This is a genomic window from Levilactobacillus cerevisiae, assembly GCF_003946245.1.
Classification (GTDB): domain Bacteria; phylum Bacillota; class Bacilli; order Lactobacillales; family Lactobacillaceae; genus Levilactobacillus; species Levilactobacillus cerevisiae.
Genome location: NZ_RHNN01000002.1, coordinates 1 through 115,343 on the forward strand (window position 1 = coordinate 1; position 115,343 = coordinate 115,343).

Annotated in this window: 106 protein-coding genes (1 of these 106 running past the window's edge); 74 read left to right on the forward strand and 32 right to left on the reverse strand. The window is 51.0% G+C overall.

Annotated elements, in window-relative coordinates; all coding sequences use genetic code 11:
• Positions 1 to 187 precede the first annotated feature (187 nt).
• The 4 genes from EKM99_RS00820 to EKM99_RS00835 form a co-directional block, all read right to left on the reverse strand.
• Entirely contained in the window at positions 188 to 655 is a 468-nt protein-coding gene (locus EKM99_RS00820; RefSeq protein WP_125579960.1) for a hypothetical protein, read from the reverse strand.
• A gap of 437 nt (positions 656 to 1,092) precedes the next feature.
• Complete coding sequence (locus tag EKM99_RS00825) at positions 1,093 to 1,986, reverse strand: hypothetical protein (RefSeq protein ID WP_225419739.1); 894 nt, start codon at positions 1,984 to 1,986, stop codon at positions 1,093 to 1,095.
• Positions 1,987 to 2,429: 443 nt separating this feature from the next.
• Entirely contained in the window at positions 2,430 to 3,257 is an 828-nt protein-coding gene (locus EKM99_RS00830; protein ID WP_125579963.1) for an Ig-like domain-containing protein, read from the reverse strand.
• 409 nt (positions 3,258 to 3,666) lie between these two features.
• Entirely contained in the window at positions 3,667 to 4,863 is a 1,197-nt protein-coding gene (locus tag EKM99_RS00835; RefSeq protein WP_125579965.1) for an SAM-dependent methyltransferase, read from the reverse strand.
• Between the two features lie 215 nt (positions 4,864 to 5,078).
• On the opposite strand from EKM99_RS00835, the gene EKM99_RS00840 reads away from it, so the two are divergent.
• From EKM99_RS00840 to EKM99_RS00875, 8 genes are all read left to right on the forward strand, one after another.
• Entirely contained in the window at positions 5,079 to 5,975 is an 897-nt protein-coding gene (locus EKM99_RS00840; protein ID WP_125579967.1) for a hypothetical protein, read from the forward strand.
• 1,198 nt (positions 5,976 to 7,173) lie between these two features.
• Positions 7,174 to 8,358 (forward strand): ROK family protein, encoded by a 1,185-nt coding sequence (locus EKM99_RS00845; RefSeq protein WP_125579969.1) that lies wholly within the window; start codon positions 7,174 to 7,176, stop codon positions 8,356 to 8,358.
• Between the two features lie 522 nt (positions 8,359 to 8,880).
• Positions 8,881 to 9,972 (forward strand): AI-2E family transporter, encoded by a 1,092-nt coding sequence (locus EKM99_RS00850; RefSeq protein WP_125579971.1) that lies wholly within the window; start codon positions 8,881 to 8,883, stop codon positions 9,970 to 9,972.
• A gap of 173 nt (positions 9,973 to 10,145) precedes the next feature.
• On the forward strand, positions 10,146 to 10,838 hold the full coding sequence (locus EKM99_RS00855; RefSeq protein WP_125579973.1) for a 2,3-diphosphoglycerate-dependent phosphoglycerate mutase: 693 nt from the start codon (positions 10,146 to 10,148) through the stop codon (positions 10,836 to 10,838).
• Between the two features lie 103 nt (positions 10,839 to 10,941).
• On the forward strand, positions 10,942 to 11,412 hold the full coding sequence (locus EKM99_RS00860; protein WP_125579975.1) for a GNAT family N-acetyltransferase: 471 nt from the start codon (positions 10,942 to 10,944) through the stop codon (positions 11,410 to 11,412).
• Between the two features lie 2 nt (positions 11,413 to 11,414).
• A complete protein-coding gene (locus EKM99_RS00865) occupies positions 11,415 to 11,666 on the forward strand; it encodes a hypothetical protein (protein WP_125579977.1) in 252 nt (83 codons plus the stop codon).
• Between the two features lie 124 nt (positions 11,667 to 11,790).
• Positions 11,791 to 11,922, forward strand: coding sequence for a DUF3781 domain-containing protein (locus EKM99_RS16130; RefSeq protein ID WP_164511469.1), 132 nt, complete (start codon positions 11,791 to 11,793; stop codon positions 11,920 to 11,922).
• A 186-nt stretch (positions 11,923 to 12,108) separates the two neighbouring features.
• Entirely contained in the window at positions 12,109 to 12,774 is a 666-nt protein-coding gene (locus EKM99_RS00875) for a type 1 glutamine amidotransferase (protein WP_125579979.1), read from the forward strand.
• A gap of 254 nt (positions 12,775 to 13,028) precedes the next feature.
• Here the strand turns inward: EKM99_RS00875 and EKM99_RS00880 are convergent, their stop codons facing one another.
• Positions 13,029 to 14,423, reverse strand: a complete 1,395-nt coding sequence (locus EKM99_RS00880) for an MDR family MFS transporter (protein WP_125579981.1) — start codon at positions 14,421 to 14,423, stop codon at positions 13,029 to 13,031.
• 168 nt (positions 14,424 to 14,591) lie between these two features.
• On the opposite strand from EKM99_RS00880, the gene EKM99_RS00885 reads away from it, so the two are divergent.
• Positions 14,592 to 15,131, forward strand: coding sequence for a TetR/AcrR family transcriptional regulator (locus EKM99_RS00885; protein WP_125579983.1), 540 nt, complete (start codon positions 14,592 to 14,594; stop codon positions 15,129 to 15,131).
• Positions 15,132 to 15,505: 374 nt separating this feature from the next.
• A complete protein-coding gene (locus EKM99_RS00890) occupies positions 15,506 to 16,339 on the forward strand; it encodes a hypothetical protein (RefSeq protein ID WP_125579985.1) in 834 nt (277 codons plus the stop codon).
• 172 nt (positions 16,340 to 16,511) lie between these two features.
• On the opposite strand, the gene EKM99_RS00895 is transcribed toward EKM99_RS00890, so the two are convergent.
• Positions 16,512 to 16,874, reverse strand: coding sequence for a winged helix-turn-helix transcriptional regulator (locus EKM99_RS00895; protein WP_125579987.1), 363 nt, complete (start codon positions 16,872 to 16,874; stop codon positions 16,512 to 16,514).
• 182 nt (positions 16,875 to 17,056) lie between these two features.
• On the opposite strand from EKM99_RS00895, the gene EKM99_RS00900 reads away from it, so the two are divergent.
• The 4 genes from EKM99_RS00900 to EKM99_RS00915 all read left to right on the forward strand — a co-directional run bounded on the left by EKM99_RS00900 (position 17,057) and on the right by EKM99_RS00915 (position 20,063).
• Positions 17,057 to 18,229, forward strand: a complete 1,173-nt coding sequence (locus EKM99_RS00900) for an MFS transporter (protein ID WP_125579989.1) — start codon at positions 17,057 to 17,059, stop codon at positions 18,227 to 18,229.
• A 26-nt stretch (positions 18,230 to 18,255) separates the two neighbouring features.
• A complete protein-coding gene (locus EKM99_RS00905; RefSeq protein WP_125579991.1) occupies positions 18,256 to 18,582 on the forward strand; it encodes a hypothetical protein in 327 nt (108 codons plus the stop codon).
• A gap of 520 nt (positions 18,583 to 19,102) precedes the next feature.
• Positions 19,103 to 19,498: a hypothetical protein gene (locus tag EKM99_RS00910; RefSeq protein WP_125579993.1), complete on the forward strand. Its 396-nt coding sequence runs from the start codon at positions 19,103 to 19,105 to the stop codon at positions 19,496 to 19,498.
• A 79-nt stretch (positions 19,499 to 19,577) separates the two neighbouring features.
• Complete coding sequence (locus EKM99_RS00915) at positions 19,578 to 20,063, forward strand: hypothetical protein (protein WP_125579995.1); 486 nt, start codon at positions 19,578 to 19,580, stop codon at positions 20,061 to 20,063.
• A gap of 158 nt (positions 20,064 to 20,221) precedes the next feature.
• On the opposite strand, the gene EKM99_RS00920 is transcribed toward EKM99_RS00915, so the two are convergent.
• The 3 genes from EKM99_RS00920 to EKM99_RS00930 all read right to left on the reverse strand — a co-directional run bounded on the left by EKM99_RS00920 (position 20,222) and on the right by EKM99_RS00930 (position 23,215).
• A complete protein-coding gene (locus EKM99_RS00920; RefSeq protein WP_125579997.1) occupies positions 20,222 to 21,064 on the reverse strand; it encodes a hypothetical protein in 843 nt (280 codons plus the stop codon).
• Positions 21,065 to 21,241: 177 nt separating this feature from the next.
• Entirely contained in the window at positions 21,242 to 22,258 is a 1,017-nt protein-coding gene (locus EKM99_RS00925; RefSeq protein WP_225419740.1) for an agmatine deiminase family protein, read from the reverse strand.
• A 132-nt stretch (positions 22,259 to 22,390) separates the two neighbouring features.
• Entirely contained in the window at positions 22,391 to 23,215 is an 825-nt protein-coding gene (locus EKM99_RS00930; RefSeq protein WP_125580001.1) for a MerR family transcriptional regulator, read from the reverse strand.
• A gap of 161 nt (positions 23,216 to 23,376) precedes the next feature.
• Between EKM99_RS00930 and EKM99_RS00935 the strand changes: the two genes are divergently transcribed.
• On the forward strand, positions 23,377 to 24,783 hold the full coding sequence (locus tag EKM99_RS00935; protein ID WP_125580003.1) for a hypothetical protein: 1,407 nt from the start codon (positions 23,377 to 23,379) through the stop codon (positions 24,781 to 24,783).
• A gap of 250 nt (positions 24,784 to 25,033) precedes the next feature.
• On the opposite strand, the gene EKM99_RS00940 is transcribed toward EKM99_RS00935, so the two are convergent.
• Together EKM99_RS00940 and EKM99_RS00945 are read right to left on the reverse strand one after the other, a co-directional pair.
• Positions 25,034 to 25,780 (reverse strand): alpha/beta hydrolase, encoded by a 747-nt coding sequence (locus tag EKM99_RS00940; RefSeq protein WP_125580005.1) that lies wholly within the window; start codon positions 25,778 to 25,780, stop codon positions 25,034 to 25,036.
• A 141-nt stretch (positions 25,781 to 25,921) separates the two neighbouring features.
• Positions 25,922 to 26,329 carry a hypothetical protein gene (locus tag EKM99_RS00945; protein ID WP_125580007.1) on the reverse strand — a complete coding sequence of 136 codons (408 nt, stop codon included), beginning with the start codon at positions 26,327 to 26,329 and terminating at the stop codon, positions 25,922 to 25,924.
• A gap of 122 nt (positions 26,330 to 26,451) precedes the next feature.
• Between EKM99_RS00945 and EKM99_RS15690 the strand changes: the two genes are divergently transcribed.
• The 9 genes from EKM99_RS15690 to EKM99_RS00985 all read left to right on the forward strand — a co-directional run bounded on the left by EKM99_RS15690 (position 26,452) and on the right by EKM99_RS00985 (position 32,712).
• Entirely contained in the window at positions 26,452 to 26,589 is a 138-nt protein-coding gene (locus EKM99_RS15690) for a hypothetical protein (protein ID WP_164511470.1), read from the forward strand.
• A gap of 280 nt (positions 26,590 to 26,869) precedes the next feature.
• Complete coding sequence (locus tag EKM99_RS00950) at positions 26,870 to 27,562, forward strand: hypothetical protein (RefSeq protein ID WP_125580009.1); 693 nt, start codon at positions 26,870 to 26,872, stop codon at positions 27,560 to 27,562.
• 200 nt (positions 27,563 to 27,762) lie between these two features.
• Entirely contained in the window at positions 27,763 to 28,590 is an 828-nt protein-coding gene (locus EKM99_RS00955; RefSeq protein WP_125580011.1) for a hypothetical protein, read from the forward strand.
• A 280-nt stretch (positions 28,591 to 28,870) separates the two neighbouring features.
• Entirely contained in the window at positions 28,871 to 29,446 is a 576-nt protein-coding gene (locus EKM99_RS00960; RefSeq protein ID WP_125580013.1) for an NAD-dependent epimerase/dehydratase family protein, read from the forward strand.
• 10 nt (positions 29,447 to 29,456) lie between these two features.
• Positions 29,457 to 29,921, forward strand: a complete 465-nt coding sequence (locus EKM99_RS00965) for an Rrf2 family transcriptional regulator (protein ID WP_125580015.1) — start codon at positions 29,457 to 29,459, stop codon at positions 29,919 to 29,921.
• Between the two features lie 91 nt (positions 29,922 to 30,012).
• Entirely contained in the window at positions 30,013 to 30,771 is a 759-nt protein-coding gene (locus EKM99_RS00970) for an acetoin reductase (RefSeq protein ID WP_125580017.1), read from the forward strand.
• Between the two features lie 18 nt (positions 30,772 to 30,789).
• Positions 30,790 to 31,593: an N-acyl homoserine lactonase family protein gene (locus tag EKM99_RS00975; protein WP_125580019.1), complete on the forward strand. Its 804-nt coding sequence runs from the start codon at positions 30,790 to 30,792 to the stop codon at positions 31,591 to 31,593.
• Between the two features lie 208 nt (positions 31,594 to 31,801).
• Positions 31,802 to 32,383, forward strand: coding sequence for a DJ-1/PfpI family protein (locus EKM99_RS00980; protein WP_225419741.1), 582 nt, complete (start codon positions 31,802 to 31,804; stop codon positions 32,381 to 32,383).
• Between the two features lie 62 nt (positions 32,384 to 32,445).
• Positions 32,446 to 32,712 carry a type II toxin-antitoxin system Phd/YefM family antitoxin gene (locus tag EKM99_RS00985; RefSeq protein WP_125580021.1) on the forward strand — a complete coding sequence of 89 codons (267 nt, stop codon included), beginning with the start codon at positions 32,446 to 32,448 and terminating at the stop codon, positions 32,710 to 32,712.
• Positions 32,713 to 32,912: 200 nt separating this feature from the next.
• Here EKM99_RS00985 and EKM99_RS00990 read toward each other — a convergent pair whose 3' ends face one another.
• Positions 32,913 to 33,431: a MarR family winged helix-turn-helix transcriptional regulator gene (locus EKM99_RS00990; protein WP_125580023.1), complete on the reverse strand. Its 519-nt coding sequence runs from the start codon at positions 33,429 to 33,431 to the stop codon at positions 32,913 to 32,915.
• A 152-nt stretch (positions 33,432 to 33,583) separates the two neighbouring features.
• On the opposite strand from EKM99_RS00990, the gene EKM99_RS00995 reads away from it, so the two are divergent.
• The 13 genes from EKM99_RS00995 (at position 33,584) to EKM99_RS01060 (ending at position 49,226) form a co-directional block, all read left to right on the forward strand.
• Positions 33,584 to 34,519, forward strand: a complete 936-nt coding sequence (locus EKM99_RS00995; protein ID WP_125580025.1) for an ATP-binding cassette domain-containing protein — start codon at positions 33,584 to 33,586, stop codon at positions 34,517 to 34,519.
• A gap of 17 nt (positions 34,520 to 34,536) precedes the next feature.
• Positions 34,537 to 35,313 carry an ABC transporter permease gene (locus EKM99_RS01000; protein ID WP_125580027.1) on the forward strand — a complete coding sequence of 259 codons (777 nt, stop codon included), beginning with the start codon at positions 34,537 to 34,539 and terminating at the stop codon, positions 35,311 to 35,313.
• A 105-nt stretch (positions 35,314 to 35,418) separates the two neighbouring features.
• Positions 35,419 to 36,909, forward strand: coding sequence for a hypothetical protein (locus EKM99_RS01005; protein ID WP_125580029.1), 1,491 nt, complete (start codon positions 35,419 to 35,421; stop codon positions 36,907 to 36,909).
• Between the two features lie 529 nt (positions 36,910 to 37,438).
• Positions 37,439 to 38,248 carry an SWIM zinc finger family protein gene (locus EKM99_RS01010; RefSeq protein ID WP_125580031.1) on the forward strand — a complete coding sequence of 270 codons (810 nt, stop codon included), beginning with the start codon at positions 37,439 to 37,441 and terminating at the stop codon, positions 38,246 to 38,248.
• Positions 38,176 to 39,327, forward strand: coding sequence for a Firmicu-CTERM sorting domain-containing protein (locus EKM99_RS01015; protein ID WP_125580033.1), 1,152 nt, complete (start codon positions 38,176 to 38,178; stop codon positions 39,325 to 39,327). The genes EKM99_RS01010 and EKM99_RS01015 overlap by 73 nt, the downstream gene beginning before the upstream one ends.
• 57 nt (positions 39,328 to 39,384) lie before the next feature.
• Complete coding sequence (gene xrtG, locus EKM99_RS01020) at positions 39,385 to 39,984, forward strand: exosortase family protein XrtG (protein WP_125580036.1); 600 nt, start codon at positions 39,385 to 39,387, stop codon at positions 39,982 to 39,984.
• Positions 39,984 to 41,348 (forward strand): TIGR03111 family XrtG-associated glycosyltransferase, encoded by a 1,365-nt coding sequence (locus EKM99_RS01025; RefSeq protein WP_125580230.1) that lies wholly within the window; start codon positions 39,984 to 39,986, stop codon positions 41,346 to 41,348. Before xrtG ends, EKM99_RS01025 begins: the two co-directional genes overlap by 1 nt.
• A 2-nt stretch (positions 41,349 to 41,350) precedes the next feature.
• Positions 41,351 to 41,776, forward strand: coding sequence for a 6-carboxytetrahydropterin synthase (locus EKM99_RS01030; protein ID WP_225419742.1), 426 nt, complete (start codon positions 41,351 to 41,353; stop codon positions 41,774 to 41,776).
• A complete protein-coding gene (locus EKM99_RS01035) occupies positions 41,763 to 43,400 on the forward strand; it encodes a TIGR03766 family XrtG-associated glycosyltransferase (RefSeq protein ID WP_125580041.1) in 1,638 nt (545 codons plus the stop codon). Before EKM99_RS01030 ends, EKM99_RS01035 begins: the two co-directional genes overlap by 14 nt.
• Before the next feature lie 250 nt (positions 43,401 to 43,650).
• On the forward strand, positions 43,651 to 45,147 hold the full coding sequence (locus EKM99_RS01040) for a hypothetical protein (protein WP_125580043.1): 1,497 nt from the start codon (positions 43,651 to 43,653) through the stop codon (positions 45,145 to 45,147).
• A 942-nt stretch (positions 45,148 to 46,089) separates the two neighbouring features.
• Positions 46,090 to 48,549: a phosphoketolase family protein gene (locus tag EKM99_RS01045; protein ID WP_125580045.1), complete on the forward strand. Its 2,460-nt coding sequence runs from the start codon at positions 46,090 to 46,092 to the stop codon at positions 48,547 to 48,549.
• A gap of 134 nt (positions 48,550 to 48,683) precedes the next feature.
• The gene (locus EKM99_RS01050; RefSeq protein ID WP_125580047.1) at positions 48,684 to 48,950 is read left to right on the forward strand and encodes a type II toxin-antitoxin system Phd/YefM family antitoxin; all 267 of its coding nucleotides are present in this window, start codon (positions 48,684 to 48,686) and stop codon (positions 48,948 to 48,950) included.
• Positions 48,951 to 49,019: 69 nt separating this feature from the next.
• Positions 49,020 to 49,226, forward strand: coding sequence for a hypothetical protein (locus EKM99_RS01060; RefSeq protein ID WP_125580049.1), 207 nt, complete (start codon positions 49,020 to 49,022; stop codon positions 49,224 to 49,226).
• Positions 49,227 to 49,550: 324 nt separating this feature from the next.
• On the opposite strand, the gene EKM99_RS01065 is transcribed toward EKM99_RS01060, so the two are convergent.
• A complete protein-coding gene (locus EKM99_RS01065; protein ID WP_125580051.1) occupies positions 49,551 to 50,093 on the reverse strand; it encodes a TetR/AcrR family transcriptional regulator in 543 nt (180 codons plus the stop codon).
• 157 nt (positions 50,094 to 50,250) lie between these two features.
• On the opposite strand from EKM99_RS01065, the gene EKM99_RS01070 reads away from it, so the two are divergent.
• The 6 genes from EKM99_RS01070 (at position 50,251) to EKM99_RS01095 (ending at position 58,340) form a co-directional block, all read left to right on the forward strand.
• Positions 50,251 to 51,258, forward strand: a complete 1,008-nt coding sequence (locus EKM99_RS01070) for an NADP-dependent oxidoreductase (protein WP_125580053.1) — start codon at positions 50,251 to 50,253, stop codon at positions 51,256 to 51,258.
• Positions 51,259 to 51,838: 580 nt separating this feature from the next.
• Complete coding sequence (locus EKM99_RS01075; RefSeq protein WP_125580055.1) at positions 51,839 to 52,543, forward strand: response regulator transcription factor; 705 nt, start codon at positions 51,839 to 51,841, stop codon at positions 52,541 to 52,543.
• Positions 52,524 to 53,912, forward strand: coding sequence for a sensor histidine kinase (locus tag EKM99_RS01080; RefSeq protein ID WP_164511472.1), 1,389 nt, complete (start codon positions 52,524 to 52,526; stop codon positions 53,910 to 53,912). Before EKM99_RS01075 ends, EKM99_RS01080 begins: the two co-directional genes overlap by 20 nt.
• A gap of 291 nt (positions 53,913 to 54,203) precedes the next feature.
• Entirely contained in the window at positions 54,204 to 54,872 is a 669-nt protein-coding gene (locus EKM99_RS01085; protein WP_125580059.1) for a GNAT family N-acetyltransferase, read from the forward strand.
• Positions 54,873 to 55,969: 1,097 nt separating this feature from the next.
• Positions 55,970 to 57,100, forward strand: a complete 1,131-nt coding sequence (locus EKM99_RS01090; RefSeq protein ID WP_125580061.1) for a GGDEF domain-containing protein — start codon at positions 55,970 to 55,972, stop codon at positions 57,098 to 57,100.
• Positions 57,101 to 57,584: 484 nt separating this feature from the next.
• Positions 57,585 to 58,340 carry an SGNH/GDSL hydrolase family protein gene (locus EKM99_RS01095; RefSeq protein ID WP_225419743.1) on the forward strand — a complete coding sequence of 252 codons (756 nt, stop codon included), beginning with the start codon at positions 57,585 to 57,587 and terminating at the stop codon, positions 58,338 to 58,340.
• Between the two features lie 433 nt (positions 58,341 to 58,773).
• Here EKM99_RS01095 and EKM99_RS01100 read toward each other — a convergent pair whose 3' ends face one another.
• From EKM99_RS01100 to EKM99_RS01120, 5 genes are all read right to left on the reverse strand, one after another.
• Positions 58,774 to 58,971 carry a hypothetical protein gene (locus EKM99_RS01100; RefSeq protein WP_125580063.1) on the reverse strand — a complete coding sequence of 66 codons (198 nt, stop codon included), beginning with the start codon at positions 58,969 to 58,971 and terminating at the stop codon, positions 58,774 to 58,776.
• Positions 58,972 to 59,325: 354 nt separating this feature from the next.
• On the reverse strand, positions 59,326 to 60,798 hold the full coding sequence (locus tag EKM99_RS01105; protein WP_125580065.1) for an Ig-like domain-containing protein: 1,473 nt from the start codon (positions 60,796 to 60,798) through the stop codon (positions 59,326 to 59,328).
• Between the two features lie 17 nt (positions 60,799 to 60,815).
• A complete protein-coding gene (locus EKM99_RS01110; RefSeq protein WP_125580067.1) occupies positions 60,816 to 61,919 on the reverse strand; it encodes a DUF916 and DUF3324 domain-containing protein in 1,104 nt (367 codons plus the stop codon).
• Positions 61,920 to 62,136: 217 nt separating this feature from the next.
• Complete coding sequence (locus EKM99_RS01115) at positions 62,137 to 62,868, reverse strand: WxL domain-containing protein (protein ID WP_125580069.1); 732 nt, start codon at positions 62,866 to 62,868, stop codon at positions 62,137 to 62,139.
• Between the two features lie 1,026 nt (positions 62,869 to 63,894).
• Positions 63,895 to 64,329: an Rrf2 family transcriptional regulator gene (locus EKM99_RS01120; RefSeq protein ID WP_125580071.1), complete on the reverse strand. Its 435-nt coding sequence runs from the start codon at positions 64,327 to 64,329 to the stop codon at positions 63,895 to 63,897.
• Between the two features lie 842 nt (positions 64,330 to 65,171).
• Here EKM99_RS01120 and EKM99_RS01125 point away from each other — a divergent pair.
• Both EKM99_RS01125 and EKM99_RS01130 read left to right on the forward strand, forming a co-directional pair.
• Positions 65,172 to 65,747, forward strand: a complete 576-nt coding sequence (locus tag EKM99_RS01125; RefSeq protein WP_125580073.1) for an NADPH-dependent F420 reductase — start codon at positions 65,172 to 65,174, stop codon at positions 65,745 to 65,747.
• A gap of 299 nt (positions 65,748 to 66,046) precedes the next feature.
• The gene (locus EKM99_RS01130) at positions 66,047 to 66,253 is read left to right on the forward strand and encodes a hypothetical protein (RefSeq protein WP_125580074.1); all 207 of its coding nucleotides are present in this window, start codon (positions 66,047 to 66,049) and stop codon (positions 66,251 to 66,253) included.
• Between the two features lie 102 nt (positions 66,254 to 66,355).
• On the opposite strand, the gene EKM99_RS01135 is transcribed toward EKM99_RS01130, so the two are convergent.
• A complete protein-coding gene (locus tag EKM99_RS01135) occupies positions 66,356 to 67,396 on the reverse strand; it encodes a zinc-binding dehydrogenase (RefSeq protein WP_125580076.1) in 1,041 nt (346 codons plus the stop codon).
• Positions 67,397 to 67,507: 111 nt separating this feature from the next.
• Positions 67,508 to 68,380: a LysR family transcriptional regulator gene (locus EKM99_RS01140; protein WP_125580079.1), complete on the reverse strand. Its 873-nt coding sequence runs from the start codon at positions 68,378 to 68,380 to the stop codon at positions 67,508 to 67,510.
• An 883-nt stretch (positions 68,381 to 69,263) separates the two neighbouring features.
• On the opposite strand from EKM99_RS01140, the gene EKM99_RS01145 reads away from it, so the two are divergent.
• The 5 genes from EKM99_RS01145 (at position 69,264) to EKM99_RS01165 (ending at position 76,498) form a co-directional block, all read left to right on the forward strand.
• Positions 69,264 to 70,133 carry an aldo/keto reductase gene (locus tag EKM99_RS01145; RefSeq protein ID WP_125580081.1) on the forward strand — a complete coding sequence of 290 codons (870 nt, stop codon included), beginning with the start codon at positions 69,264 to 69,266 and terminating at the stop codon, positions 70,131 to 70,133.
• Between the two features lie 6 nt (positions 70,134 to 70,139).
• Positions 70,140 to 71,003, forward strand: a complete 864-nt coding sequence (locus tag EKM99_RS01150) for an aldo/keto reductase (RefSeq protein ID WP_125580083.1) — start codon at positions 70,140 to 70,142, stop codon at positions 71,001 to 71,003.
• A 582-nt stretch (positions 71,004 to 71,585) separates the two neighbouring features.
• Positions 71,586 to 73,910, forward strand: coding sequence for a BspA family leucine-rich repeat surface protein (locus EKM99_RS01155; protein ID WP_225419744.1), 2,325 nt, complete (start codon positions 71,586 to 71,588; stop codon positions 73,908 to 73,910).
• Between the two features lie 785 nt (positions 73,911 to 74,695).
• Positions 74,696 to 75,859: a DUF998 domain-containing protein gene (locus tag EKM99_RS01160; RefSeq protein WP_125580087.1), complete on the forward strand. Its 1,164-nt coding sequence runs from the start codon at positions 74,696 to 74,698 to the stop codon at positions 75,857 to 75,859.
• A 156-nt stretch (positions 75,860 to 76,015) separates the two neighbouring features.
• Positions 76,016 to 76,498, forward strand: coding sequence for a hypothetical protein (locus tag EKM99_RS01165; RefSeq protein ID WP_125580089.1), 483 nt, complete (start codon positions 76,016 to 76,018; stop codon positions 76,496 to 76,498).
• 45 nt (positions 76,499 to 76,543) lie between these two features.
• Here EKM99_RS01165 and EKM99_RS01170 read toward each other — a convergent pair whose 3' ends face one another.
• From EKM99_RS01170 to EKM99_RS01185, 4 genes are all read right to left on the reverse strand, one after another.
• Entirely contained in the window at positions 76,544 to 77,098 is a 555-nt protein-coding gene (locus EKM99_RS01170; protein ID WP_125580091.1) for a hypothetical protein, read from the reverse strand.
• A 154-nt stretch (positions 77,099 to 77,252) separates the two neighbouring features.
• Positions 77,253 to 77,651 carry an aggregation-promoting factor C-terminal-like domain-containing protein gene (locus EKM99_RS01175; RefSeq protein ID WP_125580093.1) on the reverse strand — a complete coding sequence of 133 codons (399 nt, stop codon included), beginning with the start codon at positions 77,649 to 77,651 and terminating at the stop codon, positions 77,253 to 77,255.
• 236 nt (positions 77,652 to 77,887) lie between these two features.
• A complete protein-coding gene (locus tag EKM99_RS01180; protein WP_125580095.1) occupies positions 77,888 to 78,715 on the reverse strand; it encodes an undecaprenyl-diphosphate phosphatase in 828 nt (275 codons plus the stop codon).
• 194 nt (positions 78,716 to 78,909) lie between these two features.
• A complete protein-coding gene (locus tag EKM99_RS01185) occupies positions 78,910 to 79,821 on the reverse strand; it encodes a hypothetical protein (protein ID WP_125580097.1) in 912 nt (303 codons plus the stop codon).
• A 234-nt stretch (positions 79,822 to 80,055) separates the two neighbouring features.
• Here EKM99_RS01185 and EKM99_RS01190 point away from each other — a divergent pair, with 234 nt between their 5' ends.
• The 3 genes from EKM99_RS01190 (at position 80,056) to map (ending at position 81,601) form a co-directional block, all read left to right on the forward strand.
• Positions 80,056 to 80,370: a cupin domain-containing protein gene (locus EKM99_RS01190; RefSeq protein ID WP_125580099.1), complete on the forward strand. Its 315-nt coding sequence runs from the start codon at positions 80,056 to 80,058 to the stop codon at positions 80,368 to 80,370.
• Positions 80,371 to 80,382: 12 nt separating this feature from the next.
• On the forward strand, positions 80,383 to 80,724 hold the full coding sequence (locus EKM99_RS01195; RefSeq protein ID WP_125580101.1) for a cupin domain-containing protein: 342 nt from the start codon (positions 80,383 to 80,385) through the stop codon (positions 80,722 to 80,724).
• Positions 80,725 to 80,812: 88 nt separating this feature from the next.
• Complete coding sequence (map, locus tag EKM99_RS01200; RefSeq protein ID WP_125580103.1) at positions 80,813 to 81,601, forward strand: type I methionyl aminopeptidase; 789 nt, start codon at positions 80,813 to 80,815, stop codon at positions 81,599 to 81,601.
• Positions 81,602 to 81,733: 132 nt separating this feature from the next.
• Here map and EKM99_RS01205 read toward each other — a convergent pair whose 3' ends face one another.
• Positions 81,734 to 84,769, reverse strand: coding sequence for a KxYKxGKxW signal peptide domain-containing protein (locus tag EKM99_RS01205; protein WP_125580105.1), 3,036 nt, complete (start codon positions 84,767 to 84,769; stop codon positions 81,734 to 81,736).
• Between the two features lie 460 nt (positions 84,770 to 85,229).
• Between EKM99_RS01205 and EKM99_RS01210 the strand changes: the two genes are divergently transcribed.
• The 8 genes from EKM99_RS01210 (at position 85,230) to EKM99_RS01245 (ending at position 95,285) form a co-directional block, all read left to right on the forward strand.
• Positions 85,230 to 86,120 carry a tyrosine-protein phosphatase gene (locus EKM99_RS01210; protein ID WP_125580107.1) on the forward strand — a complete coding sequence of 297 codons (891 nt, stop codon included), beginning with the start codon at positions 85,230 to 85,232 and terminating at the stop codon, positions 86,118 to 86,120.
• Between the two features lie 355 nt (positions 86,121 to 86,475).
• Positions 86,476 to 89,514, forward strand: coding sequence for a KxYKxGKxW signal peptide domain-containing protein (locus EKM99_RS01215; RefSeq protein WP_125580109.1), 3,039 nt, complete (start codon positions 86,476 to 86,478; stop codon positions 89,512 to 89,514).
• Positions 89,515 to 89,663: 149 nt separating this feature from the next.
• Positions 89,664 to 90,161, forward strand: coding sequence for a hypothetical protein (locus EKM99_RS01220; RefSeq protein WP_125580111.1), 498 nt, complete (start codon positions 89,664 to 89,666; stop codon positions 90,159 to 90,161).
• A gap of 99 nt (positions 90,162 to 90,260) precedes the next feature.
• Positions 90,261 to 90,473, forward strand: coding sequence for a type II toxin-antitoxin system RelB family antitoxin (relB, locus tag EKM99_RS01225; protein WP_225419747.1), 213 nt, complete (start codon positions 90,261 to 90,263; stop codon positions 90,471 to 90,473).
• A gap of 150 nt (positions 90,474 to 90,623) precedes the next feature.
• Complete coding sequence (locus tag EKM99_RS01230) at positions 90,624 to 91,430, forward strand: Cof-type HAD-IIB family hydrolase (protein ID WP_125580115.1); 807 nt, start codon at positions 90,624 to 90,626, stop codon at positions 91,428 to 91,430.
• 200 nt (positions 91,431 to 91,630) lie between these two features.
• Positions 91,631 to 92,827, forward strand: a complete 1,197-nt coding sequence (locus EKM99_RS01235; protein WP_125580117.1) for a multidrug effflux MFS transporter — start codon at positions 91,631 to 91,633, stop codon at positions 92,825 to 92,827.
• A 332-nt stretch (positions 92,828 to 93,159) separates the two neighbouring features.
• Positions 93,160 to 94,617 (forward strand): NCS2 family permease, encoded by a 1,458-nt coding sequence (locus tag EKM99_RS01240; RefSeq protein WP_125580119.1) that lies wholly within the window; start codon positions 93,160 to 93,162, stop codon positions 94,615 to 94,617.
• Between the two features lie 215 nt (positions 94,618 to 94,832).
• Positions 94,833 to 95,285 carry a hypothetical protein gene (locus EKM99_RS01245; protein WP_125580121.1) on the forward strand — a complete coding sequence of 151 codons (453 nt, stop codon included), beginning with the start codon at positions 94,833 to 94,835 and terminating at the stop codon, positions 95,283 to 95,285.
• Positions 95,286 to 95,448: 163 nt separating this feature from the next.
• Here the strand turns inward: EKM99_RS01245 and EKM99_RS01250 are convergent, their stop codons facing one another.
• The gene (locus tag EKM99_RS01250) at positions 95,449 to 96,357 is read right to left on the reverse strand and encodes a LysR family transcriptional regulator (RefSeq protein ID WP_125580123.1); all 909 of its coding nucleotides are present in this window, start codon (positions 96,355 to 96,357) and stop codon (positions 95,449 to 95,451) included.
• 199 nt (positions 96,358 to 96,556) lie between these two features.
• Between EKM99_RS01250 and EKM99_RS01255 the strand changes: the two genes are divergently transcribed.
• The 5 genes from EKM99_RS01255 (at position 96,557) to EKM99_RS01275 (ending at position 99,809) form a co-directional block, all read left to right on the forward strand.
• Positions 96,557 to 97,048, forward strand: a complete 492-nt coding sequence (locus EKM99_RS01255; RefSeq protein ID WP_125580124.1) for a YbhB/YbcL family Raf kinase inhibitor-like protein — start codon at positions 96,557 to 96,559, stop codon at positions 97,046 to 97,048.
• A 16-nt stretch (positions 97,049 to 97,064) separates the two neighbouring features.
• Complete coding sequence (locus EKM99_RS01260; RefSeq protein ID WP_125580126.1) at positions 97,065 to 97,421, forward strand: cyclophilin-like fold protein; 357 nt, start codon at positions 97,065 to 97,067, stop codon at positions 97,419 to 97,421.
• A complete protein-coding gene (locus EKM99_RS01265) occupies positions 97,422 to 98,078 on the forward strand; it encodes an NAD(P)H-binding protein (protein ID WP_125580128.1) in 657 nt (218 codons plus the stop codon).
• A gap of 195 nt (positions 98,079 to 98,273) precedes the next feature.
• A complete protein-coding gene (locus EKM99_RS01270; RefSeq protein WP_125580130.1) occupies positions 98,274 to 98,987 on the forward strand; it encodes a matrixin family metalloprotease in 714 nt (237 codons plus the stop codon).
• Between the two features lie 279 nt (positions 98,988 to 99,266).
• Positions 99,267 to 99,809 (forward strand): glutathione peroxidase, encoded by a 543-nt coding sequence (locus EKM99_RS01275; protein ID WP_125580132.1) that lies wholly within the window; start codon positions 99,267 to 99,269, stop codon positions 99,807 to 99,809.
• 116 nt (positions 99,810 to 99,925) lie between these two features.
• Here the strand turns inward: EKM99_RS01275 and EKM99_RS01280 are convergent, their stop codons facing one another.
• The 6 genes from EKM99_RS01280 to EKM99_RS01305 form a co-directional block, all read right to left on the reverse strand.
• Positions 99,926 to 101,863 (reverse strand): copper-translocating P-type ATPase, encoded by a 1,938-nt coding sequence (locus EKM99_RS01280; protein WP_125580133.1) that lies wholly within the window; start codon positions 101,861 to 101,863, stop codon positions 99,926 to 99,928.
• The gene (locus tag EKM99_RS01285) at positions 101,860 to 102,132 is read right to left on the reverse strand and encodes a cupredoxin domain-containing protein (protein WP_125580134.1); all 273 of its coding nucleotides are present in this window, start codon (positions 102,130 to 102,132) and stop codon (positions 101,860 to 101,862) included. Before EKM99_RS01285 ends, EKM99_RS01280 begins: the two co-directional genes overlap by 4 nt.
• A gap of 16 nt (positions 102,133 to 102,148) precedes the next feature.
• Positions 102,149 to 102,520, reverse strand: a complete 372-nt coding sequence (locus tag EKM99_RS01290; RefSeq protein ID WP_125580135.1) for a cupredoxin domain-containing protein — start codon at positions 102,518 to 102,520, stop codon at positions 102,149 to 102,151.
• 198 nt (positions 102,521 to 102,718) lie between these two features.
• On the reverse strand, positions 102,719 to 103,657 hold the full coding sequence (locus tag EKM99_RS01295) for a serine hydrolase (RefSeq protein ID WP_125580136.1): 939 nt from the start codon (positions 103,655 to 103,657) through the stop codon (positions 102,719 to 102,721).
• Between the two features lie 598 nt (positions 103,658 to 104,255).
• The gene (locus tag EKM99_RS01300; RefSeq protein WP_125580138.1) at positions 104,256 to 105,089 is read right to left on the reverse strand and encodes a DNA-binding domain-containing protein; all 834 of its coding nucleotides are present in this window, start codon (positions 105,087 to 105,089) and stop codon (positions 104,256 to 104,258) included.
• Positions 105,089 to 106,387, reverse strand: coding sequence for an ATP-binding protein (locus EKM99_RS01305; protein WP_125580140.1), 1,299 nt, complete (start codon positions 106,385 to 106,387; stop codon positions 105,089 to 105,091). The genes EKM99_RS01300 and EKM99_RS01305 overlap by 1 nt, the downstream gene beginning before the upstream one ends.
• A 107-nt stretch (positions 106,388 to 106,494) precedes the next feature.
• Here EKM99_RS01305 and argF point away from each other — a divergent pair, with 107 nt between their 5' ends.
• The 8 genes from argF to EKM99_RS01340 all read left to right on the forward strand — a co-directional run.
• Entirely contained in the window at positions 106,495 to 107,493 is a 999-nt protein-coding gene (argF, locus tag EKM99_RS01310) for an ornithine carbamoyltransferase (RefSeq protein WP_125580142.1), read from the forward strand.
• Positions 107,494 to 107,506: 13 nt separating this feature from the next.
• Complete coding sequence (gene arcC / locus EKM99_RS01315) at positions 107,507 to 108,436, forward strand: carbamate kinase (protein WP_125580144.1); 930 nt, start codon at positions 107,507 to 107,509, stop codon at positions 108,434 to 108,436.
• A gap of 112 nt (positions 108,437 to 108,548) precedes the next feature.
• Positions 108,549 to 110,096: a YfcC family protein gene (locus tag EKM99_RS01320; protein WP_125580146.1), complete on the forward strand. Its 1,548-nt coding sequence runs from the start codon at positions 108,549 to 108,551 to the stop codon at positions 110,094 to 110,096.
• Positions 110,097 to 111,369: 1,273 nt separating this feature from the next.
• Positions 111,370 to 112,038: a hypothetical protein gene (locus EKM99_RS01325; RefSeq protein WP_125580148.1), complete on the forward strand. Its 669-nt coding sequence runs from the start codon at positions 111,370 to 111,372 to the stop codon at positions 112,036 to 112,038.
• A 376-nt stretch (positions 112,039 to 112,414) separates the two neighbouring features.
• Complete coding sequence (locus EKM99_RS15695; protein ID WP_164511473.1) at positions 112,415 to 112,582, forward strand: hypothetical protein; 168 nt, start codon at positions 112,415 to 112,417, stop codon at positions 112,580 to 112,582.
• 317 nt (positions 112,583 to 112,899) lie between these two features.
• Entirely contained in the window at positions 112,900 to 114,099 is a 1,200-nt protein-coding gene (locus tag EKM99_RS01330; RefSeq protein ID WP_125580150.1) for an NAD(P) transhydrogenase subunit alpha, read from the forward strand.
• 2 nt (positions 114,100 to 114,101) lie between these two features.
• Positions 114,102 to 114,416, forward strand: coding sequence for an NAD(P) transhydrogenase subunit alpha (locus EKM99_RS01335; protein ID WP_125580152.1), 315 nt, complete (start codon positions 114,102 to 114,104; stop codon positions 114,414 to 114,416).
• Positions 114,413 to 115,343: the 5' portion of an NAD(P)(+) transhydrogenase (Re/Si-specific) subunit beta gene (locus EKM99_RS01340; RefSeq protein WP_125580154.1), read on the forward strand. The gene runs 485 nt beyond the window's last position; 931 of the gene's 1,416 nt are visible here — the first part of the coding sequence; its start codon is at positions 114,413 to 114,415; the stop codon falls past the right edge of the window. The genes EKM99_RS01335 and EKM99_RS01340 overlap by 4 nt, the downstream gene beginning before the upstream one ends.

A 115,343-nucleotide genomic window follows, 5' to 3' on the forward strand; every position in this document is an offset into this window, starting at 1 on the left:
CTCAAAAAAAATTGCCTAATCTCAAAGGATTAGACAATTTTATAAATGGAATTACCAACAACAGTTGACATAGAACCCCTTTTTTGCTGGCTTGAGATGGGGTGGCCGCTTCTCGGCGGATAAAAAAACTACCCAAGTGGCGGGTAGTTTTTGCGTGTTCTGATAGTAGTGGCTGGGAATCAATTGCCTAGTGAATCGCGTATTGCCACTTCTTGTAGTAATCGTAAAGTCCAGAAGATTTCATGTACTTCACGGTTTTGTCATTGTGTTTCTTGGTTCCGGTGTACCAGAAGGCATAGTCATCTTGGTAGGTGTGGTAGAAGCCGAATGTCTTCCTATGTCTTTCCGTTTCGCGATAAACCAGGAGCTTTTTACCTGTCAGTGTGTTGTCATGATGCCACTTGCCGGTTTTATGTGGTCGGGAGTACCATTTTACCTGGTGCTTTTTGACGATGACTTTACTAGCACCGACCTCCTTATCCCAGTTGTACCAAGTTCCTCGTGAGCGGACCGGTGTCGTGTGGGTGTACTTGATCCCAATCAAAGTTCGGGGTGATCCATAGGACTCAGCGGCGGCACTTTGTGTGGTGATTGCGACACCACTGGCTGTACTGAAGGTGACTAGGGTGCAAAGCCAGATGATTTTTTTGAGCATTGAATTCTCCTACCTTTCTATGTATGTGAAGTGTTGTGTTGTGGTGGCTGAGGTCAATTGACCTGATGGGCCAACTACTTCAGGTTTGATTATACGCAGAGGGATGACACAGTGTGTCGTTGGAGAAATAATTTTGAATTTTTTGGCTTGTTGTCAAAGGTTGATCTGGTACAATTTTTTGGACTCATCATCTGCATAACTTTGGGAAGTATCTGCAGGTTGTGGATTCCTTTTAATTCAGAAATAGCGAATGATTGCCGCTGGTACAGTGTTTCTATGAGGTGAGTATCTGCAGGCTATCTGCAGATTGATTTGACGTGGTTAACGTGAAGGGGGATTACTGTGATGAACTTCAAAAAAATAAAAGGTGAAACCGAGACTCGGCTCACCTTTTATTCAGTGCTAATTTGAAACGAGTTCCGCGAATGTGATTAATGTTATTGCTGAACGTTGGGAACTGGATTGCTTTCTTGGAAAATACCTTTAATCTCATCAGCCTTGTGTTGGAGTTCTGTTACCTTTTGCTTGGCCAATTTTAATCGGCCATTTAGGTCGTTCAGCTTCTTTGCCGCGTCAGAATGAGCTTTGTCTGAATTTAAAGCGGCTGTATAAGCTGTTTTGGCTGTGTCACGCTTGCCTTCGAGCTCTTGTTTCTTGGCGGCCGTGTCCGCATTCGATAAATTACTTTCTGCTGTGTCCCAGGCCTCTTTCTTGCTTAACAAATCAGCGAATGCCGAATCATTCTTCTTTGCATCAGATTTTTCGTTTGTTAAATCTGCTACATTGGACTTTGCATCTTTCAAGTCATCAGAAACTTTTTTAACTTCTTGCTTGATTGTAGCCCAGTCCTTCACTGGTACATAATGGACGCCACCTTGACTAGTTGGCTTATCCTTATTCTTCTCAGGCTTCTTATCATCACTAACCTGAGGCTTAACCGGAGCCGGAGCAGTCTGCGTTTCCGTCGTCGTGCTCTCGTCAATGGATTGCGCATGCTTCTTCACCTTATGCGTGTAAGTCCGGGCCTTCAACCCTGCGTGGGTGGCCTTGAGCTTAAACTTCAGCTTGGTCAGGTTGTTGCTCTTCACCTTCAGCGTGAACTTGCCGTGCTTGTTGGCAGTCGTTTCTGCTTGCTCGTGGTGCTTGAGCTTCATCAACTTGACGTGGGATTGGGCCGTGGTGTAACCGGTCACCTTGTGCTTGGAGATCTTTACGTGGGTAATCTTGGCGACCGCGTGATGTGGTGTCGTCTTGGCAGCCAGGGCGCTAACTTCGCCACCGGTAACAATCGAGAGCAACGTTGCGGCGATAACAATCTTCTTCATATCCATAATAAAATATAATCCCCTTTATGGTGCGTCTTGCCAACCTTTCGATTGGTTGAAGCTACTATAGCATGTGAGAGACGACCGCAAAAGAAGAGATGAAAATCAGCGAAAATGGTTCATACGATTCCCCACGTTAATCACTTATGGCGCCGGGAATCCTGGCCCCACACGTTTTCATGATAAATTTAGTAATACCCTAAAATTTTTGAAAACGACCATTCTTGGTTACACCTTGAACCCGATAATTGCCAAATTAATAACGCAACGCAAAACAGCTCGCGGTCCCCAAACCACGGGCTGTTGGACGTCTTCTATTCGCTAGTGAGTTAAATAAAGTGTGCATATGGTGTCAGTCAGTTTGCGTTATTTATTTTGTTGGTGCAAGTTCACTAAGAAGCAGAAGAGGTGAGGCTAGATGATCAGTGAAAGGGTGGTGCTGTCAAAGCTTAATAATTGATGTCTTCCGGCACGTAAGTCTTGTCCAGCGAGTACATCTCATCCATCAAGCTGCTCAGCTTCGTTCCCGCGTCATCCACCGGCTTGAGTTGGAAGAAAGCGGCGTCTCGTTCCTTTTGATTGGAAATAATCTGCCCGTTGATACTGTTGATGCGCTTGGTGGCGTCCTGGATGGCCGCTTGATCGTTGCGTCCCTTGGCGGCTGCTAAATCGTGTTCCACGACGGCGCAGTTCTCCAACAGTTTCGCATTGGCAGTCGTCAGCGCAGCAATTTTCGCCAGCACCGGTTGCATTTGCCCCTTAAGCTGCATGAACTTCGCTCTGGCCGCCGCAATTTCTGCACGCTTGGCCTTGATGGCATCGGGACGACTCACGCCCGGCACGTCTTGGCTGCTGTAGCTAGGTTGGTGCACCGCCACTTGTGCCGAATTGCCACCCGCAGTAACCGTCCCCACGGTCGTTGCGGTCGGTGTCCTCTTCACGGCCCGTTTGATCTGCTTGTTGCTAAATGTCCGCGTCTTGTAGCCGGCCTTGGTCACGGTCAATTTGAATTTTAATTTGCTCAAGTTCTGTGACTTGACCGTGATCTTGAACTTGCCGACCTTACTGGTTTTCCCCGTTGCCAGTTTCTTCCCGTGAGCATTCACCAGTTTCACCTTAGCGTTCTTGGTGGTCTTCCCCGCCACGGTGTGCTTGGTCACCGTGACCTGTGTGAGCTGCCCGATTGTCTTGGTTTTGGCAAGAGCCCCCAGCTGTCCACCAGAAACCACCGTCAGCGTCGTTGCTACCAAAAGTAGGTGCTTGATCCCCATAGTCATGATGTTTTCCCCTTACTCTTTAGTTTTTAGCACAATTAAATTGTGTACCATCAGTCTAGCATGAATGTCACGCAAAAAAAAGCAGAGATGAAAATCACAAACAACGATTGAGGGGCAACACTTCACTAATTCACAATTCTAGCGTAATCTGTCGTTGCTTGAAATGAAGCGATTACAGAAAAACACAATTTCACAATCTCAATATTAAAAAGTTTGTGAAATTCTAGTTTTCAACACTAGAAATAAGCGCTTTAAAACTCGTCAAAATTCATCATAGAAGCATGAACATCTAGTTTTAAACACTAGGTAGGTCAAAAAAGTTCACACAAAAACACCCACCAACCAGTGATCAATCCGGTTAGCGGGTGTTTTTTGGTCGTGTAATCCGCGGTCACACGACTCATTTGAATTAGTTTGCGACCTTGTCGTGGGTACCGTCGTACATGTAGTCCCGCGTCATTGGTAACATCCGGGCAGAAGGGCCCTTCGAAATCAAATACTGAATCACGTCAATATTACCAGACTTGAAGGAAGCTGCGCAAGCCTGTAAATAAAGATCCCACATCCGGACGAACTTTTCGTCAAACATTTTGGCAACTTCGTCACGGTGTTCGTTGAAGTTCTGGTCCCAGATCTCCACTGTCTTTTGGTAGTGGCGACGCAGGGGTTCCATGTCATCAATTTGTAAGCCGCTTTCGATGATGCGGGTCGTGTTTTCAACCAGTCCAGGGACGTAGCCACCGGGGAAGATCCACTTGTTTAACCAACCGTTGTTGGCGCCACCCTGTTGCCGGGTGATCCCGTGAATTAAGGCCACGCCGTCGTTCATCAAGTATTTCTGAACGCAGTCGAAGTACTGGCCCAAGTTTTCTTGACCCACGTGCTCGAACATCCCAACGGACGTGATGTAATCCCACTGTTCGTTACCCAGCTCACGGTAGTCTTCCAACCGAACTTCGGCGACGTTTTCGAGGCCTTGGTCCTTAATTTGTTGGTTCACGTAGTCGTATTGTTCCTGGCTGAGCGTGATGCCGGTAACGTGCAGACCGTAGTCCTTAGCCGCCGTCAACATCAACGTGCCCCAGCCACAACCAATGTCGAGTAACGTTTTACCCGGTTGCGGGTTCAACTTCTTGATGATGTGGTGCACCTTGTTCATTTGCGCCGTGTAGAGCGTGTCTTCCGGCGTTTCAAAGTAGGCACAGGAGTACGTCATGGTATCATCCAACCACAAGTCGTAGAAATTATTACCGATATCATAATGGTTCTGAACGTCGGCCTTACTTTCCTTTTCCGTGTGCTTTTGCTTAGGCAAGAAATGAATATATTTCTTATTGTGGAAGAAGCTGTCGGCGTTTTCGTAAGCGGCCGTTAGCAAATCCTCGATACTCCCATCGATTTCAATGGTGCCGTCCATGATGGCTTCTCCCAGCGCGATAGACGCGTTGCGGGAGATTTCCTTGACCGGAATGGCCTCGTGGATGGTAATCGTGATGTCAGGAGTGCCAGTCCCGTAGACATCGGAAGTGCCGTCCCAGTAATTGACGCGGACGGGGACGTTAAACGTGTGACTCAGAAACGTTTTGTAAAAAGTTTTTTCAAGCATGACAGGGTCCTTTCCGGTTTTCTTAGATTAAATTTGGACACAAAGAAAACGAAATTTACTACGCCATTATACGCCTTTAAGGGGGTAATGGGTAAGGGGGAGACTTGATGTAAGCGGTTAACATTAATTTGCAATGAGTCCGCGGCAAAATCAGGCGCTTCCGCTGGTCTGCATGGTATAATGTAAACATAACTAACCAGGCGGAGGTCTTTCATTTGAAAAAGTGGGTATGGGTCGTGGCAACAATCGTGGTTGCACTGCTGATTGGTGGGTACGCGTACTCCAACCATCACGCAACAGCTAAGGAGTACCAAGCGGCAATGGCCAACGGACGCACGGCCATTCAAAGTAAACACTACACGCAAGCGGAGAGCTATTTCCAAAATGCGCTCAAACGCCGACTGAACGACAAGCCAGCGCAACGGTATCTGACGCAGACACAACGGTACGTGTCGGCTGAAAACGCACTGTCTGGCCGCAAATTTGCGCTGGCACAGAAGCGCTATGACACGGTTAAGGCAACCAAGAATGCCTCGAATGTCCTCGTGACACGGGCAACGTCGAAGTCGAAATTGGTCAAAGGTATTAGCGCTAACGTTAAACAATTCAAGAAAATTTTAAAGACGGCTAACGGGCAGAATCAAGCCTTGAACTACGGCCAATCGAACACCACGTTGGATGAACTCTTCACCAATGCCAAGTTCCGCCAGAGTTATTACAAGAACCTGTACGATCAAGCACTAGCACTCCGGAAGGCTAACAATGCCGGTCAAACGGCGGCCATTTCCAGCAGCAGTAGCAGTGATGCGTCCAGTTCAGCGGCGGCTTCCAGCAGTAATACCACGAACAGTTCGAGCGCCTCATTGACGTCATCCGAACAGTCGGCGGCCAAGAATTACTCTGGTAGCAACGAATACACCGTCACCAAGAAGCAACAAGAACTGAACGGCAAGACCATCACGGCGGCCCAAATCACCAGCGCCCGCAGCACCATCAACGCGGCGGGCGTCCAAGCAGACGCCATGAGTGATCAAGACGTCCGGGTAGCCATGCAACAAGCCAGCAAGAAGGGCGTCTCGTTAACAAAGTACGCCCAACAATACTTGAAGTAGTTGCCGAGTGTGACTGACGGCGGTTCGCACAAACTGTAATTTGATAGTAATTGTCGAGGACGTTCCGCGTTGGCTAGTGACTGGCTGCGGGAGCGTCCTCTTTTGGTTAGGTGGGGATGGGTGTTTGGCGACTTGGTGAGCGAAATTTACTGGGAAAAGGTTTCCACGCTGGTAAGATCTCAGTTACCGTCTCAGTTGCCAGTGTATTTGCAGACGATTTCAGTGAAGTTGTCACTATCGTTCAGATAACCAATAGCCAATAACGACGAATAACGAGGGTGGGTGCACCCGTGTGAACCGGAGGCAGCCAGGTACGGAGCCAGCTGTGTCGGTGGTGTTGGACCGAGCGGGTTACTCGGCCCCACACCACGGGACGACTTTTGAGACGCGTGGTCTACGCGGCTTAAAAGCGAGCTGGAGGACCGTTTCTAAGGCCGCAAGCGGGCCCCACAGCAGGCGTAGTACCTGGAGGCCGCAGGTGTCCCAGCACGAGACCGTGTAACTATCCTGAAATGGGAACCGCGCCACGTAACGCAGACAGCGGTCAGCAGGAGTGTAGAAGACAGGGGCTTGTGTTGCCACGGAGCCGGAGGCAGCTGGGTGCGGAGCCAGCTGTGTCGGTGGTGTTGGACCGAGCGGGCTACTCGGCCCTACAGCACGGGGCGACCTTGGAGACGGGCGAACTTCACGGCTTCAAGTCGAGGTGGAAGCCCGTTCCCCAGGCTGGAACCGACCCCACAGCAGGCGTAGTACCCAGAGGCCGCAGGCGGAGCAACAAACACAAACCAAACGTATTCGTAGCGAAAGAGTTCAGGAGATTAAGTAAGAAACTTTACCATTTCCAACGAATAAGTGGCAAAACTTGACACGAAAGGCAAGTTAGTAAACAAATCGACTAATCAGCTGATTGGCCAAATGAGTAACAGAATGGACGATTTTGGTGCTTCTAAGCCCGACCTAGCAGGACTTCACCCCAAATCAGTCGCCAAAACCGTCAAAAATTTCACGAGTCGTTTTCCAAGCTATATTCGTTAGGAGGATTTACTATATAGTTAGAATCAGAATCTACAAGGGGGGTTAGGTAACGCGACCCCCACAAATAGCGGGTGAGCACCAATCTTGGGGGATGGGGCAACCTAAACTGATTTGATTCCCGAATCGCCACAAGCTATTTCAGGGGCACGTTATCAAGAAAATTATGATTATCAACAAACACATTATGCGCACCACCAATGAGAAACAGGTTTTGCAGCAAATTGTGAATGCTGGTCCGATTTCTCGGAGCCAGATATCACGAAATCTTAGTTTGAACAAGGTTACGGTCTCGGATATTTATAGTCAGTTACTACATGAAGGGTTGATCCGTGAGGTTGGTCACGGTGTTAGTACCCGGAATGGTGGGCGAAAGCCCGTTATGGCATTACTAAACGTGGGGTATGGTTATGTCATCAGTATCAACATTTTACGGTCACGCTTCTCGATGATTACCTGTAGATTGGACGGGCGGTCGGAGAATTATGAAAGCGTCTCGACGCGTGACGTTGACTTAACCTCGGTCCTGGATATGATTGATGAACGGATTGCCAATATCATGGCGGCAAGCCCGAACCGGTTGTTGGGGATTGCCTTTGGGTTGGACGGCACAATTTACAAGAATCAGATTTTGGGCGCCTCACTGAAGGGCTTCAAGAATTTTGATTTGGCAAAATACTTCAGTGATAAATTCCAGATACCCGTTATTTTGGAAAATTTGGCTAACGAATCGGCCATTTATGAACGGGACTTTTCCGGCGAAGGCGTGTATGAAAACTTGATCTCGGTGACCATCCGTGACCAGGTCTCCGCTGGGATTGTGACGGAGGGCCACCTGTATCGGGGGCACAACGGTGAGGCCGGTAATATCGGTAACTGTCCGTTGGCTGATCGGTATAAAGAAGATAATATGGAAGACGTCAACCACTACGTCGCAGAGGGCAACGTGCTGCAACGGATCATGGCCTACCAAAACATTGATCGAGTTGACGTCAATCGAATTCGGCGTGACTACTTGGGTCACCGGCCTGAGCTGTTGGCTATTTTGGACGAGTTTGCCTACTACCTGAGCAAGGTCTTGGGCAACCTGTCCAGCACGTTTGCGCCGGATGCCATCATCGTCAACGCGCCAATTTTGGAGCTGTTGCCGGAATTGATGGACAAGGTCCGCGACTACGTGGGCCAGTTAGACATTTTAAGAAAAGCACCGTTACTCTTGACGAAGAACTCCAAGGAAGCAGCGTTGATGGGTGGGGCTTCGGCCATCATCCACAAGGCGTTGGCATTGGATGACTTACAACTGACCTTCAGCAATCAGCGGTCGGCAGTCTTAGAGGGCGTCGAATCATAAAGAAAATTGATTGGGTTACCACATAGGGACTCCTGTTCAGTACAAGCTGGGCAGGAGTTTTTATTTACCAGTTTCAATTGTGTGGGGGTTACACCTTACCGGGTGACGAAAATAAACCGGAACGCTGTGGGCGGGCGCCTAGAGCCGAAAGGCGGTCTCTAGGCTTACTTTGAGCCGCTATGGAACGCGTCTCAAAGGTACCAATGATCTAACCGGCTAAGAACGCCGCTAAGATCATTCCCACGACTGAGTTTGTTTTCGTCGCCCTCACGGCATATGTGGTCGGAACTGGCAACTAAAAACGTGTTGGTGGACAATCAATGTGTGGTTGAAGTGGGCCGGCCAGTGTTGACTACAGGCACAAGTGACTTGTAAGCGTATCCATCGCTGGTGCCATACCTACCAGTCATTACCGACCCAACCAGCTCAATTTCGCCAGTTGACAAAAATCATCTAAACCACTAGGGAATCTGGCGAGATACGGTATAATGAAGCTATTGAATGGATGGGGGAGATTCACAAGTGAGTTTATGGCATCGCTTCATTGAAAACGTCCAGCTTCGGCGCTTTACGGTGCTGGCGCTGATTATCTTTGTCCTGTGGCTGATCAGGGCGGAAATGAACATGATTCTGTTGACGTTCATTTTCACATTTTTAGTGCTGCAACTGGTCAAGGCGGTCCGCAAGGTGGTTAAATTACCACCGGCGTTGATTGTCTCGCTAACGTACATTATCGTGATTGGCGCGCTGTATTGGGCGGTCACGACCTACTTGCCGCAGATTTTAAACTCGTCGATCAGTGGGATTGAGCACCTGTTTAAGTTTTATCAGAATCCGAAAAATGATAGCAACGAGATAATCAGTTACGTGGCGAATTACATCAAGACGTCGGACATCGTGAACCAGCTTCAGAGTGGGGCTAAGCTAGTCTTGACCTACGTTTCCACGATTGGTTCGTTCGGGGTCACGCTGTTCATGTCGATGATTTTGAGTTTCTTCTTCACGATTGAAGACAAGCAGATGGGCGAATTTTCCAAACGCTTCCTGACCAGTACGTACGGTTGGTTCTTTGAGGATATTAAATTCTTCGCCACCAAATTCGTTAACACGTTCGGGGTCGTTTTGGAAGCCCAATTCTTCATCGCCCTGTGCAACACCGTGATTACCACGATTGTGCTGGCTATCATGGGGATGCCGCAGTTGCCGACGCTGGCGATTATGATCTTCATTTTGAGCCTGATTCCAGTGGCCGGGGTCATCGTCTCCGTGGTGCCACTGACCATCTTGGGCTACTCCGTGGGCGGTTTCCGCTACGTGGTCTACATCCTGGTGATGATCGTCGTGGTCCACGCACTCGAGGCCTACGTCTTGAATCCGAAATTCATGTCGAGCCGCACGGAATTGCCAATCTTCTACACGTTCGTCGTCTTGTTAGCGGGCGAGCAACTGTTTGGCGTTTGGGGCCTGATTGTCGGGGTGCCAATCTTCACGTTCTTCCTGGATATCTTGGGTGTCCGGCCGGTTCACGGCTTGCATCAGCCACCACACGTAGACGTGCAAAAATTACGGGAAATTCGACGCAATTACGGGTCAAATAACGATAAAGATGAGTAAAATGAGTGGCGCAGCCGATGAGGCGAGTGCCACTTTTTGTTAGGTGCCGCTTGCTCTAAGAGTTCTCACAGAAGAAAACGGTTACATGTAAAGAAGCACACAATTTAGCTGAAATTCGCGGCTAGATGGTGTAAAATGACAAAGTATTCTACGACAGAAAGAGGTTATAAGTGATGGCAAAATTAGTATTGATTCGCCACGGCCAAAGTGAATGGAACTTGGCCAACAAGTTCACTGGTTGGGTTGACGTTGATTTAAGCGATAAGGGTGTTGAAGAAGCCAAGGCTGCTGGTCAAAAGATCAAGGAATCTGGCATGAAATTCGACTACGCCTACACGTCAGTTCTGAAGCGGGCAATCAAGACGTTACACTACGTTTTGGAAGAATCAGACCAACTTTGGATTCCAGAAACCAAGACTTGGCGTTTGAACGAGCGTCATTACGGTGCATTGCAAGGCTTGAACAAGAAGGAAACCGCTGAAAAGTACGGTGACGACCAAGTGCACATCTGGCGTCGTTCTTACGATGTCTTGCCACCACTTTTGGCCGCAGACGCTGAAGGCTCAGCTGTTAAGGACCCACGTTACGCTAACTTGGACCCGAACATCGTGCCTGGTGGCGAAAACTTAAAGGTTACCCTGGAACGCGTTATGCCATTTTGGGAAGACGAAATTGCCCCAAAGCTGCTTGATGGCAAGAACGTCATCATCGCCGCTCACGGTAACTCATTACGTGCCTTAAGCAAATATATCGAACGGATCTCTGATGACGATATCATGGATCTTGAAATGGCAACCGGCGAACCAGTTGTCTACGACTTCGATGACAAGTTAAACATGACTAGCAAGACGAAGATGGGTAAGTAATTCCCTGATTCGTTGAAGCCGCCTTGAATGTAGAGGCGGCTTTTTCATGGCCTGAAAGTGGCTGGCAGCGTGAATAGTTAGTGCTGCTGTGGAGGTACGTGAGGTGCAGATACGTAGATATCAGGCGACTGATTTAGCCGATGTGATTCAACTGTTTCGGGCCACCATCAGTGAAGTTAATCAGCAAGACTATTCACCGGCACAGCTTGCTGCGTGGCTAGGGCCAGACACACCGGCCGTTCGCAACTGGTGGCAGAAGACGCTGTTGGCACACCAAACTTATGTGGCACTAGTTGCTGATGAATTAGTTGGTTTTGCTGATATGACAGGTGATGGCTATTTAGACCACTTATTTGTCAGCGCGGACCACCAACGTGCGGGCATTGCGACGGCGCTGTTAACGACGCTTGAACAGACCGTTCCGGAACCCTATACGACGGACGCGTCGCTCACCGCGCAGCCATTTTTCAAGGCACGAGGTTACCGAAGGGTGAAGCGCAACCTGGTCGTTCGGGATGGCGTGGGCTTAATTAACGAGACAATGACAAAAATAGACAAAGAGAAAAGAGATTGAATTTGGCAGAAAAAGAAGTCACCCAGATTGAAATGATGAAGATTATCGCGCTGTTTCGTAAGGAAGGTTTCAAGGGAGAGTATGAGACTTTCCAACGCGTGAGTGGCACCGACCGGGAGTTCTTCGTGGTCATGAGTAATGAGCAAGGCATCAAGGCGTTGTTCAAGGCGAGCTTGATGTTGAACGCCGTTGAGTTCCAGTACGTGTTGGATGACAAGCATACGTTTGTGACGGAAAATGCGGACGCCAGCTAGTCAGGCACTACGGAAGACAATCAGTGAGAATATCTGCGATACCGAGCTGGTGTATGAACGGGTGAACAAGAAGCTCTCAGTTGACTGGTCCCACAGCGAGACTGAGACGTAGGTACAGGCCATCTTGTGTGATCCGGACTCTTTGGTTGAGCGGCGTGGTAAGAATTATTACGTGGCTAATCAGAGGCGTAGGGGACGACTGACCATCAACGCCCAGAATTACCGGTTGATTACGGTCAATCGGCTATCAGAATAATGAGCTAACAAATACGGCTAGATTTCCTGTTGGGGGAATCTAGCCGTATTTGTGATAGGCAAGCTAATGCCATGCGAAGTGAAAAGTAATCTGTCTTTCTCCCAAGGACCGTGGTACAATACCTGTATCTTGGGGATTTGCAGGCGATACCCATGACTAACATTGCCGGTGATGGAAAGGTTCTTTATGCGCATAAATGTTTTGCAACATACACCAAATGAAGGTCCCGGGAGCATTGCGACTTGGGCCGAATTGCACGGTCATGCGCTGTTTACGTATCATCCCTATCAGTTCGGCCAACTGCCCACAGCAACGGACACGGACATGCTGATTATTTTGGGTGGGCCAATGAGTCCTAACGATGACTTGCCGTGGATTAAAGCCGAACGGGTGCTCATTCAAGACCTGTTGGCGCGCGATGTTCCCATATTTGGCGCGTGCTACGGTGCGCAGCAAATTACGAAAGTACTGGGTTATCCGGTCAGCAAAGCGCCGGCCAAGGAAGTCGGTTGGGCGCCGGTACAGCGGCAATCGTCAGTGATTCCGAATCTACCAGACACTCTAAATGTGTTACATTGGCACGAAGAGATGTTTCAGATTCCGACCGAGGCGACGTGGCTATTTGCGAGTGCGGCAGTTCGTAACCAGGGATTTGTGTTGAATCACCGGGTTGTGGGGCTCCAATTTCACGTTGAACCCCGCCAGAACAATGTGCGTGAGATGGTCGTCAATGACTTTCCCTATATCGCGGGATCGGTGCTGAATCAGACCGCCGAAGATATTTTACGGGTAACGGTGCCCGAAGAAAATGAACGGGCATTGTTTGCCATTTTAGATTATATTACTGAATGATGATGTTACCGAATAACTAAGAGACTGGGTCATTGAGGAAATCCTCATAGGTCCAGTCTCTTAGTTGTCTGATCAACGCCGAGACCGGCTGGCTTTTTTGGCGGAAAATACCGACGCCGGCTAGTCAGCCACTAATACTAGACCCGAACATCTTCAGAAAGAACGGCCAGTCCTTGAGGGTGCAATGCAGATTGGTGAAGTCCTTTCGTGATTAAGGGTGAGTACCCAATAACCGACTGTTTGCAGATGAAAAATCAATCTAACGGCACCGTTGCCGAGGGACGTTTGGGCGTTAGGAAGGCAACGACCAGTAACCCGACTGACACCACCGCCATTCCCAGGTAGGCCACGTTGACCCCCCGCATCAGAGCAGAACTGGCGGCCAACTGACTCGTATTTTTAGCGACGAAATTCATGACGCCAACAAAGATTGCGGAACCAATGGCGCCACCAATAGTTCGGAGTGCATTGATTAGTGCAGTGCCATGGGCCATTTGTGTTGGCGTAAAGCTGGCCATTCCCCAGGTCACCAAGGGCATCATCAGGCAGCCAATAGAGACGCTTCGAAGCACGTTCCAGGCCGCAAAAGTAATCAGTGAGCTGTGAACACCAAGTGGGACCATGCCCAGGTTACTGAGAACCAGGCTGATTCCTCCCACAATAAATAGCCGTCGCATCCCGAAGCGGTCATAGATTCGGCCGACAAAGGGACTAATGATGGCCATCGCTAGGGAACCTGGTAGTGTGACTAGTCCGGATACCGTAGCGGAAGCACCTTGTACGGTTTGGACCATTAACGGTAGGATAATTGAAGACCCCATCATTGCAAAGTAGAGTAAGACACTACCGATGACGGCGAGACTAAAATTACGGTCTTTGAAGGTCGTTAAATCAAGAAAAGGATCGGTTTGTTTAAGCTGTCTTCGTGTAAAAAGCACACCAGCTAGTAGCCCCAGAACAATGGGTAACAGGACAGTGACGGAGACAAACTTCGCTGTGCCGACGTTGCCAATGCCAATGGTGAGGCCGGCAAAGGCGATGGCACTGATCACAAATGAGCTGACATCAAATTTCTGCTTACGCACGTCCAAGACATTTTTAAAGACGATCAGCGCCATGATTAACGCAACCGTTAACAGACCAATAATTAAGTAGAAAATAGATTGCCAACCCCAGGTGTCGACGAGGATTCCGGCCAGGGTTGGTGCCAGGACGGGAGCCGCGCCGATGGACAGCCCATACCAGCCCATAATTGAACCGCGCTTTTCTGGCGGGTAAATGGCCAGTAGAATGACTTGCGCCATTGCGCTCAAGAGACCGTTACCGAGTGCTTGCATGACCCGGCCAATCATCATAATGGTAAAATTAGGCGCAATCACCGAGATGACCATCCCCGCAATCAACAGGGAAATCCCGGAAATGAAGAGTGGTTTCGTTGGGAACCGGGTAATTAAGAATGCGGTTAATGGCATCACAATCCCCATCGCGAGGGAAAAACCACTAGTCAGCCATTGGCCCGTGGTGACTGAAACGTGAAATTGATTGATCATCACGGGCAGGGCTGTGCTTAAAGCAGTGGCTAAGGCCGACCCCGAGACGACAGTAACCATGATATCTAGAAAAATTAACGTGCGTTGACGATTTGTCATTAAAAGACTCCTTCTCTCAATAGGCTCGGAGTGGTAGTATACGCTGGTGACGGGGAAAAACAATCAACAATCTGTCGACAGGTGTTGGGATAATGACAGCCGTGACTCGCGATTGAGGAGCCGGTCAAAGCGACAATAGCATTCCTGAAATCAGAAAGGAGCGGTTCCATGAATACGGCACACAACCAACGCGCCCAAGAGACTGAAGCGCACATTAAATCCGTGTTTCTATCAATGCTAGCACAACGAACGGTGCAGCAATCAATGAACGTCAAGCAGCTATGTGTGCATGCGCACATTAATCGCAGTACTTTTTACGTTCATTACAAGGATATTTATGATTTAGCTGAAAAAATTCAATTAGACCAGCAGGCCCAGGTGATTCAATTACTAGATCACTCGCTTGCCGTAGCACCGGACAACTTAGCTTTCGTCATGACGCGCTTATTTGAGTTTGTGTATAAAAATCGTTATTTCTACCAAGTGTACTTGCAACGCCACTCAGGTATTCTCCTGTTCGATTCTACAGAGTTTCAAAAGTTTATGACAAAAATAGCCGTGCCACTGCCCCACAATCCTGTTCAACGCCGATACCGGATGGCTTTTTTGACGGCCGGGGTGGGAGCAATGATGCGACAATGGTTAAAAGATGATTGCCAAGAAACACCGGTTGAAATGGCACAGTTAGTGGATTTGGCGTACCGGTAAAGGTAGAAGTTGCGTAAGTATCAAGAGGTTAATCAAGAGACGTTGACCCCACTTTGGGAGGGCAGCGTATTTTTTTTGCATGCTGTGGTGAAAACTCGCCTTTTAATATGAGACGTTTGCCTCAGCTTGCATACCAACGTCTGCGCATCTTCATCCCCCAAAGCGGCTAGACCTGAGACTGAGGCATACCCCTAAAGTTAAAGTGAAAATCACTTAACTTTAGGGGCTCTCTTATGCGTAAAATTTCAAAGCAAATAGAATACCTTCGCAATTTAACTGAATATGCGCGATAATTAACATGTATCTAATGCCGATTCAATTCCGGGATGAATTTGTCGTCACTAGCAATTCCACGTTAAAGAGGAGGGGCACCAATGAAAATAAAGACCACACTATGCCTAATTATCGCCGCCTTCACGGTAGGCGCGGCCGGTCTGGGAACCCAGGCCCAAGCCAAGTCAGCTGCCGTTAAGATTGGTAAGATTATGGTATCACGCGAATACCTGCATACGAATACGTTCTACCGTGCGAAAAAGGCCGTGACAATCAAGGTAACCGCGAACCACACGGACGGTACTTATGCGACGAAGACCGTCAAGATTCCCAAGAACACGGTTGTTTCGGGGCGAAAGGTCAACCTGAACAGTAAGGACCAAACGTTGTGGATCAATCTGCGTGACGAGTTAAGCTACCACGTCTTGAAGACGGCGTTTACGCAGCGCCCTAGTTACGTTCCTAGTGTGCAGAACCTTGCAGTCAGTCCGCAAGCCTTCAAGAAAGTTAAACGGCCGGTATCCTTGCCAACTTGGAGCTACGGGGACTTTTATCTTGGCGGTAAAGCCGCAATTTTTAAAAACACGACCACTCAGAAAATTCAATTTACTTCAGATGGCTACCTAGAAATCCACAAGTACGTGGCCGCAACTGGTACCACCACGCCTAAGCCAACACAATCGGCTAAAATCAAGCGCGTCCAGGTAAACGGGTCAATTCGCTACTACTATTTCAATAAAAAGATCAAAGGATTGACGTTGAAACCCGTGACGCAGCACGGCCAGAAGCAGTATCGGCTGACTGTCAAAAATTTACATCAACCACAACACAAGGCTGGTTTCTCAGACGACGACATACCGGGAACCTACTACAGTCTGTACAAGTTAGGCGGTAAAACCACCTTCACGCCAATTGCTGAGGATACAATCTACTAATACTGATAAGGGCCTAGTAGACTTATCAATTGACGATTAACAACTGGCCATCAACGCTGGGAATCGCCAGTTGATTACGGTCAATCGACTATCAGAATAATGAGCAAGCAAATACGACTAGATTTCCTGTGAGGGGAAGCTAGCCGTATTTTTCAGTCGTAGATTTATCAGATTAGTCGTCACTATCCGCAGCGTTGGTTAGCGCCCGGATATAACTCTCACCCCAAGCGTCCATTAACTGAATAACGGGCACCAAGGAGCGACCAAGGCTGGTGAGGTGGTAACTGGTCTTGATGGGCACGTAACTGGTGTCGATTTCCTTTTGAATGATGTGATCATTTTCCAGTTGGGCTAACTGCAGGGACAGCATGCGCCGGGTACAGCCGGATAGCGTTTTTAGCAGTTCCGTGTAGCGCAATTCCTGGTTCATGAGGCGACAGAGGATAATCGATTTCCATTTACCATCTAAAATTTTTAACGTCGTATCTAACGGGCAGGCCTCACCGTGTCGCGTTTGCGTGGTTAAAGCATCCATTGGTCACCAACCTCTATTCGCTGAATTTCGTTAAATTGTAGCATGGTCAGTGCAACCAAGATAAGCCATTGGCGTTGGTTCGTAAGGTTGCTCCGGGTAATTGATGATACCAGGTATCCTTTAATTCCCGTATTGCATTTACGCTGGTCGCCACCAATAATGGCCCTATTGGGGGGATCCTGATGAAATTTAAGCAGACTTTGTTTGTGAGTGGGCTGTGCTTAATCGTCTTTATCATTGGGGCGGATTCATTTGTCATTGCGCCACTATTGCCAGCGATTGAACGTGGATTTCAAATTAACCTAAGCCAGGCGGCGTTCGCGGTATCGGCTTACGCAATCAGTTACGCGGTCGGGGCGCCGCTATTGGGACCGCTGGGCGATTGCTATCCACGGAAACGGTTACTCCTAACTGGCATCGGTCTTTTTATCCTTGGCAGTTGGCTATGTGCAGTCGCGCCAACCATTATGAGTTTCTACCTCTTTCGGGCAATGGCGGGGATTGGCGCAGCGCTGACCCTACCAAATGTGTGGGCGTTGATTGGCCAGACATTTCGGGGACGCCAACGCAATGTCATCATGGGGATTACAATGTCGGCGCTGTCGTTATCGATTGTTATCGGCGTTCCGCTGGGGACCTGGGTGGCACAATTAGCAAGCTGGCAGTCAGCGTTTTGGCTTTCGGCGGGGGTGTCAGCAGTAGCCTTATTGGGGTTAAGCGTGGTCATTCCAAGCACCATCACGGTGAAGCGGTCAATCACCTATTTACGTAGTTATCAAGCGGTCTGGGCGTCGCATCAAACCTGTTTGACCTTGGTGGTCACCTTAATCTGGATGACAGGCTTTTACTCGGTCTATACATTCTTAGGAACCTTTGCGACGACGCAGTTTCACTTAAACACGTTGCAAGTGGGCGAGTTGTTCAGCCTCTATGGTGCCTGTAACTTTGTGGCCAGTTTCTTCAGCGGCCATTTGATGACCCACGTGGGCGCGCTAAAGGCAGTCAGGGTCCACGGCACGTTATCAGCGCTGATGATTTTGGGCATGGTTGCGGGCCGCCATAGCTTGGTGATTGTGGCTGTTAGTTTAGGCGGGTTGGCGCTGGTCCAGGGCCTGGGGGTGCCCGCGTTGACGACATACGTGGTAAATCTACTGCCAGCCCAGCGGTCGACTGTGACGGCTTTCAACAGTTCATTTCTGTATCTCGGCCTGACGCTCAGCTCACTAGTGGGCGGGCAGGGCTACGCGCGGATCGGCTTCAGCGGGATTGCTTTGGTTGCGGCTGGCATGCTGTTGTTGGCGGTTGGGTTGACGGTGCTGGTTGAACGGGTTAGTGGTGATGAAGAGGATGGGTAATCCTGACATTTTATGTTGGCGAATCTTTGGACCCAACAATTGAAAAGATTACGCTCAGTCTTCAAACCGCAGCCGATTTTTGCCAGCTGATGATTGCTGTAAAAAACAAGATTGCTGAAACGAATCAGCTTAAAACACCCGCTCAGCTATGGTTAATGCCCGTTTCCGTTCAAGATCGTCCTGAAGCAAGTAAGTTAATGGATTTGATGGCTAAAGATAGCAAAAATCTGCTAGAGAAATTCTTAGTTGTCGTCGATGAGCAGGACCAGGTGAGCGATGGCGTTTTGATGCGTAACCTTCCGGAGGAGATGCTGGCCAAAATAAATAAGCAGCAGTCTTTGCGAAGCAATTAGAGTATCAGTGCCGATGTAACACAGGAAGTTAATTCGTTTGAAGTGATGCCTGTTTTTTCAGAGTTAGGCAATAACTTGGAGGAGAAGCAGTCATTGTATTTATGCTCTTGGGTGCGAATGTTTTTAGTTTGGAAAAAAGGAATACGTTGCTGTGAAAGGCATTCGGCCACTGATGTTTTGAATTAGGAAAAGGAAATGATACTGAATTTTTTAATTCTGACACGTGTTCTGGTGGAAACATCGGGTGTGTTACACCGAGTAAACAAGGTAGCATTAGCGGATAATGACGACGAAGGCTAGATTTCCTGAGTGGGAATCTAGCCTTTTTTGATGAATAAATTAATGGGGATGTCATTAACGCTCTGGCCGCTCTACCACGGTGATAGATTCTGAATCGCGTCATCATAAGTGTCAGTGAAGGTCACTTATAAGGAAAAGTGCATGCCACTAAGCACTTGAACCCTTCCATAGTTCAGGTATAGTTAACCATGAACACCACATTTTTAAGGGGATGGACAAAGTGAAACTGAATCAAGCGATTAAATTGGCGATTGCAACGATGACCATGGTTGTTGGGGTGTCGGTGGGAACCCAAATGCACGTTGACGCAGCAACGTGGCACAAGGGTACGCCAAAGGTGTTGCGGGGTAAGTACAAGCGTGGGCGATCAACGGGTACGGGGGCATTAACTTGGATGCAAATCCATGTCAATAAGTCCTCTTATGAATTTGCCCAACACGATTCCCCGGTACAGGTTGTGAAGCATGTGTCGTATAAAAAGCTTGGCAAGCACACCTATAAGCTCCGTGGAACTGGCATTCGAAGCGGCTATTATTTGGGCGGTAAAACGTCAATGACGCTTAAGAAGAGTGGCCATCGGGTTGTTCTGGGAACCCTGACGTTCCACAAATACTAGAAGCCATTCATTAGAAAATCGGGTGGCAGTTCACGCCGTTAAAGTGGGTCATGACATTTCAGAAATGAGGGAAGATTGTATGCACAGAAAACGATTATTACTTATGCTAGCAGTTGTCATTGGTTTTATCGGCTTGAGTTTTCAGGTGGCAGAGGCGTCCGTGACTTATACGAACGGTATGCCCAAACAGTTAGTGGGCAAACGTTGGCGCACCAAGATTAAGCGCAGCACAGGGCGTGATGGGTATGCCAAAGGGTTTCCTAAATTTGTTTACGCTAAGGCAACCAAACATTCCTTTGGTGCCACTGCTTCTGGTGGAAATGGGGAAGCAATTTACAGTCATGTGAGTTATTACAAGGAAGGTACCAGGCACTGGTTCCTTGCAGGTGATTCCGGTAATAAGAGTAATGCGTTCAATTATTTTGAAGTTAAGCTGAGTAAAAATCATCGGACACTGAAATTTAGCAATATGTTTACGGATAAGACTTGGAATGATCAGCGGCGTTTTTACACAGCCCATCAATTCACCCATTTTCCTAAATGGCATGGACACGCAGTACGGTAGAAAACTCATTAGACACAGTAAAAACGGCTAATTCCCCAGTCAGGGAGTTAGTCGTTTTTGTTGTGTCCAATAGTTATTCCTGCACATACTGGACGAATCGTTTGGAAGAACTGATCACTTGGACACGAATCCAATCTGAACTGGTTATGCCAGACCAGCTAGTCATCGACATAGTCTTTAACCTCAATCGATTGGCCAACGTAGTAGCTTTTCCCATTAACTTTGTAAGTTGTCCACGTGGCTTCTTGCGTATAGCCATCTGGGAAGAACGTTTTATGGTGCTTGGTAGGATTATGCACGACTGTTAAACGGTAATGGCCACGACTGATTTTCTTGTTGGGCATCCCCTTGAGTGGCTTAGCATAATCTATCGTGGTCGTCCGACCCTTGACGGTGACTTTGCTGACCTTGACCGAGGCAGTTGGTTTCCAAACGTTTAGGCCGCCGACAGATTGATAGAGTCCACTCGGCGCAACCTTGGCAAGATCACTTGCGCTATAGTATTGCAGATAGTTATCGAGCGTCAGGTAGAAGGCCGGCGTCGTGACCAAATCATCCTTTTTCGGAGTTAGTTTAAATCCAGTGCCAGATTGAAATAAAAGTGTTCTGTCGGGAGCCTTTAGTTTGACGGGTGTGAAATTAGCCTTGGTAAATGGGACAAGCACGGGATGTAGATTATCCATGGTCATATACTTTAGATTTTTTGCACGGCTGTAGTGAATGGCGCCGGATGTGAGACCAGCTGTTGGAACGTATTGCCCATTAACTTCGTTTCTATTCACCCCCGAGACCGCCAGCAGAGAACCCTTCTTTTTCAGCAGCTTCTTGTATTGCTTGCCAGATTTTTGGTAAAATCCCACGTCCATAGTCTTCTTCAGTCGAACGTATTGCGTCGTATCCGACAGGTATGGCGAGGAACTCTTGGTAGCGGCTTGGGCATTATTAGCCAAGCCTAAGATACCAGCAGCAATCAATGTCGCGCTCAGCAACAATCTTTTCATATCAGAAATCTCCCCTAAATGCCGCGTGCACACATGATGTTTCCAAGCGCACTCGGTAAAATTAAAATGTTTAGTCATATTGGTCCTGCAACTAATAATTCATGACAATACCAATAGCTCTGACTATATTCTACACCAAGACTACCGAGTTAAACGCATTTTCATTTAACAGGGTATTTAGCCCACCGGTTGCTGCTGCGTCACGCAATGCAGCATCCCCCCGTACCGGTACAGCGCGGTCACATCAATGCCCACAACTTTCCTGTCGGGATACAGTCGGCGGTAAATCTGCAGCGCCGCCTGATCATTGCGGTCGTGGTAAGTCGGCACCAGGACAACTTTATTGCCCACGTAATAATTCAGGTAGCTTCCCTGGTAGTCCAGGCCCCGCACATTCTTGGCAGTTAGCGGGAGGGTCACCAGTTTATAACGCTTGCCCGCCGCGTTGGTCGCCGTCTGTAGCCGCTCGTAATCCTGCTGGTGAATGCCGTCATAGAGCCGGTTGAAGTCACTTTTGGATACCGTCAGCAGCGTCCGGTCGTCGTAAAACCGTGCCATGCCATCAATGTGGGCGTCGGTGATGTCCTCACCTTTTACGCCGTCCAGCCAGATGAAGTGGGTTACGCCAAAGGCCTTCGTCAATGCCGCCTCCGCCTGGGCCTGGCTGACCCCCGGATTGCGGTTACGATTCAAAACGGAACTCCTGCACAACATCGCCGTACCGTGGCCGTCCATTTCTATCGAGCCGCCCTCCAGTACGAGCCCCGGCATCCGCAGTAGCGGCAGCTTCTTGGCCTTAGCCACGGCCGCGGGGAGGCGGTTGTCGTACTGGTGCGGCGCCTTGTTTCCCCAGCCGTTAAATTTAAAATCAGCGATTGCCAATTTGCCGTTGGGTTGGCGAACGAACAGGGGCCCCGTATCCCGCGCCCAGACGTCATCGCTCTTCGCCAGGGTGAAATCGACCTGACTCATGGTCACCTTGGCATGCGTGAGCAGTTTAGTGATTCGCCGCTGTTCGGCCGCGTTGTAAGCAATGATGTGCACCCGTTCGTCGCCCGTCAGTGCCTTGGTCATCGCTATCCAGGTGGGCTCAATTTCCGCGCGGTAGTGCCGGCCATAGGTGTAGCGCTGGGGCCAAGTCAGCCAGGTGCCTTCGTGTTGCGCCGATTCGCTGGGAAAATAATTTGTGGTCATTGCCGTCGCCTCCTTGTTGGTGCTGCAGCCACTGAGAAACAGTAAGAGAAAACAAAGTGTCAGTTTGAAAAATTTCATCGCGGTCGTCCTTTCTCGATTAAGGAAAGAATACCCCTTGACACTGTGTGAAGGTCAAGGGGTGATTTGGACGGAAATTTCCGTGATGTAATCGTGGCTGCTGGCGGCAAAGGTCTGGTCTAAAAAGTAGCGCTCGATGAAGGGCGTGGTCAGCCGCTGGTGGTGTTGCTGGGCGTACTGGACTAGGCGGTCATAGGCCATGGCAATGTTGTCGTAGCTGCCGAAATGCAACGTTGACAGGTAGGTGCCGGCGGGCAGGGTATCGCGAGTTAACGCGGCTGGAGTAGTGTTAAATGCGCAGGGCACGGCCACCCGGTAAGCGGTCGTCGCGGCGTCGGGGTCGCACAGCAACAGGGCCAAGCCAGCCGGTTGAACGGGGATGCTGGCCAACGTGTGGTACAGGCGCGCAAAGGCAGTGTCGATGTCAGCCTCGTCAGCCGCGGGCTCGCAGACCAGGTGGCGTTCAGGCTGCTGGGTCACCGAAACGGCGTCGTCACTGGGAAGTGAGGCGGGCGCGTCGCCCAATAGCGTGGCGAGCAATTCCCCGGCCTGATCCTGCTGCACGTCTTGCTGGGCGAGTTGTCGCTGCTTGGCCTGTGCCAGCTGTTGAATGGCCGCGTCACTGGCGCCCAGCAACTGAGAAATTTCGGCCAAGGTGAACCCACAGGCCTGGTACTTTTTAATTAAGGAAATTGTGGGGATTTGCGTCGAAGCATAGAAACGGTAGCCGTTGGCCAACACCGTCTGTGGCTTGAACAGGCCAATCTTATCGTAGTGGCGCAACATCCGGGCACTGATTTTATTGATGGCGGCAAACTTGCCGATGGTGTAGCCAAGGTCGGCATCACTGGGATGGGACGACTGGTCATTGGGGGTCAAGGCGACTGCTCCTTTCGTTGCGGCATTTTTTAAAGCTTACGCCACCTATTTTACAGGTCCGTGGGGGTGACGGCAATCATGAGGGATTGCCCATGCCATTGCCTTCGCCTCGGTTGCTTGCTATAGTGGGAATTAACAAGGTTCAGGAGGGGCGCAATAATTTGGATGACGAACGGAAATTACAACCAGAAAAATATGCCGAAGTCGCGAAGGTAGTCGCTGCAGCCGACAATGAGCAGGTACTAGATTTTTTGACGCAGATGTTAGTCAAGGATCCGGAGCTAGCGCGAACGTTCAAGCGGCGGACAACTAAACGATCTGCGAGCGAGGCTTTTCAGAGTTATCACGCACAAATTGGCGATATTTTTAACGCTTACATGGATAGTGATGCCTTTATTGATACCTATAATGCTGGCGCGTTTACGGATGAAATCAGGAATTTTGTTGCGGATGACGTGCAGACCTTAATTAATGATCAGCAACTAAGCCTGGCTTTGCGGGTCGTGAACGATTTAGCAACGATGTTAGCTCAGCTGGATATTGATGATTCTGATAGTGAGCTCATCATTCTCAGTCAGGAGTGTTGCGAAGCTTGGGAGAACATCCTTGATCCAGCAAAGCCACCATTGCAACGGCGGGCCTTCAGGTGGTTTCAGAAACGCGCCAGTGAAGAAATGGGACCCCTTGAGGATTCGATTGAATACCTATTATTTAAACGATTTACCACACCTGATTTTTTAGAAAATAAGCTGAGCTGGACGGCACAAAAACTGCATGACGCCGAGCAACTTGAGGATGATTCGGAACGGACCTACTTTGGTGGTAAGTGGGCGGCGTATCATGTACAGGTGATGCAGGAACTTAATCGGCCAGCGAAAGAGGTCGAGCAGTTCTGCGTGGCCAATTTAAGCTACCAACCAGCGTTACAAAATTACGTCGAAAGTTGTGTTCAGCGGCAAGATTACGAGCCGGCAATTCGCATTTTACAAGCGGGTAAAGAGCAGGCGCAGGGTCAGCACGGAAACGTAGCGGGATATAGCCGGCAACTTAGAAAGGTATACCAACAGGCCGGTCAGATAGAAAATTACCAGCACGAATTGTGGCTGTTGCTCACAGCATATGATCCGGCTGATATTGACTTGTACCGAGAATTCAAACAGCTATATTCTCCAGAAGACTGGGTTGGTCAACGTGACAAGTTTTTTAAAGCGTTGCCACTAACGGTGGATCTCAAGCCATTATACGTTGAGGACCAGCTATACGATAAGTTACTAATTGCGGTGATGGCTAATTCAGGCCTGGCAGGCGTCTACACCTATGAAGCACTGTTGAAACCGCGGTACCCTGAACACCTGCTTAAGAAATACAGTCAAACGGCGCAGAATATGGCAAGGAAAACGGGTGACCGCAAGCACTACCGGAAATTGGTTAAAATTTTGCTCCAAATGATGAATTACCCGTCTGGCGGTAATGAAGTGGCACGGCTTATTAAGGAGTGGCGGGTAACCTACGCTCGGCGCCCAGCGATGATGGCGGAACTCGATTGGTTTGACTCAATTCAGTTTTGAGAATAAGAGAAGTGGCTAATCGGTTTGGGCTTTTCGTTTTCAGAGAAGGTAAACGATAAATTGTGATTTCCTCATTGCATTACTGACGTCAGCGGTAGCGAAACACCGCGAAAATAAGTGCAGAATAAAGATGATCACACGCTAAGTTGTTACCAGGGAGCGTGATCATCTTTTTAACGTCCATAGATTTCCGTGGATGACAGCAACGTTGTCTGTCACTCCCATGAAAGCTGAAGTCACTCAGAACGAACTAATCCGCAATGAAATCGGCCACGAGTGCTAGCACGTCATTGCGAGCTGTGCCAGTGAGCGAATGGTTTGCCCCGGACAACAGGTGGAGCGTGCTCTGGGCGTACACGTCATGGTAGCGTTCGGACGCACGATGGGCCACAACCTGGTCGGCATCCCCGTGAATCAGACAGACGGGCCCCGTGAAATTCTGGGCCGTCTCGTAGATGGGGAGCAGCTGTGCCGTCCGTAAATAGAAGCCACCCAGCGTGATGTTCTGGTCAAGGGGGAGTTGCGCAGGGATGTGTTGGGGATCGTAGACTAAGCCGCGAGTGTGGCCGGCTAGCGCGTCGTCCTTGAGCGTGGCAGCTGGCGCCATGAGCACCAATTTGTGAATCAAATCAGCATCGTACCCCGCTACCATACTGGCGACGACACCACCCTGAGAGTGCCCTAGCAAATCAATGTGTTGCGGGGCCAGCCGGGTCTGTACCGCCGTCAACACCGCCTGGGCGTCAGCGATTTCGTTCAAAACGGTCATGTCGGCGAAGGCCCCGTCACTTTTACCACACCCGTTGAAATCGAAACGCACGGTGCCCACGCCAAGGCTTCGTAAACGTTTTGCCAGCTGGACCAGTAGTGATGAGGCCGTGTAGCCGCGGTCGCTGATAAAGCCATGAAGGAGGATGGCAATCGTGCCCGTTGGTTGCGGGGCGGGTTCATAGATGCCAGCTAGGGTGAGGCCATCTCGTGTGACGTTAAATTCCAAGGTTAAAACTCCCTTTCATGCTTGCAGATATGATTAATATAGTTGAAAAAAGGCGATTTGTCACTGGGTTATCGTGTCAGGGGAGCTTATGAGAAAGAAGGTCAACCACTAAGGAGATTCCTTGGCGACTGACCTTCTTGTTTAGTCCGTCATATATTTCTGTGGATGGCTCAACTTGTGATAGTTCTTCTGGTTAAGCTTCACGACACCGCCGCCAACCACCGGAACGCCGGAGAGCTTGGCATACCGCGTGTTGGCGTAAACCTGGATGGTTAATTTAACGTCGTGCTTAGCGTGGTGCATGACGTAACGGTAGCTGGGACGCGCGTTCGCTGGAATCTTTTGCTTTGAAAGATTATTGTAATTTTGGGGGATGCGAGCAACGATGGTCCTGCTCTGCTTCCCCGTGACAGCGTAAATCTGCTGGTTCTTCGCGTTATAAATTTTTAGGTAGTCGCTGCCATGAGTCCCCGTACTGATGGTGGTGCAGCCGCCTAAAGTCAACAACGTCGGAACGCCGATGATGAGTGGTATTAATTTGTGTGACATTGGTTCGTCCTCCCTAAGATTAACCTGGTAAATAGCCCCTTGCCACTACCAGTATAGCATGAAAGGATTACGGGACTATGCATTGCTGGCAATTAGCGCGCAAGCCTTGTAAATGGCTTTAGATGCCCGAACGGGAGATGCCAGAGGTCGCCGGGAAATACCGGGAGATACCAACTGAATTCGGCTTGAGAATCTTGGTCTTGGTGACGCTCCAGTCGATTGCGGGAACAACAGCCGGCAAAAGTGTCAGATTACTGTGAAGATGAGAATCTTTATCACTATCAGGTCGGCAAAACTAGTTTTATCCGACTGCTCAAGTCATGCTGATTGGCTAAATATTAGGCCGAAATTTTCTAAAAATCAGTGTACATCCTTGAAACACCGGCACTTAGCAATCCGTCGCCTAGTGAGCAAGTGGTCACTCCCCTAAAACATTGTGCCTTTTAGAGTATCTTAATATATTACAGTCGAAATTCCATTGACATAGTTCTGTAATATTTGTATGATAGCTGTAATCTTTTGGATAGGGGAGTCGAGCATATGAAAAAATCTTTAGTTTTGATGACAGTTTTAGGATTGGTTGCACCCATGGCACTGGCCGTACCAGCGTCCGCTAAGAGCACTACTACCGCGGTAACCACGTCCGCCAAGAAGAGCCAAACGTACACCATCGTTTCTTCCAGCTTCTTCAAGAAGGCCAAGACGGTCCACACCAAGGATGCCAAGCCAGTGGTTTACAAGGCCAGCATCGCTGCTGATCGTCCAACTATGACGCTGACGGCCAAGGGCAACTTAAAGGCCGGCACGACTTACAAAGTGACGAAGCAAGCCAAGCTCAAGTTGAACACCAAGACGCAGAAGTACAGCTACGTTAAGGGCCAAGGCTGGGTTGTTGCCAGCAAGTTAACCGCCGGCAAATTCAAGGCGGCTGATGGTGTGAAAGCCAAGTCAACCAGCTACACAATCGTTTCTTCCAACTTCTTCAAGGCAGCCAAGACGGTACATACCAAGGATGCCAAGCCAGTAGTTTACAAAGCAAGTATTGCCGCTGATCGTCCAACCGCAACGCTGACAGCCAAGGGTAACTTAAAGGCGGGCACGACTTACAAAGTTACGAAACAACTGAAACTCAAAAATTCAGCCAAGAAGACACAGACGTTTAGCTACGTTAAGGGTCAAGGCTGGGTTCTGGCATCTGCCTTAACCAGTGGTCAATTCAAAGCCGCTGACTAGTTGGGGAACTAGTAAAGCACAATGGTCACTGAAGTAAGGGGAGTGAAGCACCAGTCATCCGGGAGATGGCGGTGCTTTTTATTTTGGCTTGATCGGTATGTCTCCAGTTTGAGAAGACTATATATGTAGAATTGTAACCCGTTTGACACGGCCTTATAAACCTCATAGTGTATACTAACAAGTAAACTGGAGGAGATTACATGAACAGACAGAAGCAATGGTGGCTGGCCGCAGTGGTTGGCCTGGCTGTCACGGGGATTGGGGCAACGACGGCCAACGCCGCCACGACTAGCGGCAAGTATTTGTCCGGCAACGTTGGCTACGTGCGGACCAAGCAGGCCATGTACGTGGGCATTTCCAAGAAGACCAATGGCAAATACAAACAGGTCAAGGTGAAGAAGAATACGCTATTGGCGGTTGGGAGCACCCTATCATCGGACGATGGCAACGGTGGCGTGAAGACGACAGCGATGTTCACGTACGGCGTGGTTAATTACAAACGGGCGAAGACGTTGAAGTACAAGGATATGGCCACGATTCCATTTACCAAGGCGAATTTCAAACGGGTCAGCCTAAAGGCGCCGATCCGCACCCAAGTTTTTTTGGCAGGTAAAGGGTATACGGCCAACAGCACGAATACCAAAGCGGCACCAACGGCCGGCTTCTACCTGACACTGGATAATTACCTGCAATACTACAGCAAGGCTGCAATGGCCAAAGACAGGTACCTATTCGGCTCCCGGTGGGCTGACACAACGAACGTGTACAAGCCGACCAGCTCCGTGAAGGTGTCCAAGGTGACGGTGAAGGGGAACACGACCAAGGTCGATTACAACAAGGCGTTACAGGGCCTTCCAAACCGGAAGCTCAGTAAGAATCACTACCGGTTGACGATTACAAACCAACAGACGACGGGGAGCTTGGGCATTCTCCCGGTCGATGACACGTTTGATGCGATTGCCAGTTGGACCAATTACACCGTCAATGGCAAGGCGTATCACTTTGGTGAGATTGAATACGGAAACTAACCTGGTTTGTCCTTCCTGGAGACATGTCCGGTCACGGTGCTTGCGTGGACTACCGAGTCGGTGATCACGCGGGCAAGCTAAAAAGTCCTAACAGTTCTGAGTCATTTCAGAGTCGTTAGGGCTTTTTTTGGCGCTAATGCCTTAATTTTGATAGCGTTTCTGTCCCGTCTTACATTGTTTTTCATGCAATTGACGGAAATAAAAATAATCCCTTGACTTACCATATCCATGGATATATACTATCCGTGGATAATAAAAGTCTTAGGAAAGAGGCCAGTTCATGACAAAAAATATTGTTTTATTAGGCGGCAGTGGTTACATTGGCCGGGAGCTCGTTAAGGCGTGGCGTTCCCGCGTTGCTGATACAGAATTCTGGGTACTCTCGCGTTCGGGCGCCACTCGCTTAGACCTTCCCGGTGTACACGGGGTGGCGGTTGACTTACTACGGCCCCAGCTGGCCGATGACGCGTTGCCGGCCCAGGTCGATTACATCGTCGACCTGGTTGGTGGTCCCAAGGATGATCCGCAAGAGTTGGCGGACTTCAACCGACTGCCGGCCCAATTCATGCAACGACTGGCGGACCAGTACCACCCCACCGCCATGGGCTTCATCGGCGGTAAGCTGGGCCCCAAGGCATTCGTGGCCACCAAACGGGACCTGATTCAGGAACTCCAATCCAGCCCCACGCCACTGGCCGTCGTCGAACCGACGCTGGTCTATGGCGCTGGACGCAAGGACCAAATGACCCGCTTCGTGCCGCTCTTACGGGTCCTGGGTGCGGTCATTCCTAGTCTCCGACCGGTAAAAGTGGACACCGTTGTGATGACTTTATTAAACGAATTATTAGCGAAATAGTGAGGACATTATGAAAATTAGCAAGAGTATTGAACAGGGCATTTACGTCATCTTGATGATGGCCGTCCAGACGGAACACGCACCGCTGAAGAGCCAACTGTTGAGCCAGCGCCTAGAAGTTTCCGATTCTTATTTGAAAAAGATTCTGCGTAAATTGGTGATGGCGGGTCTCATCGAATCGGTTGCCAGCAAGGATGGCGGCTTCGTCATTCACAAGAGCGTGGCGGACATCACGCTCTACGACGTCTGTGCGGCGCTGGACGACCTGGACACGTTAACGTTGCCGACGCTCCATCTGGCGGCGAAGATTTTTCCCGGGGATGCCGCCCACATTCAACGCAGTGAAGACATTGCGGTGGACGCGTTCACGGCCGCTCACGATGCCTATGCCGCGTCGTTGAAGCAGGTGCCGCTGAGCAGTTTTCTGGAAGCAGGCAGTTATGAGACCGGCGTCGTGGATTGGCGCCAACTGTAGGTTATTTGGCCACAGGAATTTTAGTAGTTGTTTGATTACAGGAATTTTAGTAGTTGTTTGATTACATGAATTTTGAAGGAGGACGTTTCAGATGACAAAAGTTGCGATTATTACGGGTGCCGGCAAGGGGATTGGCAAGTCGATTGCCAGTCAGTTGGTTGCGGATGGCTTTCAGGTGGCAATTGCCGATATGGATTACGACAGCGCGGTGGCGACGGCTGACGAGCTGAGTAACGCGCGGGCTTACCGCGTCAACGTGGCGAATCACGACGCCGTGTTCCAGTTGGTGGACCAGGTCGTCCAGGACTTTGGTCAGCTAGACGTCATGATTAACAACGCTGGGATCACCAAGGAAATCATGCTGGAAGACATGGCGGAGGACGATTTTCAGGCGCTGTTCGACGTCAACGTGAAGGGCGTGCTATTCGGCATTCAAGCTGCGGCCGCCCAGTTCAAACGGCAAGGTTCCCACGGGAAGATCATCAACGCCGCCTCGATTGGCGCCTATTCCGTGGCCGAAAAACACAGCGGCTACTCCGCAACTAAATTTGCCGTGCGCTCACTGACGCAGGGGGCCGCCAAGGAATTGGGTGGCGACCAGATCACCGTCAACGCTTACTGTCCTGGCTACGTGGAAACGCCCATGATGGACGCCATTTTGCAGAACTATGCCGAACAGAATGGCACCACGGTTGAAGAAGAGATTGCACGCGGGTCCCAACGAATCGCGTTGCGGCGACCAGAAAAGCCCGAAGACGTGGCGCAGGTCGTGTCCTTCTTGGCGAGTGAAAAGGCCGATTACATTACAGGACAAGCCATTGTGGCCGACGGCGGGGTCATTTACAAATAGCACAGGAGGCGCAGCGTGATGAAAATTTCAATCTGGCATACGGGACTGGTTCGGGTGGACGAAGCCACACCGTTTCGAAATTCCTCGCGGCTACCCCTGGGACTGGGGCGCGGGCGGGAGCACCAGGTGGTGTTGCCGGTGTCCAGCTACCTGATTGAACACCCCAACGGTCCCATCTTAGTGGATGCCGGCTGGAGCCAAAACGTTCGGCGGCATCCCGTCCAAGAGTTGGGGCTAACGCGTTTCGCTGCCAAGCCGGTGTTGCCTGCTGGCTGGTCTGTGACCGAGCACCTGCAGCGGCGGGGGATTCAGACCAGCGACCTCAACAGCGTGTTGATGAGTCATTTGGACACCGATCACGTTAGCGGGCTGCTGGACGTGAATCCCACGCGGCCGGTGTACGTCAGTGGTCGGGAACTGGCCGCTGGCAACGACCGGTTCAATCCGCGCTACGTCAAACGGATGTGGGCGGGTCTACAGATGACGGCGATTCCCTATCAACGGACGCACCACGGACCGTTGGGCTGGTCGTGGGACCTGTTCAACGACGGTCGGATTGAGCTGATCCTGACGCCCGGCCATTCCACTGGGCTGATGACGGTCAAGGTGACTGGCGACGACGGCCATTACGTGCTGCTGGCCAGTGACGTGGGCTACGACCAGTTGAATTTGACCAAGCTCATTTTACCCGGCATTCTAACCAGTGCCACTCAAGAAATGGCGGCACTAGGCTGGGTCCAAGCCTGCGCGGCCGACCCGCGGTGTGACCGGGTGATTTTTAATCATGATCGCCAGGTACGGGAAGGCGTGTTGACGGTTTGAGAGAGTGGGACGAAAGGCGGTTAGCTGGCGAGCATTAAGGCTGACAACTGAAATCAACTACCTTCTGGCATACGTTTTAACAAGTTAAATCAAGAGACGAAAAACGATTGTGACGGCGGTCACGGTCGTTTTTTCAGTTGTAGAGGTTTACCATCCGTGTAGCCCCCAAGTAAGCGTATACTTTAGAGTAAACAAAGGCGATGGTAGCATGAAAAAATGTTTGGTGATGTTGTATCCAGGCTTTTGTAACTTTGAAATTGCGGCGTTGACGGAAATCTTGGCGTTTGAAGAAGACTGGCAGGTCAGCACGGTGGGGGCGGATGCCAAGCTGTATGCGGGAGAGGACGGACTACAGGTCATGGCACAGCAGGCATTTTCGCAAGTGAATCCACTAGATGCCGACTTACTCATCTTGCCGGGGATTGACGACTACCACGTACCGTTAAGCGACCCACGGAACGCGGCGTTCTTAGCGCAACTGGTCGGTGTCACTAAGCGGCCAATTGTCGCGGCCATGTCGAGTTCACCAATTCTGCTGGCGAAGGCCAGCCTGTTAGCCGACACGCAGTTCACTGGCGGTATTTTTGAAGAGACCTATGCGAAGAACCCCTTTATTCCAAAGGAAAACTTGGTACGCCAACCCGGCGTCTTAGATAATGGCATCGTGACCGCCAGTTTTCAGTTCTTCCGGGAGTTCGCCGTCGCGGCGGCCCGAGCCTGTGACATTCCGGTAGGTGATCGGTTCCTGGAACCAGCCCGGACAGACCGACCGACCGTACACGGCGGATGAGCTGACTTATCATTTTCAGGGATGAGAATGACCGTTGAAGTGACTGAGAAAGGTGTGGTCTTGTGGAAAAATTAACGCCGCAAAACGCGCGGAAGAATCTTTATGGCCTCATCCAAGCCGTTAACCGGCAACAGAAGCCAATCCTAATTGCACCAGCTAATGGCAATGGAAAATCAGCTGCGGTGCTCGTCAGTAAAGCGGACTGGGATGCTCTCCAGGAGACGCTTTACCTCGGAAATGCTGGCGTTCTGGCCAGGGTTCGTGAACGCAGGCAGAGTGGCGGGGATGATTTTTTTGAGATTGATGATGTCGATTGGCATGAGTTGTGAGATTTAGAAATGCGTGATGAATGTCCAGAAAGAACAAACGCATCCAGCTCAATCGAAATATGGTGCCTAGTCCAAACCATGAAGAGTCGATGGCGCTCATTCAAAATGAAACTGGAAGACAGTAAAGCACGCCCCCAGAAATAAGGAGGCGTGCTTTTTTAATGTTCTAACATGGTGCTATCACTAGTCCAGCGCCGTCCCTACAAGAACCAGTCTCGCAGGTGGTCAGACATATTCCGTTGAAATTTATTAAACCAGGTCGGATCGGTTTTCGCAATCTCGTCGTACAGGCTTTCGTTTAGCTTGGTGAGAATGGCGCTCAACTGGTCCAGTTCTTCGTCGGACAAGACGTTTAGAAATTCTGGCACCTTCGCGGACTCTGCGGTTGCCGTTTCCCGGCCCTGGTCAGTCAGTCGAATGATGGTCTTGCGGCGATCGGTCGTTGACTTTTCTTTGGTGACCAAGTCTTTTTTGACCAGCTTATTGACAAATTCAGCGGTGGATTGCGCCGTTAAATTTAAGCGGGCGGCTAATTCCTTTTGCGACAAGCCATCCGCCTGGGACAGTGCCAGTAAAATCTTGCCTTGGCCCTGGAACATGGATTGCCGTTCTCCCCGGCGCGGGTGGCCGTGGTGAGCCATTTCATCCGCTATATGCTGGACCATGCCGAATTCAATCAGCTTGCCAGCAGCGTTCTTTTGTTTCAGTAAATTGGGCATGGGTGATACCTCCTAAAACCATTATACCTGCTGGCAAATAAAAAGAAAGTCAGGTGACCTGAATAAAAGTGTTGACGAATTCATCAGGGGGCCTTATAATAATTTTCGTCAGGTAGCCTGACTATTATTTTAAAACTAAGAGGGTAATGTGGATGACGCAAGTACAGGCAATCGATGTGCAACACTTAACGAAAAAATTTGACCAAAAACTGGTCGTGGATGACGTTTCCTTCACCGTCAAGCAAGGGGAAGTCTTCGGCTTGCTGGGACCAAACGGCGCGGGGAAGACCACCATTCTGCGGATGATGACCACACTCCTAAAGGCCACGCAGGGCAGCGTCCAGATCTTTGGTCACGATACCGTTAAGGAAGGGCGGGTGGCCCGCTCACTGTTCGGCCTGACAGGGCAGTACGCCTCGGTCGACGAGGATATTTCAGCGCGGGAAAACTTAATGATCTTCTCGCGACTGAATGGCTTGTCCCGCACGGCTGCCAAAGCGCGGACGACGGAATTGCTAGAGACATTTTCACTGGTTGAGTCAGCCGACAAGTCGCTGAAGAACTTTTCTGGCGGGATGCGGCGCCGTTTGGATTTGGCAGTTAGTTTAATCACGCGACCGGCACTGATTTTTCTGGACGAGCCGACCACCGGCTTGGATCCCCGGACGCGGACGCAGATGTGGGCCACCATTCGGGACTTGGTGGCGCAGGGGTCGACGATTGTCTTAACCACGCAATATCTGGACGAGGCAGATCAGCTGGCCGACCGGGTCGCCGTGATTGACCACGGCAAGTTGGTTAAGATTGGGACGCCCACGGAATTGAAACAGCAGGTGGGCGGCACGACCTTGCAGTTCACTGTCGCACAACCGGCTGAGGTGAATCCGGCAATAAAGTTGTTGGCCGACCGCTTACATGCCGCCGTCCAGCACAGTGGTCAGCGGGTGAGTGCACGGCTGACTGCGGCCACGCAACTCGCCCCCGTGCTGACCGCGCTGCAGCAGGCGCAAATTAGCGTCAGCCATTTAACGGTTCAGGAGCCGTCGCTCGATGACGTCTTCATGGATCTCACCGTTGGCAAAAATTAGAGAGGAAGTTAACGCTTATGGATATCCAAACGCATCGCGGGAACGTGGTCATGAACACGGCGACCATGGCCTACCGTAATTTACTCAAAACAGTGCACAATCCAGACAGATTTATGGACGTTCTGGTCCAACCCATCCTATTCATGGTGATGTTCGGCTACTTGTTTGGCGGCGCCATCGCGGGTGGCGTGCAGGCCTACCTGCCGACCATCGTGCCGGGAATTCTGATTCAGACGATGCTGTCGGCGGCTTCCGGGTCGGGTTCACAGATTAGAGAGGACTTGGACTCCGGCGTCTTCGACCGTTTTAAATCGCTGCCGATGGCTCACATTGCGCCGTTGGCGGGACAGCTCTTCGCTGATAGCTTGCGGCTATTGATTGCGACAATCACTTCGCTGGCCACCGGTTACGTGATGGGCTGGCGACCGGCCGCTGGCTTCGGCTGGGTCGTGATTAGTGGGTTGCTCGCCATCTTCACCGGATGGGCACTCTCCTGGATCTTTGCCCTGCTGGGGTTGCTGGCGAAAAACGCGACAACGGTTCAGAGCTTTTCCATGATTACGATGCTGGTCCTGTCGTTCGTGTCCAACGCATTCATTCCCATCAAGTCCTTGGCAAAGCCAATGCAGGTCGTTGCCAACTTGAACCCCGTCACCCACGTGATCACGGCCATCCGGCAGATGTTGGCGACGGGCAGTTGGACGTCCGAGGCCGTGTTGGTGCTGGTCTTTGGCACTGGAATTGTTTTGATCTTCGCGCCGCTGACGGTTTGGGCTTATAACCGGAATAATTAATGAAAATACATGACAAAAAGACGGTTCATTCCTGGTACAATAGGAACTGAACCATTTTTTTGCCGTCCAATCAGGAAATGAAAATCAAAAGGGGTAGACGAAACTATGGATATTGATCAAGGAATCTTAAACGCTGTCGAGCAAGCAGCACAGGGGGCTCCCAGCGTCCGGGCAAGTAAGCACACCTACACGGAGAAGCAAATTAATGCCGAACTGACACGGGTGATTGGGTTTGCCACAGATTCGACGGTATTGGCGAAAGCTCAGTTTGACTCTGAGGGCTTAAACGACTTTGCCCAAAGTCTCGTGATTTTGCAGATGCGGGTCTTTCACCGCAATCTGAAACAACTGACGGCGGAGTCCTTGGCTGATGTGGTGCTTGTTGGTTTTGCGGCGATTATCAAAGACGCAAATCTACTGACGGGCATGGTTCAAATCGTGCATTTATTCGCCGACTATCTGGAAGAACGGGGCCTGGCCCAATTTGGTTTGACCGCTAAATTTGATGCAGTCATTGAACAACGCCGTCCGGACATTGCCGCGGCGGCTTGGGAAGCGGAGCCGGTATTGGGAAAGCCAGAACTCTTTTCAAATGCCCCGCTGACGCTAGCCCCTTTCGAGGTGACCAACATGTTTGCCCAGACTGAAGTCGGTGATGTCGATTTCAATGACTTCTTAGACCAGATAGCAAGACGGCGCAATCCCGGGCAATTGCGCTTGGCTGAAGGTTTATTCGTGACGGATCACCCCATTTACTATTCCTTGTTGGGCTGGGCAGAGCGCCTGGCTCATGGGTCAGTCAACTTTCCCGAGGAGCAAGTTGACATTTACGTGGGCGCCCTCTGGGCATTTGCGAAGGGCCTAACTACGGCGGGACTCATTGACTTGGCAAAGGTGGTTCACTGGTATTTGAAATTCTGCTTGGACCACGAACTCATTCAAGCGCGCGAGTATGCTAAGTTGCTGAAGTTCAGTAATCGCGGGATTGTGAGAGCCGTTGCGATTGGACCACTCACACCTGACAACATGGACTTGTTTCCACAGTGGCATGAAGAAGGCGTGGCCTTGGCTGATAAAATTTTTACCAAGCCCAATTACACCATTGATGCGGTCAAGGCGGAGAAAATTCTGGGTCAGTTGCATTTACAACCCGTTGCCACGTTGATGGATCCAACGATAAAATTAGTCCTAAAAAAGCCGCTGTCGGAGGACCAAATCATGATGGAACGGCTCCGGGCACGGGACTGGGCCGCTGATACGTCAAAATTACTTGGCAACGCGCTGTCCGCGGAAGACCGTTTGATTTACGAGTTAGCCATTTCCAATATTCACCGCTATATGACGGGCGACTTAAACCGGCAAGTCAAGCAGTGGTCTGGCGACAGCTTGGAAGCGGCCATGATTCACCTGTTTCAAACGGAGGACGGGTTTGACCGCAAGCCGGCCTTCCTGCGGTATTTCCAGCTCTATCTGGGCCGTCTCCACGATGAAGGCGTGATTAAAAGTTGGCCTGCGCTACACAAGGGTCTAGATAGAGCCATGTATGAATATATTTGTTGTAGCACGGTGCGGTTGCTGGCTGAATCCGCGCGTTAATGGCGGATGACTTGGAATTGCCACCTGCGGCTGCCAGAGATTCCGGCTGCTATGGGGACCGCCTGCGGCCTGGGGAGCGGTCCTCCGGCTCGGTTTGAAGCCTGCCAAAGGTCGTCAGTCTCCAAACGCGTCCCACGACGTAACCTGAGAAGAACACTCAGCTAACGTCGTCGCCACAGCTGCCTCCACCTCTGGCCTCCTCCGGTTAGGAGTGTTCTTTAAGATGACATTGCCGTGACAACCGCTGGACTGGCAACGTTTGGCTACCATGGTTTGATACAGCCTAAATTTGGTAAACGGTAGGCCAGCTGGTTTAGACCGTGCCGTCAATATCCAGTGTTATATCCTTACTATGTAGCGGGCTATACCAACAATTTAACCTTTAACCTTTTTAGTTGCCAATTAGACCTGCTTAAAAGATCCGCGGAATTTTCAGACGTCATCGCTCAGCTAAATCATTTTTCATGAGTACGCGGTGGACCCGCAAATCTGATATAGTAGTAGCAAGGCTACGAAAGGAGATCAGCCAATGGACTGGGAAACACTGTTTCAATCTCAGATTCTCAATCGGGGATACGATTACTATCAACGCGGCTTGGTTAGTCAATTTAAGCAAACACCTACCCGCATCACCGGCGTGGTCACGGGCTCCACGACGTACCAGGTCAGCATAGAAATCAGCGGTGGTCGTTTCGTGCAGGGCGATTGTACCTGTCCCTACGCCGCGGAGGGTAAGTATTGCAAACACATGGCGGCGGTTTTATTCACCTGGGAGTCAGCGGCCGACGACACCGACCAGCCAACCGGCAAAGCAACGTCGACGGTCAGTACGCTGGTGGCAAATGCGAGTGACCAACAGGTGCGCGACTTTTTGACGCGAGTCCTGACGGCTGACGGTCGGTTGGCCCAGCAGTTTAAAACCATGGTCAGTCCGGCTGCCAGCAAGGAGGCTTTGCTGGAGTACCGCTTGCTCATCACCAGCCTGTTCCAATCACACATGGACCGCTCTGGCTTCATTGATTATCGCGCGGCAAGGGCCTTTGGCAATGATGTGGCGGACTTTATGCAAGGGGACGTCCAGAAGATGATCATCGACCAACGCTTGGGGCTGGCCTTTGACGTGGTGGCGGTCGTGGCTGAGCGGGTAACCAATTTAGACATCGACGATTCCGATGGCGAAACGATGATCATCGTGCAAGAGTGTGTGGATGCCTGGGAACAAATCGTCCAGCAAGCCGACCTGACCTTGCGTCGCCAAATGTTCCAATGGTTACGGCACAGGCTAGTGACAACATCACAATTGATGGTAAGTTTTCGGATTGGGATAACGCGAATTTAACGACTGGCAATAATGAAGCGACATTTGCTATGGAGAGTAATGGCAAGTACGTTGACGTTTACGTGAACATGAAATACGGTCAGGTACCTGGTTATGGGGATTACATTTTTACCATTAACAATAAGACCTATCATGTTTGGTCTGGTAATATTCCGAGCACGGTGGCCAAAGGGGATATCAAACCTATTACGTTTAGTGGTGGGACCTATAATACTGGGGACCAATATGGGACAGTCGCTAAGGGGTATATCACTAACGATGGGACGCATAGTATTGCTGAATTCCGGGTTGACCTGAGTATGTTTGGCCTCACTAGTTCTGACAACGGTGAAAAAGTATCAATGACTAACCCTAACGTTGGGGGAACAGCTACTACGACGGTTGACGATTTGAGCAACAAGGACGTTAGCGCTGATGTCACGGCGACGTCCGGTGTGATCAATGGGAAGGCTGAGTCCAGTTCCAAGGACACGACGACTACCGATAACAATGCCAATAACGATAATGATAATTTGAATATTAAGATTGACGGCAAGTATGAAGACTGGAAAAACGTCACGTTGACTGAGGGCTATGGTGGATACACAGCAATGGTGAGTGACGGTGACAAGGTCTATGTTTTCGCCAAGATGAAGTATGGCCAGGTTCCCAAAGTCGGCTACAAGTTTGAGTTCAATGGCAAACAGATTTGGGCTTGGGCTACTGACATTCCAGATACCATCGTTAAGAATGGTGAGGCAACCGAGGTTAACTTCTATGCCGGTAATACGGAACAGGATTACAATGCTAATGCTGACTATGGTAAGGTCGGCGTGGGTTATGTGTCGAGCGATAGTGAGGGTCATAGCATTATCGAATTTGAAATTGACACCGGTAAGCTAAAGCTCTCAAGCATGACTGGACAAACCATTACCATGAATAATGCTAGTATTGGGAACGAAAAGGTCACCGTTGCCGGTGGGTCCACGGGTCCCTACGTGATCGCCGGAATCGGCGTGCTCATCGCGGGCTTCGGTTACTGGCGACTCCGCAAGTCGGGTAAACTGAAACGCCGGCAGGACCAGATGTCAGGTAAGTGAGCAAGGTGTCGCTGTGACCGCATTCGTTTGACAAGTTAACTAATAGGACTGGTATTGATGAGAGTAAGTATTCTACTGGGAATCGTGGTGTGGCTGTATATCCTATCAGTGTTAAAACGAGCTCGGCTATCCGCCTATTATTTTATTGCGGGGAGTGCCGGACTCTTCTTTATCCTGACAGCGATTAGCCGGCCGTATTGGGTCTGGTTCTTCACCCACGCAGTCATTCACGGGGTCGCCTTATTCAATGATGTGACGCAATGGTGCACCATTATGTACAAGATGGGACTCGTTTACATCTCAAACTCCGGCAACTCCGTCATCATGTCGATTGACTACGAATGTTCTGGCATCATTGAAACCTGTGCGTTCGTGGCGCTGGTGGCGTTCTTCCCGATGTACAAGCGGCGTGAAAAGGTGTTCTACTCAGTATTTGGCCTACTGTACATCTTTGCCATTAACGTGTTGCGCCTGTGCGTGGTGATTACCTTCGTCCACTTTGGCGGCGGGGAGACCTTCTTCCTGGCCCATTCCATCCTGGGCCGCCTCATCTTTTACGGCCTGATTATTGCCCTGTACTACAACGTCTTTACCTATTCTCAGTTGGCGCAAGGACTGTATCGGGAATTTATCGATTGGAGGCACGATAAACTGTGATGTACTGGATCAATCTAGCACTGACCAGAATGGGATTCTGGATTACGTGGGCGCTGATACCGATTATCGTGGAAATTATTCCCGCAATCGTTTCCACGATAAAATTAATGCGCCTGCACCTCCACCAGCCCAAACTAGTGCCACCCGGAAAATGGCCATGGGTCACGATTATCGTGCCCGTTTACAATTCCGAGGACACCTTATTTGAGTGTATCCGCTCCATCAATGAACAAACGTATCCCAAGAGTGCCATGCAGGTAATCCTGGCCAATAACCAGAGTACCGACGACAGCTTCGGCGCCTACGCCAAGGCCCAGAACACGTTTCCCGAATTAATCCTGCGCTACGTCAACACGGATAAGGGAAAGGCGCGGGCCCTGAACACCGCCATCTACGAGAGCATCGGCATCTACGTCATCAACATCGATAGCGATGGTCTCCTGGAAAAGAATGCCGTCAAGAACATGGTGCTTCAATTTGAAAATGACACCAGCATCGCCGCTATGACCGGGGCCATCCTGCCGAAGTGGCAAATGGTCCAGAACGTCAAGGGCCTTTGGCACAAGATGCTGGCGAAAAATGAATACTACGAGTACGCGCAGGCGTTTCTCTCCGGCCGAACGATTGAGTCCTCGCGGGATCAGTTGTTTACCATGTCGGGGGCCTTCTCCGCGTTTCGCCGGGAAGTCTTGATGGAAACCTTCCTCTACGACATTGACAGTATTGGGGAGGACACCGATATGACCTTTCAGATTCGGACGCGGCTGGGCAAAAAGGTGGTCATCTGTGCCGACGCCATTTTCTACGTCGAGCCCATCTCCGGCTTCTCTGAGCTCTACACCCAGCGGCAGCGTTGGCAACGGGGGGAGTTGGAGGTCACCGAGAACTACATGGCCCAGTCGTCCAGTCTGAAACGCTTCTTCAACAATTTCTTGGTTCGGCGGATGATGATTGATCACACGTTTGTCTTTCCCCGAATGATTTGGACTTTCGCCAGCATCGTGTTGATTGCCTTCGGGTATTCCACGTTGGTGGTGGGGATGTCCTACCTGTTAATCTATTCACTCTACGTGTTCGTGGCGCTGATCAACTTTGCCAGTGTCGCGATCCTGTTGCGCCAGTACCCCAGTGAGCAGCACTACTACCTGCATCTCTGGTGGGTGACGCTGACCCTGCCCATCTACCAGTTCGTCAACTCGTGGATTCGGCTGGTCGGCATCATTAACGCCATGACCACCCAGGCCACCTGGCGGATGCGCGGGATTTCTGAAGAATTTCACCGACTGACCGCCGTCCTCCGTGACGATGGTCATACGCTCCGCGAGCAGTATCGACGGAAACGGCAGCAGCGGAAAGGAAAATGAGTATGAAGCAACGATCCTATAAAATTAAATCATACGTGAACGCCAGTCACGCGGTCCGCTGGAAATCCGGGACCGGGAAGAAGCACAACCACACCTGGGAAATCGTCTGTGAACTGCACGTGTTTGAGGGGATGGTCTCCTTCTTTGACATCGAAAAATCCCTGGGCAAGGCCATCAACGCCTTATCCGGGCAATATTTAAACGACCTGCCAGAATTCAAGACGGTCAACCCCACCGTGGAAAATGTCACGGAATACCTGTTCAACGAAATTGACGGCATCCTGCGCCGGAGCAACGCGGTCCTCCTGCGCATCGAGGTCAGTGACTCGCCAACCCGGTCCTTCTGCATCGACGTGACGGAACGTAAATTCCCAACCGAAGCGGAAGTCGCAGCCGAGGTGGCGAAGCAGGGGAATGGCGATGCGTAGATTCTATCGGTTCAGTCAAGCAGTGATCAACCTCTTTTGGCGCGTCCTGTTTTTTCTGACCCTGTTCTTCGCCGTCACGTCGCCCAACATTATCTTGGGTGACAACAATACGTTTGGGACCAGTACCACGATGCTCACGACCGGGTTGGTGATTGGGCTGGTGGTCATCGCCATCGCAAACTACGCCTATCCGCGGGCCCACGCCTGGCTAGTCCGGGTGTTCATCACGCAACGGCTGCGGACCGGCACGATTCTGCTGGTGATGGTGCTGATTGGACAGATTTTCTTTGTTTATTTCGTGCACCCCAACAGTGGGTTTGACTCGGGGATGTTGCTGCATACGGCGACGGATCCCAGCAGTGTCTTGGACCCGGACATCACGTCTTATTTCAGCCTGAACCAAAACAACTTGCCCATCATGCTGTTCATGCACTGGATCTCAACGACCTTTAATCAAACCACTTGGGAATTCTTTGACTTCATCACCTTATTCTTCGTGGACTTGTCAGCCATCTGTAACTTGGCGAGCGTCTGGGTCCTGAAGAAAAAAGCGCTGGGCGCTGCCATGTACATTCAGGTTGGCTGGTTGGCGGTTTTTCCCAGCATTATCATGCCCTATACTGATGCCTGGGGACTGCCGTTGGTGTCGTTTTACATGCTCTGCTACTTCGTGATGCGAAAGTCCACGATTCATTCCCTGATTCGGGCGTCAGCCGCCAACGGTTTTGGGATTACCGTGATGCTGACGTATTTCATGAAGCCATCATCAATTATTCCGGTGATTGCGATTGTCATTATTGAAATTTTAATGGCGATGGTCAATCACAAACATTTGCACATGGAGGCGTTGTTTATTGCCTTTGCCATGGTCCTCTTCGTTGGCCGTAGCGGCTACGAGACCTATCAATACGTGAATCATAAAGTTGAAAATCAAACGTACATTCAGATTGATAAATCCCGCGCCATCCCGGCCATTCACTTTGCAGCGATGGGGGTCTACGGTCAAGGGGGCTACAGTTGGTGGCAAGCCGTTGAAATGACGTTCTTGCCAACTAAGCAGCAGAAGACGGACTACTCCGTGATGATGCTGAAGAAACGCTTGAAGAAGTTAGGACCAGTCGGGTACCTGAAATTTCTGGTCATGAAGCAGCGCAATAACACCGCTGACGGGACCTTTGGCTGGTTAAAGGAAGGACACTTCTTCCTGGAAAATCAAAAGCCCAATAACAAGGGCATCACCAACAAGCTCAAGAACTTCATTTACCTGTACGGGAGACACATCGCTGACTTCCGGTTTGCGGCCCAGTTGTGGTGGATCACGCTACTAACGATCATTGCACTGGGCTTCGGACCCGAACGCCGGGTCATTCAAATTCTGCGGCTGTCGATGGTCGGGGGCTTTGCCTTCCTGCTCCTGTTTGAAGGTGGCCGGAGCCGGTACATCATTCAGTATTTGCCGATTCTGCTCCTGCTCGCCACCATCTCGTGGGACCGCGCAGTGGCCAACGTCATGCGCCTGGTCAATTGGTACCAGGCAAAGCTGGCCGCGGCGATTGCGGCGGATCGGCCGGGTGAAGAACCCGTGAAGCAGGATTCGGTTGGTTCGGTGAAGTCAGTTAAATAGAAATCACTAGCAGGGCGCTGCCTTCCAATTCGGAGGACGGGTCCTGCTTTTCGTTGTCGTGGCAAAAAAAATTACCTGGGTTTACCCGAAATACTAGCAATCCGCGGGTCCATGAGATAATTGTTGGCGTTTGATGATTGTTGTTCGCCTTTAAGTCTTGTATATTAGACGTGAGCATCAATTAGCGCACATACGTTTGGTGTTGACAAAAATTTTTGCATAAAAATAGAAATAGGATGTGAAATGAAACATGGCAAAAGACGAATTTTTTGAAAGAATTTGGCAGGCCACAAAGGATCTGGACAGTGTTCGCAAGCCGTTACCGAAAGAGATGAGTCAGGAACGAGTTTTCACTGAAATGACTAAAGCTAGGGGCTTTTTACAAGATCAAGCGACGCTAAATAATTTCAGTGGCTATTCGGGCGGGCTAGAAAGCCTATTGGGCACAATCGTTACGGTCCAAGTCCTTTGTTTCAATCGGGATGTTGACCAAATGACGGCTGAGTCTCTAGCAGAGGCCGCGCTGATCGGCTTTAGAACATTTACGTCATCGCCTGAGGAATTAGCAGAACTGGCAAATGCAACAAAATTTTTCTGTGCCTACTTAGAAAAGGCACACTTGGCGGCTAGCGGATTGACGGCCGACTATGAAAAGCGGGTACAAGAGTTACAGCCAGACGTTGCGGCATTCATGAACCAGCCGACATATGCGGACAACGATGATTTTTACAATCACATTTTTGCGAATGATCCCGTCATGTTATTACCGGTAAACCAAGATGACATGTTTGCTCAGGATCAGAACCTTTTTGGCATTGACTTTAATGAGTTTCTGGCCCAGGTGGCTAAGAAACACAATCCGGTGCAACTCCAGCTGGCTTATGTTCTGTTTCTGACGGGATTCCCCATATACTCTATCCTATTGACTTGGGGCGAGCGCCTATCCACGACAACTAAATCTTTGACAGAAGATGAATACAGGTTGCACATCGGGACGCTCTGGTCATTTGCGGATAGATTGACGACGGCTGGAATTGTCGCCCTGTCTATGGTCATTCACCAATTTTTGAAATTCTGTTTAGACAAAGGAAAAATTGATGCGCGGGCGTATGCACTCCTGCTGAAGGCTAGCAATCGGGGTGTCATCAGAAGCGTCGTCATGAGTGATGGCCTGCATTTCCAAAGAGAAGAATGGCGCCAAAAGAGTCAAGAGAGTATCCAATTGGCGGACGCCATCTTTACGAAACCAAACTATACTATTGATGTTGCAAAGGCTGTTGCGCAGCTAGAAGCCCTGAACTGGCAACCGGTCGGCATGGCGGCGGATGCCTTGACCCGGCTAACGTTGAAGAATCCCTTATCAGCGCGGATAATCGCGCGAGACCGAGCTGGTGCTCAAGACCGTTTGACTGAGATCAACCAGGTTCTGGCTAGCACAGTTGCGACAGCGGACCTCACCGTGTATAGCGAGGCCGTTTTGCAGCTGCATACGATTATGACGCAAACGCTACACCGTCAAAAACGACAGTGGACCAAGGACAGTTTGTACGCGGCATTGCTGCAACTCTTTCAGACCAACCGTGAGCTGGATAGTCGCCCGACTTTCTTGCGGTATTTTCAAATCTACTTATTGGAAACGGACCGCGCGGACGCCATTAAGGACTTGGTAGCACTGAATAGGGCTTTAGCACGTTCAAGTGATTTTTACGTGACGACCAGTGCAAACGCATTGGCGGCGAAGGACTAGCCCAGCTTAAAGCACGTTGCACCTTAGATTCGTAAAAATTGTTGATAAAATATTGACTATATCTGATAATGTTAGTCGTCAATAGGTTAAGTTCCCAGTGGACTTAGCCTATTTTATTTGAGAATTTAGTGGGGACGAAAACAACCATAACCAGAGGAGGACAGAGGTGCAGGCGCCGAGCCGGAGAACCGCACCCCAGGCCGCAGGCGGTCCCCATAGCAGCCGGAATCTCTGGCAGCCGCAGGTGGTAATTCTTAGTCAACGGAGTAGCTTTAAGACTGGTTAACGCTCGCTTAAGAAAGACCAGCAATCTGGTAGCGAATCTAAAGGAATTGCTAAACCAGCGCGCAACCTACCAGATTACCGGCAATCGCCGTAGCCATTTGCTATACTCAAGCCACGTTAAGTTGAACGACCCCCACGAGAGGAGCCGTCACAGCTGGGCGTCGGGGTAACCGGTGTGGGCAGAAACAAGGGTAGGTTACCCCAGCAAAATGCACCAAGCTAGCGTCATAAAAGAGGCTGCCGACAGTGATAGCGTTGGCAGCCACTAGGTTAACCAACAGTTAGTGACTAGCCGCTTCGGTCATTTCCAACAGCTTTCCCCGCGAAAGTTGCCGCTGAATGAGCAAACCAATGCGAATAAAGCCGAAAGTCTGCTATACTATGAGCGCAAATGTGATTTTTGCAGGTGCGTTTGTAGGAAAGCTTGCTAGACCAAGCACTAGTTGGTGTTTGACCGGCCGAAATAGTTGGCAATTGACCACTATTTTCCCAGTAAATTCTCATGAAAGCCAATTCATTTCGTAATTGGGACGAACCAATTTACAAAAAGGTTGACTTTTCGAGAAAGTTTAGTATGATTAAAGAATACAAATTAACCTCGATCATCGATGTTGATTTAGCTGATGTAACTCAACGACACGAAGGAGTGTAAAATTCATGGCAGTAGATTACGATTCCAAGTCATACTTGGAAAAAGTTGACGCATGGTGGCGTGCCACTACGTACCTTTCCGGTGGTATGATCTTCCTGAAGAGCAACCCATTGTTCTCAGTAACGAATACCCCGCTTCAAAAAGACGACGTTAAGGTTAAGCCTATCGGACACTGGGGTACTATCTCAGGACAAACTTTCCTGTACGCCCATGCCAACCGTTTAATCAACAAGTACGGCTTGAACATGTTCTATATCGGTGGTCCCGGTCACGGTGGCCAAGTTATGGTAACAAACTCTTACCTGGACGGCACCTACACGGATGCTTATCCTGAAATTACTCAGGACCTCGAAGGGATGTCACGTCTGTACAAGCGGTTCTCATTCCCTGGTGGAATTGGTTCCCACATGACTGCCCAAACGCCAGGTTCCCTTCACGAAGGTGGAGAACTTGGTTACTCTCTGTCACATGCTACCGGTGCCGTTTTAGATAACCCAGACCAAATTGCCTTTACGGTTGTTGGTGATGGGGAAGTTGAAACTGGCCCAGCTATGACTGCATGGCACTCCATCAAGTTCTTGAACCCTAAGAACGATGGTGCCGTATTACCAATCCTTGACTTAAACGGGTTCAAGATTTCTAACCCAACGTTGTTCTCACGGATGAGCGATGACAAGATTGCTAAGTTCTTCGAAGGCTTAGGCTGGTCACCACGTTTCCTTGAAAACGACGATATCCATGACTACATGACTTACCACGAAAAGGCTGCGAAGTTGTTTGACCAAGCAATTGCTGACATCAAGCAAATTCAAAAAGACGCTCGCGAAAACGGCAAGTACGAAGACGGTGAAGTTGCCGCTTGGCCAGTTGTTATCGCTCGTCTGCCTAAAGGTTGGGGCGGTCCTCAAAAGAACCCAGCCGGCGAACCTATCGAAGGTTCCTTCCGTGCTCACCAAGTTCCACTTGGCTTAGCACAAGGTAAGCTTGACGAATTACCAGAATTCGAAGCTTGGATGAACTCATACAAGCCAACCGAATTATTCAATGCTGATGGTTCATTGAAGGCAGAAGTCGCTGACTTCGCTCCTAAGGGCGACAAGCGGATGGCTGCTAACCCAGTTGCCAATGGTGGCCGTGCACGTGGCGAAAAGCCAGAAACGCTCGACTTACCTAACTGGAAAGACTACGCTAACGACATCAACGCTTCTAACCGTGGGACGAACTTGCCAAATGGCAACCAAAACATGGACATGAACGTTCTGTCAACCTTCTTTGCTGGCGTTGCCACGAAGAACCCAACGTCATTCCGGATATTCGGACCTGACGAAACCATGTCTAACCGTCTTTGGGAAATGTTCAAGATTACCAACCGTCAATGGATGAGTAAGGTCAAAGAACCAAATGACCAATACGAAGCCCCAGAAGGCCGTATCTTGGATGCCCAATTATCAGAACACCAAGCTGAAGGTTGGCTTGAAGGTTACACCTTAACTGGTCGTACCGGTGTGTTCACTTCTTACGAATCATTCTTGCGGGTTGTCGACTCAATGACGACGCAACACTTCAAGTGGATCCGTCAGGCTGCTGCTGAACCATGGCGTAATGATTACCCATCATTGAACCTGGTTTCAACTTCAACCGTATTCCAACAAGACCATAACGGTTACACCCACCAAGACCCAGGTATGCTGACCCACTTGTCCGAAAAGAAGTCTGACTTCATTCGCCAATACCTGCCAGCAGATGCTAACTCACTCTTGGCTGTCTTTGACCGGGCCTTCAACGACCGTCAAAAGTTGAACCATATCGTTGCTTCTAAGCAACCTCGTCAACAATGGTTCTCCGTTGCCGAAGCTGAAGAACTGGCTAACACCGGTTTGAAGACTATCGACTGGGCTTCCACTGTTGCTGAAGGTGAAGATGCTGATATCGTCTTCGCTTCTGCCGGTGTTGAACCAACCATCGAAACGTTGGCTACTGTTGACTTGATCAACGAAGCTTTCCCAGCTGTTAAGATGCGTTACGTCAACATCGTTGAATTGGAACGTCTTCAAAAGAAGAACGGGCCTTTGAACGACGAACGTGCCTTGAGCGATGCTGAATTCAGCTCATTCTTCGGCGAATCCGGGACTCCTGTTGTCTTTGGTTTCCACGGTTACGAAGACTTGATCGAATCATTCTTCTACGAACGTCAACACTTAGGCTTGCACGTTCATGGTTACCGTGAAGACGGTGATATCACGACTGCTTACGACATGCGTGTATACTCCGAACTTGACCGTTTCCACCAAGCCAAGGATGCCGTTAACACCTTGATCGCTAAGGGTGTAATTGACGAAGCTGCCGGTAAGGCCTTCGACAAGAAGATGGATGACATCTTAGCTAAGCACATGAAGATTACCCGTGACGAAGGTCGCGATATCGAAGAATTCACTAAGTGGCAATGGACCCCATTGAAGAAGTAATTTCTTCAATCTGAATTTTTCAAAAGAGGATTACTCCCAATTTGGGGGTAGTCCTCTTTTTTAGTCGGTGAGCTTTATCAGTTGCTTATACGTACAGCTAACAGTACAGTAATTTTAGAAAGGGGCGGAGTAGTATGGATGCTGTTTCTTATTCCGTTTTTCGGCGGAACTTAAAGACTTACCTGCGACAAGTTAATGAGGATGCCACAACTCTATTAATTACTAATCGGGATACTGGCGATGATACAGCGGTCTTAATGTCAAAGAGAGATTACGATAGTATGACTGAAACGATGGAAATTTTGAGCAACCCGGCTTTGATGGCTAAAATTCGTCGCGGTCAAGCACAGATTACAGCCGGAAAAACAACTCGGCACGAGCTGTTTGATCCAGAGGATTAAGGCATGGACTGATGACGCATGGGAAGATTATATGTCCTGGTATGAACAGAATGACAGACAGACGTTTAAATGAATAAAATGGATGAAGCTCAGCTGGCCATGATCATCGATGCTAGGCTTGTTAAAGGTTGTTACCTGTGGCTGCCAGAGATTCCGGTTAAGGCTGTTCTTCAACATGGTGGATTGATGGGATTCATCGCTGAACAGATACCACGTCTAGGCAACGCTACTGTCATTCCATTAGAGGCCATGATAAAACCCGGCCACTCTGGATAATCCAGGACGACCGGGTTACATAATATTATTTGTTTAGGCGATTAACCCAGCGTTGATGTTAGTAATCTCGGTTCCGTCCATATGGAAAATACTGGTTAGAATCAATCGGAACTGGGGACGACAAGGGTAGCCGCAGGGAGGGTGAAATGAGCCAAGCCGTGGGAATTCCCTTAGCGATGGGCTATGTCGCTTAGGGAATTGCTATCTTTGAGACTCGGCTCATGAGGCTCAAAGTAAGCGCGGAGACCGTTCCTTGGCTCCGGGCGTGCGCCCACAGCGGTCCGGTCTCATTTTCACCCTCCCGGAGGCGGTGCCGATGGTGGCTCACAGTCCCTTGGCAATCAGATGCCAAAGCCGATTGAAGCGCGCCTCATAGTCTGGTTCATTCCAAGTGTCCTTGAAGGCGGGCAACGCAAAGACGGCGAAGGCAGACAGAATGGCTTCGGCGCGCTCGTAATTGGCATCGTGGTAACCCATAATGGCTTCCACGGCCTGGTAGGCGCTGGTGAGGACGTGGCGGAGGGCAGCGGGGTTGTTGTCAACGTAACGGGTATTGAGCGCAAACATCTTGGGATCGGCGTTAGACGCCCATTTTTTTGCGTTGACGAAGGCCCACAGCCAGTTGTGCAGCTGTTCCGTTGGTGTCCCCATGGATCGGGCCTGAATTTGGTCGATGATGGTGCGCTGGAACCAAGCCGTGGCCACCGCCTCCCACAGGGCCTGCTTGTTTGTAAAATGCTTATAAATGGCGGCGTGCGTCATGCCTAACTCCTGGGCAATCTGCCCCAGGGTGACTTCCGGCTGGTCGTTTTGCACAATCAGAGCTTCAGCAACGCTGATGATTTTTTCACGGGTATTATTCGCCATGCGTTCTCCTTTGGTTCACTTAATTTGATGAGTTCAGTGTAACACAAAAGGTTGGCTAAGTTACTTTATTTGACTTTTGTTACCAAATATATTAGTCTAATCAGGAAGTTACAAAACAAATAAAAAGTAACCTAAAATCACTCAGGAGGCATCAGCCATGCAAGCAGCCCAATTAACCAAGTACGCCAAGGATTTCAAGCTCGTCATCAACGATATTCCCGTTCCCCAACCGGGCCCGACCGAGGTACTGGTCAAGGTGCGGGTCGCCGCCGTCAATCCGTTAGAACAATTGATTGGCACCGGGAGCGTCAAGCTGATTCAGGACTACGCCATGCCCGTGACCATGGGCAATGAGATTGCCGGCGTGGTGGCTGCGGTGGGCGCGAGCGTCACGGACTTTTCCATAGAAGACGCGGTGTATGCGCGCTTGGCGTTGCCGAAAATGGTTGGCTTCGCTGAATACGTGGTCGTTGACCAACAGGACTTGGCACCGATGCCGACAACCTTGGATTTTGCCCACAGTGCGGCAGTCCCCCTGACCGGCTTAACGGCGTACCAGGGCCTGCATGAAGAATTGCACGCCCACCCCGGGCAGAGCGTCCTGATTCCTGGTGGCTCGGGGTCGTTTGGCCAGCTGGCGATTCCATTGGCGCAGGCGTTGGGGTTGAAGGTCTTCGTCAGTGGCAATGCGCGTTCCCGCGAGGCCGTCATGCGGTTGGGCGCCACCCAGTATTTTGATTACCGCCAGGAAAACTACTGGGAAGCGATGGCACCCGTGGACTACGTGATCGATACGGTTGGCCCTAAAGAGTTGACGCACGAGTTGCAGGTCCTGAAGCCCGGTGGCAAGCTGTTGTCGTTGAAAATGGGGCCGAACCGGCAGTTTGCCAAAGACCACGATTTACCGTGGTGGAAGACAGCGCTCTTCTCTCTAGTGGGCCGCCGCCTCGACGCCCAGGTCAAGCAAGCTGGCGGGCAGTACCGGTTTATCTTTGTTCGCAGTGACGGCCAGCAATTACGCGCCGTGACGAAAATAGTTGAACAGGAACACCTGGTGCCGGCGCTTGACCCGACCGTGTTCAAGTTAACCGACGTGAATGCCGCTCTGGACCTGGTGGCGACTGGCCATCCGCAGGGGAAAGTACTGATTCAGTTTGCGGACTGAGTTGACATATTACAGTTATATTATTTTTTTATGAATTTCATTTGAGTTTAGTCTAAAAATGCCGTCAAATCACGAAAACGTTGATTTGACGGCATTTTTAGACTGTCCACGATTTTATTTCTCTTTTGATTTTGTTGATATTCATATGTAAAGAGGTGTGTAATTATGGAAAGTCGAAGAAATAGAAGATTGAAAATGGAAAACGAACATTTACTGGATTTGACAGATAAAATAATAATTTCGATAATCACAGGTCTCATTTGCTCAATAATCGAATCACTATTTTAATAATGACCTCCCATCCTCATCAAATTATTTGATGAGGATTCTTTTAAAGTTAGTGTGTTGAAATAGGCTGAATCTAGAGTGAAAAACACAAATAGAACACTGATGATACCTAGTAAATGAAAAGGGTAGCCACGAAGCACAGTGTCGCCTATCGTCATGTTTGTATATACAGTTACGAGTTTTTTGAGGGGAGCCTCGTGCGGAAACCTTAGGCTTTGGTAAAGCAATGCAAGCAAAAAAGAAAAACATGTTAGAATAAAAATATCATGAAGAATTAAAGGGGCGGACGACCGTGAAAATAACCATTTTGTTAGTCGAGGACGAAGAAGGACTGCGCACGCTGCTGAGTGCCGAATTAGGCTTCGAGGATTACACCGTGATTCCCTGTGCCAGTGGGGAAGAGGCGCTGACCCAGTTTGCTGAACACCAGAGTGACATCTCGTTGATTATTTTGGACTGGATGTTACCGGGTATTGATGGTCTCGGCGTGCTCCGTAAGATTCGGCGGCATTACGACGTGCCCGTGATCATGATGACCGCGCGGAACTACGTCGGGGACAAGGTGTCTGGCCTGGACGCCGGCGCCGATGACTACATTACCAAGCCATTTGACACAGAAGAACTGCTGGCCCGGATCCGCGTGATTCTGCGTCGCAACGTGGTCAAAAACAGCAATGACAAAATGTTTCGGGTGGGCGCCCTGGCGCTGGATACCAAGACGCGCCAAGTGTTCGCGGCCGACGTCGAGATCCAACTCACCCAGCGGGAATTCGACTTACTCCTAACGTTCATGCAGCATCCCGGTGAGGTCATGACTCGTGACGACCTGCTCGACGCCGTTTTGGGCACTAATTTTGACGGGCAAATCAATATTGTGGACGTGTACGTCCGGTACCTCCGCAACAAACTCAAGGAAAGTGTGGCCAGCCAAATGATCCAAACGATTCGCGGCGTGGGCTACAAACTAGGCGATGGCGATGAAGAAAACGCTCTTTAATACCAGTGCGGCGCGGATCACGCGGGTGTATGCGCTCCTCTTGATGGGCATCACCGTCATTTTGAGCTGCGTCATCATGTCCGTCGTCGGGCTGAAACAGTTTCAGGTACAACGTCAACAGGCTCTGGGCATCGTGCGCGGGTTAAAACGCAGCTTCATTGCCAATCAAAATGACTGGTACTGGTGGCGGATGGGCAGTTGGGCCGACACCAAGTCAACCTTCATTCGCATCAGCGTGGACAAGTCCGGCAAGGCCAACCGCTATCTGTACTCGCCGAATGCCAAGGCCTTTCTGGCTACCAAGTCGCGGGGCACCGTTCACCGGTTGACCCACAACATTCATTACCTGGAAAATACCGGGCTGTACTACCACGTCCGGGCGTCCGACGTCTCGACCAGCGCCAAGGACCCGACCGTCCGTTATGATGTATGGATGAAACTAAACGGCGTCACCAACCTGTTGTGGCTGTTGATCCGCTTGATTTTGCTGATATCACTGGCTTTTCTGTTGCTGGGGACCTGGTTCATTTACCTGCTGGCGCGAAAATTAAACCAGCCGCTGGTGGAGTTGACCGGGACCACCAAGACCATCAACGCCGACATTTCAGAAAATTATCAGCGGCAACTGCCCGTCCCGGCTTCACCCCAGGAAGTTCACGACTTAACCGTGGAATTTAACCTCCTATTGCATTCGCTGAGTGAGCAGGAACAGGCCGACCGGCGTTTCGTCGCCAACGCTTCGCACGAGTTGAAGACGCCCATCGCCACGATTCGCGGGTACGTGTCCATGGTCAATCGTCGGGGGGACGCCCATCCCGAGGTGATTCCGACCGCGCTGGCATTCATCGACAAGGAATCGGAGCGGATGCAGCGATTGGTGGAAAGCCTGCTGACGTTATCGCGGGCCAATCAACTCGAGTTGACGACCTCCGCGGTAGACTTAAGCACAATCATCACCGACACCGCCATCAGTTACGGTGAGTCGATGGGCCGAGAAATCCAGTTAGAAGTGCAACACCACGTCATCGCGCAGGCCAATCAGGACAGCGTTGAACAGGTCCTGACCAGTCTCTTAAATAATGCGCAGAAATATTCACCGGCCGACACGCCAATTACCGTCAAACTGGCGGCCGTGGGCAAGACCTTAACGCTGGCCGTCGCCGACCAAGGCATTGGCGTACCCGATGCCGAGAAGGACGTCATCTTTGGTCGCTTCTACCGGACTAGTAGCGTCCGCAACACTGTGGCGGGCAACGGCTTAGGTCTGGCCATCGTCCACCAGCTGGTCACCCTGAGTCACGGCCAGATTGTCGTCAAGGACAACCAGCCGCAGGGTAGCATTTTCGAAGTCATTTTACCCCGCCAATAGCCTTTCTGAGAAATTCTCAGACCGAACTCTTTTTAAAGTGATAGCGGCTCTTCTGTTAACCGTGTAGAATGAATTTCAGTTAATCAGGAAGCAAATTCTTGATTAAAGCACCACGTGACAGTCTGCCGGGGAACGGCCATTGGTCGGGCAGAGGTGCGCTATGGCTAAGGAGTATTGGGGTTAGCAGAATAGAAGTTAAACTGGTTATTGGACAAATGGTTATCGGAGTAAAAAACAGCATTTCGTTGGTTGTCGTGGGGACGGCGGCCAGCACCGAGAGGGGGAAGTCGTGTGAGTCGTAAATTAAGTATTCGGGGGATGCGCTACGAAGACGTGCCCGCGTTGGCAAAAATCGTGGGCCGGCTGTGGCGGTTTGATCCCACGGATGACAAACGCAATGAATTAGCAGCGCGCGTGTACCTGCGAACCTGCATGACGCAACAGAATTACGTTCGTGTGGCCGTTTGGGACGACCAGGTGGTGGGGACCATCTTGGCGGATACCAAGTACCGTAAGAAGGAACGGTCGTATGATCTGTGGCAGTTGTTGGTGGCCAAGGCGGCTTTAGCCGTTCGGCCGGGGGGCCGGCAACTGTTGAAGCAGCTTAGCGAGCGTAGTGAAATTGACGAACACCTCTTGGCAAGCTTACAGCGGCGCGATTTCTTGGGGGAAATCGTCCTGCTGATGGTCGACCCAGAATATCAAAATCTGGGGATTGGCCGCCAACTAGTCCAAACGGTTGCTGAGTATTGGGATGCAGCGCCGGTGGATAAGGTGTACCTGTTCACGGCCACACCGGGGTTAGGCCGTTTCTACCAACAACAGGGCTTTAAGGAAAATCAGCACGAACAGGTAGACTGGCAGGGCGCTGACCAACAGCGCCAGTTGGCCGGTTACCTGTACACGGGCCACGTCAGCGATCTCAGATCGGCGGCGGAGCACCACTTGTTGATTGACTGAGGTTTACTGGTTGGCTTGAGGTTAAACGGCTGTCGGTATTGTTGGATACCTGCCGGCTTGCCGTTCGCCACATTTAGGCCGGAACGCTGTGGGTAGGACGGCCCAAGCCGAAGAGCGGTCTTGAACCTCGTCTGTGAACCGCCAAGACCGCGTTTCACAGACGCCATTTTCCAAGTTAACCCACATGGAAAATCCCACGGCTGAGCCTAAATGTGGCTCGCTCACGCCTACATTGTTGAGGCCAATGACAGCCGTTTAAGTCGTTAAGGGCCAAAGCAAGATTGATGTACGCCAATCTCATGGGTTGGCGTACAGCCACAGATAGGCGCTTAGCAAGTGACTGTGTAAGGTGATTCACAACAGCCGGCGAATGGGCTTGAGTTCGCTGACATAAAGTATTTTCTTCCAAACAAACATGCGAGACTAGCTAAGTGACGGCTGGTCTTTTTTTGCGTTGGTGAAAGTGTTGGCAAGACAGCTCCATTGGAAAGTCTCACAGCGGCGTCTAGAATCGGTTCACTCGCGCCTAGACAGTGGCCAAATGTTGCCAGGCCAGCGATGTTCACCTCAATGTCGTGTTAGAAATCAATCCTAACCGGAGGAGGACAGAGATGGAGGTAGCTGTGTCGACGGTGTTAGCTGGTGAACCAGCTTACAGCGTGGGACGCGTTTGAAGACTGTCGGTTCTGGACAGGCTTCAAACCGAGCCGGAGGACCGCCCCTCAGGCCGCAGGCGTTCCCCACAGCAGCCGGAATCTCTGGCAGCCGCAGGTGGCAAGTTAGTTCAATTTAGTGGCATCGATCCGTGTCAGCTGGGTTTGCTTACAAATGTAGTTAATAACTAAACCCAATCCGCTATAGAAATTGTTTACATAATTCAGCACTTAGCCCTTTCTGGTAATAGTTTTCTCAGCGGAAGTGGCTTAATATAGGGCACATACAACGAAGTGGTGTCCCACCGGTAGGCTATCGTAGCCAGAAAACAACCGGTTGCACCGGGACTAATCGGCGACGATTAATTCCTCAATAAATGATAAAGACCAGGGCCAATGGTGGTTCCTGGCTATTCACGCAAACTTAAAAGAAGAGGGTTACAAATGACTTGGTCTCATTGGCAAGTACCACCATTTATCACGAGTGTCTTCTTTGTCCTCGGCGTCCTAACGCTGTACTGGGTCTCGTACAATTGGCTGGCTTCCCTGGCGCAAAAGCACCATCTGAAAATTTCAGACGAAGAAATCAACACCTGGTATGGGATTATTTATATGTTTGTCTTTGCCTTTGGCATTCAGACGTTGGTCATCGGGCAAAGTGACTCCTGGGAGTTCATGAACTTTCAGCTGATTGCGGTCATTTTCGTCGCGTATTTTTTAAATATCCACTTACCGTACTGGCTATTTTTCCCGATTCTCATTCTGTACATGACCTTTAACGGGTCGCTGGGGTACTGGCAATCCTGGGGTCACGCGGTCACGCTGATGACGTTCTTCGTGGTGCTCAATGTTATTCGGGTGAAGTTTCACAATCATCGGTTGGCACCAGTCATGTATTTGCTGGTCGGCATCCCGTTCGGTGGCCTGTTGTGGCTGTGGATGAAATTGAAATTTAATTTCACGTGGATGACGCTGGGGCAGGAATGGATCTACTTGATCATCTTCGAAATCCTGCTCTACGTCTACGTTTCCATGTTGACGCACGACGTCGAATTAAAAAGTCGCTTGGCGAAATTTGCCAGTCACGATGCGCTGACCAAGGTGGAAAACTTTGCGGCGTACACCGATGCCATGGAGTACTTGTTTGAGGAACACGAGAGCAGTCGCCGCCCCCTGGCCATGATGATGTTTGACATTGACCATTTTAAACAGATCAACGACACCTACGGCCATTCTGCCGGGGACGCCGTTTTGAAAGAGGTTGCGGACACAGTCCAGACGGTGCTAGCGGCCAACGATGCTACCGTGAAATTGTATCGGACCGGTGGTGAGGAATTTAATATTCTTTTCCCGGGGTATGACTTAACGGAGACCAAGCAAATCGTCAATCAAATCTTTGTTGCGGTTAACCATTTGGCCGTGCACTCCGCCAAGACTGTGATCAACGTGACGATTTCTGTTGGGGTTTCTGGGGCTACGGGGGATGACCAGTCGCCGATCGATTTCTACAACCGTGTCGACCACAACCTCTACCACTCCAAGCGCAACGGCCGGATGCAGGTTACTGTGGCCTAGTTTATACTTGCTTAGTGATTGTTAGATTGTGGATGACTGGCCGCCTGCGGCTTCCAGGTACTACGCCTGCTGTGGGGTCGGTTCCAGCCGGAGGGCGGGCTTCCACCTCAACTTTGAGCCGCAAAGTTCTTGCGTCTCAAAGGTTGTCCCAGGCTGTAAGGCCGAGAAAATCGCTCGGTCTAACACCCTCGACACAGCTGGCTCCGTACCTGGCTTCCTCCGGCTCCTGGTTGCTTTCTGACTAGAAGTTGGTTTCGGGGCGCCGTAACCTGCCGCAGTTGATCGTTGGTTTGTGGCTGGCACGGTAGGCCATTCGAGTCGTTAGGTTGGGTGGATGAGCCCCTGGCAACGGCCCCATTAAAATTACTGTAGACCCAAAATACTGAGTACCCAATCGTGTTGGGGCTCAGTATTTTTGTGCTATGCTTAATTTTAATTGGGAACGACGCAACGCTGTAGTCTGCGTTCTCCTATTCAAATTGGAGTGAGTAGTTTGCGAAAATTATTAATGAAAACAGCCTTGTCTGTTGGCGCCTACGTGGCGGTTAAACGAACGCCGTACTTGAATAGTTTTGTCTTTGGCAACTTGCCAAAATTCGCAGCGACCCGGTCCGTGGTAAATCCCCAATCGCCGCTTTATGGCAAGCGAATCGCCTTTCTCGGGTCGTCCATTACCTATGATGCCGCGGCTCATGGCGATTCTTTCGTCGATTTTCTGGTTGCCCAGGACGGGGTGATTGCGACTAAAGAAGCCGTCAGCGGGACGACCTTAGCTGGCACTGGGCCCAAGACCTATGTCAGTCGGCTGCGGCAAAATATTCCCGTCGACCAGCCACTGGATCTCTTCGTGTGCCAGTTGTCGACCAACGACGGCCGGCAGGGAATCCCGCTGGGTGAGCGGACGCCCGCCAATCAACGGGATGGGTTCGATGCGACCACAACGCTGGGCGCAATCGAGGATATTCTGGCGTACGTGCATCAGCGGTGGCAAGTGCCGGTCGTCTTTTACACCTGCCTGCGCAAGCCAGATTCAGACTACGCCGAGTTAGTGGCTCAGCTAAAATTATTACAAGCAAAATGGGGCTTTCACCTCATCAATCTATGGCAGGACCCGGTTGTCCACGCAGAGAACCAAGCCCAGCCACTAGCCATGTTTGACGACGCTCACCCAACGCGCTTAGGCTACCGAAATATCTGGACGCCTATTTTCCGCCAGGCGTTGACGCAGGTCTTGCCGTAGCACGTGGTGAAGTGTATTGGAAATGTTATAAGAAATGCCAGCGTTCAGTGGCTATCTGGTGCGCAACGGGCTAAACGACCCGACAGTCAGAAAGATAATCAAGAGCCGGAGGAAGCCAGGACGGAGCCGGCTGTGTCGGTGGTGTTAGACCGAGTGAACTTGGCTCGGCCTTACAGCACGGGACAACCTTTGAGACGCGAACTTCGGCTCAAAGTTGAGGTGGAAGCCCGTCCTATGGCTGGAACCGGCCCCACAGCAGGCGCAGTCCTGGAAGCCGCAGGCGGCCAATTTACCACTACCAGAACTATCCATTTAAATCCAGAGCACACAGAAAACCCGGCTAAGTCCATACGGAGGCTTAACCGGGTTTAAGGCGCCATTCAATAAATGTGTAGGGGATTACAACGTCAGCGTTTGAACGGCGCGGGACTTGCTAGGCTGTTAAGAAAGAAACATCACGACCCAGCGAGGCCCGGATGATGGCACGGGCCGTCTCCAGGTCGGCCTGGTTAATCAGCACCACGGCAGGACCGCCAGTAGTATTTTGCAGCTTGACCGGGTGATGTTGCGTCCCGGCCTGTTGGATGAGTTGATTCAAGTCATTAGTTGATGCATTCAGTGTATTTTTCATGAGGAAAACCTCCAATTGTAAGTTTGCTTTTAGTTGGTGTCAGTCAAAAGTGAAATACAGGATAGCAGCTCTCTCTGAAGCAGATGCCTTATCCTTATAACGTATAATAGCCGCTTTCGGCCAGGGGTGCACTGGGGTTTTCCTGAACTTTTACTGATAAATTCTCAGATAAGGAGATAGTGGCAAATGAATCACCGGTGACTAGCGGTTTGGATGCCGTGGAAGTTTATCAATGTCATGGCAACGACAGGCAGCGGGTTCCGCTTAACACTGCTAACCAAACAATCCAAGCCCGGGATTCTTCGGTTAGCACCGTTAATGCTCGCCAGCTAACCGCCTGTTGTCGCACTCTTTTTAACTAGGTGCCACCGACAAGGTCCAGGTGACGACGCTCTGGTAGTCGCCCGCCGTGACCAGTGGTGCCTGGCCCAGCACGAGCTGGCTATTGCTGACGTCAAAGTCCTGGCCGTCGTAGTCGCTGGAGGTGTAAATCTTAGTGGCCTCGTTGTTGGTCGGCACGGTTTCGTCCAGGCGCGCGTTCGGGTCATAAATGTCGAGGTCGACCGTGCCCAAGTGGCCGTCCGTCCCATCGCCGTTCAGGGTGAAGGGGGCCACACTGGCCGTCAGCGTCCAATCACCACCGGTCTCCCGGCTATCGGTGACGGTCAGTTCACCATTGTTGTTGCCATCGTAGGCGCTACCGTTGGTGGTGACATCCATATTTTCCAGGGTCATTTCGCTCTGGTTCAAGGTCTCCACATCGATGTCGCCAAAATTGAAGTTCGGCACGGCTGTTAACGCCAGCAGGCCGCTCTTTTCAACGGTTAGGCGCGCGGCGTTGGTGTTGACGGTCTTGGTACTACCGTTGACCGTGTAACTCAGTTCGGCGTAGTAGGAAGTCCCGTTGTCGCCAGCCACCGTAGGATTATTAATGGTATAGCTGGTATCCGTCGAGTTCAGTGCGGTCGTATTGCCGTCCGCATCGACCTGGTACCAATTTGCTACACTCACACCGTCTGGTAAATCATTCAGGGTAAACGTGGCCGCTTTGCCCTCGACCGTTGAAACGTCTTGTAGCCCCCCAATCGCAATTCTCACGGAGTCGCTGTGACCGTTGACGCTCCCGGTAATGGTGACGATGCCGTGGTCGTTCGCGGTGCCACTGGTGTTGTCAGAGGCCACATCAGCGGCAATCACGTTCCCATATTCATCAACGTAGGCCAAATCCGGATTGCTACTGGTCCAGGTAATCGGGTCGGTCGCGGTGCTTGGCGTCAAATCGGCGTGAACCGTCGTAGCTTCGCCGTTATACAGGGCGTCTGAATCAGTCGTGACTTTAATGCCAGTCGCTGGCACCCGTTTTGGCAAGACGTCTACGGTCGCAATCCGTGACCACTCACTGTGGAAGAGGCCGACACCGGTAAAGTCATATTCAACTTGAAAATAGATGGGCGTTTCCGTCGTGACGGTTGGCGCGGTGAAGGTAAACGTATTGCCGCTAGTGCCGACCGTGTTGTACGTGTCCCCGCCATCCGTGGACTCCCACCAGACTAATTTCCGACTGCCAAAGGGGTTCGTGATGGCTTCCAAAATGTTCCGGGTGCCCTTCGCGCTTAGCGTAACGGTTTGGCCCGAGAACGTGTTGGAATCGATGGGTTGTTGCGTGAAGCCACCGGCGAGGTTAATGCCCATGATGGACGAAGGGGGGGACGTCGGTGTCTGGGGCGCACTAGCTGCCGCTTCGGCCGGCACACAGAAGCTGAGCCAAGCCAGGAAAGCCAGTAACCCCACGAGTCCAAATTTAAGTTGTCGTTGCCACTTGCGCATCTCCAACACCCCCAAACTCACACATCATTGTTTTGATCATGGTGATCATCTGTTTCATCGTTTGCATTATCATCAATTTCGTCTTCGTCTTCATCGTCGTCACGGTTCCGCCGGGTGCCTAACCAGTAGGCTGCCAGCGCTAACAGGATGGCCAATAACAGGAAGAGTAAGAGCCACAGCCACCAGTAATTTGGCTGCTTGTCCGACTTAATCAGGGAATTGTGCTCGGCCGTTTGTGACCGGGTGAGGGTAAACGTGCCACTGAAGTTCCAAACCCGTTTACCACTGGTCACGTCGAGCTTGAGCGTGTATTTGCCGGCAGTGAGTTTTTTTCTACCCAGAGGAATGCTGTAATTGAACCAGCTGTTGGGCGCCATCGAGCCGTTCTTCAGCGACTTGGTGGCAATTTGTTTGCCCGTGCTGTTCTGCATGACTCGCGCGTTGATTTGCAGGTCACCGAACAGGGCGGGGGTCAGGTTGCGGATCTTGCCAAAGGCGACGGGCAAGGTGTCCGGTTGTTTCACGCCCACACCACCGAATTTCAAATCGGTGCGAAAGGTTTGACCGGTCCGGCACTGTAGCGCAACGGCGGTCACCTCGGCGTACCGATTGTTCAGGCGAAAGTCAGAGCCCGGTTCACGGTCGCCAGTTGCCGTGGGATCCGTCACAAATAAACCACCGAGGACTTCACCAGAGAAGCCGGTCGTTGGAATCACGGTGCGGAAGGTCACGGTTTTGCCTTGGCGTGGTGCCAGGCTCACACTGACGGATCCGCTGGTCATTTTTGTAAACGTGGTCTGCGCCGACGGATCCGTCCGATTCGACGGAATGTAGACGGCGTTGCCACTGTCAGAGGTCGTGGCGTTGACCGGAATCACCTGCAACGTCCGCCGCTTATTGCTGGGATTGGTCACGGATAACCGCAACGTCTGGGTTGTCCCTGGCGTGACTTTCAAGTCAAAGTAGCCGGCTTTTTTACTCAGCTGGTTTTTAGGTAGTAGGGGCGTCGCAGCGAAGTTCTTCGGCAGTTGCGCGGCACTGGCCATTGCGCCACTGCCACCTAAGACCCCGGCAAGTAGGACGCAGGCTACCAGCCAACCCATTTTCCATTTAAATTTCATACTACTCAGCCCCCACTTTCACTTATTTTTGAGTCCGTTCACTACCAATGCAAATAACCCAAGTAATGGCCGCATTGGTGTGAGGAGTTCGTCATTTACTGGTTCAGCACATCAAGTGTCGACCAAGGCGGTTGGGCACCTTGGCCCGACCGTGGGGACTGACGTGATCAGTCGCTCACGGTCGGGGAGATACCTAACCGCCGACGATGCTCACCCGTTATGTTGCGGGCGTCGTGGCTGCTGGGGCATTTTGCAAAGCCCAGTAGAGTGTGGCGTCGTAAGTGCCGGCGACAATGTTGGATTGCTTACCGATTGCCAAGTTGCTGCTGGCCGCGGTCGTGGCACTGTTCGTCCCTTGACCGGTGTTAGCAGCGGCATCCCAGAGCGTTTGGGGACTGGTGATCCAGCCGTTCGTTACCGTGGACTGAGTTAATTTCAAATCGTTAGGTACAGCCGTCGCGGTGTTATCCATCGTGCCGGTTGTCTGGTTCAGTGACAAGGTAGCGTCCGTAATGGTCGCCTTCGTGCTCGACGTAAATGGACTCATCCCAACGGTCAATGACCACCCGGAGTTGTCCCCCCGGAAGTCAGTCACGTTGAGGGCTCCCTCGTTGTTGCCGTCGTAAGCGGTTCCAGCGGTGGGTGCCCCAGTCGTGACGTTTAACGTCGTGGTCGGGCCAGTGGCGATATCCTTAACCGTCGTGCTGCCTAACATAATGTTGGGTACCTGGTTCAGGCTCAGCGCACCAGCCGTTACCGTAAATTCGGCGTCGCTAGTAGCTTGGGCATTGCCCGTGCTGTCCGCGACGTAGCCATCGGAAACGGTCGTCAGGTTACTGCTGGCGGTCCCAGGACCGGATGCCAGTGCAACTGCGGGGACCATTGTCAATGCCACCAAGGCAACGGCCGCGGTGCCGGTTACACCGCGCATTAATTTCGTGATACGCATAATATTTCCTCCCATCTGTTTGCTTCAGCTCAGGGGAACCCACATGGCCTGCGGTGAAATGGGTCACCGGTAAAAATAGGGGATGGCGCAAGTTTCGCCGCGTGGTATCAGCTAAGTTAAGTTGGCATTATCTGAAAAACCAAACAAAATCAATCAGCTATAAAAAGTTATCTATTTTGGTGGCAACTGTATGGTAGCAGTATTTCGTTAATGAGTGATATCCAAACACAATGATTGCCTACGTGGCTGTCCTAACTGGTAACCGTGAACTTGTCTGGCTGGTGTTTTGGCAGATTTCGTCACCAGCGTTTATGGGCAGAAAAAATAAGCTCACCAATCCCTTCGATTAGTAAGCTTATTTATGGTTGATCCGTTTACTTTGTGTTTGTGTTGTTGTCAGCGCCTCCGGGCTGGTGAAAACTGGGCCGGAACGCTGTGGGCGGGCGCCTGGAGCCTAAGGGCGGTCTCCAGGCTTACTTTGAGTCGCTGAAGTGCGCGTCTCAAAGATACCAATTGCCTAAGCGGCCAAGCCCTCGCCGCTAAGGCAATTCCCACGGCTTAGCCCATTTTCACCAGCCCTGCGGCTGACACTGGTTCGGGACGGACGGCTCAACCACAGCGCTGTGGTGGTGTTTTTTTGGCAACAGAGTTGTGGGAACGTGTGCCATTACCTCGGGGGTGGTGAAATCCGTGTTGGTCCGCTGTAGGTTGATACGTGGAGTCTAAACCGTTGTGGCATTCCGTTCCCGGCGGCGAGTCAAGGTGCCCTGCTGTGGGGCCGGCTCCAGCCTGAGGGGCGGTCTTCCACCTCGACACAGCTGGGCACCTTGACTCGCCTCTGGTCACTTGACATGGATGTTCTCGGCTTCAATGGGTGGTAACTGTCGTTGGCTCATTTTCACCAGCCCTGCGGCTGACACTGGTTCGGGGCGGACGGCTCAACCACAATGCTGTGGTGGTATTTTTTGGCCACTGAGATTGTGGACTGTACGACCATTTCAGCGGTGGGGTTGGGATTGCTCCAGCCTAAGCCTCATCCTCTAGCCGTTGCATTAGCGTGACGTCGTTTAAAATATCTTGAAGCGTAATCTTGGCCATTTTGGCCTCTGCCGCCGCTTGGATTTCGTTGTAGTAGTTGGTGAGCACCTTGGGGACCGTTTTGCCTACCGGGCATTTTTGGGACGTGTGGGCGTCTACGTTTAGGAGTGGGCCTTGGCTTGGCAACGTTGCGTAGATGTCGCGGAGGGTGATTTCTGCTGGGGTTTTGGCTAGGGCCAGTTGTGTCGGTCCGTGGGTCGGGGCTAGGAGGTTGCTGCGTTTTAAATTGGCCATGATTTTGCGGACCAGGCTCGGGGACGTTTCCAGACTGCTGGCGATTTCCTGGCTGGTCAGCTTGTTGCCTTTGAAATAGGCGATGTAGACCAGGACGTGGATGGTGTCGCTAAATTGTGTGTTCGCCATGTTTTTTGGCGCCTCCTTCACTGTTTTGGGATTGTGTTAGTTCATGAGATTGTGTTGGGCTGGTGCCTCCAGGCCGTTCAAAATAGGACCGGAACGCTGGGGCGGACGCCTAAAGCCTGAGAGGCGGTCTTTAGGCTCGCTTTGAACCGAGTAGTTCACTCGTTTCAAAGTCGCCATTTACATCAGGACATGGTTCTTGTCCTGATGTAAATCCCCCGGCTTGGCCTATTTTGAACGGCCTTGCGGCGGATACTTGCGTGTTATGGCAACTGTTGTGGGAGATGAATCCGGTGCCGGTTTGTGGGATGTTGCCAGCATCACTGCTGGTGCTTCCAGGCCGTTCAAAATAGGATCGGAACGCTGGGGGTAGGACGCCTAAAGCCTGGGAAGCGGTCTTTAGGCTCGCTTTGAACCGAGTAGTTCACTCGTTTCAAAGTCGCCATTTACATCAGGACATGGTTCTTGTCCTGATGTAAATCCCCCGGCTTGACCCATTTAAATCGCCCTTGCGGCGGATGCTTGCGCGTTGTGGCAACCGTTGTGGGAAATGAATCTGGCGCCTGTTTGTGGGGGTGGTCGTTGCTGGGGTGATTGCTGACGAGGTAGAAGGTATTAATTTAATGATGACCTGTCCAAACTGTCAGTTTTTCCAGAGAAAACAATTAATCCCATCGTTCACTTCTGTATTATATTCTATAACACTTTGAGAGAAAAATCAGGTAAAACCGTTTGATAAAATTAAATTAAGCGAATTCATTGACATTTTTCTTAAATAGTCGTATCTTAAAAGTGTACTTAAAAATAATACAAAATAAATAAAAATACATCAGGGGGTCTGCATTATGGCAGCAATTACAATTTTTGGTAAAGGTAACATGGGTCAAGCAATCGGTGACGTTTTCACTCAGGGTGGCAACCAGGTCAGTTTTATTGATTCCGGTGACGCCGTTGAAAATCTTGGGAGCATTGTCGTTCTGGCCGTTCCTTACAATGCCGCTTTGAGCATTGCCAAGGCCAACCAGGCCGCCTTAGCTGGCAAGGTGGTTATCGACATCACCAACCCACTTAATTTTGACACCTGGGACGAATTAGTCGTTCCCGCTGACAGTTCTGCGGCTGCACAAATCGCTGCGCTCTTGCCAGATTCAAAGGTGGTTAAGGCCTTCAACACCACCTTTGCCGCCACCTTACAGAGTCGCAAGGTCAGCGACCAAGCTCAAACGACCGTGATGGCCGCTGGGGATGACGCCGCTGCTAAGCAGGAATTGGCTGACGCCTTGACCGACAGTGGCGTGGCCTTCGTTGACGCTGGTGCCTTGAAGCGCGCCCGTGAACTTGAGAGCTTTGGCTTCTTGCAAATGACTTTAGCGGCCAGCGAAAAGATTGGCTGGACCGGCAGCTTTGGCGTTTTGAAGTAAGCTTAACGTGATCGGCAGATTATAGAAGAGATGTGTGACTGAGAAAGAGAGTGGGACAAAAGGCGGTTAGCTGGGGAGCATTAAGGCTGATAGCCGGATAATCCCGGGTTTGGATTATTTGGCTATCAGTTTTAAGCGGAGCCAGCTGCCTTTTGTCGCACGTTTCAACAATATAGTGTTGGAGATACAAGGTGAGTCTGGGGTTTTGTCCCAGACTTTTTTTGCACCAAGATTGAATCGGCAAGCGTGATTTAACCTGATAGCCTGCGTATACTGTTGCTAGAATAGGAGGTGGCTTTGTGCCCAGAGAGAATCGAAAACGTTCGTCCGATAGGGAGCAAGACGCAGTTCCACAGACCGAGCAAACTGGTGACGAAATCGGTTTAGACGTCACGGCAACAGAACAATTACACCGGGCGATTCAGGAAAAAATTGCCGCCGGAAGAGTACGAACCATTCATTCTAGTCAAGAATTCAAGGAATGGTTACTGGACGATGAGGACTAATGATTGCGCAAATTTTATATTTTAATCGCAAATAAAAAGGCTTCAGAGTCTAACCCATCCTCATTTGGTAGGAAAGCTCTGAAGCCTTTTAACAATTAAAAATTAGTCCACAACAATCAACGACTTAATCGCTTCACGCTTCGTCATAGCTTGGTAGGCGTCGTCAATGGCGTCCAGCTTGAATGACTTGGTGAAGACCTTGCCGGGGTGGATGTCACCGTCGAGCACGGCCTTCAACAGGGAATCCTTGTCGTAAGTCGTGACGGAGGCGGGGCCACCGGCGATGATAGTGTTGCTGTAGAAGGAACTGCTCATGTCCATCTTAGGTTCATGGGGCAAACCAACCCGGCCCACGATGGCACCTGGCCGGCCAACCTTCATGGCCGTGTCGTTAGACTGTTCCGTCCCGACACATTCGAGGACCGCGTCGGCACCGGAATTGTTGGTGAGCGCCATAACTTTGGCAACCGCGTCGTCACCCCGTTCGGCAACGATATCGGTCGCACCAAATTCAGTGGCCAGCTTTTGCCGGTCTTCGTGACGACTCATGGCAATGATCCGCTTGGCACCACGCATTTGCGCGGCGATGACACCACAGAGACCCACGGCACCGTCACCGACGACGACCACGGTATCCCCAGCAGAAACGTTGGCGACCCGCGCGGCGTGGTAACCGGTAGCCATGACGTCAGCTAACGTCAACAGGGACTTCAGCATTTCTTCACTGTAGTCTTCGGGCTTGCCAGGAATCTTGACCAGGGCCCACTCGCCGTGTTGGAAACGAATGTATTCGGCTTGAACGCCATTACTGAAATTGTCGGTATGGTTCTGGCAGTCGCCGTCAAAGCCGGCACGACAAGCGGCACAGTGGCCACAACCGTGAGTGAAGGGGGCAATGACGAAATCACCGGGTTGGACCGTGGTGATGTCACTGCCGACGGATTCGACGATCCCGATGGCTTCGTGGCCGGTGTTTTCGGAATGCTTTTCCTTATCTTCTAAGCCACGGTAGGCCCAGAGGTCGGAGCCACAGACACAGGTCCGAACAACGTGAATAATTACATCATCGGGTGCCTGTACCGTCGGCTTCTCGATGTCTTCAATGGCAACTTTTCCGGGTTCCATAAACATAGTGGTCTTCATAAGCTAATTCCTCCTAAACATATCTGAGTAAATTTTAAGCGTTTACACGGGGAATGTAAAGTAAGTGAACTTTCCAAAATGTGCGACAGAATAGGAAAGGACTTGCAAAAATTAGTCCGGCCAAACGGCTTGTGCCTGCTTGAGAATGGGTGCCACCCGGGCCTTCTCAGCGGTTAAATAGCACGCGTAAATTGGCATCTGGGCCGCGTTGTCGGTGATTGGCAGGCAGACCCGTTTGTCGTCCGTAGCCAGTTGGGTGGTTAGAACCGGGTCAAACTGGGAAACGTTCGTAGAAAAGTAGGGAAAGTCCGAGAATTTGGTAATCTCCGTCAGGGCGTCGCGTTCCTCCTGGTAGAAAAATTTGGCGCCGGGGATGTTGTCTTGAATAATGGCGCGCCAAGGCCCGATGTCATTGAGCACCACAAAGCTGAGGTCGGCCAACTCGGCGAAGGTGATGGTGGCCTGGTTGGCCTGATACATAAACTGATTCAAGTTGACGGCCAACCGTTCAGTGCCCAGACGTTCACTGGTGATGGCGGGTGCGGCCAGAGGATGATTCGTAAAAATGAGGGCGTCGTCGTTGGCCAACAGCGCTTGCGTCGGGTCGATAACATCAGCGGTCTCGGCAAGCTGAACGTTGGCCGGCAGTTGGGTGGCGAGGGATTGGAGCGCAATCAAGGGACCAGGCAGGGTGGCGCCCACCTGGAGGACACGCTGATTGCGGTCGAAATTTTGAATCCGGTCCACGGCGGCTTGATTGGCGGTAAGCAGGGCGCGGGCCTCAGTAGCAGCAAGCTTCCCGGTAGCAGTCAGACTGAGCCGATTGGGTTGACGGTCAAAGAGCTGGACGCCAAGGTCGCTCTCCAATTTTTGCATGCCCCGGGTAACGGTGGGCTGCGTCACGTTAAGCGTAGCGGCGGTCTTAGCCAGCGTCCCGGTCTGCGCAAAGGTGACGAGTTCTTCTAATAGGTAGTTGTCTAACATGGGGTTGGTCTCCTTAGCGGTGAAAAAAATTTGAGGTACCTTGAAGTGCCTTCTTTTAAAGTGATACGAAATTGCGTATGGTAGTCTACGTAGTGATGAAATATAAGTACAACTGGTCCGGCTTATCGTTCGCCAATTACGGAGGATAAGTGGTGGCTATTCAGTTTTAAACAGGTTGATGCCATAGCTTAGAACGCTTACGACCGCAGTTTCTAGCAGTCACAGATGACAATTTCTGAATCGGTTTGAGATAATAGATAACAGTTTCTGGATGATGAGAATGAACTGGTTTTAGCTGTAGAAACTCAGATTATCGATGTGAGTGACCAGAGGCGAGTCAAGGTGACCAGCTGTGTCGATGGCATTGGCCGAGTGATTTTCTCGGCTTAGGCCGTGGGACGACCTTGGAAACTCACGGGTTTCAGTGAGGTTTCAAGTCGAGGCGGAAGACCGCCCCTCAGGCTGGAGCCGGGTCCCACAGCAGGGCACCTTGAACTCGCCGCCGGAAACGGAATTCACCACATCCAGGTTAAACAGACCATGCACACCAAGTTCACTGATTGGACGGGCTAAACTAGTGTCAGCCGCAGGGTTGGTGAAAATGAGCCAAGCCGTGGGAATTGCCTTAGTGACGGTCTTGGTCGCTTAGGCAATTGGTATCTTTGAGACGCGTAACTCAGCGGCTCAAAGTAAGTCTGGAGACCGCCCTTCGGCTCCAGGCGGCCGCCCACCGCGATCCGGTCTCATTTTCACCGACCCGGAGGCGAACCGAAACAACTAGTATACACACATCGTATACTAGCATGAACAAGTGGTAATTTTCAACGGATTGGTTTGGGACTATAGTAGACTCATCAACCAAGCGAAAGGAAAGATGAGCGATATGACTAACGTCCCAACAATTAAATTGAACAATGGTGTGGAGATGCCACAGTTAGGCTTCGGCGTCTTCCAAGTCCCTGATTTAGCAGAGTGCGAGGCTGCCGTGCTCGCTGCGCTAAAGGCCGGCTACCGGTTACTGGATACCGCCACAGCCTACCGGAACGAGGAAGCCGTTGGCCGGGCCATTCAAAAGAGTGGCGTGCCCCGCGACGAAATCTTTGTGACCTCCAAGCTGTGGGTCTCCGACTTCACCTATGACCGCGCGAAGAAGGGGATTGACGCCTCGCTCCAGCGGTTAGGCTTGGACTACCTAGACCTGTACCTGCTGCACCAACCCTATGGCGACACGATGGGCGCTTGGCGGGCACTGGAAGAGGCGTATCAGGCTGGCAAAATTCGGGCGATTGGCGTTTCCAATTTCTACGCGGATCAATTGAAGAACTTGGAATTGACCATGAACGTGAAACCCGTTGTCAACCAAATCGAAGTGAACCCCTGGTACCAGCAGCCGACTGAGGTGGCATTCAACCAGAGCGACGATGTGCGGGTCGAGGCCTGGGCACCATTCGCTGAGGGCCAACACGGCGTCTTCACCGACCCAGCCATCACGGCAATTGCCCAGGCCCACGGCAAGACCACCGGCCAAGTCATTCTACGGTGGCTGCTGCAGCGCGGAATTACCGTGATTCCGAAGTCCGTTCACCGGGAGCGGATGGTAGAGAACATGGACGTCTTTGACTTCGAGCTGAGCCCGGCAGAAATGCAGGCGATGGCGGCTTTAGACCGGCAAGAAAGCCAGTTCTTTGACCACCGTGATCCGGTCACGATTGAACAAATTTTCGGTTCTAGTTTAAAACAATTAAAGGAGTAATGCGAAATGACAACAACACCAACGATCCACTTAAATGACGGTAACGAGATTCCAGCAATCGGCTTCGGCACGTTCCAAATCCCTAGCGATGGCTCAACCTACAAGGCTGTGACGGAGGCGCTCAAGGATGGGTACCGCCACATTGACACCGCCGTGGCCTATTTCAACGAGGCTGAAGTGGGTCAAGCCGTCCGTGACAGTGGGATTCCCCGCGACCAAATTTGGATTACCAGCAAGCTTTGGCTCCAAGACTTTGGCTACGAACCAGCGAAGACGGCCATTGACCTGTCTCTGAAAAAGTTGGGCGTGGATTACATCGACCTGTACCTGATTCACCAGCCATACGGCGACGTGCCGGGTGCTTGGCGGGCTATGGAAGAAGCACAACAAGCCGGTAAACTCAAGTCTATCGGGGTCTCCAACATGACGCCCAAGATTTGGAACAGCTTTGTGCCGGACTTCACCGTGAAGCCAGCGGTCAACCAGGTGGAATTCAACCCCACTTTCCAACAAAAGGCGATTCGCCAATTGATGGCTGCCGATGATGTGAAGTTGGAGGCGTGGGCACCACTGGGACAGGGTAACCAGGCGCTCTTAACCGATCCCGTCATCACCAAGTTGGCGGCGAAGTACGGCAAGGATGCTGGCCAAGTGATTCTGCGTTTTGAAAATCAACTCGGCGTTATTGTCTTCCCCAAGTCCGTCCACGCTGACCGAATCAAGAGCAACCTGGACATCTTCGACTTCACGTTGACGCCTGCTGAAATGACCGACCTGATTGGTTTGGACACCGGCAAGGGACAACACGATCCCGATGCTCCCGGCGTTGAACAGATGTTGGCCGGCTACGACGTTCACGCCAACGATTAAGTTAAGCAGAATGTTTTGAAAGGAGTCCGCTGAAATGGCGGGCTTTTTGCGTTGGCTGGAAAGAGTAGTGATGGCAACGACGGTCATTCACGGGCCATTTAGCTAACGGCACACAGGCAGGTGGGACCGTGTAATTGCTAGAATGGGGCCCAACCTTAAAAGTTTTTTAAGTCCCCCCTGAATCAGACTGTGAACTATCTGCATCACTGGAGACAGCCGGTAGTGGAGCACGCAGCGTCAGACGACTCGGTAAATTAGCCGCCAATTCAGCCCGTCTTTCAGCCCACCAAAAGGTGAGACGCTGACGGAATTTTAGCCGTGAACCATGCCGGCAAAACGCGTGATGGTGGTCCGCTAGATTTTGCGATGTGGCCATTCTGACAGGTAGAATTAATGGTAGGATAATCTATGAGGGAACTGTAAAATTTTACGATTAAATAATTTCTGACAAATAATGTATCGCCGGAAAATCACCGCTGCTGTGGCAATGCGCAGTGCGGGATTGTCATCACCCAGGAGTCGTTTTTGAGTGAGGACTCAGGCGGTGCCATCTAGGGATGAGTGGTTATCATGCGTAGAGAGATGGAAAAAAGGATTCGGTTAGTGATGGTGGTGGCTGTCCTACTAGCACCAGTGTTCACTGGGATTTTGGGGATGGAGACGGTGCCAGCCGCGGCCGCGACAACCAGTGACTCGGCAATTTCTAATCTGGTGGATGCCAATGCCAACGCCGTGAGTGCCACGACTAGCGCCAGTTCGACCAGTAGTTCAACAGCCAGTACCAAGACCAGCAGTACGACAACCACCAGTCGGGCAACGCTTGCCCGGGCGGCCACGGCGGATACCGACATCGCCAGCGGCGTCAACGGTACGGTGACTTGGACGATTACCAGTGACGGGGTCCTCCATTTGAGCGGCGGGTCGTTTTCCTACCTGCCAGCAAATAATTCGCCTTGGGCCAGCGCCACGGTAGCGGCTAATATTGGCGGGAGCTATGCCAGTCAGATTACCGCCATCAGTATTGACGGCGACCTCACCGCAACCTCGGCGGCCCCTAACTACAGCTATTTGTTCGCTAACTTACCAAACGTGACCACGATTACCGGCTTGGATAAGCTCAAGATGGCCGGGGTCGACAATATGGCGTACATGTTTGAATATGATTCAGCGTTGACTAGCGTTGACTTTGGCACCAATGATTTCAGCGATGTGACCAGCACCTACGGAACCTTTTACAAGGACACGGCACTGACCAGTGTCAATATGCCGGACGCCAACCTGACCAGCGACACCACGACCAACCAGATGTTTTCCAGTTGTACCAGCCTCACCGATGTGTCAACGAGCGGCTGGCAAATTGGTGCGGTGACGGATGTCTCACAGATGTTTTCAACCTGTACGTCGTTAAAGACCTTAGACGTTGGGGATTGGGACGTTAGCCAGGTGACTGACTTTCACAGCCTCTTTTTAAACGATAAACTCTTGACGGACCTAGACGTTGCGAAATGGGATGTCAGCAAGGGCACCAACTTGGGCTATCTTTTCTACAACTGTGCTGCGTTGACCAGCTTGGCTGTGGACGACTGGCAAACGGGAAATGCCACCACATTGTGGTCAACGTTTGCCGGTTGTTCCAGTCTGACCAGCCTGAACGTTGCCAACTGGGATACCAGCAAGGTTACCCTGATGGCGTACACATTTATGAACTGTAACAAATTAACCAGTCTGGACGTCAACGGTTGGGACACGGCCAACGTGACGTCGCTCAGCAACATGTTTATTGGTTGTTCGGGTCTCACCGACCTGGCGTTGAACGGTTGGGATACCAGCAAGGTACAGAACATGGCGTACCTGTTTGCCAGTGATCGGGGCCTGACCACGCTAGAGATTGACAAATGGGATACCGGTAGTGTCACGAATATGACGAGTCTCTTTGCCGGAGCCAGCGCCTTGACGAGCCTGGACCTGAGCAACTTTGACACCAGTCAGGTCACGACGATGACGGGCCTCTTTAGCAATATGACGAATCTGAATACACTGAATCTATCTAGTTGGGACACCAGTGCGGCCACCGCTTACGGCACCGTTTTTACCGGCGACAGCAAGCTACAACACCTGACGCTGGGGAAGGACTTCACTTTTCACAACGCGACCACGATGGCGTTACCGGATGCCAGTTCAACCAGTCCGTATACGGGCAAATGGCAGCTGGCAACGACCGGCACGACTTACACCGCGAGTGACTTGATGACGACCTACGACGGCAGTACCATGGCCGGTCAGTACAATTGGAGTGGCGCCGGCAACGTGACGGTGAAGTACGTCGACACGCAGGGCAATCCTATTGCGGCTGACGACGTGTTGAGCGGGGATGTTGGTAGCGCGTACACCACGACCGCCAAGACGATTGCCGGGTATACGCTGAATACGACGCCGGCCAACGCGACCGGGAATTTCACCTCCGGGGCGACCACGGTAACGTACGTGTACACCGGTAACCTCTTCTTTAGCTCGGAACTTGGCAGCATCAGCTTTGGCAGTCACGTGTTGTCAGGGGTAACGACGACGTATAATGCGACGACCACCGGCACGCTGGCCGTGCAGGACAATGGCCCGGTCGATTCGACCTGGACGTTGACGGCGCAAGAGGATGCGGCGGGCTTTGTCGGCAGTCAGACCGGTGCTACCTTGCCAGCCACGTTGAGTTACCAGAAGGATGGGGTGGCGACCACCATTGGCACGACCGCCACGCCAATCGAGACGCACACCGCGACGGACCATTTGCCGGTGACGATTTCGGATAGCTGGACCGGATCTACGGGGCTTCAACTGACCGTGGCTGGCACGGCTAGCGCGGACACGTACAACGGGTCGGTGACCTGGACGCTGACGAACAGTGCGACTTAAGGTTCGGCCATCAACTTAACACTAAAGGTTGAAAGTGCAAGAAGACTAAAGCGGCCCAGCTAACAGGGATTCAATCCACAAAATTAGTGGTTAATTTGCCACCTGCGGCTGCCAGAGATTCCGTCTGCTGTGGGGAGCACCTGCGGCCTGAGAAGCGGTCCTCCGGCTCGGTTTGAAGCCTGACAAAAATCGTCAGTCTCCAAACACGTCCCACGGTGTAAGCTGGTTCCCAGCTAACACCGTCGACACAGCTGTCTCCATCTCTGTCCTCCTCCGGTTAGGATTGTTCTTCAACAGGATGTTGCCGTAACCATCGCTGACCTGGCAACGTTTGTCTACCGTAATTGCGTACAGTCTAGGTAGGCTCAGCCGTGGGATTTTCCCAGTGCTCTTCTTGGAAAATGGCAACTTTGAAACGCGGTCTGTGCGGTTCAAAGCGAGCTGGCAGACCGCTTTCCAGGTTGCCTGCGTCCTACCCACAGCGTACCCACAGCGTTCCGGCCAAAATTTGGTGAACGGTAAGCCAGCAGGTTTAGAAAACGTTGCTAATGTCCAGCGTTATACGCCTACTTTGTAGCGCGCGTTACGCCCCAAGTTTAAGTTCCAACTTACCTCAACATAATAAAAAGGCGACTGGGTGAAAACTCGGCCGCGTTTTTGCGCGTTCACAATTGATTAGGTCAAGCGCATAACTGCCAAATTAGTTCCCCAGCAAATTAGTTGAAGTCTGCTAAATTTGTTATAATTATCTTCATGAGATTGCGGTTCAAGCAAGTGGAGGAAAAATGACAAAGAAAGCGTTCCAATTGAAAATCCCCGCGGAGATCAGCGAGCAACTGCGGTTAGACGGCGATACCCCGGTGAAACTGGTGGTTAAGCGCGACCGGCTAGTGGTCCAATTAAATGAGCCACGCCAGCAGCTGTTCCAAAATCGGGTTCTGTTGTGGCCCGTCTTGACGGCGTTAGTGGTCAGTCTGGGGTTCTACTTATTTTTACACGTTCAAAACATCCATACGGTTAATCTAGCCGGCAACGATTCGTTAGCGACCGGAATCATCATTCTCGGTGTTGTGATGGGCATGCTGCTGTTTGCGGGCTTCTTCATTCGCGACCGGAAAAATCCGCACACCCATTTTAGCCAAAACATCTACTGGCGAAATTTCCCGGTAATTGTGCTGTCGTTTACGCTGATTCTTGGGTTGGCGTTGACCGGAAGTATGTGGCTGCTGGGGGTCCTGTTCAAGGGGGCCAGCTTTGGTCGGGTGACGGCCAGCTTGATTCTCTTTGCCTTTGGCGTCGTGACCAATTCGGTAATGATTTACTTCGCCCTGGTCGTGGACGCGGGCGTGCTCTCGACCGTCCTGATTCTGGTGATCATTAGTGGCGTGGTCATTGCGATGGCCGTGAATAATCAAAAATATTGGTGGCAACATAACCTGAGTTTTCTGGGGACGAGTGGTGCCTCCAGTGGCTGGCAGTTCAACGCCACGCTGATTTTCGCGGCGATGTTGATGATTGCGCTGGTCGATTACCTGTTCGTGCGGCTCCACGAGGTCTTTCCACGGTCCCGCCAATTATTGGTGCTACGGGTACTGTTGACGTTGACGGCCGTGGATTTGGGCATGGTGGGGGTCTTCCCCAACAACGCTAACTCACACGCGTTGCACGACCAAGTGGCGGTGCTGCTGGTCTACTTCATCATCGCTCTGATTGTGGGCGTCCGCTGGTTGTTGCCTCAGATCACCAAGGATTTCTTGGTGCTGTCGGACGGCGTCGGCGTGGCGTTAGTGGTGGCGGCATTACTGTTCCAGGTATTTGGCTACTTCTCGCTCACGGCGTTTGAAATGATGGCCTTCGTTCTGGCATTCGGTTGGCTGTTAATGCTGCTGGATCGGATTGAAGCCCTGATCGATGTCGGGATGGCGGGGATGCTGGAAGAACTTGATTAGTTTGTAAGGCCGTTGGCAAATTGCCATGGCCTTTTATTATGTTATTTTTTAGGGATGAGGACTTTAGCCAGTTACTCGCCACTGGCTAGTGAACGCTTTCAATCATTAACCTGAAGGCTTATTCTAAATGTAGGTCGTAAATACAGGAGGCGTACGATGAAAGTTAAGCAGGGGATATTACTGACAATTGGATTGCTAGTGGGATTACTTGGGGCCGGCTTCTCGACGGAGGCAAGTGCCGCAAGTAACACGGTGCCCACAAAGTTTCAAGGAACGTTCTATCAATACGCTAGTCACAAGAAGTGGGATAAATTAGTTATCCGCAAGCATAGTGCGCAAATATCAGGTCCCGGTTATGCAAAAGCATTTAAATTAAAGCCAACGGCAAAGTCTAGTCACAAACTGGCTTTTAAAGTGACTGGCAAAGATAGGCACCAGGTCTTCTTCACGTTGAATAGCAAGCTAAAGGATGAAGCTAGTAGTCCTCTGCCCATGCAAGGGTTTAGCTTAGCGCAGAGAAAAATAGGTCATAAGACTTATAAGGTCGTTCGTGGCTTTCAAAGTGGTTACTGGTTTGATTTTATCAAAGGCCAGAAAATAACGCATCGGTATGCCGGCATGGCAAATGGTAAATACTAAAAATAAAAAGATTAATCCGCAATCGTGTCGATCCGGATTAATCTTTTATTTTGCGTGATTCAGCACCGTCATCTTCGTCGGCATCGCCCGTACTTTCTCCATGGCGTGGTCGGCGTTAATCTGGGAGACGATGTGCGTCAACGTTGTGGCTGCGGTCTGGTCCTTGCGAAAGGAATGGACGATCATGCTGTCGTAAGTCACTTTATCCGCGCTGAGCGTAAACCAATTGGGCGCCAGATTCTTATCGGTATCTGTGATATTCCTGTCCGGCCAGACTAGATAACGGGTCGGGTGTTTTTGGGCGTAGTGTTCTACTTGCCAGCCGGCCGTAAAGTCGTTGACCTCTTGCCAGCGTGGCAACTTGGTGTCCTTGATGGCGTAGTAAATGATGCAACTGTACGCTAGCTTGCGGTTGTGTTTGAGCTCTGCCAGGGTTAGGCGGGGTGTTGCTGTCGGTTTACGTTTACGTGCGGAGGTTTTGCTGGTCTGCGCGGTGCGGCTGGCTGGCGCGGGGGTCGTGGATGAGCGGGGCATGAGGACCACGCCACCCACGACCAGAACGATCACGCCAGTGACAGCGGCGATTAGCCACTTCTTCAAAAGAAATCACGCTTTCGGGTGCTGTATTTATTTCTCAGTTTACTGGATTAGCCATTGGCTGACAAATCGCGGTGCGGCACTGGACCAGAAAAATGGGCGCAAAAAAGGGACTGTGGTAAGTGTCCCAGTCCCGAAAGTAAAATATGATTAAGTTTTAGTACCAGTGGTGATGTTGCCAGAATGACTTAGCCTTGGTCCAAGTACCGTAACGACCAGCCACGTACTTGTTGGCGGTCTTTTCCTGGTTAACGGCGGAGTAGTCACCGTGCAGGTAAGCCTTCAGTAATTGGTAACGACCGTAACAGTTACCATTACGCGCCGTGTAGCTGTAGCGAGATTCATGGTAGGCAATCCAGCTCTTGGCTGATTTTTGCTTGGCTGATAAGCCGGCGTTGATTGTAGCAATTTGTTTCTTTTGGCTAGCGGATAAGGTCGCAGCTTCAGCGGTCACAGTCGGTTCTGAGCCGAAACTGGTGGCGACGTTGGCAACCATGCCGAATGAGAAACCGAATATTAATAAGATTGACGCAAGTTTGATTTTAAATTTAGTCATATTTTTTAAACACTCTTCCTCGTTTGTTAATGTCTACCCTGTAGGATACGCGAGAAATGTTGCAATCGTGTTACTACGCAATTAAAAGGCGGTCACAACGAGGTAAAGTTATATGACGGATAGGGTGGGCCATTTTGGGGCGAAAGTACCGACAAACGACGCTAATTCAGGGATGTAACCGAATTTACATTTCTGAAATAATAGTCAATAGGACGATTTGTTCGGCCCGCAGAAAATTAGTGAATTAGGCCGAAATAGGCAATAACCACGATTCCCAGGACGATTCGGTACCAGCCGAAGGGTTGGAAATCGTTGTTTTTAATGTAGCTCAGCAGGAATTTGATCGACAGGTAGGCGACAATGTAGGAAACAATGACGCCGGTGAGCAGGACAATCACCTGGTTGTAGGTAAAGGTATTGCCGTGGACGAAGTACTTTAAGACCTTGAGGAGTGAGGCGCCAAACATGGTTGGAATGGCCAGGAAGAATGAAAATTCCGTGGCCACGTAGCGGGATGCGCCAATCAGGATGGCACCGAGAATGGTCGCCCCCGAGCGTGAGGTGCCGGGGACCATGGCGAGCACTTGAAAGAGGCCAATGTAGACGGCCATCATGATGGGTAGCTGATTGAGGTCGGTAAACCGAGGGGTCCGGTGCCGGTTGGCATTTTCAATCACAATAAATAAAATTCCGTAGACAATCAGCGTGGTCGCAATCACCTGCCAGCTGGTCAGGTGCGCATCCATCCAATCGTTTAGTGGTAGCCCGACGATGACCGAGGGGAGGACGGCAATGATGACCTTGGCCCAGAGCGTCCACGTTTGGCGGCGTTCCAGGTGGTCCTTGTTGGTTGCCCATGGATTGAGCTTGTTAAAGTAGAGGACCAGGACGGCCAGGATGGCGCCCAGCTGGATGACGACCATGAACATGTTAATGAAAGCGGTCGACTCGTTGAGCTTGACGAATTCGTCGGCCAAATAGAGGTGACCCGTCGAGCTGATCGGCAGGAATTCAGTGATTCCTTCAATGATACCCAGAATAACGGCTTTAATAATATCTAACACGGGAAGGCTCCTTTATGTATGAGAGTAAGTTCTTCCAGTGTACGGGACCCATGTAAATGTATCGTGACAGCCATGTAAAAGGTTGGTAAATGAAAAAGGTCCACAACTATTTAACGTTGTGAACCACAGAGAGTGAGACAATATAGCTTTGGAGATACAACGCGAGTCTGGCATTTTGTCCCGGACTGGTCTGGTTAATTTTCAGTGGAAGCCGGTTCCCGCCCGGCCATCAGCTTGCGAAAGACAAAGACGCTGCCGAGGAAGAAGCAGGCGGCTAGCGTGGCTGCGACTGGCAAGGTGTGGAACATGGTTGCCGGTAAGACCAGCGCCAGCAACGGAAAGGCGTAGGCCGCTGGGAGCTTGAGGCGCAGGAGCTGGAGTAAGCTGAACACCAGCGGCAGGGCAATCAGCGTGGTTAATAGCCAAGACGCCAGCAGGCTGTGGATCAGCACGCCTAACGTGGCGGCGCCTGCCAGAGCGATAATCTGTTTGACGGCCAGCTTGCCGGGGTACGCGGGCAACTGCGACACCTCGAAGAACACCACGAGCACCGGCGGAATCCCCGCCATTTGGGGAAAACCGGCTAGCCAGACCGCGGCGACCCAGACGGAAGCCACCAGGGTGAAGCCCAGCATGTGGGTCACGTGGAGCGGCTTGCCCGCCGGTTGGCCGTGGTAGTGGCCTTGCAAGAACACCCCCAGCGTCAACGTCAGGGTGAATACCAGGATGGCCACGATAAACGACCAGTGGGTGGCGTTGATGATGATGGGCAGGAGGCCGGTCGCAAATGAGGGCGCCAGCGTGGACCGTAAAATGCTGAGTAAGAGCAGAATCAGCAAGAGTGTCAGGTAGACCTTTGCGGCGTAGCTGATGGCAAGTTGATTGACCAGAAAGCCGATGATGGCCGTTCCAGAGGGTGCGAGGAAAATCTTAACCGGTTGGGCAATCCAGCTGGGGTTGTGATAGATCCAGGTGCCGGCGGTGAGCGCGCCAATTTCTGGCAGAATGATTTCGTAGTCGCCGAGCAACGTGGCGGCCGTGACCATCAAGAGGACAAAGGCGAAGCCAATCAGGTAGTCGCGGATTTCTAATTTGGTGAGGGACATGGTGCGGGGAAACCTCCTTACAGAATTGCTTTATATAAAAGTCGAATTTTTTAGCATGCGAGATTGATTATAGCACGATATTCGCTAGTTTTCAGGTTGAAAGGACTGTGAAAACGGTGTCACAACTGAATTTGTCGCAGGCACACAGCCGATTTTGGCGGACACCCCACACTGCGGTATACTGGAGAAGTGAAATAGCGCTTTCAAAAAATACGTGTAAGGAAGTATTTACTCATGAGCACAACGAAAATCGCCTTACCAGACCTCATTCAGTACCGCGACCAACAGATTGCCAGCAAGTCTTTAAGCCGCAAGCTGGGGATCGACATGCCATTCGTGGCCTACGCGATGGCGGCCGGGGAGAGTATCAGTAGCGAGCAGTCTGACCGCACCAAGTTGGTTCAGGTGCTCGCTGGCACTTTGACGGTTCAACTGACAGACCGGCGTGAAACGGTGACAACTGGTGAGTTGCTGGTGATTCCGGCCGGGACGGCACACAGTTATGTGGCCAATGAGCCGTGCAAGTTTATTCAAATGGAAACGAAGTAGGAGGAAATTATTATGGCATTTATCAACAAGTTAAACCCACGGGAAGTCCTAGATTTACGCGAACAAATTCCACTCGATGACGATCAGGTCAACAGCCGGACGCTGGTACAACGCGACGACCTGGGGATGACGCTGTTCTCCGTGGCGACGGACCAGGAGATTGGCGGACATGCGGCCACGGGAGACGCCATGCTCAACATTTTGAGTGGGGTCGCCGAAGTGACGATTGAAGATCAGAAATACACGGTGCCGGCGGGCCATTCACTAGTGATTCCGGCCAACGCCCGCCACTCACTCTACGCTGTTGAGGGCTTTCAGATGCTGTTGGTCGTGGTGAAGCCGCAAGCAAAATAAGTTTCAGTCGGGCTGGCGAGTTTGTCAGCCTTTTTCGATGGCTTGCGGTATACTAGGGGAATAACCAAACCGTCATCAGGAGGACACTATGATTGCATTAAAGTCACAACGAGAAATTGCCGGGATGCAGGCTGCCGGAGACATTCTGGTCGGCCTGTTCCACGAGCTCGAAAGTTACATCAAGCCAGGAATCACGACCTGGGATATCGACCATTTTTCTTATGAATACATCGTTGGTCACGGCGCTACCCCGGGCGAACTGAACTTCGAGGGCTACAAGTATTCCACCTGCGTCAGCGTTAACGACATGATTTGCCACGGTTGCCCCAGCAAGGACATCCTGGTTCACGAGGGCGACCTGATTAAAATGGACACAGTCATTGACTACGACGGGTACCTGAGTGATGCCTGCCACGCCTTTGTGGTCGGCAAGGCTTCCGCCAAGGTCGAGAAATTAATGGACGTGACGCTAAAGGCGCTGTACAAAGGAATTGATCAAGCCGTCGTGGGTAACCGAATCGGCGACATTGGGTTTGCCATCCAGGACTACGCGGAAAACCAGTTGGGTTACGGTGTCGTGCGCGATTACATCGGCCACGGCATTGGACCGACCATGCACGAAGACCCGGACGTGCCCCATTACGGCCGCCCCGGTCACGGTACGCGCTTGAAGGCGGGGATGACCATCACCATCGAACCGATGATCAACGTCGGTAGCGAAGAGTGTAGCGCCCCGGCTGACGATGGCTGGACCATCCGCACGGTCGACGGCAGTTTGAGCTGCCAGTACGAGCACACGATTGTGATCACGGACGACGGTCCTAAGATTTTGACCTCGTTTGACCATGCGTTGGACGCAAAATATTTATTGAAGTAAGCGGGAAAGCGTGTGCCGGCAGGCGTTGAGCCGGAATCAATGGCTTGCCAGTACACGCTTTTGCGAGATGAAATTGGTCATAAAAGAGGTTGCGACAATTTGTCGCAACCTCTTTTGGTAGGCTCGTAAATTTTAATGACGCCGACGCCGGAAACCCAGTGCGCCAGTAATCGTCAATAACAGGACGCCTAACTCGGCAGTCCAGGTAGTTGACTGGTCGCCAGTCTGTGGGAGGTCCGTCGCGGCATTCGAACCATTGGCAGCATGCTCTGCAGCTAAGTTAGCCGCCGCTTGTTGGGTGGCTAACTGGTCGGCTTGGGCCTGTGTTAACATGTTGGCCGGCTTGGTTCGGCCGTTCTGGCGATTCAAAGCCGCCGCTGCCTCGCCACCTGAAAGCGGTGAGCTGTGGCCGGTGACACCGGTCTGAATGGCGGGTGTGTAATGCGGCGCAGAGGTGATGACGATGCGAGCTGGCGGATCCTTGATGGTGGCCGCCTTCCCGATACGGGGTGTCTTTGCTGGCTTCGTCGTTTTGGCTGGTTTAGCAGGTTTGACGGGAGTCGTCGGCGTGGTTGGCGTTTCACCGTTGTCTGGTGTGGTGGAGCCAGTGTTGGTACTGGAGCCGCCAGTTGTTGGGGCGGCGGTGATGGTTAAGGTGACAGGCGCAGAGGCGACGTCAAGCTTAGTGATCGGGTCCGTAAAGTGATAAACCACCGTATAGGTCCCTGGTTTGGCGGTATCGGTATTTACGGCGGTACCATCTTCGTTGGTGACAGTGACAGCCACGTCAGTTGTGGTGATAGGTTTCCCGCTGGCATCAACTATTGACGTAATAGCGGCCGCTGGATTGAGAGGTGTCCCAGCAACCACTGTAGTTTTGCTAGCAATGATTGCACTCTGATTAGGTAAGACAGTAAGCGTTGTATTAGCTGTACGAGTTACGCCGACGCTATCAGTATAGCTGTAAGTTAATGGATAAGTGCCAGGAGTAGTTGTGGGAAATGGCTCTGTAGGGCTAAATGAGGTGCCATCAGCTGTGATACTCAGATCCTTGGTAGACGTCAGCGGGTTGCCTTTAGCGTCCGTAATCGTTGTGATACTTCCCGGTATCCAGGATTCGCCAGAGATAACTGAAACTTTGTTAGGGACGCTCAGGGAACTGTCGGTGTCAGCAACAATTATTGTTGCCGTGCCACTAGTGACCGTCGGAGTGGCCGCATCTAAATACTTGTTGCCCTGCAGATCCTTGTAACCATAAGTCACGGTATACTTACCAGGGGTTTGCGTGAATGTATCGGCGGATACGGTTTGGCCGCTGCTATTTGTGACAGTTGTGGTTAACGTACCTTCCTTGTTAAGCGTCGTCAAATCAGTTGCTCCACTCGGCGTTACAATTGTTAGGTTGTTGTCGGGGGTCCAAGCACTGTTGACGGCGAGCGTTGTATTTTTAGGTGTGAGCTTGGTTTTTATCTTATCAAGATAGAACACGTAGGTAATTCCCTTGGTGTTATAGACTGGATCAGCCGAATTAATGGATAAATCTAGAGAGGTGGGGTTAAGAATGGCCGTTGTTGGTAGAACAGCCGTTCCATCGTCGTGGATGGTTAAAGTTTTCCCAATCTGTGTTCCAACGAACCGGGTTGAGGGTTTCCAGTACAACGCGTTACTTCTGATATGCGCATCAACTGTTTCATTTGTAACGTAATCTGATAATGTATACGTGCTTCCAGCGGTACCCGGGGTATATTGGAAACCGTAGATTGCTAAGTCAGTCGTGCCAGTGACATAACCAACAACAGAATCAGTTACCGTGAACGTGTGATAATTAAGGGTGGCCGCACCATTATCAGCTGCGATACCAACGACGTATTGGTCTGGCCAATCGGCGCCAAAACTATTTGATGCCATAGTCATGTAATTGGAATCACCAGGGGTATAAATGGGATTGCTATTATAACCAGCGAACAGAACATCATTATACGGAAGTGTTGTTGTATCGCCTTTGGTGTACCCAACTGCGTTAAGGTCTATTTTTTGAGGAACGGGTGTAGACGTATCTGAGGCGGTCCTCACGGCAACAGTCATTTTGATTTGATTGTTGTAGCCTAAAGAGTTGTCTCTGGTATTAACCTTGGCGTTAGTATCTGGTTGGAAATAGAAAACTTGACGACCGTCTTGCGTTGGATCTGCCATGTTGGCTGTGTCTGCCAACTGATAGGCAGTTAAACTGGATATTTGCGTGTATGGTTTATTCGTTGCCGGATCAATTTCCTGAGTTAGCGAATGCACGTAGTTAGTGGCCCCCGTTTGGACATCAGCAAGGGTAGCGGTGATGGACTTTGGCAGGACAACATAGAAGCCGAAGAGCTCCTCACCGATATTCAGAAATTCGCTACTGTACGGAAGGAGTGAGGCTCTTGCATAAGAGTTGTAGGGGATAGTGCTACCCGTAACACTGACATAGAAGTTACTGACCTTTGGAAATGTCGTCAGCGTCACGGGACTCAGCGTCGAATTATCTTGCGTTGTCACAACCGAATTCGTAAGGTCTTCAGCTACAGGTGTAATAGCTGTATGCTTTAATGACACGGGTGCGAGGCGAGAGTGCATGAGACGGTCAACAGCCTTCTTTGCGCTTAAACCACTGGCGGCTAAAACGGCCGATGGACTGGTCGTTTTTAAGACTTTTCGGTGTGAAGCGACGCGTTGAGTCGCAATGGTCGAACTCTCCGTGGGTTTAGACGCTGTGGAAGCTGAAATTGATTCAGCGTGTGACCCGCCGTCGGCAACCGTTAATGACGTCTTATTTGTTGTGGATGAATTGGTATTTTGAGCAGTTGTACTGACAGTTTTTTTAGCATCACTGGTCGCTGTAGAGTCACCCTCTTTGTCAGTGGTGCTGCTATCAGAAGCCGTGCTGGCTGAGTTACTCGTTGTTGATTCTTGACTAGAAGAAAGCGTCGTGGAATCAGTAGACGTGCTACTTGAACCAGAATCAATTGAACTGGAGGCTGTACTGCCGTCAGTCGTATCCGCCTGTGCGGGGTTAGTAACTGCCAATCCCGCTACTAAAGATACCGTAGCCAGCGTGCCAACTAGCCAGAATTTACCAGCCTTGTATAGCTTGTAATGGACCTTGGTCGTGGTCCGTGTGTCTGCTTGCTTCATAAGAATCTGCTCCTATCCTACACAGTGGCCGTGGCAGGGGATGTCAGAAGCAGATCCGAAAAAAGCGGACGCGGTCGTGTGTTTCGTTGATAGTTTAATAATAACATAAAATAGTTGCGTCAGGTTGTAGTTAATCGTCGAAACCGATTATCCCTGTTGCCGGTTTAGCTGTCGTCAAAATGATAGGATAAAATTTACAGATGGTTGGTCTGACGCAGAAAATTACGGTTATTGATTACCTTCGTGTGAAAACGCTCACTTTGATTGAATCACCTGAAAAGGGGCTGAAAAGTCAATGGACTATGACTTCTCAGATTCAGAAAAAAGTAACGAAGACGGGGGTTGCGGGGTATTATAAAAATTGTAATCAAACGTCTACAAGACCTTTACCTCACCAACATCAAAAATCTACAGTGACTTGGTATCCTAACCTAGGACTAAAAACTAGGAGGCAGTTAATTTGACGACTAAATTACGGGTAGGACTTTCACTGGGAACTTTGTTGGTAACGTTGGGGTTAGGTGCACAGGTAGTGGCGACGCCAGTTCAGGCCGCGACGCACGCAGTGGCGATTAGTGCGAAGACCACTTCCACCAAGGCCGGCTCACAGATTAAGCTCAAGGGGGCCGTCAACGTTCGCGACCTCGGCGGCTACCGCACGAAGTCGGGCAAGACGGTCAAGGCCCACATGCTGTTGCGGGCCGCAGCGCTGAACAAGTTAACCAAGGCTGACACCCAGAAGCTGAAGAAGACTTACCATCTGGCAACCGACGTTGATTTGCGTTCTAAAGGCGAAGCGGATAAGGACCCGGACGTAAAGATTTCCGGTGTTGCTTACAAGTTCGACCCCGTTGTGAAGGACGTTTCCCAACAATTTGCAATGACCAGTAAAGATGGCGTCAAGATTATGGAAGACGGTTACAAGGCCATGGTCACCACCAAGCAGGGTCAAAAGGCGTACAAGCAACTCTTTAAGGTGCTTTTGAAGAACCCTAAAGGTCAGGCCGTGCTCTGGCACTGTACGGCGGGGAAAGACCGGACTGGTGTGGGGACAGCCTTAGTACTAACGGCGCTGGGCGTTAACCGCAAGACCGTGATGAGTGATTATCTCCTGTCGAACAAATACCTGGCTGCCAGCAATCAAGCTACCCTCAAACAGCTGAAGGACAAGGGAGCTGACGCGGCAACTATCAAGATGACGACGGACATGATGAGTGTCAAGAAGTCCTACTTGAACGCGGCCTTCTCCGCTATCGACAAGAAGTACGGCTCGGTGGATAAGTACCTGCAGAAGGGCTTGGGGCTGACTAAGGCGGATCAAACTAAACTACAGAAACTCTATTTGAAGTAAGCTGTTTTATGAAAAAGATCGACCCCCAGAGTGGGAGTCGATCTTTTTTGATTGAAATTTTATTCAGCACACTGAGTATCTTTGGTGTTACTAAGTTAGGGGAGTGCTAATTTTCTTAGAGAATAAAGTTTGTAAATTACTTAAATCAATTTGACTAATCATTCACAGCTTGGACACCCACGAACAGATGTCTCGGGCTAAATTGGCTGACTTAACAGTCATGTAGCTGTATAACTTAGTAGTTAATTAATTCTCGAATTATGGTATGATTTAAGTGTATAAAATAGTCAATTAGTGTAACTTATTTATCTATAACTTGTTTTACTATTTCAAATAAGCCCAGGCGGCATACTGAGTGGATGAGGGAAAGCGGGAGTCAATCATGATGGCTAAGAAGAATTGGCAACGAGTTGGGGCGCAAACAGAAAAACGGCATTATAAACTTTATAAGGCAGGAAAATTATGGCTCACGAGTGGAATGACAGCGCTAACACTATTGGGCGGATTATGGCTCACGAGTGTCAATGGCCAAGCAGATACTGGTCATTCAGACGAATCGGTTAGTGGTGTGACTGCTGGTGCGACCTCGTCAGCGGTAATGGCCACGTTAAAACCAGTAGCCGCATCCGCCACAGCAAGTTCAGCTGCGAGCAGTGCCAGTAGCTCAGACGCAGGGACACCCGCTTCGGTCGCATCATCCAGTGCCAGTCAAGCGAGTTCAGTCGCCAATCCTGTTGTGAGCTCGGCTGCCAGCTCAACAGCGAATGTGGCCAGTAGTGGCGCTAACTCAGATTCCAGCGCCGCCAGCTCGGTAGCCACTAACGCTGATTGTGTGGCGGCACCTGCGCCCTCCTCGGCGAAGAGAGATGCCGGTAATGGCGGAGCGTTGCTAGCGAATTACGAAAACGGGAGTGCTACTGGCTCACTGATGATGAGAATGTCTAGTAACTTTGCCCGGTCCGGGCGGATGGCTGCACCAGCTGCGGCAGTTTTACCCACCGAGGCGGTGAATGATGCGGTAGTGGCTAGCGATACCCTAGATACCAGTGCGGAGACGATGGCCGCCAATGGGGACGTGATTACTGATGGGAGTACGATTACACCACCGGAAACGGAGCAATCAAGCCTTGGCGAATACACCTATTCTAACTTTTACGTTCAAACTTCAAGCAAATATGTTTTGTATAATGCAGTTGCTAACGTCACAGTTTATCCGTATAACACGAAAACTTTAGGAAGTAGGTTGGGCGGACAGCTTTGGGGGTTTTATTTAATTCTGCCGAAATCAATTACCAGCTCACTGGCCAATGCGCAGGAATCTGCCAGTAACTTTTTAAAGACAGTTTCAGGTGAGGGCGCGTTTTCTGAGTATTTCAGTAATTTTACTGGGCTTGAAGCCTACCGGTTAAATAATACGACTGATGGGCGTCAGGTTTACTACTTCCGGCCGAACGATGGGGCAACAAGTGCCAAGGCTAACGCTGCATCAACGGCTACCTGGCCAGCTTTTAAAATGTTGATTTATACTGGGGATGAAGGCGAGGATGGCACCACGGCACCAATTGATATTAATGCCGTGACTTACGCAGAACTATCGACGGCCGGGGTTTTATTTGCGGGCGTTGGGGACCTTGTGAATAGCAAGACGACGGCCAATGGTTATCCGACAATTACCACAGCCAGTCTGGGAATAAATGCGCCAGACAGTAATATTGCGGGATTAATTATGCCTGCGTACCAGTCTTCGCGAGGTGTTGGGTCGGCGCTGCCACAGCTATCCTATATGGATGTCCTAGTGAATGATACCTATAACGTTGTTGATGGAACGACTGGAGAAACGTTGGGCACACAAACGGTACAAGGCCTTAGTACGGAGACCTATCAACGCGAAAACGTGTTATCTTTAGAAAGTATTGCCACACAACTTGGTTTAGACGCAAGTAAGTATTCCGATGATTTAGCCTACAGCGTTGGCACTGCCACGGACACAATGGGTTGGCACCCAAACATTGCCGATTTAACGGCGGCCGCGCTAGCTACGGCGACGACTAAAGGGGTGACTGGAACCACTTATACGGTCTATCTAAACGAAAAGAGTCAGGACTCCCAGGCAGATCTCGACGTGACCAATAAGACCATCCCCATCGGGTCAACCTGGACCAAACTAACCAACTTAGTTTCCGCTACCGATGCGGACGGCACTGCGGTGGACCCAAATAAAATCAGTGTGGCCATCACGAACTTAGACGATGGCAGTACCCCTACCGCAATCGACACCACGCAGGCGGGAAATTACGCGCTGGTGTACACATTTACCGATCAGGACGGTACTGACCATCAAGCAACGACCACACTTTTTGTGAGTGAGTCGCCGATAACGGTGAAGGTTAAAAATGCGGATCCGATTTACGCGGGCAGTAATGGCTGGACGCCAGCAGATAACTTTGTCAGTGGTACGGATGCCAGTGGTCAGCCACTAACCGTTGAGCAATTGACAGAATCATTTGCGAAGGTTAACGACGATGGCACCACAACGGCAGTCACCCGTGCCGACTTGGCTACGGCCGGGACTTTTCAGGTAACTTACATATACACTGAGGGAAGTGTGCGTGCTTCCGCCGTCGCCACCGTGACCGTTTTGCCCAATCAGTCCGCCATCACATTTCCAGGGACAACGACCGCAATCACGGTTGGGGATGACTGGACGCCTACGCCGGTGACCGCTACCGATGTCGACGGGACAACTGTCCCCGCCACGGCAACCATCACCAATGCACAGGGGACGCCGGTGACCGCTGATGATATGACGCGCACACCGGGAACTTACACGGTTACCTACAGCTTCGTGGATCAGCAGGACGTCACGCACACGGCGGTTGGAAAGACTACCGTTACCGTGACTGCGAAAACTGAGACTGGCGGCACCACGACGCCAACTGACACGGACAATGGTCATGCTGGGACCAGCACGCCCGGCGATACGGGTGAGGTCATCCCAACGACGGAGCCACAAGAGCCTGATCTTCCGGGAACGACTCAGCCTGTCAGTCACGTGCCTGGCGGACAACTGAATATCACCGTAGTTGCCAAGCATGCCGTGAATGCGCAGGGGACTAAGAGTGCGGCACTCAGCCTGAGCAATGGCGGGGGTGCTGGCACAATTACGGCTAGTCAGAGGCGGCAACGTATACAGCCGCTGACGACTGATGCGGGTTTCGCTGCGACGGTCAACCGGACAGCGTCAGCAGCCTCGCTTAGCAAGACAGCTACGTCACCAACTACTTTGCCGCAAACTAGTGAAGACAACAGTGCTTGGCTCACGGCTGTGGGGGCGCTATCATTCACGCTTTTGGGGCTGACTGCCGGGCTGGAACGTAAACGTTTTGAAAAATAAGTACAAATTTCCCTTTGACTTTTCGCGGAAATAAATGCTAAACTGAATCCAACTTAATAGTGCGTATAATTGATCAGCACGTCGTTCCCTTCTTCAAGGGGCGGCGTGCTGATTTTTTTACCACTAAAATTAAAAGGAGTGTTATATTTTTGGAATTTCAACAACGGTTACCCCAGAATTTGAAAGAAACAGTTTTGTTCATGGCAATTATCTCGGTGATTTCGGTTAATCTGATTGCACCAATCATCACGGGTCTGGAAGTCGGATTTTCACTGAATCACTGGGCGATGGTGCTCCATCAACTGCCACTACTCTGGGTTAGCGTGATTATTTTAGTCGTCGTAACGCAGCAACCAGCCAGCAAAATGGCCAGTTACTTTTTGGATCAGAACGCCAGCTTCCGGTCAACCATGATGATCACGGCGATGTGCAATGTGTTCTTGATGTCCTTAGTTTTGACGATCCTGGGAACCTGGATTGGCACCGGTAGTGTTACCCTTGATCCGGTCGTCCATTTCTTTGCTAAATGGCCCCGCAACTATACGATTGCCTTGGTAGTGGAAGCCTTCATTGCCCAACCAATTGCGCGGAGTGCTATGGCTTGGCTCCATCGGGGTATGGTGACGGAAGGCTCACGGCTGTCCTAAACCAGAGAGTCTGCAGCTAGCCGAAAGTGACAGGCAAATAGGCTTTAAGTGAAGCCTGAGTGTGCCATAATAAGTCAACGGAGGTGTTGCGGAGTGACTGTGCTATCGGTACATTTGGCAGTTGATCAATACGAAGCAATTAAAGCATTGGCTGACTTCCACGGCGAATCGGTAACGTCTTTTATGGAAAAAGTCATTTTGGACCAGCTGGAAGATGAAGAGGATTATCAAGAGGCAGTTAAGAATGTACAGGATAGCCACGGCGAGACGGTTTCACGACAAGAGATTATGAATCGCTTGGGCGTAAAGTAAGACCTATGTATGGAAACTGATACTGATTTGACTAACGATCTTTTTATATTGGCAGCCGAAAAATCCGGACAAAAATAACGCAAATTGGCCTATACCCATCCCCCGTCCACATGGTACACTGAATCTAAACCACAGAGGGAGCGGATCAACTTGTACAAGATTATCACCAGTGATTTAGACGAAACGTTACTGCGGACGGATGGCAGCATTTCTCAGGCCAACGTGGACGCGATTGCGGCGGCTTCGGCCAAGGGTGTGAAATTCGTGCCCAACACTGGCCGCGGCTTTCTGACCGTGCAGACGCTGCTGAAGAAGCTGCACCTCTACCAGCAGCCCGACGAGTACGTGGTGTCATACAACGGTGGCGTGGTCGTGGAAAATCAGGATAATCACGTCATCGTCAGCAATCAGATGCCCTTCGCGGAAGCGAAACAGGTCTTTGGTATCATGACGCAGTTTGACGTCGACATCCACGTGTACACGCTGGACCACCTCTACATTTACCGGCCCAGAGCCGATGATGTGGCCTACTTGCAGACGCGCGGCGTGCCGTTTGACGAAATGATTGGGTCGTTTGACCAATTTGCCGACGAACGGATTATGAAGGTGATTGTCATGAATCCCGATTTGGGCGTACGGCAAGACGTGTACCGGGCGGTGATGGCGGCGTTTGACGCCATCAACTGTACCTATTCCTCGGGCATTTACATGGAGGTCAATCACGCTGGCGTCGACAAGGGCACGGCCATCTTGGACCTCGGTCGCAAGCTGGACGTTTCGGCCGATGAAATCATCGCCATCGGGGATAATGCCAACGATTTGGGCATGTTAACCAAGGTCGGCATGCCGGTCTCCGTGGCCAACGGGATCGACGAGGTTAAGCGGGTGGCTAAGTTTGTGACGCCTCATGATTTTGAATCCGGCGTGGCGGATGCGATTCACGAATTTATTTTGTAGATAGCACAATAGAGTCGATTAAGCGAGAGAGCTGAGTCGGCTTTTTTCATGCCTTGACATCGAGCCCGTAATCCCGTAAAGTAGGGAAATATTACACAGAGAGGGGTGACAACCCATGAGTATCGAAAAATTAATGGCGTGTGTCCCCGCAAACGGACACGGACGTTTTTCCCTAGATTAACTTTTAAAGGAGAAAACTTGTGAAAAACGTCCGTCAAACAGTCCCATCCTTGGGATTGATCATCACACTGGTGGGGTTTCCCCAGATCAGTGAATCCATCTTCACTCCGGTATTGCCGCAACTACAACGCGCCTTCAGCGTGAGTGCCAACCGGGCGCAGTTAACCATGAGCACGTACTTCGTCGCCTTTGCCGTTGGCGTCCTGATTTGGGGCCAGCTGGCCGATAAATGGGGGCGGCGACCGGCAATGTTGGCCGGCATTGTCGTCTATTTATTGGGCAATCTGGGACTCATGCTCAGTCTCAATTTTACCGGGTTGCTCATTAGCCGGCTGGTCCAAGCCTTTGGCGCCAGTGCTGGTTCCGTCGTGACCCAGACCATCATGCGCGAAAGTTTCAGTGGGTTGAGCGGAGCCAAGGTCTTTGCTCGAACCAGTGCCGCCATGGCCTTAGCGCCAGCGTTGGGGCCCTTAATCGGCGGGGTCATGCAGACTTATTTTGGTTACCGCAGTGTCTTTGGCACGTTGGTGGCCATGGCCGTGACCGTCGGCTTGTATGCCGGCAGCCGTTTGCCAGAAACGCAGGCCCTGACCACCCGGCCCGCCCCCGTCCAGCAAGCCGCCCTAGTGCGACGGTTGTTGCGCGATCCAATCGTTTGGGGGTACGGGTTGTTAATCGGTGGCATCAATGGCGTCTTGTTTAGTTATTACGCCGAGGCACCGTTTATCTTCATGACCCATTTCGGATATTCGGCGGTCCAATACGGCTGGCTCGGCCTAATTCTGGCGAGCGCCAGTCTGTTCGGGGCCGTGCTGGTCAACTGGCTATTGAACTGGTTGAGTCCGGAACAGGTCGCCCTGGGTGGTTTGGTGTTTAGTGGCCTAGCAAGTGCTGGTCTGGTGGGTGCCGCGTATTGGGCGCACGCCGGGGCCATGTTGCTGGCCATCTTCTTCACCTTCCTCGGGCTAAATGTGACCTTGCCCAACGCCTTGAATCGGGCGCTGATTGGCTACGAAGCCGTGATGGGCAGTGCCAGTGGCTGGTTTAGTCTCGGCTACTACCTGCTGGTCAGTGCGGTAACGTACGGGATGAGCTGGCTACACAATGGTGCCATTCAAACGCTCCCTTGGTACGTATTGACCCTGTGCTTAGGCATGCTGGTCAGTTTCTTGTGGCTGGTCTTGCGCGCACCACGGGAAGTCGTAACAACTGAATAAACAGACTGATGACAAGTGTCTTTGCCGATTAGTAGCGTGGTCAACAACTTTAGCGAGTTGTTGGCCACGTTTTTTTGTATCCATCATGATAGTTGGGGGTGGCAACGGCTTGCCAATTTTATTAATCAACTGCTCAAACACGAGTGAGGCGCTTTCACATTACGGGGGCAAAGGTTAAGCTAAAAATAAGCCGGACGTCGTTGAATTAAAGTTCGTTAAATTTTAGTTTAGCTTTCTTTTTAAGGGATTATCTGGTATAGTCATCAATGTAATAGCTAACGATAATCAGATATAATTATATTAATGTTCGGATTTTATAGGAGGAACCCATCGTGGATAAATTCTTCAAGCTTAAGGAATCGGGTACTACCGTCGGCACAGAAATTGCGGCCGGCGTCACCACTTTCTTCGCCATGTCCTATATTTTATTCGTCAATCCCACCATTTTAGGCCAAACGGGGATGCCCCAACAGGCCGTCTTCCTGGCCACGATTATTGCATCCGTTGTGGGGACCCTGGTCATGGGGCTCTTTGCCAACGTGCCGTATGCCCTGGCGCCGGGGATGGGGCTCAACGCCTTCTTTACCTACACCGTTGTGATGGGGCTGGGCTTTAGCTGGCAACAGGCCCTGGCACTGGTCTTCTTCTGTGGGGTCATCAACATCATTATCACCGCCACGAAGATTCGGAAAATGTTGATTTCGGCCATTCCCATTAACCTCCAACTCGCCATCAGTGGAGGGATTGGGGCGTTCATTGCTTACGTTGGTCTGAAAAACGCGAACTTTCTGCAATTTACCAGTGACGCCAGCGATATCATGTCGATTAATGGTAAGGCCTTTGACGCTACGAAAAAGGTCTTTGGCCAAGGCGTCAGCTCCGTCGTCACGGGCGGTGGCATCGTGCCTGCGCTCCAGGTTTTCAACTCGCCAGCGCTGGTGTTAGCTTTGATTGGTCTGGTCATCACGGTGATCTTCAAGGTGCGCAAGGTTCCGGGCGCCCTGTTGATTGGGATTCTGACCACCACGCTGATTGGGATTCCCATGGGCGTCACCAATCTGCATTTGGCCAGCAGCTACTCGATTGGCGCGTCCGTTCATCAGCTGGGCACGACCTTCCTGGCAGCCTTTTCTCACGAGGGGATGGGTTCACTCTTTGCCGAGCACAATCGGGTGGTTCTGGTGTTGATGACGATTCTCTCGTTCAGTCTCTCCGATACGTTTGATTCGCTGGGAACCTTCATCGGGACTGGCCGTCAGACGGGCATTTTCTCTGGTAAACGTGAGCTCGAACTGGAAAGTCAGCCGGGCTTCAAGTCCAAGCTGGACAAGGCGTTGTTTGCGGATTCCATTGCGACCGGCGTGGGGTCCATCTTTGGGACGTCGAACCTCACCACCTACGTGGAAAGTTCCGCGGGGATTGGCGCCGGTGGTCGAACCGGTTTGACGAGTGTGGTGGTAGCCGTACTGTTTCTGGCCAGCTCCTTGGCCTCACCGTTACTGTCCATTATCCCAACGGCAGCGATTGCGCCATCCCTGATCCTAGTTGGAATTATGATGATGAGCTCGCTATCTAAGATTCCGTGGCACGATTTGAACGAGGCGATTCCGGCCTTCATGACGACTTTCATCATGGCGTTTGCCTACAACATTACCTATGGGATTGCGGCGGGGTTTATCTTCTACTGCATCGTCAAGGTCGTGCTGGGCAAGGCCAAGGAAGTCCACCCGTTGATCTGGATTGTGTCGATTCTGTTTGTGATTAACTTTACGGTGCTGGCTTTGGTTTAGGATAATCGAAAATGAAAATGCTGAATGGCTACGACCGTTCGGTATTTTTTGTCGTCATAGGTTTCTCATGATTATTAGTGTTCAATCTAGCTTTACGAGTATACTGGCCGGTCAGTAACGACATACCTTTCCTGGGAATTACTTATGGAAAATATTGTTTCTCTGGTGTACAATTAATATCGTAATAATTAATTATTCACCATGGAGGGCTTCTCATGAAGAGTATGCTGAAAGTAGGAACCACTGTCTTAGCCGTTATTGCTGGGTTAGCCGTTGGTGCCAGTACCACCCAATCCGCCGATGCCGCGACTTGGCATCAGGGAACTCCGAAGATCTTACGGGGAAAATGGGTCGATCCGAAGAAGGATAAAGTTTTAGATTACTATCCTTGGTTTACCATCAAGTCTAGCGCATTACTGCTCCCGTTTGTCACGACTAAGAACATGGCATATCAACACAAGAAGGGCAGTCATATTTACTATATCAAAGGGCACGAAATGGGTTGGACCCATGGGACGCTGGTGAATTATTACAAGTTTAAAGTCAGCAAGACGAACCATAAACACAAAAGCTATAAGGCCCAGTGGTATGGCTATAAGCAAACCGGGCAGGGCAAGGAAACGTCACCAATCAAGAACCCGACTTATGGTCATGTTTATTACAAATAAACCAATAAAAGCCCGCCAGCCGCGGGCTTTTTACATACCCACACGCAGACACGAGATTCCCGGTTCTAAGTAGTTGCGCTCCAAAACTAGACAATATTATTCATAAAAATAGCAGTAGTCGGTAAGCTGGCCAACTACCGCTATTTTAAGTTGTCGTGAAAGGCTAAGGCTGTGCCGAAGTGGCGGTGTAGTCTTTCGCAAATTGCGTCATGAATGCCGTCGTCGCGGTTCCCGGGAATTTGCTCGTGAGGATGCCGTAGGGGACGGTCAGGTTGGTTACCAGCGGAATGGACACAAGGTCGGGGTGAACAGTGTGCCAGGGGGTCAAGGTTACCAGTGGCAGGTTATCCGCCACCGCCCGATTGAAATCATTCAAGTCATAGCGGCCAGTGGTGTCACACGGTTGAATCGTGGGGGAATCGGTTTGTATTTGAGCCCGTAACGCATCATTTTTTTCACTGATTCCCGTGGGCACCATCAAGAGGCGTTGGCCAGCAAGATCACTGAGCGTCACGCGTTTGTGGTGGGCTAGGGGATGATCATGGCGAACGGCAATCTCAAAGTGGTAATGACCCAAAGGGAAAGCCGTGAACGCCTGCTTGAGAGTGGTGTTGTCAAAGGTACCAACCATTAAGTCACAGGTGCGTCCCAGCAAGGCGTATTCCCGGTTACTGGAATTGTCATCATTTTGAAGTTGAATCACCCGTAATTGAAAGCCGGCTAACTTGGGACTGACCTCCTGCCAAATGCGCATGAAAGGGTCCGCTGGGTGGAGCAAAGATGTGCCAACGGTAATCACGTCTTTGGTGGGGAGGCCAACGTGTCGAGCGTCAACGATTGCTGCATTTAGCTGTGCTAGAATCTGCCGGACAGCGGGAAGAAAGGTTGCGCCCTGTTCGGTTAAGCGGACGCCGGTCGCCGAGCGCACGAAGAGTGTCAGATTCAGCTCCGTCTCCAGCCGGTTGATCTGCTTCATGACGGCTGTGCTAGAGATAAAGCTTTCCTCACCAGCCTTGGTGAAGCTACCGTACTCACTGACCCGGATGAATGTTTGCAATTGCGTGATGTCCATCTTACCCACGTCTCCCTCTGTAGTATCAACTATTAGTTAATACTAGCCTAACCAATGGGTTCTTCAAAGTCAATGGCAGGGCAGATATACTGGTAAATATAGTTGCCCTTGCGATTTATACTATGCCGAAATGGCATGACCGATGTGTTAATACGATGATAGATAATACTTGGAACTTGAACCTGGGAGGTTACGGTTAATGGAAATTCAAGTTGCCTTAGATCAGGGATATTTACCTGAAAAATTTGCCAGACTAGCAACGGCGCGTCTGAGTGGTCAACCAATCGTGTCGTTTCCAATCCAGCTTGCGAAGTTGCCTAAACAAACGCAGGCGTTGGCCATTACACTGATTGATTACGATGCGGTACCCAGAACGGGTTTTCCGTTTATCCACTGGCTGGCAGTCGATTTGCCGGTGATGACAGAGATCACGACGGACTTTAGCCGGCACTACACGGGGGCCCAAGGGCGAAATTCCTGGGTCTCACGGTTTTACGACGTGGACGAAGTGCTGACGACCGGGTTTGCCGGCCCGAATCCGCCAGATAAACCGCACCGCTACACGTTGACGGTGTACGCGCTGAAACAAGTGACGGGACTGGCGACGGGTTTCTTTTACAATGATTTACGGGATGCACTGGTGTCAAAAGTTTTGGACCAAGCGACAGTTGTGATTCCAGTTAAAAATTAGATAGGAATGGTATGATATGCAAAAAATAATGATTAAGATCGAAGGACACGAAGTAACGGCGAACTTGTTGGATAACGCTACCAGTCAGGCTTTAATCAAGCTGTTTCCCTTGGACTTAGACCTGTTGAATCTGTATTCACGCGAAATGACTTACCGTTTTAAACGGGCCTTACCAGCCAATGAGTTGGGAACTAGCGGTTATCAGGTCGGCGACATTGCCTACTGGGCCCCACGCCACAGCTTTGTTATTTTCTATAAACAAACTGGTGAGATTATCGGGGACCTGCAAAAGATTGGCCAAATCAATGATTCCCTGGACTTCCTGAAGGGATCAGGGAATAAGCCGGCAACGTTTACGTTAGGGGGTCAGTAAATGACCAACGTATTAATCTTAGGCGCAAATGGGCGCATCGCCCGAATCGTTCGGCAGCGTCTATTAGCGGAAACTGACGGACACCTTACCTTGGTGTTGCGCCAACCGCAGCGATTGGGACGAGTCGATGCGTTGCGTGAAACCGTGGTGGCTGGTGACGTGAATGACGCCCAGCTCTTGCAGAAAGTGATGGTGGCACAGGATGTGGTTTATGCCAATCTCAGTGGCAACATGGCCGCGCTGGCTCAAACGATTGTAACGGCTATGCAGGCCACGGGCGTTCAGCGGTTGATTTGGGTAACGGGATCGGGGCTCTACCACGAAACGCCAGAACCATTTGGTAGCTGGGTAGAGCGCACTGTGGGGCATGCGTCAAAGGAAGATACCCGCCGTGCGGCCGCCATTATTGAAGCGACGACAATGAACTATACCTTGATTCGCGCGGCATTCATGACGGATGACCCTAAGGTTGATTACGAATTAACGCAAAAGGGGGAGCCGTTCAAGGGAACGATGGTCTCTCGAGCCAGCATCGCGGACCTAATTCTAAAGCTGATTGCGAGTCCCACGTTAGGCAGCCGCGGGAGCCTAGGGATTGATCAACCGGATACGGATGGCATGTTGGATCGTGTGCAGGCAATTATGCGGGGCGAGTGAGACCGTGTGCTAGAGGTTAGCGGTTCTACAAATAAATCAGCAATAAAAGCCCGCCAGCCGCGGGCTTTTTACATACCCACATGCAGCCACAAAATTCCCGGTTCTAAGTAGTTGCGCCCCAAAACTAGATGGCCTAGAATCAACTTAATTGGAACGTTGTCGGGGGCACGAGAGAGCCGAAGGGAAGATTGCGGAGTGAAAATTGTCAGACGTTTATTACTCGCTGTTGTGTTGGGAATCGCTATTTTTGTCATTGTGAATTGGCAACCCCTGAGCACGCAATTTCAGTATTACCGGGCCGCGATTGTCGCCACGCTCACCGGGAAAGCCCAGTCGGCGGCCAGCAGCTCGGAGAATTATCAGTCCAGCGGCTATATCCTGCGTAACGCCAGCGATGCCACCACCAAGACGGGGGCCAACGATACGCCGGTCGAGGAAGCCATGCAGGGCCTTTTATTACAGAAAAAATATTACTACCACTTTGCCAGTAACACGCCCCAGAAGGTTCGCCAGGTCTTTGCCTACGCCGTGGAAGTCTACAACCAGACCGGCATCGTCCAACTGGTGGCCGGGGCAGGTAGCACGAAGACCAATCAGATTACGTTTGGCATTTACCATAAGACGGAGCCCAAGAATCAGGACGTCGTTGAGTACGGCCACGGTGGTCCCGAGATTACTCAGCGTATCAGCTGGCGCGGGATTCTGACGACCAACACGGCCACGGCGAAACTCAACGCGACGTATCCTCGGGCCTATAAGCATTCGGTGGCCGTTCATGAGCTGGGACACGCACTGGGGCTGGACCACAGTTCCGACAAATCCTCCGTCATGACGCCAATCGACCACGGCAAGACGACCCTGTCGGCGGCTGACCTGAAGAGCTTGCGTGCGATTTATGACAAAGGGTAAAGCGTCTGAGAAAAAATAGACGCGCGTTGTCTCTCCAAGGCTATATGGCTGAAACGTGGCACAAAAGGCAGCTGGCTCCGCTTAAAACTGATAACCAAATAATCCAAGCACGGGATTATCCGGCTATCAGCCTTAATGCTCACCAGCTAACCGCCTTTTCTCCCACTCTCCTCCCAGCAGATTAAAAGCTAATCGTTATTTGATGATGTATAATTAACTTGTATACAACTAATAAAACATGCAATCATCAAATCGGTCAATCGGAAGGGATGCGGTTTTATGGCAACAATTTACGATTTCACAGAAACAGAGATGAGTGGGCAACCCATTGATTTCAAAGACTATCAGGGCAAGGTTTTACTGATTGTGAATACCGCTAGTAAATGTGGGTTGGCGCCCCAGCTCGAGGGGATTGAAGCCCTGTACAAGCGCTATCACGCGCAAGGCTTCGAGGTGCTCGGCTTGCCGTCCAACCAATTTCACCAGGAGTTAGCCAGCGATGAAGAAACCAGTGACTTCTGTCAGCTACATTACGGCGTGACGTTTCCGATGACCCGCAAGATTGCGGTCAACGGGAATGATGAAGACCCTCTGTTCACCTACCTGAAGGCCACGGCGGGTCACGGCCGAATTAAATGGAACTTCACCAAGTTTCTGATTGGTCGAGATGGCCAGTTGATTGATCGCTACGCGCCGGTAACCAAGCCGGAAAAAGTGGAACCAGACATTGTGGCCGCACTCGAAAAAAAAGCAAACAAAAAACCGTTGGACCAGAGCTCACAGTCTCTGATCGAACGGTTTTTATTTACCGAAAACAATTAATGATTCACAATCAGTGCACCGGCGCCGGTTGACACGATTACGACGATAATCGCCACAATTGTGGTGATCCAGGTACTCTTACTCCAAAATTTTTCTTCCATCAGAAATCCCTCCAGTTAGGCTACGCTAGTCTTCGTTGCTGGCGTTGACGTGAGTTTTGACTTGTTCAATAACAGGGAGCTGGCCACAACCGATAAGGAACTCAAGGCCATGCCCAGACCGGCAATTTCAGGGTTCAGTGCTAGGCCGAAGACGGCGAAGACACCGGCAGCAACGGGGATGCCCAATGTGTTGTAAATGAAGGCCCAGAACAGGTTCAATTTGATTCGGTTAAAGGTCTTCTTGCTGATCTCCAGCGCCCGGACAACGTCCATCAAATCATTCTTGACCAGGACGATCCCACCAGATTCGATGGCAATATCAGTCCCAGAACCCATCGCAATCCCAACATCAGCCGTGGTTAAGGCTGGTGCGTCGTTGATGCCGTCACCCGCGAAGGCCACGGAACCAGATTCTTGAAGCTGCTTGACGTGGTCGGCCTTGTCGCCTGGCAAGACATCAGCAATCACCGTATCAATACCCACTTCACTCGCAATGGCCTCAGCGACCCGTTGGTTATCACCCGTCAGCATAACGGTCCGTAAGCCACGGTCCTTGAGTGCTGCAATAGCGGCGGCAGAGCTAGCCTTAGGTGCATCCTGAATCGCAATCAAACCAATGATGTGATCGGCGAGGCCCACCAGGACGACCGTCTTAGCTTCGTTTTGCAGCTGGGCCATGCGGTCGCTCATCTTGGCGTCTAATTTGTAATCTGCAATCAATTTATCGTTACCAATAAAGGCTTGTTGGCCGTCAACCGTGGCCTGAACGCCCTTGCCTTCGATGGCTTGGAAGTTCTCGGCAGCAGTAACGGTTAAGTCTTCAGTCTTGGCCTTGTCTAAAATCGCAGCGGCCAAGGGGTGTTCTGAGGAGACTTCCAGGTTTGCGGCAACGTGTAGGACGGTCGCTTCATCGCCTACGATGTCAGTGACCTGTGGGTGACCCTCAGTAATGGTCCCCGTTTTGTCGAAGACCACCGTCTTAACGCGGTTTGCGGCTTCCAAGACTTCACCATTTTTAATCAGAATACCCATCTTGGCACTCCGACCAGTACCGACCATTAAGGCCGTTGGGGTTGCAATCCCCAAGGCACAGGGACAAGCGATGATGACCACGGAAACGGCAAAGAGCATCGCACTGACGAGGGAGACGCCAATGAAGACGTACCAGATGGTAAAGGTCGCGATGGCCGCAATCAACACGGCGGGAACGAAAATGTCCGCCACCTTGTCGACCGTCTTTTGAATTGGCGCGTGACTGGTTTGCGCCTTCTTCACCATTTCAACAATTTGTGAAAGCAACGTATCGTTGCCGACCTTGCTGGCTTTAAACATGAAGGTTCCGTTGCTGTTAATGGTGGCGCCAATCACGTGGTCGCCAGCCTTTTTGGTCACGGGCATGCTTTCACCGGTGACCATGGATTCGTCGATGGTCGACGTACCTTCAGTAATCACGCCGTCCACGGCAATCTTCTGACCGGGACGCACGCGAATGACGTCACCGACAACGACTTCGGCCAGCGGCACCTTGACCAATTGACCGTCACGCATGACCTCGGCGTCCTTAGCCTGCAGATCGATGAGCTTGCTGACAGCGCCGGAAGCAGAGTGCTTCATTTTCTCTTCAAAATATTGACCCAGTAAAATCAATGTGACCACGAAGGCGGCACTTTCAAAGAAGACGTCCTTGCCAACTAACATGGCGTAGAAGCTGTACAGGTAAGCCGTGGTCGTGCCAATCGCGACCAGGGTATCCATGTTGGCGTGGTGGTGGCGGAAAGCGGCCCAGGCACTTTCAATGAAGGGCCCACCGGAAACCGCCATGATGGCCGTGGTCAAGAAGAACAAGGTCCAGACGCCACCGGGTAACGGGATACCCAGTGGCGTCGTGAACATTTCAACAAATAGGGGCAGCGACAGAATCAGCGAAAAGACAAACCGATTTTTAATACTCATGGGCGAACGACCACCTTTCCAAAGAACATGTCCATGCCGCAACTAAACGGAAATTCTCCAGCTTGACTGGTGTCGACAGTAATCGTGCGTTCCTCGTTTAGAGGGAGGTCTTCGCTAAAGTTCATGCTGGTTGAGTGGACCTTGTCCAGACAGCCGGCGTCGTTGATTCGCTTAAAGGTAAGGGTTGCGGGCACCCCCTGGGTCAAATCGATCTCTGCTGGTGAGTAGCCGCCGTCGACGATAATAGTTGCTGATTGGGTATTTTTCATGATGAAGACCTCCAAGTTATTTGATAATGACCTTGCCGTGGAACATGTTCATGCCGCATGCGTAATCGAACTCGCCAGGCTTGCTGGTGTCGATGGAGATGGCGTGGGCTTTATTTTGCGGAAGAAATTCGTTGATGCCGAAGTCGGGGAAGACGACCTGTTCCAGACAGCTGGAGGGGTCCTTCCGGTTAAACGTGAGCGTGGCGGGCACGCCCTTCTTCAAAACGACGGTGCTAGGTGAGTAGCCACCACTGACTTCCACGTCGACGTCTTGACTGGAGCCGGTCACGGCAGCGTCAACAGCGACGGTGGTATGCTTACCGAAGAACCACCAAGCAATGAAACCAACGAGAATAACAGCAACAATGAGTACAAGAATTTTTGTCATGAGGGCACGCTCCTTTTTGTGTTTACATTTGTAATCACTGATTGATGAGTTAAGCATACCGCCATCGTTTACATTTGTCAACGATAAAAAATCGGTATGCCAAAATTAAATATTTAGCTGGGAATATTGAAATGAATTTGGCTCAATGGTAGACAAAAACGACCACACCACTGCTGGCGTGATCGCTGATTTAGCGGACTATTCAAGGTTCTTAACGAGCTTAGGATTGTACACGAGTTTTTGCACGTGCTTGGTAATCTTAGCCATCCGCGGGAACCCGCTGAAGCCGGTCTGGGCGTGGCCGTGGGTCATGATGACCAGCACGTAGCGTTGGCCGTTTGGCAGGGTGACGATACCGGCGTCATTATTGGTGTCGGCGAGCCAACCCACCTTGTCCTGGACCGTGGTGCCCTTGGTTGCGGCGGCCGCTCCGGCGGGGATGCCATCGCGATAAACCTGTTGCTTCATCAGTGAGAGTAGCCATTTGCGGTTGTGATCGTTGCCAAATGGGGCTTCTGCGCGGGCCAATTTCACCAGCAACTTACTGAGGCTGGCAGCCGTGGTCGTTGCTTCCTGGTTAGCCACGAAGACGGGCGAGTAGAGATTCTCACTGGTCAGAAACTCATTAATGCCAGCGGTGCCATACGTGTCGAGAATTCCTTCAGGGAAATCGTTGGCGCTGTTGACGATCATCCGGTGAAAGCCGTCCTCGTTGGTCGGCGTCCAGGTATAGGCGTCACGACTGCTCAGGTGGAAGAGGTAGGCCGCAATGAATAATTTATACGTGCTAGCGGAAACCTCTGGGGTGTGCGCGTTAGCTGAAGTGGCGAGCTTGCCGCGCTGGTAAAACTTGGTGGCAACATCGGACTTGGCTGCGGGACTGCCAGCCTTGGCGCCCAAGTTGTAGAAGCTAACACTCGTCGTCTTGTCAGCAGTAATCTTTTTAAAATATGTATGGAGTTGTTTCTTAACGTGGCGTTGTTGCACCGTGATTTGGCGGCTGGTAGCTGGCTTGTCAGCCTGTTGCGGGACCGTAGCTTGCGCTGCATTCTTCTGCCGCGCCTGTACACTGAAAATGCCGGTGAGTCCCAGCACGACAATGGCCACGGCCATAACCACAATGCGATATTTGATCATGAATCTTTTAAGGTGAAGGGGTTTAGCATGTCTCATGGGCGATTATCTCACTTCTTTAGAGTTTGACTGGCGAACTAATTAATGTATTTAATTATACGCTCAAATATCTGCGACGTATACATTGAAAATAACAGGTTTTATAAATTGGTGGGAATTTGGTGGCGTTTTGGGGTGAAAATGGTGGTGGGGCTGGGATGGCTTGGGAGTGGGGATTGGGTACTGGGTGGTTTTGTTTTGGTGTGGTTTGGGGAGAGAAAGTAAAAGGTCCAGAACCTTCTGCTAGATTGGTAGAAGGTTTGGGCCTTTTGGGTGTTGGGAAATTTGCTTTTGGGGTACGGGTTTATTCTTTGGGGAGTAGGTTGGGGAAAGGGTGCTTGTGATTGGTTTGGATTGGTTTAAAGAGGGATTGGTCTTTGGCCTTAGATTGTTTTAGGTCGTTTGACTGGTTCTTCGCGGAACAATCCGGAAACTTGCGGCCTCTGAAACGTGCTACACGATCCAGGTCCCTGCGCTTAACCCCGGTTCAGCAATGACCCAAGCCCGGGGTTATTTCCTTTACGCCGTTAATGCTCGCCAGTTAACCGCCTCTCTCCGCACTCTAAACTTCCTGCACCAATCCATCAAAAAATCGCTTCAAAGAGGTCTTCCCCCCGGTGCTCCTAGTTCCTTCCAGCAGTAGCATTTCACTGCGGACGTTCTTGTATTCGTAGAGTGTGTTGGCGTACTCTACGACAATCTCGTCGCCCATGCCGTCTAGGCTGATGTTGGCTAGGTTGGTTAGGCCGGTCTTGATTGCTCTACGGATGCGTTGGAACATGATTTTCTTTTCGCGGTCGTCAATGTGGTAGGCGGCGTTGAAGTCGATATCGCGGAAACTGATATTTTGGTCGAGCATAATCTGCGCGACGGCCAGGATGTCCGAGGAACCCGCCTCCGATGTGATGCCGAGAAAACGGAGAATTGATAAAATCTTTTCTTTTTCCTGTTGGTGCTGGTCCACGACTGGGGCCGTTGCGACCGCCCCGCCACCGACTAGCGATTGAATGTTGTTGAGCTTGGCGGCCATTTGGACGCTCTGCGAAACCTTTTCGACCACCGTCTTGACTTCAATCACGTTGATTGGTTTGTCGATAAAAAATTCAATGCCAGCCTCGTAAGCCTCCGCCCGCAAGTCGCTGTCCTTGACCTGAGAAATCATAATTGAGCGGAGATTGGGCTTCAGTTCTTTGAGCTTTTTTATCAGTTCGATGCCCGACAGTCCCGGCATTAAGAGGTCCGCCAAGACAATATCAACGTCCATGATCATAATGTCAGCCAGGGCCTTCTTCGAGTCGTGGGCGATGTCAATTACCGTGTTGGCGGGGTTCTTTTCCAGAATCTGGCGGAGAATCATGGGAATGGATGGGTCGTCGTCAACAATGTAGAAATTCATTAGGCGTCTTCCTCCTGTACGAGTCGTTTCTTACTTAATTTTACTTCAAAATTGGTGCCCTTACCTAGTTGGGAATCGACCTGGATGTCGCCATCGAATTGTTCCTGGGCAATGATCTTAACGTGGGAGAGGCCGATACCCCGGTACACGTCGCCGTTTTCGTTAAATTTGGTGGTGAAGCCGGGCTGGAAAATCATCGAAAGGGTCTCGGCATCCATCCCGCTAGCGTTGTCCGAAACGTTGAGTAGAATATCATTGCCATCGTCAACTACACTGACGACGACCACGCCGCTGGGACGGCCCTCCATGGCGTCGACGCTGTTAAAAATCAGATTGGAGAGGATGGAGACCAAGTAGTAATGGTTGGGCACGACCAGGTCCACGTGATTGTGAACTTCAATGGTCACTTTCGGAAATTTGAGCTTGATGGACTCACGAATGTAGTCGGTCGTGACCTTGAGGATGTCGGCCAACTGCATGGCAGTGTCGCCCCCATCATCGTTGAAGTAGTCGCCGAGACCCCGAATCACATTTTGGTAATCCTTCTTAATTTCGTGAACGTCGCGAGCAATTTGCAAAGCCTTGTCCCGTTCTGCTTCGCTAACGTCCGCGTTTTGCAAATCTTGGTTCAACAGGTAGGCGTTTTTCATGACGTTTTCAATTTCGCTGATGTTTTTGCGCATGAAGTAGACTTCGCTGTTCACGGCAGAGGCCACCCAGATGAAATGGTAGTAACGTTGCTCGTGATTTTCCTGGCGGAGCATCAGTTGAAAATAATGGTAGAGAAAGGCCAACAGGCAGCTGACCAGACTCCGAATCAGTGCGGTGATAAAGAGAATCTGAAAGAGCCGGTAGGTGTAATCGTTGAAATCAGTTAGGAGACTGACTTCCAGCAAGTTGGCCAGGTAGTCGCAGAGCACGATGGTCAGGAAGAAGGTCGTGTTGCTACGTTGACCGCGCCGCCAATATAGGAAGTAATACAGAAAACCGTAACACAGATAGAAGGCCATGTCGGCCAAAATATAAATGATATTGTTGTGGGGATTGACGTCATGGCTGATGAACAGGAGCGCGCCCCTGAAGATTGGTGAAGCAATTGCGACCGCCACCGTCAGTCCAATCGGGTTGAAGTCGCGGTTGAAGTAGAGAATGACAGGCAGAATGAAAACGGACAGGGTGACGATGAACCCCGGCGCGTACGTTTGAAAATTCACCTGCGAAGCGAGGGCAATACACGCCGCTGCCAGAAAGATGCGCTGGTAACGATCGTGTGTGAAAATACGGGACTGCTTTAGCATGAATTTTACTCCTTAGAAAAAGTTTTAACAAAGTTTTGAAGCTTCGTGAGGTTTTGTGAAACCGCTTACTATACTAATGATTGTAAATAACAAAGGAGGAACTTACAATGTTTAATCTCAGAAACCGCAGCTTTTTAACCCTATTGGACTACACCCCTAAAGAAATGGGCTTCCTGCTTCAATTAGCCGAAGACTTAAAGAAGGCTAAGTACGCCGGAACTGAACAACAAAAATTAGTTGGCAAGAACATCGCTTTAATTTTTGAAAAGAGCTCAACTCGGACTCGTTGTGCCTTTGAAGTCGGTGCTTACGACCAAGGTGCTCACGTGACCTACTTAGGCCCTACTGGTACCCAAATGGGTAAAAAGGAATCCGCAGCTGACACAGCACGGGTTCTGGGCGGCATGTTTGATGGGATTGAATACCGTGGGTTCTCCCAACGGACGGTTGAAACTTTGGCAAAATACTCAGGCGTTCCCGTTTGGAATGGTCTGACCGATGAAGATCACCCAACCCAAGTGCTGGCTGACTTCCTGACTGCCAAAGAAGTTTTGAAGAAGAACTACAGCGACATCCACTTTACTTACGTGGGCGATGGCCGCAACAACGTGGCGAACGCCTTGATGATCGGTGGCGCAATCATGGGGATGACCTTCCACCTGGTTTGCCCTAAGGAATTGAAGCCAACCCAAGAACTCCGTGACAAGGTGAACGCCATTGCCGCTAAGACGGGTGCTGAAATCTTGATCACCGACGACATCGACGAAGGGGTTAAGGGCTCTGACGTGCTCTACACCGACGTTTGGGTATCAATGGGCGAACCAGATTCAGTTTGGAAAGAACGGATCGCCTTACTTTCACCATACCAAATCAACGCCGAAATGATGGCCAAGACTGGCAACCCAGACGTGATCTTCGAACACTGCCTGCCTTCATTCCACAACGCTGAAACCGGCGTGGGTAAAGAAATTGCTGAAAAGTACGGCATCACTGAAATGGAAGTTTCCGATGAAGTCTTTGAAAGCGATGCATCCGTGGTCTTCCAGGAAGCTGAAAACCGCATGCACACCATCAAGGCCGTCATGGTTGCGACCTTAGGCGAATAGTGGAGGAGAACACATGGCTAAAATCGTTGTTGCCTTAGGCGGAAACGCCCTGGGCAAGTCACCAGAAGAACAATTGAACTTAGTAAAGCACACGGCCAAGTCACTGATTGGTTTAGTCGCTGCCGGCCACAAGGTGGTTATCAGCCATGGTAACGGTCCCCAAGTTGGGGCCATTAACCTGGGGATGAACTACGCCGCCGAACACGGCCAGACTGCCGCCTTCCCATTCCCTGAATGTGGGGCCATGAGTCAAGGCTACATCGGCTACCATTTACAACAAAGCCTGCACAACGAACTGCACCGTCAAGGCATTCAAAAGGACGTGGCTTCCGTAGTCACCCAGATTGAAGTCGACGAGAGCGACCCGGCCTTTGACCACCCAACCAAGCCAGTGGGCTCCTTCTACAGCAAGGAAGACGCTGACAAGATTGTTGCCGAAAAGGGCTACACGTTCGTCGAAGATGCTGGCCGGGGTTACCGCCAGGTTGTACCATCACCACTTCCTAAGTCTATCATTGAAATCAAGAGTATCAATGACTTGATTGAAAATGATAACTTAGTCATTGCTGGCGGCGGTGGCGGGGTTCCCGTTATCACCACCGATGACGGTCTCAAGGGTGTGCCTGCCGTGATCGACAAGGACCGCTCCAGTGCCCTGTTGGCTGCCAACATTGCCGCAGACCAACTGATTATCTTGACTGCCGTTGACGACGTTTACGTGAACTACGGCAAGCCAGATGAAAAGGCCTTACACGACCTGTCTAGCAAAGATGCCCAACGCTACATTGACGAAGGCCAATTCGCACCAGGCAGTATGTTACCTAAGATTGAAGCCTGCTTAAGCTTTGTCGCTACAGGTAACGGCCGGACGGCGCTCATCACGTCACTTGATCACCTCGACGACGCCTTAGCAGGCAAGGTCGGCACGTTGATCAAAGCTTAATTCTTTAAAATAACGGAACGTGGTCCAATCGTGCGGAGATGTTGGTGACACCCGTTCTTGGACCACGTTTTTCGTTTGTCATTTTTGCAAAATACTTATAGGGGTGAACTTAATGGATGCTTCAGTTGAACCAAAGCCAAAAAAGAAATTTAAATTGCGCATGCCCGGCGCGTTTGTGATCTTATTCGTGCTGACCATCGTCGCCGTTTTCGCGACCTGGGTCATTCCAGCCGGCTCTTATTCTAAGCTATCATACAGCGGGGGGCAGCTTGAAATCTCGCGGCCAGCCGGTAAAACGGTCAGAGTACCCGCAACCCAGCAAGAATTGGATAAACTGGGCGTTAAAATTAAAATCAAGGAATTTACTTCCGGCGGGATTACCCAGGAAGTTTCCATTCCCAATACCTATCATCGTCTGAAACAGCGGCCAGCAGGGCTGGGTGCCATTACCAGCAGTATGGTCAACGGGACGATTGAAGCCGTGGACATCATGGTCTTCATCTTCGTCTTAGGGGGCCTGATTGGGGTGGTTAAAGCGAGTGGGGCCTTTGAATCCGGCCTGATGGCGTTGACCAAGAAAACCAAGGGCCACGAGTTTATGCTGATTTTTATGGTTTCCATCTTGATGGTCTTAGGGGGAACCTTGTGTGGGATTGAGGAAGAGGCCGTGGCCTTCTACCCAATACTGGTTCCGATCTTCATTGCGATGGGCTATGACTCGATAGTCTGTGTGGGGGCCATCTTCCTCTCCAGTTCAGTCGGGACGGCCTTCTCAACCATTAACCCGTTCTCCGTCGTGATTGCTTCTAACGCTGCCGGAATCAACTTTACCGAAGGGATTAGCTGGCGGATCGGTGGGTTGGTTGTCGCTGCCATCTTCGTGCTCTTCTACCTCCACTGGTACAGTAAGAAGGTTAAGGAGACGCCATCGTACTCTTACACCTACGAAGACAAGACCTCCTTTGATAAAATGTGGTCGGTTTCGTCTGAAGAGACCGGCAATCAAGCCTTCACCATGCGGAAGAAAATCATTCTGGTTCTCTTTGTGATTACGTTCCCAATCATGGTCTGGGGCGTTATGTCTCAAGGCTGGTGGTTCCCAACCATGGCCTCATCATTCCTGTTATTTGCCATTATCATTATGTTTATCACCGCGACCGGGAAATACGGGATCGGTGAAAAGGGTGTCGTCGATGCCTTTACCAACGGTGCTGCCAGTTTGGTTGGGGTTTCCCTGATCATCGGGCTGGCACGGGGGATTAACCTGGTCATGAACAACGGGATGATTTCCGATACGATCCTGCAATACTCCTCATCATTGGTTGCGCACGTGAGTGGTTCGGTCTTCATTATTGTCATGATGTTAATCTTCTTCGTCCTCGGTTTCATCGTGCCATCTTCATCTGGTTTAGCCGTGCTGGCAATGCCAATCTTTGCGCCGCTGGCTGATACGGTCGACATTCCCCGGTACGCCGTGGTTACTGCCTACCAATTCGGTCAATACGCAATGCTCTTCCTGGCCCCAACCGGTCTGGTGATGGCAACGCTACAAATGCTGGATATGAAATACTCGCACTGGTTCAAGTTCGTTTGGCCAGTTGTGGCGTTCGTCCTGGTCTTTGGTGGCGCCATCCTGGTCATGGAAGTTATGCTGGGATAAACTTTTTAAGCTAGTCGTTGCCCGTGCCTGCCGGGCTGTTGAAAATGAGACCGGAACGCTGTGGGGAGGACGCCTAAAACCTGTGAAGCGGTCTTTAGGCTCGCTTTGAACCGCGAAGTTCGCGTTTCAAAGACGCCATTCTGTGAGAAAAACACTCGCAGAATCCCACGGCTGGGCTCATTTTCAACAGCCCTCTCGGCTGAGGTTGTTGTTCTGGCGGCGTTGTAGCCCCGGTTTCGTGGGGTGGCCGCGTCTACCAGAGCTGCTGAAGTGAGATTGAAATACTGTGGGGAGGACGCTGGAAGCCTGTAAGGCGGTCTTCCAGCTCGCTTTGAACCTCGGAACCCACGAGTTTCAAAGGCGCCATTCTACGAGAAGAACACTCGCAGAATCCCACGGCTGGGCTCATTTTTCACCGGCCCTCTCGGCTGAGATTGGTGTTGTGGCGGCGTTGTAGCCCCGATTTGGTGGGCGGCCGCCACGAACATTGGCGTTTTCGACCAGTGTGTATGTTCCAGACTAAGATGATTAAGAACTTCATCATCTTGTCGCTTAGCAGACGTCATTGTTAGGCAACAAGCAAATTAAGAATTACATGACGGAAGAGTCGACTTGCTGGTCGGCTCTTTTGTGCCGGGCGATTAGTCTTAAAAAACGGCTAAGGGTTAAAAACTAAGTTGTCGGCGTAACCTGCTACATAGTAGGGTATAGCGCTGGATATTGGCAACATGGTCTAAATCTGTCGACTCGCTATGAAACGTACGAACCACGTTTTAAAATACCATTTCCAAGTAAACTACTTGCAGAATTCTACGGCTAAGGCTAAATCGGATTTGCTCACGCCTACTTAGACTTTGCCAATTATGGTGAACAAACGTTGCCAGTTCAGCGATGGTCACGTCAATGTCATGTTGAAGAACAATCCTAACCGGAGGAGGACAGAGATGGAGGCAGCTGTGTCGACGACGTTAGCTGAGCGGTCTTCTCAGGTTACGTCGTGGGACGCGTTTGGAGCCTGTCGTTTTGGGACAGGCTTCAAACCGAGCCGGAGGACCGTACCTCAGGCCGCAGGCGGTCCCCACAGCAGACGGAATTTCTGGCAGCCGCAGGTGGCAATTTTTGACTAATTTTGGGAACTGAATTCCTATTAGCTGGGCTATTTTAGGTTCTATTGGACTTTCAAGTATTTTGAAAATGGCTAGTTTGGCCGCTGTGTGTGGTATACTTACCATTCATGAGCTTTAATTTCGAGATATTCTAGGGGGAAACCATCTTGGCACTGACTACCGCCAAAAACTTTTTACTTTTAACCGAACGGATTGATGATAAGCCGATGCTGCGGACGCGTTTTACGGCCCAGGCATACTTCTTACTGGCGACGCTGTTAGACCTGTTGGACCAAGGGGTGCTGCAGGTTGACGGCGACCGCATCGTCGTGCCCGACGTCGATCGGTTTGACCAATTACCACAGTATTTGAACGCGCTCCGGATTCGTTTGACCAGTGATTTAATGCAAAATGACCAGTTGAAAACGGCCTTGAAATTAGTGACGAGCTGGGATATCGTCAATGCCGTTTACGACGGGATCGGTGCAGAGACGCTGACTGACGGGACCACGGAGCGAGTGTTGTTTCAAAATAACTTGAAGCCCCACGTGATTTACGAGCCCAAGGACGCCAGTCGCCAAGCGGTCATTGCCGACCTCAAGGCGCAGATTGCTTCCGGCCAGCCGAACCACCCGACGATTAATCTATACGCCGTGTTGGCCCAAACAGGCGCGTTGAAGTGGGTCTTTGGTGAGGTGGGGCTGGACAAGCTACAGTCGCAATTTGAAACGGCCACCAGCGTGGATCCGTACGCGCAGACCGTTCAACTGATGACAACGACGGCCGGGGAAATCATCCAGTCCAAGAAATTTGAGATGGATAGCTGGTTGAGCTAATTTATGCAAGATTAAATAGACGATGACCTCTTCTTGGAAGGGGCTGTCGTCTTTTTTGACTTCTGAAGAATCCAGCTAGCGATGTTAAATTGTCCGGAATTGTCACCTGCGGCTGCCAGAGATTCCGGCTGCTGTGGGGACCGCCTGCGGTCTGAGGGGCGGTCCTCCGGCTTGGTTTGAAGCCTGTCCCAAACCGACAGTCTCCAAACGCGTCCCACGACGTAACCTGAGAAGGCCGCTCAGCTAACGTCGTCGACACAGCTGCCTCCATCTCTGTCCTCCTCCGGTTATGACTGGTTCTTTACCATGACATGGATGTGATCATTGCTGGATTGGCAACGTTTGTCCAGCAGAATTGGTCATTGTCTATGTAGGCGTGAGTGAGCTAAATTTAGGCTCAGCCGTGGAATTTTCCAAGTGGGTTAACTTGGAAAATGGCGACTTTGAAACGCGGTTCGTGCGGTTCAAAGCGAGCTGGCAGACCGTTTCCCAGGCTGGCGGCGTCCTCCCCACAGCGTTCCGGCCTAAATTTGGCGAACGGTAAGCCGGCAGGTTTAGACAGTGTTGCCGCATTGTTTAGGCTAACTAATAGCCATATATGCAGTGCACTCAGAAAAACGATGATTTTGCAAGCCAGAGCTCCGAACAAATATTTTTTACAGTAAAAACCGTGGTCATTTATCATCATGTGAGTGGGCTACGATTGTTGTCGTGTCAGGTTTTGACCGCTGATGACACTGAGGCGAATCGCGTTGGACGGTGAACTAATTAACTGCCAGATAAATTAAAACAAACTTGTTTTGGACACCAGACAGACCTATGATGAACTTGTGAAGGAATTATCAAAAGGAGATGGGTGGCATGTCATTAACGATTGCTGCTTTACGGGAAGCGCCCGGGGAAAACCGGGTTGCGCTCTCACCCGAAGTGGTACGGAAGTTGGTTAAAGGTGAGTTTCAAGTCTTGATTGAAGCGGGTGCCGGCGAACGGTCCTTCTACCCGGATGCCGCGTTTGAAAAGGCCGGGGCTAAAATTAGCGACCGCGCCGCTGCCATTAAGGATGCCGACGTGATTGCAACCATTGGTCAACCCGGTGCCGACGTGGTGGATCAGCTGACGGCTGGGCAAACGTTATTAGGCTTGCTACAACCGTTAACCGATTTGGACTACGTGAAGGAATTGGCAACCAAGAAAGTGAATGCGCTTGCATTTGAACTGTTGCCACGGACCGTTTCACGGGCCCAGACCATGGATGTCTTGAGTTCTCAGGCCAGTGTGGCGGGCTACAAGGCGGCGCTGTTGGCCGCAGATCAATTTTCACGTTATCTGCCAATGATGATTACGGCCGCCGGGACCGCTAAGCCAACCAAGGTGTTGGTTCTTGGGACTGGGGTCGCTGGACTGCAAGCCATTGGGACCGCCAAACGGTTAGGTGCCATGGTTTCCGGCTACGACATTCGGCCAGCCTCACGTGGTGAAGTGGAATCTTTGGGGGCAACGTTCCTGACGACTTCCGTTTCAGCGACTGGTGAAGGCGGGTATGCCCGGGCATTGACGCCAGAAGAAACCGCGCAACAACAGGCTGAACTGGCCGAATTCATTGCGCAAAATGATGTCATCATCACGACCGCGCAGGTTCCTGGTCGGCGGCCACCCATACTGGTCACCCAGAAGTCTGTGGATGCGGCTAAAGCGGGTACCTTGTTTATTGATTTGGCAGCGAGCGAACTCGGCGGCAACGTCGCGGGCTCTCAGCCAGAAAAGACCGTTACCACGAAGCAACAGGCTCAGATTGTGGGGGCCGGTGACATGGCGAGTCAATTGCCAGCGTCCGCTTCCGACATGTTTGCCAAGAACGTCCAAGCCGTTTTAAACGCAATTGTTCAAGATGGTAAATTGGTTCTGGACGTTGACGACGAGGTGGTTGGCGAGTTGCTGGCGACCTACCAAGGCGACATTATCAGTGGTCGGGAACGTGAGGCCATGAAGTTACCACCACGCGAACCGGCAAAACCAGCGGAAGCATCCGCAGAATCAACTGAATCCAAAGGAGTTGATTAGGCATGAGTCAGGAATTATTTACAAATTTAGCTATTTTCGTCCTCAGTCTATTGGTCGGGTTTGAAGTCATGAGTAAGATTCCCGCGACCCTGCAAACGCCAATGATGTCCGGTGCGAACGCTATTCACGGGGTCGTTGTAGTGGGGGCCTTCGTGATTGCTGCGGAAGCCAACAGCACGCTATTTTACATTCTCGCCTTTCTGGGTGCCTTCTTTGCTGCAGTCAACGTGGCTGGTGGTTACACCGTGACCGACCGGATGTTGGGCATGTTTGACCGGAAACCAGCTGCGAAGAAGGAGGAGGCTGATCAGAAATGAGTACGCTACAAACAATTTCGTCCTTAATCTATCTGGTCTCGGCTATCTGCTACGTGCTGGGTGTCCACATGATGCGGTCGCCTAAGACGGCACGACAGGGTAACCGCCTCTCTGCAGTGGGGATGTTCCTTGCTGTCATTACGATTATTGTGACGATTATCATTGAAGGTAAAATTGATGCGATTGGCTGGGTCGTTTTGCTGGTTGGCCTGGCACTCGGGATTCTGTACGGGTTCGTCAAGGCGCGCAAGGTGCCAATGACCGACGTGCCCCAGTTGGTTAGCCTCTTCAACGCCGTTGGTGGTGGGGCTGCCGCTGTGATTGGGATTTTCGATTACCTGTTAAAGGGTGATGGGGCCAGCCTCAGCGTGGCATTCTCCCTACCAGTTCTGCTGGACGTTGTGATTGGGGGGATTACCTTCTCCGGATCACTGATTGCAACGGGTAAATTATCCGGTCACGTTTCCGGGAAGCCAATTGAAATCCCCGGTTCACGAATTTTAAACATCCTCGTGGTGCTGTTGATCCTCGTGGCCGCCTGGTTCATGATTGCATCCCCAACCAACGTTTGGTTCGTCACGTTGGCCTTAGTCATGAGTTTAGCGTTCGGGCTGTTGATGACCTTGCCAATTGGTGGGGCCGACATGCCGGTCGTTGTTTCTCTGTTAAACGCCTTTACTGGCCTGGCCGTCGCCTTTGCCGGGTTCGTTATCAACAACCAAGTCCTGATTATCGCCGGGGCTTTGGTTGGGGCAGCTGGGACCATTTTGACCTTACAAATGGCTGATGCCATGAACCGGTCCGTCGCTAACATTTTGGCTGGTGGCTTTGGGACTGGCGATAGTGATACTGGTGCGGCCGCAGCGGACGTCCCGGTCGACGTGAAGGAAACGTCTGCCGACGATATTGGTCTGCAACTGGCCTACG

Coding starts and splice junctions, on each gene's coding strand:
- EKM99_RS01115 (WP_125580069.1), bottom strand. CDS start 62,868: ATGCGTATCACGAAATTAATGCGCGGTGTAACCGGCACCGCGGCCGTT.
- EKM99_RS00925 (WP_225419740.1), bottom strand. CDS start 22,258: ATGACCACAAATTATTTTCCCAGCGAATCGGCGCAACACGAAGGCACC.
- EKM99_RS01100 (WP_125580063.1), bottom strand. CDS start 58,971: ATGAAAAATACACTGAATGCATCAACTAATGACTTGAATCAACTCATC.
- EKM99_RS00970 (WP_125580017.1), top strand. CDS start 30,013: ATGACAAAAGTTGCGATTATTACGGGTGCCGGCAAGGGGATTGGCAAG.
- EKM99_RS01320 (WP_125580146.1), top strand. CDS start 108,549: ATGGATGCTTCAGTTGAACCAAAGCCAAAAAAGAAATTTAAATTGCGC.
- EKM99_RS01250 (WP_125580123.1), bottom strand. CDS start 96,357: ATGGACATCACGCAATTGCAAACATTCATCCGGGTCAGTGAGTACGGT.
- EKM99_RS00875 (WP_125579979.1), top strand. CDS start 12,109: ATGCGCATAAATGTTTTGCAACATACACCAAATGAAGGTCCCGGGAGC.
- EKM99_RS01135 (WP_125580076.1), bottom strand. CDS start 67,396: ATGAAGACCACTATGTTTATGGAACCCGGAAAAGTTGCCATTGAAGAC.
- EKM99_RS01015 (WP_125580033.1), top strand. CDS start 38,176: ATGGTTACGGCACAGGCTAGTGACAACATCACAATTGATGGTAAGTTT.
- EKM99_RS01025 (WP_125580230.1), top strand. CDS start 39,984: ATGTACTGGATCAATCTAGCACTGACCAGAATGGGATTCTGGATTACG.
- EKM99_RS01105 (WP_125580065.1), bottom strand. CDS start 60,798: ATGCGCAAGTGGCAACGACAACTTAAATTTGGACTCGTGGGGTTACTG.
- EKM99_RS00965 (WP_125580015.1), top strand. CDS start 29,457: ATGAAAATTAGCAAGAGTATTGAACAGGGCATTTACGTCATCTTGATG.
- EKM99_RS01155 (WP_225419744.1), top strand. CDS start 71,586: ATGGAAAAAAGGATTCGGTTAGTGATGGTGGTGGCTGTCCTACTAGCA.
- xrtG (WP_125580036.1), top strand. CDS start 39,385: ATGAGAGTAAGTATTCTACTGGGAATCGTGGTGTGGCTGTATATCCTA.
- EKM99_RS01260 (WP_125580126.1), top strand. CDS start 97,065: ATGCAAAAAATAATGATTAAGATCGAAGGACACGAAGTAACGGCGAAC.
- EKM99_RS00975 (WP_125580019.1), top strand. CDS start 30,790: ATGAAAATTTCAATCTGGCATACGGGACTGGTTCGGGTGGACGAAGCC.
- EKM99_RS01330 (WP_125580150.1), top strand. CDS start 112,900: ATGTCATTAACGATTGCTGCTTTACGGGAAGCGCCCGGGGAAAACCGG.
- EKM99_RS01190 (WP_125580099.1), top strand. CDS start 80,056: ATGAGCACAACGAAAATCGCCTTACCAGACCTCATTCAGTACCGCGAC.
- EKM99_RS01295 (WP_125580136.1), bottom strand. CDS start 103,657: ATGATCAAATATCGCATTGTGGTTATGGCCGTGGCCATTGTCGTGCTG.
- EKM99_RS01110 (WP_125580067.1), bottom strand. CDS start 61,919: ATGAAATTTAAATGGAAAATGGGTTGGCTGGTAGCCTGCGTCCTACTT.
- EKM99_RS00820 (WP_125579960.1), bottom strand. CDS start 655: ATGCTCAAAAAAATCATCTGGCTTTGCACCCTAGTCACCTTCAGTACA.
- EKM99_RS01090 (WP_125580061.1), top strand. CDS start 55,970: ATGACTTGGTCTCATTGGCAAGTACCACCATTTATCACGAGTGTCTTC.
- EKM99_RS01185 (WP_125580097.1), bottom strand. CDS start 79,821: ATGTCCCTCACCAAATTAGAAATCCGCGACTACCTGATTGGCTTCGCC.
- EKM99_RS00950 (WP_125580009.1), top strand. CDS start 26,870: ATGAAAAAATCTTTAGTTTTGATGACAGTTTTAGGATTGGTTGCACCC.
- EKM99_RS01120 (WP_125580071.1), bottom strand. CDS start 64,329: ATGGCGAACACACAATTTAGCGACACCATCCACGTCCTGGTCTACATC.
- EKM99_RS01050 (WP_125580047.1), top strand. CDS start 48,684: ATGGATGCTGTTTCTTATTCCGTTTTTCGGCGGAACTTAAAGACTTAC.
- EKM99_RS01040 (WP_125580043.1), top strand. CDS start 43,651: ATGGCAAAAGACGAATTTTTTGAAAGAATTTGGCAGGCCACAAAGGAT.
- EKM99_RS01030 (WP_225419742.1), top strand. CDS start 41,351: ATGAAGCAACGATCCTATAAAATTAAATCATACGTGAACGCCAGTCAC.
- EKM99_RS00825 (WP_225419739.1), bottom strand. CDS start 1,986: ATGGATATGAAGAAGATTGTTATCGCCGCAACGTTGCTCTCGATTGTT.
- EKM99_RS01195 (WP_125580101.1), top strand. CDS start 80,383: ATGGCATTTATCAACAAGTTAAACCCACGGGAAGTCCTAGATTTACGC.
- EKM99_RS01285 (WP_125580134.1), bottom strand. CDS start 102,132: ATGAAAAATACCCAATCAGCAACTATTATCGTCGACGGCGGCTACTCA.
- EKM99_RS00885 (WP_125579983.1), top strand. CDS start 14,592: ATGAATACGGCACACAACCAACGCGCCCAAGAGACTGAAGCGCACATT.
- EKM99_RS01010 (WP_125580031.1), top strand. CDS start 37,439: ATGGACTGGGAAACACTGTTTCAATCTCAGATTCTCAATCGGGGATAC.
- EKM99_RS00895 (WP_125579987.1), bottom strand. CDS start 16,874: ATGGATGCTTTAACCACGCAAACGCGACACGGTGAGGCCTGCCCGTTA.
- EKM99_RS01265 (WP_125580128.1), top strand. CDS start 97,422: ATGACCAACGTATTAATCTTAGGCGCAAATGGGCGCATCGCCCGAATC.
- EKM99_RS00995 (WP_125580025.1), top strand. CDS start 33,584: ATGACGCAAGTACAGGCAATCGATGTGCAACACTTAACGAAAAAATTT.
- EKM99_RS01005 (WP_125580029.1), top strand. CDS start 35,419: ATGGATATTGATCAAGGAATCTTAAACGCTGTCGAGCAAGCAGCACAG.
- EKM99_RS01000 (WP_125580027.1), top strand. CDS start 34,537: ATGGATATCCAAACGCATCGCGGGAACGTGGTCATGAACACGGCGACC.
- EKM99_RS00960 (WP_125580013.1), top strand. CDS start 28,871: ATGACAAAAAATATTGTTTTATTAGGCGGCAGTGGTTACATTGGCCGG.
- EKM99_RS01165 (WP_125580089.1), top strand. CDS start 76,016: ATGAAAGTTAAGCAGGGGATATTACTGACAATTGGATTGCTAGTGGGA.
- EKM99_RS00920 (WP_125579997.1), bottom strand. CDS start 21,064: ATGAAAAGATTGTTGCTGAGCGCGACATTGATTGCTGCTGGTATCTTA.
- EKM99_RS01150 (WP_125580083.1), top strand. CDS start 70,140: ATGACAACAACACCAACGATCCACTTAAATGACGGTAACGAGATTCCA.
- EKM99_RS00830 (WP_125579963.1), bottom strand. CDS start 3,257: ATGACTATGGGGATCAAGCACCTACTTTTGGTAGCAACGACGCTGACG.
- EKM99_RS00900 (WP_125579989.1), top strand. CDS start 17,057: ATGAAATTTAAGCAGACTTTGTTTGTGAGTGGGCTGTGCTTAATCGTC.
- EKM99_RS01245 (WP_125580121.1), top strand. CDS start 94,833: ATGAAGAGTATGCTGAAAGTAGGAACCACTGTCTTAGCCGTTATTGCT.
- EKM99_RS01175 (WP_125580093.1), bottom strand. CDS start 77,651: ATGACTAAATTTAAAATCAAACTTGCGTCAATCTTATTAATATTCGGT.
- EKM99_RS00980 (WP_225419741.1), top strand. CDS start 31,802: ATGAAAAAATGTTTGGTGATGTTGTATCCAGGCTTTTGTAACTTTGAA.
- EKM99_RS01045 (WP_125580045.1), top strand. CDS start 46,090: ATGGCAGTAGATTACGATTCCAAGTCATACTTGGAAAAAGTTGACGCA.
- EKM99_RS01290 (WP_125580135.1), bottom strand. CDS start 102,520: ATGACAAAAATTCTTGTACTCATTGTTGCTGTTATTCTCGTTGGTTTC.
- EKM99_RS01255 (WP_125580124.1), top strand. CDS start 96,557: ATGGAAATTCAAGTTGCCTTAGATCAGGGATATTTACCTGAAAAATTT.
- EKM99_RS00890 (WP_125579985.1), top strand. CDS start 15,506: ATGAAAATAAAGACCACACTATGCCTAATTATCGCCGCCTTCACGGTA.
- EKM99_RS00955 (WP_125580011.1), top strand. CDS start 27,763: ATGAACAGACAGAAGCAATGGTGGCTGGCCGCAGTGGTTGGCCTGGCT.
- EKM99_RS01060 (WP_125580049.1), top strand. CDS start 49,020: ATGAATAAAATGGATGAAGCTCAGCTGGCCATGATCATCGATGCTAGG.
- EKM99_RS01275 (WP_125580132.1), top strand. CDS start 99,267: ATGGCAACAATTTACGATTTCACAGAAACAGAGATGAGTGGGCAACCC.
- EKM99_RS01035 (WP_125580041.1), top strand. CDS start 41,763: ATGGCGATGCGTAGATTCTATCGGTTCAGTCAAGCAGTGATCAACCTC.
- EKM99_RS00855 (WP_125579973.1), top strand. CDS start 10,146: ATGGCAAAATTAGTATTGATTCGCCACGGCCAAAGTGAATGGAACTTG.
- EKM99_RS00835 (WP_125579965.1), bottom strand. CDS start 4,863: ATGCTTGAAAAAACTTTTTACAAAACGTTTCTGAGTCACACGTTTAAC.
- EKM99_RS01205 (WP_125580105.1), bottom strand. CDS start 84,769: ATGAAGCAAGCAGACACACGGACCACGACCAAGGTCCATTACAAGCTA.
- EKM99_RS00845 (WP_125579969.1), top strand. CDS start 7,174: ATGATTATCAACAAACACATTATGCGCACCACCAATGAGAAACAGGTT.
- EKM99_RS01300 (WP_125580138.1), bottom strand. CDS start 105,089: ATGAATTTCTACATTGTTGACGACGACCCATCCATTCCCATGATTCTC.
- EKM99_RS01070 (WP_125580053.1), top strand. CDS start 50,251: ATGCAAGCAGCCCAATTAACCAAGTACGCCAAGGATTTCAAGCTCGTC.
- EKM99_RS01140 (WP_125580079.1), bottom strand. CDS start 68,380: ATGTTAGACAACTACCTATTAGAAGAACTCGTCACCTTTGCGCAGACC.
- EKM99_RS01065 (WP_125580051.1), bottom strand. CDS start 50,093: ATGGCGAATAATACCCGTGAAAAAATCATCAGCGTTGCTGAAGCTCTG.
- EKM99_RS00915 (WP_125579995.1), top strand. CDS start 19,578: ATGCACAGAAAACGATTATTACTTATGCTAGCAGTTGTCATTGGTTTT.
- EKM99_RS01305 (WP_125580140.1), bottom strand. CDS start 106,387: ATGCTAAAGCAGTCCCGTATTTTCACACACGATCGTTACCAGCGCATC.
- EKM99_RS15690 (WP_164511470.1), top strand. CDS start 26,452: ATGCCCGAACGGGAGATGCCAGAGGTCGCCGGGAAATACCGGGAGATA.
- EKM99_RS00990 (WP_125580023.1), bottom strand. CDS start 33,431: ATGCCCAATTTACTGAAACAAAAGAACGCTGCTGGCAAGCTGATTGAA.
- EKM99_RS01080 (WP_164511472.1), top strand. CDS start 52,524: ATGAAGAAAACGCTCTTTAATACCAGTGCGGCGCGGATCACGCGGGTG.
- EKM99_RS01280 (WP_125580133.1), bottom strand. CDS start 101,863: ATGAGTATTAAAAATCGGTTTGTCTTTTCGCTGATTCTGTCGCTGCCC.
- EKM99_RS01160 (WP_125580087.1), top strand. CDS start 74,696: ATGACAAAGAAAGCGTTCCAATTGAAAATCCCCGCGGAGATCAGCGAG.
- EKM99_RS00880 (WP_125579981.1), bottom strand. CDS start 14,423: ATGACAAATCGTCAACGCACGTTAATTTTTCTAGATATCATGGTTACT.
- EKM99_RS01145 (WP_125580081.1), top strand. CDS start 69,264: ATGACTAACGTCCCAACAATTAAATTGAACAATGGTGTGGAGATGCCA.
- arcC (WP_125580144.1), top strand. CDS start 107,507: ATGGCTAAAATCGTTGTTGCCTTAGGCGGAAACGCCCTGGGCAAGTCA.
- EKM99_RS01125 (WP_125580073.1), top strand. CDS start 65,172: ATGGCAGCAATTACAATTTTTGGTAAAGGTAACATGGGTCAAGCAATC.
- argF (WP_125580142.1), top strand. CDS start 106,495: ATGTTTAATCTCAGAAACCGCAGCTTTTTAACCCTATTGGACTACACC.
- map (WP_125580103.1), top strand. CDS start 80,813: ATGATTGCATTAAAGTCACAACGAGAAATTGCCGGGATGCAGGCTGCC.
- EKM99_RS01335 (WP_125580152.1), top strand. CDS start 114,102: ATGAGTCAGGAATTATTTACAAATTTAGCTATTTTCGTCCTCAGTCTA.
- EKM99_RS00945 (WP_125580007.1), bottom strand. CDS start 26,329: ATGTCACACAAATTAATACCACTCATCATCGGCGTTCCGACGTTGTTG.